Raw genomic sequence first — 114,426 nt, 5'->3', positions numbered from 1 at the left:
ATCTTCACGTTTTACAAGTTCCGGGAATGCTTTTACATTTGAACCGATTAGGAAGAATGTTGCTTTTGCATTTTCTTTCTTTAACATATCTAAAAGCTCGGCTGTGTATTTTCCAGGACCATCATCAAATGTTAAGTAAGCGACTTTTCTAACTTGCCCGTTATATTGTTTTGGAGCTTCTTTCGGTGCAAGAGATGATTGAATTTCACTTACAAGTTGAACAGATTTTGTTTCATCCTCTGTACTTGCTAGAGCATTATGTGTTGATCCTAAAGTTGCTTCGTATGTAAATAATATCCCCGCGCAAATCAACATAGCCCTTTTTACTAAAGTTGTCATTCGAATTCCATTGTGCATAATTTTCCTTCTCTCTATAAAAGTTCTACTCTACTATATTAGCAATTATAGGGCGGTAATTGCAAAAAAACTTTTTTACAAGCACAAAAAAGTTTGGTCAAAAGTATGCAAGATTTCAATGTTTTACAGGTGACTAAAATGAAACGAGAATTGAATGAGAATGCATGTAATTTGTGTATCCATATATGGTAAATCCAATGAGTGTGCTAGTGGGGGATTATGCTAGTGAAAAGAGTGTCTGTTGCTTAAAAGCACGTTTGTAAAATTTCACTTACCGAACTTAAAAAATAAATATAGGAAAACAAGAAAATAATGTAGAATATAACGTACATACATATGTGGAGTCAACAAAATATAAAAGAGGTGGGCATATGTTACTTGAAGAAGTAATGCAGCAACTAGAGGAATATGGAACAGAACAAAATCGTAAGATCTTTAAAAATCATGGGGCGAAAGAGCCGTTATTTGGAGTTAGTTTTGCCAATTTAAAATTGTTAAAAAAGAAGATAAAAAAAGATCATGATTTAGCGATTTTATTATGGGAAACAAAAAATATGGATGTAATGACTTTAGCGACTATGATTTTAGATCCGAAGAAAGTTACGACAGCACAACTAAATAAATGGGTACAGGAAGTTGATTATTATTGTTTAATGGACGTTTTGATGACCGCTATTTGTACGTCGCCAATCGCGATAGAAAGAATGGAAGAATGGACAAAGTCTGATGATGAATGGATTGGAAGAGCAGGCTGGTCTTTATTAGCAAATATAGCGATTAAAAATAAAACGTTACAAGATGATTTCTTCTCTCCGTATTTAGAAGAAATTAAAGTAAATATACATAATGAAAAAAATAGAAAAAAAGAAGCGATGAATAGTGCATTAATCGCGATAGGAATTCGTAATGAAGACTTAGAGCAAACAGCGATTGAAATTGCACGTGAAATTGGAAAAGTAAAGGTTGATCACGGAGCAACGTCATGTAAAACACCAGACGCAGAGCCGTATATAAAAAAAGCGAGAGAAAGAGCTGAACAAAAGAAAGTGAAATAAGAATAGGAGAACGGCTATGAAACCAATGGAAGCGGCACAAAGCATCATTACATCACAATTTTCGAATTGTGATGTAGCTTTAATGGGAGGAAGCGTTGTACGAGGGGAAGCGACAAAAACATCTGATTTGGACATTGTAATAATAGATCGTAGTTTGTCATCTTGTTATAGAGAATCTTTTTATAGTAATGGATGGCCCGTTGAGGTGTTTGTACATAATTTTGAAACGTATAAAACCTTTTTTAAAATGGATTGTGATCGCGGAAGACCCTCATTGCCACAATTAGTTTCAGAGGGAATTGTATTAAAAGGTGAAAATGAAATTGTTGAGGAATTAAAAAGAGAAGCAAATGATTTACTAAATAAAGGACCAGCTAAATGGACTGAAGAAATGATGAAGCAGAAGCGATATTTTATTACGGATACTTTGGATGACTTTATCGGGGCGACAAAAAGAGAAGAAGAATTGTTTATCGCGAATTTATTAGCTGATTTAGTACATGAATATGTATTAAGAGTAAATCGTAAATGGCTTGGTAATTCAAAATGGTTTATAAGGGTACTTAGAAAATATGATGAACAATATGCAGATCAATTTGTAGCGGCGTTTGATCATTTTTATACAACGGGAGAGAAAAGTAAATTAATTATTTTTGTAGAAAAAACGCTAGAACAGTATGGAGGAAGAATGTTCGAAGGATTTTCTATAGGAAAATAAAAAGGGGATAACGCAATGAATGTACCATTCGTTCAATTAAGAGAACTGACACTAGATGATGTAGAAGATCGATATCAATGGTCATTAGATACAAAAGTAACAAAACATCTAGTTGTACCAGATCAACATCCACCGTTTACTCGTGAAGAAACGAAAAAATGGATTGAAGCATGTATAAATCGGAAAAATGGCTATGAACAAAGAGCTATCACTGTTGAGTACGGTATACATATTGGATGGGTAGATCTTAAAAATTTTGATAAAACAAATCAAAATGCAGAACTGGGAATCGCGATTGGTAATAAAGAATACTGGGGTAAAGGGTATGGAATAGCGGCTCTATATAGTATGTTACATCTAGCATTCTATGAATTTGAATTAGAAAAAGTTTGGCTACGTGTAGATGAAGATAATTTTCAAGCTAGAAAGAGTTATGAAAAGGCTGGTTTTGTTTGTGAAGGGTTAATGAGAAATGATCGATTACGTCAAGGGAAGTTCATTCATCGTTATCGATATAGTATGTTAAGAGAAGAATACGAATCTTTAAATAGTAACTTATAAAAATATTATGTAAACTTAAAGGAGCTGAAGTAATATGATTCGATTACTTACGAAAGAAGACGCGAATAAATATTGGGACTTACGTTTACAAGCATTACAAGTAAATCCAGAGGCATTTGTAACAACATATGAAGAGGCAATTCGTCAGGAAAATCCTATTAAGCGAGTGGAGAGTAATTTAACAGCTACTACTAGCTGTACATTTGGTGCTTTTAATGAGGATCATCAATTAGTTGGGGTTGTCACTTTACTAACAGAAGAGAAAGAGGCATATAAACATAAAGGTCATATCGTTGCGATGTATGTAGATGCAAGTAATCGAAGAAGTGGCCTTGCACGTGAGTTAATACGTAAGGCAATTGAAAGGGCAAGTGAAATGAATTTGGAACAATTAAATCTAGGTGTTGTGTCCACAAACGAACCAGCAAAAAAATTATACGAATCAATGGGCTTTCAAACGTATGGAATCGAAAAAAGAGCTTTAAAAATGAACGGTGTATATAGTGACGATGAATATATGGTGTTATTCTTGTAAGAAAGGGAGTTTAGTATGAAAGATCTCCATTTAGACAAAAATATGAACCCACAAGTAGCGATTTTGTATGCGATGGTTACAGATACATATAAACGATTGCAAAAGTTAGTAGAAGGTACTGGTGAGAAAGAACTGTCTTTTAAAGGGTCAGAAAATATTGAAAATAATATCGGGCAACTCCTTCAACATTTATCAGTTGTTGATTTACATTGGGTGTATCGCTTAAAAGGAGAAGCAGTTCCATTGGCACTTGAAAATATATATGGACCTATGTTAAATGAAGTAGGAGAACTGCCAAGTTTAAGAAAATATACGCTGCAACAATTAATGCAAGATTATGAAGCTGTGCAACGTATGTTATATGAGGAATGTATGAAACTAACAGAAAATGATTTAACACGGGAAGTTTTTTATGAAATGGGAGAAAATGCAACTATAAGGTGGGGGATATGGCATATAGCCGATCATAATCGGTACCATCAAGCTCATATTAGTCAGTTAAGAAAACTATATAGGGCTAGAATAGATGCGAGATAAAGATTTCGAATTTTAATTATATTTAATTTGTTGTATAGTATTAAGAAGAAACTAAACAAGGGGTTTTATAATGAAAGCTATTGCAGTAGGAATATTGGCATCATTTTTCTTTGCCTTTACCTTCGTTTTAAACCGGGCAATGGACTTAGAAGGTGGAAGCTGGATTTGGAGTGCTTCATTACGGTACTACTTTATGGTTCCAATGCTTTTACTTATTGTCATGTATAGAGGTAATTTAAAGCAACTCTTTCAATATATGAAAAATAATCCGAAAGAATGGCTAGTGTGGAGTATCGTAGGATTTGGTCTCTTCTATGCACCACTTAGTTTTGCTGGAGCTTTTGGACCTGGTTGGCTCGTTGCATCTACATGGCAAATTACGATCGTTGCAGGGATTTTGTTAACACCATTTTTTGCAGTAGATCCATTACATAAAAAACTTCCAATGAAGGAATTAATTATGTCGGGTATTATTTTATGTGGTGTTGTACTCATGCAAGTAGAACATGCTTCTTCATTAGGAATTCGTGAAACTGTTTTATGTGTAGTTCCTGTCTTTATTGCAGCGTTTGCGTATCCTCTTGGAAACCGGAAAATGATGCAAGTTTGTAAAGGAGAGTTAGATGTATTCCAGCGAGTTCTCGGTATGACATTAGCAAGTTTACCATTTTGGTTTTTACTATCTGGTTATGAAGTATCAACAGGCGGGCTACCGTCAAGTAGCCAGGTTTTCCAATGTTTTATTGTAGCAGTTAGTTCTGGTTTAATCGCGACAGTATTATTCTTCTTTGCTACAGATCTTGTAAAAGATGATCCGCAAAAACTAGCAACAGTAGAAGCAACACAATCCGGTGAAGTTTTATTTGCGCTAGTAGGAGAGCTCATCTTACTATCTGCTCCAATTCCGTCATCTTTATCTTGGATTGGTATGAGTCTTGTTATTGTCGGAATGATACTACATAGTTATGTAGCGGTCATTGTGAAGAAAGAAGAAAAAATAACGGCGTAATGAGATTAGCTCTTTTTATAAAGAGCTAATCTTTTTTCATAGAAAGGGATGGAAGAATGAATTTACAGCATGTTGAACAAATTGAAAAAGATTCAATTTTACATGTACTACAGTATGCAATTGGTCCAAGTGAAACTAGCTTAAAGAAATCAGTTTTATTTTATGAAAAGAATAAAGGGACTTTTTATAAATATGAAGAAAAAGCTTGTATAGGTATTGAAATAATCGGAGCAAATAAAGCGAGAATTTGCCATATAGCAGTCGTTCCGCAATATCGTTATAAAGGAATTGCGTTGCAAATGATCAAGGAAGTAGTAAGACTACATCAATTGACTTATGTAGAAGCAGAGACAGACAAAGAGGCAGTAGAATTTTATAAGAAAATTGGTTTTCAGGTTAAAAGTTTAGGAGAAAAGTATCCGGGGATTGAAAGGTTTCATGTGTATTTTAAAAATAAAACATATTAAAATCATCTTAGAATATAATATCCGGAATAGGATTTGAAGAAATAGTTCGTTTTATATGTATCCCGCTATTAGTGGACAGTAAAACTCCCACCTCAAAATTCGGCTGGAGAAAGGAAGCTAGGTGGAAGCCTTGAAGCCCGTAAAAGCCCAATTGGTACAGAATAATAATCAGTGGGTGATGAACGAGACCGCCACTGCTTAAAGTTTCACTTAATGGGTTCTAATTTTAATAGCAACTAGTTGTTAGTTTTTGATAAAAATGTAAGGGGGATCGGAATGGTTAGTTGCTGCTAAGGAAGGAAGTAAAATATGAGTAAATCAATAAATAATGGAGCAATTGAGAAGAAGCGTGCAGTCTCATTAGATTTAGCAAGAGGTACTATGTTACTATTAATCGTACTTGCCCATGCACCGCTTTACTTGTATGCTGCAGATCCTGGAATTATGCATAGGGTGGAAAGCGGTAGTTTCTTTGATCAAATTGTAAACCTTTTTGGTATATTCATAATTGATAACCGTGCAAGAGCGATGTTTGCCGTATTATTAGGCTACGGTTTGGTTCTAGCACTCGAAGGGCAAATATCAAAAGGGAAAAATGAAAATCATACTGTAAAAATAGTAAGAAGACGCTCTTGGTATTTAATACTGTTTGGGGTTGTGTTAGCAGTTTTAATTGGAGGGCAAGATATTCTTATGGCCTATGGTGTAGCGGGGCTTCTTGTTAGCCCGCTATTAAAGTGTAAAATGAAAACATTAATTCGAACATTTACGTTTATCACTATATTGTATATCATTTTTATTCCAATAATATGGGGATTTAATATGCAAGCAATAGGCGATTATGGTTTTTCACCAGATGTTTCAGCAAAAGACACGTATCTAAGTACTACAATGATGCGATTACTTTTCTTTCCTTTTATACCTGTTCTCATCCATTTTATGTTCCCAATTCTTCCTTCGGTAATTCTTGGTTTGTGGATTGCTAGATATCAATTATTAATAAAACCAGAGCAACATTTGAAAAAATTATATTTTATAACAATTATAGGATTAGTAATATCCTTAATAGGTGCTTTGCCTCTATCTTTTATAGGGACTATATGGTATCCAAGTGTATTTACAGCTGGAATGATAAATGGAATCCACATTTTAACTGGAATTGTTGGAGGATTAGCATATGCAACGGGTTTCGGTATAATAGGGAGCAGATTGAAAAATCTAGGGTACTATAGCCTTTCATTAATTGCTTTGGGAAAGCGCTCATTAACATTTTTTGTTTTGAATGAGGCACTGCTTGTTATACTTTTATCACCTGTAGCATTTGATTTAGGAGGGCATGTAAGTAACGCTCTTGCTGCATTGGTAGCTATAAGTATTTGGATATTGTCTGTCATATTAGCTACAATAATGGAGAAAAACAATCTGAATGGGCCATTAGAGATTTTATTGAGACGTTTAATATATAAAAATAAAACAATTGAAAGACGACCTGGGTATTAGGTCGTCTTTCAATTTATTATAGTCTATAAATAAAATTATAATCTAATGGTAGTTTGTTTTCATTCATGGAATAAAAAGCATAAAATATGCAAATGTGCATATAGGGTTTAGTTTGAAAAAATTAACATATACATTATATAATAAAGATATCTGGAAAAATATAGATAAAAGGAATTAGGTGTATAAAACATGAGAATGGATAAAAGTAAATTTATAAAAATTGCTACTTCAATAGGGGTGTCATCTTTTTTATTAACGGGTTGTGGCGATTACGAAGAAGAAACGGCCCAGAAAGAAAGTACAGCTGTTAAAACAGATGGTGGAAAACAAGGTAATGAACAAGAAACATTAAATTGTGACGATAAAACTCCTACTAATGAAAATGTCGAAAATGATGAGTTATGTAAGGAAATGAATCCGTCATTTTCATCGTATAATGAAAATTCACATTTACCAATACTTCCATTCGTAGCAGGATATTTACTAGCAAGCAGAACTACAAATATGAATTATACAGCAAAACCAAATATAATGAAGAAACCGTATGCAAATAATGTTATTCCATATCGTGAAAAAGACCAAAGTAGAACTGGTGGAAGCGGTGGTGGAGGTTCTTACGGCGGAACTAACAGTAACAATAATAACTCTTCCAATAAAGTGGATTTAAATAAACAACAGCCAAATTCCTCAAATAAAGTGACGCCAGATACAAATACGCCGAAATCATCTACGACACAAACGCCGAAAGTGAATTCTGGTTCCAGTGGAATTGGGAATGCAAAAGCACCAGCTGGATCATAATACGAAAGGAAAATGGAGTCATGTATACAGAACAAGAGCAAAAAGAGTATATGAAAGTATGGTTTTCACTTGCGGAAGAGGCTGGTAGGAATGGATTTACATGGCCGAGCCTTTTAGAGAAAGAAGAATGGAATCAATATATGGCAACGGGTATGTATCGTATGCCAGTAAACACGTATACTGCAATTTCAAAAGCGACAGAGGAAATTATGTATGTATTATATAGAACGTATCAATATATTGTAAATACGACAGAAGATTTTCAAAAACTAGGATGCCCAGCTGAAACGTGGGAAATTGTGAGAATGAAACATATTGGTTTGTTTTCATATTTTACAAGATTTGACTTTATCGTAAATGGTGAAGATATAAAATTAATAGAAATAAATTGTGACACACCAACAGGTTATTTAGAGCCGTCTGTCGCAAATGAAGTGTTGTGCCGTTATCACGATGTGAATCATCCAAATCATATAGAAGAGCATATTGTGCAGGCGTGGGAACAAATTAAACATGACTATAATATAAGTCCTATCGAGACGATATATTTTACTAGTTATGATTGGCACGATGAAGATCATCAAACAGTTCAATTTTTAAGAAGCTATTGCTTAGCTCAATCAACGGACTATATAGGAATACAAGATATCGTCGTTGCAGATGATGGTATATATGCGCAAAATGGTGAACGAATCCATTATTTATATAGACTATATCCAATTGAATATTTAGTTTCAGATACTGATAAAAATGGGAAAAGAATTGGACTTCAGTTTTTAGATCATATAGCGCAAGGAAGAGTGAAAATCATTAATCCACCTGCAGCTTTTCTTATGCAAAATAAAAGTGTACTCGCATTAATTTGGCAACTGTTCGAAAAGGGAGTTTTCTTTGAGAAAGAAGAGAGAGAAATCATTCAGAACTACTTCATACCAACATATTTTACAAATAAGCCATTTTTAGAAAGAAATGAACCATATGTTTCTAAGCCTTTATACGGCCGTGAAGGTGGAGGGGTATCTATATACGAAAATGATGAACTATTAGCTGAAGATAAAACGGAGTATTACTTTGAACAGCGAAAAATATACCAGCAATACATAGAAATGCCTGACTATACAATTGACACATGGGATGGTCCGTATACTGGTAAACTATTAATTGGTTCACACTGTATTAGTGGGAGAGCCGCAGGGTTATTTTTACGTGTAGGTGAGAAAATCACGGGAAACTTATCGATGTTTACAGGGGTTACAATTGAAGGATAAACGAAAGAGCTCATCATTTTTGATGAGCTCTTTCGTTTATATTAGTGTTATTATTGTTTGACGTAACGCTTTTATTTTTCTTCTGTTGTTATATAAAATTAATATATTACCATTTGTTGTGTGGATGAAAATGATTAAGTTAAAAATTAAGAAAAATATGATAATATATGTATGTAGTAGTTTAAAACAAAATGGGGGAACAATCGTGAAAATGAATGACATAGTGGCAAGTACACCATTGCCAAATACAATCAAAACAATTTCAAATGATTTAAGAAAATTAGGGTTAGAAAAAGGAATGACGGTTATTGTGCATTCTTCGCTAAGTTCTATTGGTTGGGTATCTGGCGGAGCAGTTGCTGTAGTAGAGGCGTTAATGAAAGTGATTACGGAAGAGGGAACAATTATTATGCCAACTCAATCTTCGGATTTATCTGATCCGAAACATTGGTCAAGACCACCTGTACCTGAAGAATGGTGGCAAGTTATCAGGGATAATGTCCCGGCATTTGAGCCACATATTACACCAACAAGAGCGATGGGAAAAGTAGTTGAATGTTTTCGTACATATCCGAATGTAGTACGTAGCAACCATCCATTAGGAAGTTTCGCCGCATGGGGAAAGTATGCAGCAGAAATAACGATGAATCAGTCGCTATCAATGAGTTTAGGAGAGGAATCTCCATTAAGAAGAATATACGATTTAGACGGATATGTATTATTAATTGGTGTTGGGTATGATTCCAATACGTCTGTACATTTATCTGAAGTACGTACTGGTGCATGTGAGTTAATAAAAGTAGGAGCACCTATTATAGAGAATGGTGAAAGAGTATGGAAAGAGTTTGTTGATATGGATTACGATTCTGATAAGTTTGTAGAAATTGGTGTAGAGTTTGAGCGAAAAGGAACTGTAACAAATGGAAAAATAGGAAATGCAACGTGTCGTCTTATGAAGCAACGAGATATCGTTGACTTTGGAACAGAATGGTTTCGTAAGAAAAATTAGTAAGGGATGGTTACAATGAAGGGGAAAAAAGTATTAATTACGAGTGGTGGTTGTTTAGAAAAATGGGACCAAGTACGCGGTCATACGAATATGGCGAAAGGCACAATTGGGAGGATAATTGCCGAAGAGCTTATTAATAAAGGGGCACATGTTATATATTTACACGGTTATTTCGCTGAAAAACCGAAAGATATAAATAATCAATTGGAATTACATCCATTTGAAGGAATTGTTGATTTACAAGATAAAATGAAAAGTATAATTACGCATGAAAAAGTAGATGCGGTTATTATGGCAGCCGCTGGATCAGATTGGATTGTAGACAAAATTTGTGATCAAAATGGTAATGTTCTTGATATGAACGGGAAAATTTCAAGTGATATAGCACCAATTATTCATTTTCAAAAGGCTCCAAAAGTATTAAAACAAATAAAAGAGTGGGATTCAGAAACGGTACTCGTTGGCTTTAAACTTGAAAGCGATATAAATGAAGAAGAACTGTTTGAAAGAGCGAAGAAAAGAATGGAAGAAGCGAAGGCAAGTGTAATGATTGCTAATTCACCACATTCTTTATATTCACGGGGAGCGGTACACCACGTAATTGGACAAGACGGTAAAGGGAAGTTATGTAACGGGAAAGATGAAACAGCGAAAGAAATTGTCAAAAGGTTAGAAGTACTATGTAATCGTATCACTACTATGTAATTAAAAGTATTTGGATAAGAATGGATCTGCATAGTATATATAGGTAAGCGAAACTTTAATTTATGAGAATTTTACTTTTACACGAACATTAACCATTCAAGTTGGATACATAGAATAATTGGTGAGGAGTGGATTCTATGGAACATTTATTAAAGCAAGCTATAAAACTAAGAAATGAAAAGAAATATGCGCAATCGAGAGAGATACTTATAGGGTTAACAAACTTTACGAGGGATGCCGAAGTGCTGTTTCAATGTGCCTGGATACATGATGTAATGGGACTTGAAACGGAGGCTTTGCCGTATTATGAACAGGCAATTGCAAATGGTCTTGATGGTGAGTCACTTTGTGGTGCATATATCGGTCTTGGCAGTACATATCGTTGTATAGGTGAATATGACAAAGCAATTACAGTTTTAGAAACAGGTTTGCAGCAGTTTCCGGATAATGATGTGATTAAAGTGTTTCTCTCATTAGCAAAATATAACGTAAACGATCATGAATCCGCGATGAAATTATTACTTGAAACAGTTTTGAAAGTAGAGGAAGTAAAAGAATATGAACGTGCCATTTCATTTTATAAAAATCATTTAGACGAGGTTTTTAAATAGAGGGTGAACGTATGAATGCCACACTATCACGAAGGCGAAAAGGTATTTGGTTTGGACTAATATTTTTCATCTTGTTATCAAACTATTTATTGTATGCCCTTCCGATTGTACCAGCTGCTCCGAAAGAAGTAGTGCTTGGCTCTTTGCTTGATTGTATGTTTGTAATTCCAGTCATCACGTATTTCTTTATTATTCGAAAAAGATACTCGTTAACGTATATATTTCCGGTTGTAATAGCTGGTTATATTTTTGCGAGATTTATAATTCCAAATAACTATTTACAAGCTTTTTCAAACGTTTCTTATATAATAGTTGTGGGAGAAATTGCTTTTATAGGTCTAGAATTATTCCTTCTTTATAAAATCGTTAAAGTGCTTCCTGAAACATTCAAACGATTTAAAGAATATAGAAGAGAATATTCTTCATTTTCTTATGCCATTGATGCAGCGTTTGATGCTACTATGAAAAGAAATAAATTAGTAGATATCATTGTAACAGAGTGTAAGTTAATCTATTATGCATTGTTATCGTGGCGTGAAAAAGTGCCAAAAGGTGAATCCGTATATTCTTATCACAAAAAGACTGGTGCAATAGGTGTATATATTATGATCATTCATGCTACCTTAATAGAAAGTATCGGTTTTCATTATTTACTTCATCAATGGAATCCAGTACTAGCATGGATTCTACTTGTCTTAAACATATATGCAATGTTTTATTTTTTAGCTGAAATACAAGCAATGCGTAAAAATCCAATCATTGTTGTGGAAGAAAAGTTAATCATTCAAATCGGATTAGGAAAGAAAATTGTTATACCATTTACACAGATTGATAAAATTGCGTTTTATAAAGGCGAATCTTTAAAGAAAGAAGAAGAGAAAGAGGTTCTTGACGCAACTGTGATGGAATTTATAAAGGAACCTCCAACATTTGAAATAACGCTAAAAGAGCCAGTGAAGGCGCGATTGTTATATGGATTTTCTAAAACAGTAAGTCGTGTCCACTTAAATGTTGATGAGGAACGGAAGTTTTATGATGCGGTTTTGGAGAAGTTGAAGCATGAATAATGCTACTAATTTTCATCGTGCGTTTGGTGTGTACGGCATTTGTATTGAAAACAATAACATATTAGTAATTGATAAAATAAAAGGTCCATATAGAAATCGGTATGATTTAACTGGAGGCAGTTTAGAACAGGGGGAATCATTATTAGCTGGACTTCATAGAGAGATAAAAGAAGAGACTGGGCTGAAAGTGAAGGTAGTAAAACAAATAGGTACAGTTGATTTTCAATTCCCATCAAAATTCAAGGAGTACACACATGTTCATCATATCGCAGTTTTTTACGTTGTTGAAAGGTGTGAAGGTGAATTCAAAGTACCGGAACAATTTGAAGGTCAAGATTCAATAGGAGCTAGATGGATTCCAATAGAAAGTATTACTGAAGATAATTCATCTCCTCTTGTATGTAATGCTGTAGAGTGGCTAAAAGAATCTAAGTTTCGTTTAGAAGTAAAGGCATATAAATCATGGGTTATAAAATAATGATACAACTGGAGTTCCTTCTAACTTAGAAGGAGCTTTTTTGTGGGCAAGAAAATGAGATTATATTAATAAAACAAGAAACGAATTCACTGAACGGCTTCTTAGTGGAAAAAGGTTTATAATGAAAGAACTACAACTAAAGGGGAATTTAAAAATGAGTTGCTTACATACAACAGGGATTGAAATTATTGAAAGGAAAATTCGCTATGATGCTACAACTGTAGATCATGCTTGTTTATTGATAGAAACGCAGCAAGATAAAATTGTTTTATATCATGAAGTACAGTACTCTTTTACTATGACAGCAAACGATACGAAGTTAACGATCCAAAAAGGAAGTTATACGGTTGCATATTACTGGGGAAATCGTCCATATAATTTATACGTTTGGAGAGATCGGGATGGGAGTTACCTAGGTTCTTATTATAATATTGTAAAGAATACTTGTATAACGGATGAAGAGGTAACCTTCGAAGATTTAATCCTTGATATTATGGTACTTCCAAGTGGAGAGTTTTTTATATTGGATGAGGATGAATTGCCTGAGCCGTTAGAACAATTTGAAGACGGATATGTAGAAAGAGCTCTTCATACAGTCAAAAATACAATTCAAGAATCGCTTCCGAACATCATTTCAGAAACTGCTACCATTTTTAAAAATAAATAACGTTCATTAAAACCTAGTTGACTTATCGGAAATATTTGTATAATATGTAGGTAATTCAATAACGTATAGCTGATTGGAGAAACCAAAGGCATTTCATTTTGTAATGAAATGCCTTTGGTTTTTTTATTATATAAATACTGAATCTGTTCATTTAAATGAATCATTTCAAGGAGGGGGAAAAGTGACTGTTTCAATTAATGGGGTATCAAAATATTTTTCGAAACAAACTGGTACGGTCCAAGTATTAGAAGATATTAATTTTCAATTAGAGAGAGGAGATTTTGTCACTGTAATCGGACCGAGTGGTTGTGGGAAAAGTACGCTTTTGAAAATTGTTGCGGGATTAGATGACGAATTTGAAGGTAAGGTTGTTATTGATGGGGAGCAAATCGTAAAACCGAGTAAGAAACAAGGGTTTATTTTTCAAGAACACCGCTTGTTTCCATGGCTAACAGTTGAAGAAAATATTGCTGCAGATTTGTCGTTAAAAGATAAGTATGTAAAAGATAAGGTAAAGGAATGGGTTGAAATTGTTCGGTTAGACGGTTTTGAAAAATCTTATCCGAAAGAAATTTCAGGCGGGATGTCACAACGTGTTGCGATTGCGAGAGCCTTATTAAGAGATCCGAATGTATTATTACTCGATGAACCATTCGGGGCACTTGATGCTTTTACTAGAAGTCATTTGCAAGAAGTACTGTTAAAAATTTGGGAGCAGAAGAAAACGACAATGTTATTCGTCACTCATGATATAGACGAAGCGATATATCTTTCAAACCGAATGATTATCATGAGTGCAAAGCCTGGAAAAATACATAAAGTGATTGAAAATAATTTGCCTTACCCTCGAAATAAAACTTCTCAATCGTTCCAACAACTTCGAACGAAAGTGCTACATCAGTTTGAATATGGGGGACTGGTTCAAACGAGTATATAGGAAAAGGGTGGATTATATATGAATAAAACATGTAAAGTTCTTTCATTTGCGTTAGCTATATCTCTATTTTTATTTGGATGCGAAAAAAGTACAGCAAGTAGTAAGAAAGAAGATGTAACCATTCAAATAGGTATACAACAAGGATTAAGCCCGCTCTTACTGGCGCAGAAAAAGGGATGGTTTGAAGAGGAGTTTAAAAAAGAAGGAGTTAAGGTGAAATGGACAGAGTTCCAAAGCGGACCTCCTTATTTTGAGGCAATCGCATCAAATCGATTAGACTTTGGTGAAGTTGGCAACTCTCCAGTTATTTCCGCTCAAGCAGCAGGTATCGAATTTACTGAAATCGCCAATACAAGTTATGCGAGAAAAGGAACAGGCATTCTTGTACAAAAAGATAGCAAGATTACGAGTGTAAAAGATTTAAAAGGTAAAAAAATCGCAGTAGCAAAAGGAAGTAGCGCATTTAATTTATTATATCGAGCATTAGATAAAGAAGGTATCAATACGAAAGATGTAAATGTCATTCAGTTGCAGCCAGATGAGGCACAGCCGGCATTTGAATCAGGGTCAGTAGATGCATGGGCAATTTGGGATCCATTCATTTCGCTACATACGTTAAATAAAGGTGCCAAGGTTATTACAGATGGTGAACAATTAAATGTTTCTTCTCCGGAATTTTTAATTGCGCGAACAAAATTTGCGAAAGAACATCCAGAATTAGTTGAGAAATTCCTTAAAGTTTATGAAAAAGCACGTGTGTGGCAAGAGTCAAACTTAGATGAAGCAATAAAAATATATACTTCTGCAAAGAAAATAGATGCTGAAATTGTAAAAGAAGTGTTTGATCACGACAAGCCAATTTTAGTTCCAGTAACGAAAGAAATAATAACCGAACAACAAAAGACAGCGGATTTTCAATATAAACTCGGTTCTATAAAGAAAGAAATAAAGACAGATAAAGTTGTAGACAATTCTTACGTAGAAAAAGCGTTAAAGGCGAATTGAAAAGAGGTTTTGTAAATTGGAGAATACGAAAGCTGTTATGAAAAGGGCGAGTATAACGATTGGCAAAAACAATGTAAAGAAAGTACGGAAAACGAATGTAAGGGTGTTAGTAAGAGCGATCACGATACCAATTGTCGTATTAATTATTTGGCAGTTAGCTGGCGTATTCGATCTAGTTTCTAAAACTGTTTTACCAACGCCATTAGATATATTTCTAGCTTTTCAAGAACTTATAAAAACAGGAGAGTTATTCGGTCATTTAAGTATTAGTGTATTCAGGGCTGCGGCTGGTTTCTTTATTGGCGGGAGTTTAGGAATTATTTTAGGAACGATTGTTGGATTTTCAATGAGAAGTGAGCAATATTTAGATCCGTCTGTACAGATGTTAAGAACTGTGCCCCATTTAGCAGTTGCACCGCTTTTCGTACTATGGTTCGGTTTTGGAGAGACATCGAAAGTATTATTAATTGCGGACGGCGCATTTTTTCCTTTATACGTAAACGCGTTTTTAGGGATACGAGGTGTAGATTTAAAATTATTTGATGTTGCGAGAGTTTTAGAGTTTAGTAAAAGAAAATTTATTACGAAACTGATTTTACCCGCCGCATTGCCAAACCTATTACTTGGAGCAAGATTATCTTTAGGAGTTGCATGGGTGAGTTTAGTAGTAGCAGAACTTATGGGATCTACTGAAGGTATCGGCTATATGATTATGGATGCAAGGCAATTTTCAAACACAGATATCGTATTTGTCGGTATTATTATCTTTGCATTCGTCGGGAAGTTTTCTGACTCCCTCGTACGTTTACTAGAAGTGAAATTTTTAAGATGGCGAGATAATTTTAAAGGAGAGACAGGGAATTAACATATAAATTATTAGGGGTAATTTATATAGAGTATTTCAGTATACGTTTTAATAAAAATAAGGGATGTGTAAAGTTATGGATTTGTTATGGTTTATTCCAGCTTATGGAGATGGTCGATATTTAGGAACGACAAAAAGAGGAAGAGCAGCTGAATATGGTTATTATAAACAAGTTGCACAGGCAGCTGATTATTTAGGATATACGGGTGTGTTACTTCCAACTGGTCAAGGTTGTGAAGATCCATGGGTATTAGCATCGGCACTTGCCGCTGAGACAGAGAAATTAAAATTTTTAGTAGCAGTTAGACCCGGACTAATGTCACCGACAGTAGCAGCGAGAATGGCAGCTACATTTGATAGAATTTCAGATGGGAGGTTACTTATTAATGTAGTAGCTGGAGGAGATCCAGTCGAACTGCAAGGGGATGGATTATATCTTGAACATGATGAAAGGTATGAAGTAGCAGATGAATTTTTAAAAGTTTGGAAATCTACGCTACAAGGAGAAAGTATTTCTTTAGAAGGAAAACATATTAAAGTTACAGATAGTAAAGTCGTGTTCCCGCCAGTTCAAACACCGTATCCACCAATTTATTTTGGCGGATCGTCTGCTGCAGGTAAAGAAGTTGCAGCTGAACACAGTGATGTATATTTAACGTGGGGCGAACCACCAGAGCAAGTGAAAGAGAAAATCGAAGAAGTAAGAAAACTTGCAGAAGAGAAGGGGCGTACAGTAAGATTCGGTATCCGATTACATGTAATTGTAAGAGAAACAGAAGAAGAAGCATGGGAAGAGGCTGAGAGGTTAATTCAATATGTAGATAATGAAACAATTGAGCTCGCTCAAAAAACATTTGCAAGATATGATTCAGTCGGTCAAAAACGAATGACACATTTAAATAAAGGTACGAGAGAGTCGTTAGAGATAAGTCCTAACTTATGGGCTGGCATAGGGCTTGTAAGGGGTGGTGCAGGTACTGCTCTTGTGGGAGATCCGCATACAGTAGCAAATAGAATAAAAGAATATGAAGCGTTAGGAATTGATACGTTTGTTTTATCAGGATATCCACATTTAGAAGAAGCGTATGAAGTAGCAGAATTATTATTCCCATTATTGAAAGACGAGAAGAAACAAGAAAATAAAATTGTTGGTGAAATGATTGCTGATGCATATGCATTAAAAAAATAGTGAGGATTAAAGTTTCACCTATGTTTTGCTTCATTTGGTTTACTTCCTGTTAATACAGCATAAAAAACCCGCAAGTATTTCACTTGCGGGTTTTCATCGTAAACTATTAGAAAATATGGTAAAATTAAATAGTAACTTAAGGTACGGTTGGTTGTTCAATTATCACTTCTCCAAAGTAGGAGGGGGGTGATAATACGTGAGTGAAATAGCGTTGCTACTGCAGGGTGGACTGTTTCTCGTTGCATTGTTAACGTTCGTCGTCGTTTTAATAGACAAGCTCAAAAAATAACAACCCACCTATGCCAATAGAATGTGGGTTGTTTTGTTTGTAAGAAACAAATAGGATAAATGAACAATCCAATCTGCTAAGTTACGTGGACTAGTGTGTAGCCGCACACTAGTCTTTTTTATTTATATACAATTAATAATTGGTTTATGTGATTGTATTGTTCTTTTCATACTTATTATAACACAGTGTCTTTTCATCAAGAAAGGAGACCGTATGTTCTGGTTCGGATTAAATAGAAGTAGTTTTTTCTTTAAATAGCCCATCCATATACTGTTTTAAAGTTTGGACATAAAATTCCTGCCTACTTACATTATTTACGCCGACAATAGGCGATGAAAGTTCATATCTCTTTTCTGATAAATGAACGACAACGTCAAAAATATCAAATAGACGAATGAAACAGAACAGGCCATCTTTATCACTTAATAAAATAAAGTAATGGTTTTCGCTATTTGTATTTAATGTATTCCATAAAGAACTTTTACTTAAATCACGAACAATGCTCTTTTCTTTTAATTCTATGAAATCCGCATTTGATAGAATGTTAGAAATATCAATCGCATCTGGATCTTCCAAATAGCCATCAACAGCTTGAACAGCGAAAGTATAAGCCATTTTTAATACACTCATTTTGTATTTACGGTTATCTAAAAGTAATTCACGTTGAATAGAGCTAGCTACCTTCGTTACACGTTCTTCTTTCCAAATTTCATTATGTAGTGAAATATCGTGTTTTTTACATAGTTTCATAATTAATGCATTGGAATAAAGTATTTCATCACTTACTTCAACAACATCTGTCTCAGCAGCCGCAAGTTCCTCACCATGCTCATTCGTATAGAGAGGGGAATCAATTTGTTTTTTCATTTGCTCAATCTTAAATTGACTTAATTTATGTCGAATTAAGGGACGATCAATATTTGTTGTCATTTGTTCATGGCAAGTATCACAAATTGAGTTTGTGAAATAATATCCACATAATATTTCTGGGATGACATATTGTTCACTAAGTTCTTTCGTATCTTTTCTGCAAATGATGCATTGTGTCATTTTTATCACCTTTACCTGCAAATTTGTATGTAATCTCATTGTAGTGTATTTATTGGTATTTTGGAATATTGTAAAGGAAAATATTATGTGAAATTCTTGCTTATTTTGGTACAATGAAGAGAAGTGCTAGTTTAAAGGAGGACGTTTTTTTGAAATCGAAAGTGCACTTTTGGACATTAGAAGTGCTAATGGTTGTAGCGATCATATTTATTTGCACAAAAATATCGTTTTTATTTCAACCAATTGGTATCTTCATATCTACGTTGTTTTTCCCAATCTTAATCGCGTTATTTTTATACTTCATATTTAACCCATTGTTAGTCTTTTTGGAGAATAAAAAAGTACCTAGAAATTTAGCGATTTTACTGTTATATCTTTTTATCATAACATTAACTGCGGTTGGAGTTGGAGTTGTTGTTCCAACAATCTCACAACAGCTAATGGATTTAGTAAAAAATATGCCAGGTTATATTAAAGAGGGAAAACTATACATACAAGATTTATCCCATCACAGATTGTTTGAATGGTTATCTACACAAAACTATGTTTCCATTGAAACAATTGAAAAAAATGCGATTGAATACTTAAAGGATATACCAAACACAATTACGTCGAGTGCAACGGCTTTATTTGGTATCATAACGAACGTCGCATTAGTGATCTTCACAGTACCGTTCATTTTATTTTATATGTTTAAAGATGGACATGCATTCCCAGGGAAAGCAGTTAGTCTATTACCTGAGTCATACCGTGAAGAAGGACTTCGTATCATTAAGGAAACGAATGAAACATTATCTGCATATATTCAAGGACAAGCGCTCGTTTGTATATTTGTAGGTGCGTTTACTTTTATCGGTTATTTAATTATCGATTTACCGTACGCTTTCGTTTTAGGAATTATAGCAGCATTTACAAATATTATTCCTAACTTAGGTCCATTTATTGGTGCAGCACCAGCTGTTATCGTAGGTCTGTTCGTATCTCCGATGCAAGCGTTGTACGTAATTATTATCGTAACAATTGTACAACAGTTTGAAAGTAACATCATTTCACCGCGTATTATGAGTTCAAAATTAAATATCCACCCGTTAACAATTATTATTTTAATTTTAGGGGTAGGTAACTTTGCGGGAATTATCGGAATGATTTTGGCAGTGCCAGTTTATGCAGTAACGAAAACAGTTGTATCGAACTTAGTGAGACTGTTTAAGACGAAACGAAGTAATCGAAAATAGTATATGTTGAGAAAGATACACCGCTTTTTAAGTGGTGTATCTTTTGTTTATTACTAAATGTTAAAAGCTTGAAAATATAATTTTATTATATATTTATTACACATCAAATGTAACGATATACTTGCGTGATAATATGTCTATAAAACTATGTGGAATCCCTCTGAACTATCCAAATCATTTCTTTAGAACGTGCTATCAACATCATAATCGACTCCTTTCAATTTTTATATTTTAAAGATTTATAGGTGAGAGTAGTATTTACTTCTACGATCTCGAATTTCGTCTATAATCTGTTTGTATTGTTGTTCTTGTTTTAATTCAGCTTCAGAATAGTTTTTTTTCTGAATCGTAATAGTTAAAAAGAAAAGGTGAAACTTCATAATACATTCCTCCTTCCGAAAGGAATTATAGATGGCTACAGTAGTGACTTTGGCGTTCTTTTACATCTTCCATAGCTTTATTAATTTGATGATCATGTAATATCTCACTGTCGGAGAACTTAGTTTTTTGAATGGTAATGGTTAAAAAGAATACTTTAAATTTCATATGTGTATTACCCCTTTAAAAGTTATTTAGAAAAGACGGCTGTAATAAGAAGCTTGACGCACTTTCACTTCGTCCATAATAGATTGAATGTGCTGCTCACGTAAAATCTCTTTCTGTGAAAGTTTACGTTTTTGAATGGTAATGGTTAAAAAGAATGCTTTAAATTTCATTAGGGAATTGCTCCTTTACAAGTTATTTAAAACAGACGACTGTAATAAGAAGCTTGACGCACTTTTACTTCGTCCATAATAGATTGAATGTGTTGCTCACGTAAAATTTCCTTCTGTGAAAGCTTACGTTTTTGAATGGTGATAGTTAAAAAGAATGCTTTAAATTTCATTAGGGAATTGCTCCTTTACAAGTTATTTAGAAAAGACGGCTGTAATAAGAAGCTTGACGCACTTTTACTTCGTCCATAATAGATTGAATGTGTTGCTCACGTAAAATTTCCTTCTGTGAAAGCTTACGTTTTTGAATGGTGATGGTTAATAAGAATGCTTTAAATTTCATGAAGGTATTTCTCCTTAAAAATATATTTTTAATACATTTGCGTATAATATGAACTTTTAATGTCAGTCATTTTATCAGTCAGTTTTTTTAATTGTTGTTTACGATTGATTTCAGCTTCAGATAAATTGTTTTTCTGAAGTACAGTCGTAAAAAAGAAAATATGAAAAGTCATAAATGAATTCCTCCTTTCGAAAAGGAATTACAGGTGATCACAATAAAGTGCTTGGCGCTCCTTAACATCATTCATAGCTTTTTCAATTTGCTCATTATGAAACATTTCATTTTTGGAAATTGTATTTCTTTGAATCGTAATACTTAAAAACAATACGCTAATAGTCATCGAATGTTGCTCCTTTCTTAATAAAATGATGTAAGAGGCTAAAAAATCGCACAAAAAAGCCACAGGAAGATATAGTTCTCCTATGGCAGGGCGTGAAAAAGCCACAGGAAAGTATACGACCTCCTGTGGCGAATTTATGAATTAATCGAAATAATGTACGATTTTCAATTCTCCATTAGGGTGGTCGAATTCATATTTAATTGTCCGAAAAACAAAGGTGCAGTTAACGCTAAAGTTAAAGCATGTAATTGTAATTTCATCATTTCCTTCGACCTCCTTTTAGAATTTTTTCTTTCGTTAGTAAGTATATACAATTAATGGATAATTGTAAACAGGAAAATTGAAAATTTTTAATTTTGATTAAAATGCGTATATTTTAAAGGGTTTTGAGAAGATGTATTGTAATTAATGAAATATCAATAAAAGTGGGGGATGCTAAATGAAATATATGCATCGTAACGTGGTTGTTATGCTAATAATTTTTTTACTTATTACTGCTTGTTCTAGCGGAGAAAGAATAAACGAAATATCTGATATTGAACCTGGTGCTTTTAAGAAATATGCTGGGACATACGTTGGTAATAACTCAGTTGTGGTTGCAATTGTTAATCATTTACCTGGTGGTGATACATTTCAAAGTATTAGTTTGGAGAATGAAAATATAAAGGTAAACTATGGTGCAAAAGGAAATGGAACTCTGACAGAAGACATGGTTGAGACGTATTGGTTTGATGGTAAGGACACGATGGAGAAGAATTTTCTCTTTAACGTTATTTATCTAGCTATTTTAGTACCAAATGCGAAAAGTTACGAGTTTCAAGTAGAAAATAAAAATTTCAAGATAAAAAGAGAAGAAATACTATCAATCTTGTATGAAAAAATTGATGATTTTCCAAAAGAAGATGATATATGGGATAAAAAGAAAGTAGTAAAGTTCCTTAGCGACAATAACGAAAAAATTACAATGCTTATAAATGATAAAGATTTTCGGAAATCTTTATTTGCTAAATATCCAGTGCAGCAGTTGGAATAAAATGAAAAGAAATTGAGAACAAGAGTTGAAACTTCAAAATTTTAGAAAGAGAGTCATCCGTAAACGGATGACTCTCTTTTTTTGTAAAAGAAATTTATGGAAATAAAAATTTTTATGTGATATGGTTAATCACATAAGTAATGAACCTATGAACCTAAGGTGGTGAAGTTGTGAAACCTACTCTGGAGCAAAATAAATTAATATACTTACAAATTGCAGAAACGATTGAATCTGATATTTTAAAAGACATATTACTGGAAGAAGAAAAAGTTCCATCAACAAATCAATTTGCGAAGATGTTACAAATAAATCCAGCTACTGCAGCTAAAGGGGTAAATGTATTAGTGGACGAAGGGATTCTATATAAAAAGAGAGGGATCGGGATGTTTGTTGCAAAGGGAGCGAAAGAAGTCGTACTTAAAAAAAGACAAAATACTTTTATGACCGAATATTTACCTAAAGTATGGGAAGAAGCAAAAGTATTAGAAATATCGAAAGACGAATTGATGGATATGATTCAAAAAATTACGAAGGAGGGCAAAGAGGGATGATTGCACTTGAAACGAAAGATGTAACGAAAAAATATAAAAAGAAAGTAGCAGTAAATGAAGTAACGATTTCATTGGAAGAGCATAAAATATATGGTTTACTCGGTAGAAACGGTGCAGGAAAAACGACACTATTAAATTTACTTGCAGGCCAAATTACTTCAAGTAGTGGTAGCGTATCAATATTTGGTGAAAATGTTTTTGAAAATAGTAAAGCAATGCAAAATATTTGTTTTGTTAGAGTGAAAGAAGAAGCACATTTAAGTTATAAAGTAAAAGAAATCTTTAAGATGTGCAGCATGTTTTATAAAAACTGGGATGGAAAGTACGCTGAAGAACTCGCTGATAAATTTCAGCTTAATATGACAGTGAAATATCATAAACTATCACACGGTATGCAAACAATCGTCGGAATTATTCAAGGATTAGCAAGTAGGGCACCAATAACAATTTTTGATGAACCGACTACAGGTTTGGACGCAGCACATCGAGAGTTGTTTTATAGTTTGCTATTAGAAGATTACGGTGAGTATCCACGAACAATTATATTATCAACACATTTAGTAGAAGAAGTAACCCATGTGATTGAAGATGTAATCATCATAAAAGAAGGAAAACTAGTTGTTCAATCATCAGTGGAAGATTTATTGCAACAAGCTCATATTATTTCAGGAAAAAAAGATACAGTTGATAAATTTTCGGTAAATAAGAAAGTAATAAATCGAGAAGTCTATGGGAATAAAGGCATTAATGTTATATGGGAAGAACTTTCTAATGAAGATTATTACTCTCTTGAAAAAGAAGGTTTAGTAATCGATAGAATTACATTACAAAAACTATTTATACATATAACTGGTGGTGAAGTGAAATGACGATGTTAATGAAGCAGTTGAAGTTACATATAAATTTTCATTATAAAGCAATTATAATATTTTGGATTGTAGCTTTATTAATAAAAGGGGCTTTAAATGCTGCTCATTTAAATGGAGTAAACATTGGTTATTTACCTGAAATTATAAATAACCCTTCAATAGCAATTATGTTATTTATAGTAGGGAGTGTTTTCAACATTCAAGATGAGCTTTTTCGTTTAGCTGTTTCATTTGGTGTAACGAGAATACAATATTTTATCGGGGCAATTTGTTATATCGTATTGCAATCTGTATTATTTTCATTTCTTCAAGTCATGCTTTTACAAGACATAAAATATAATTTAGTAAATGTTAGTTTTGGGGAGCAATCGGTACAACAATTTATTTTGCAATTTTTATTTTATGTTACAACAGCATGTTTCTTCCAAGTGGTAGTAGTTTTTAAACAAAGATTTCAGTGGATTGGTCTGATGATTGGTGGATCCCTTTTCTTATCAACAAATAGTGTGCTTTATGGCGAAGCAGGGATAACTGGTTTATTATTTACCAGTGATGGATCTTTAGTAGATATTCCATATTTTACTGTTATTTCAATTGGATTAACTGTTCTTTATATCGTAACTAGTGGTATATTTATTCGAAAAGTATCATTCGAAAAAACGATTTGAAATAGTATTAGATTACTAAAGAGAGAAGGATAGCGAATGAGAGATACATCTTCACTCATTACCGTATTTTTATGTATTGCACTACTAATATTTTGGCGTCGTTATCGTTCTATGCATAAGCCAATTAAGGGGACGGGAAAACGTATTTTGTGGCCATTATTATTATTAACACCAGGTGCTTTATGGTTTTTTGGTCCTATGCATCCAGCTATTTTACAAGTTATTATAGCAGCATTCATAGGAGTTCTTTTCGCCGTACCACTTATAGTTTTAACAAATTATGAACGGAGAGATGATGGGAATATTTATACGAAAAAAAGTGCTGCTTTTTTAATTACTTTTATTGGACTTGTCATTTTGAGATATGGTTCAAGACAATTTATTGTTGATTTAGATCAACAAACGATTGGTTTATTATTTTATGTTGTTGCAGTATCGTATATTATTCCTTGGAGGATTGCTTGTTATATAAAGTTTAGGAAAGTTTGGCAGGAAAATAATAATCACACTATATAAAAACTTCTCATTTGAGAAGTTTCTTTATTTTTATATGTAGGTAAAACGAGCTGTTGAAGGGCAGGCTGTCATAGAATATGATACAAATTATAACGAGGGAAAGATGAGGGGATAAAAATGCGCACAATTTTAGTTTTTTTAAATAACATGTCCATCGATAAAATAGAGAACATTAGACAAAAATATGATCCTTTATTTGGGTTAATTCCACCTCATATAACAATTGTATTTCCATTTAAGAGTGATATTTCAGATGATGAATTAAAATCTCATATTTTGAATTTATCAAAAGGGGTAGGTAAAATTGAAATTGAGTTTGCAAATCGTATCACTAGTGTAGGAAACTATTTGTTTTTAGAAGTTGAGGGAGGGAAAGTACAAATAGAAGAATTACATGATTTGCTGTATACAGAAGCTTTATTACAATTTTTGAAAGAAGATATACCGTACATACCGCATGTAACAGTCGGGAGAAAAGAAAGTGCTGAGTTAGCTGCTGAAGTAGCTAAAGATATTCCAATTTTCCCTGAAAAGTTACAATGTGTAGTTGATAGAATTAGTGTAGAGCGAATTGGAGAGAACGGAGAATCAATTATTGAATTTGAAGTACCGTTGCAAAAAAGCTGACAAATGTCAGCTTTTTTTATTCGTAACATGAAGTAGAGCACCAATCGCACCGCTATTACCACCATCGCGTAAAAAGATTGGTGTTTTATTTTGATATTTTGTGTAGTCACTAATAATATTCTGGAGGTGTACGTTATTACATAAAGTGGAACCAATATAAATAATATGGTCAATGTTTTTTGTTTCGGCGAATTGAAGGCTTAATGCAGTAACGACTTCACCGACAAGTCCTTGCACAGTTGCTAGTATATCAGAGCTACTAAAATTTGAGTCTGTTTTAGTAGCTTTTCCGAAATTACTTGCAGTTAAGCTATTATCAATAGGAGAAAGAATGCCATCATAAATATCTCCAACCGTAATATCTAGTGCTTTTCTAGAACCTACTTTTGCTAAAGGAATCACATCTTCAAAATGATCTATATTTGTTAATAATTTTGAAAGCCCCATAATAGTACCACCGCCAACACCAGTTCCGCCAGCGCGAATATATTGGTCATTATAAACGTAATGAATGGAAGTACCTGTACCGATATTTGTTAATATAAAGTTATTTATATCATATTTTTCTTCTTTTAATATGTATTGGACACCTAATAGAGTAGCTTCAAATTCATTTCGTTCTACTATTTTATATGAGTCTGAAAGTAGTAGCTGTAATTGTTTCGCTTTACCACCTGTAATACATATTTGTTTTATACGAGTGTTTTTCTTAAGCCAATCTATTATTTTATCTTGTTCATTTGAATAAAATTTTTCAAAAGTTAATTGCTTTTGTCCGTTCAAATAAGCAATTTTCGTTAATGTTCCTCCAGCATCGATACCGATAGTACTTTCCATTTTCCTGCTCCTAACCAAGTAATTTGTTTACTCTGCTCATGTTGTTGAGACAAATTTGTAGGAATTAGATACCCCGCGGATTAAATCGTCTCTAATCTGCTTGATATATTAATAGCTTTTCCACAGTTACAATCGGCTGATTATTAACAGTTGCAGTACCTTTACCGAGAATAAAACCTCGACGATCGCGAGTTAGCTCATAATGTAAATCAAGTTTATCACCGGGATATGCTTTTGCGTGAAATTCAACCCCATCTAATGAGGAGAGGAAGCCAAGACCTTCAGAGTCATTTGGATGTACAAATGCACTAAGCTGAGCAAGTGCTTCTACAATTAGCATATGAGGCATATGTTTTTGACTATCATTTATAAACCATTCATTATTCGTAATGAGTTTATATCCCGTAACGGATTCACCATGTTTTACATTTGTTACTTTATCAATCATTAAAAATGGATAACGATGAGGAAGAGTGTCTTTAATGTGCATATGAAAGTACCTCCAATGAATAATACCCCTGCTACGGTTAAGCAGGGGAGTTATCATTAATTTTTAACTAATTCATTTACTTTTTCAAGAGAAAAAATACCACTATTTCTAATGTTTTCAACAACTTGTTGTAACACATCTGTATCTTGAACGAGTGCAATACGTACAAAGCCTTCTCCGTGAGGTCCAAATGCATGACCTGGTGTAACAACGACATTCGCACGATCCATTAACGCATAAGCAAAATCTGTAGAAGTCCAGCCTTTCGGAATTTCGGCCCAGACGAACATACTACCAGCTGGTTTATCAACATTCCAACCAAATGTTCGGAATCCATCAACTAAAGTATCTCTACGTTTTTGATAAATACCGCGATTTTTCTCGCAAAACGAAGCGCCATTTCTTAGTGCAGCTGATGCTGCTTTTTGAATTGGTAAAAACACACCGTAATCTGTATTTGATTTAAATTGCGTAAGTGCACGAACAATTTCTTCATTACCAATCATATAACCAATACGGCTACCTGCTAAACTATAACTTTTTGACAAAGAGTTGATTTCTACGCCAACTTCTTTAGCCCCAGGTACAGAGAGGAAGCTAATTGGCTTATTACCATCAAAATAAAACTCAGCATAAGCAAAATCATGGACAACAATAATGTTATGCTTTTTCGCGAATGCAATTACTTCTTTAAAGAAATCTTCATGAGCCATAGCCGGAACTGGATTCCCTGGGAAGTTTAAAATCATCATCTTCGCTTTATCGGCAATTTCTTCAGAAATTAGCTCTAAGTTAGGTAAGAATTCATTCTCTTTCTTTAATGGCATGTAATAAGATGTTGCACCAGCCATTTGAATACCTGTTTCATAAGCTGTATATCCTGGATCAGGAACTAATATAATATCTCCCGGATTCGCATAAACCATAGGTAAATGAACGAGTCCGTCTTGTGAACCCATTAATAATAAAACTTCTTTATCGGCATTTAAAATAACGTTATGAGTGTTGTTGTAATATTCAGTTACAGCTTCGTGAAATTCTTGAATACCACTTAATGTGTATCCATAGCTTTCTTTTTCACTTGCAGTATGTACCATTTCTTCTCTTACGAAGTCAGCAGGCGGCATATCAGGATTCCCGATACTTAAATCAATCATTTTGTGACCTGCTGCAATTTTTTCTTTTTTATAAGCCCCTAATTCACTAAATATAGAAGATTGGAATGCTTTCATTCTAGTTGCTAACGTGTAAGTCATCAAAACCCCTCCTAAAAACAGTGTTTTCTATCTGCGTTTTTAATTATTCTGAAAACACATGATTACATTTTATCATTTTTTTATGAAAATTAAAACGATTGACAAATTTAGAGGGAGGATTAATCTTTTTTGAAAGGACGTTGTAAATAAGGGTTGGTTAACTGAACTGTTTATTATATCTTTCTATACGGTTTAGGATGTTTTATAGTTTTTATTAAGTATATCCCGCATATTTTGAATGAAAAAGAACACGAAAACGAGGCCTAAAATACCACTAAGCCAATAGTATGAATTTCCTGTCGTGAATCTTTCATAAAATGAAAGTGCACTCCATAGGATTAGGATAATGGAACAGATTGTTGATACAATTAATGAATTTAAACTTCTCAAAAAAAGCACCTCACATTATAAATATTGTTATTATATAATATTACATTTTAATTTAAAGATTTAAAAGAGGGAAATGTTTATAAGTAAGTTTTGTAAAACAGAAAAAACGCAGAAAATATTTTCTACGTTTTAAATGAAGTGTAATCATTTCTTCTTATATGTACATAATTTTTCAACTGCATAAAAGTATACGTTTAATTTTCCATCGACAATTTTTAAAGTTTGATCCGAAGTAAATGAGTTACCATAATCAATGTGGTACGCGTTAGAATCCTTTACAAAGGAACCTTTGTATAAATCTTCTTTTTTCTTCGTTGTTTGCATTTCCACTAAGTTTTGCACAATTTTTTCTTTCTTTTCTTCTTTTACAACTGTTTCAAATTTATAAGATGTAGGACAGAGACCGTTTTTGTTATCAATGACTTCCCAAGAACCGTATATGTCATTATTGCTACATCCGCTAAGTAGAACGATGAATATAGGAATAATCAATAGAATCTTTTTCATTTTGTGCTCCTTTCATTTTGTTTTCAATAAACGTGCGAATACGATAGGGATATTGTAATAAATAAAGTTTAAATTTTTATAAAGAATTATTTAATTTCACATAAAAATTGGGGAAAGGGGAGGTTTTGAAAATAAAAAGGCATGAATCTAACGTAATCCAGATTCATGCATAGTGTGCTATCTTATATTTTGTTTTTTGAGGATAAATGATGCGGAAAAAAGGATGACAATACCGTTTAAAATATACACGTTTATAATAGAAGAGGATAGGTTAATTGATCCAAAACCAGCGTTATCGAATATAGAAGTGAGTGCCGTAGTTGTCAAAAAAATAATAGGTGTTAGCAGTAAAAATAAGAAGCCTGCCACAATTCTCCTTTTAAAGCTATGTTGAGATAGGGAAATTGCTAAAAAGTTTATGATGCTAAACATAACGAATACAACCAAAAGGATAATCAATAACTGAATGCCATCAGACATTTTGCGCCTCCTATATACCTTATTTATATATTATATTCGAAAGCAAAATGGGGTACTCCTTTAAATCATTTCAGTAAACGTAATAGATAAGATTATATATAACAAAGAAGCATGGATCATTAGATTAATCCATGCTTCTTTGCTATGTTATAAATTCGCAGATTGCGAAGGTTGTTTTTCATACTGTTTCTGTTTAGATAGTGATATGAAAATAATTAGTAATGAAATAAATCCGAAGATTAGAACCATATATTGCAATCCAATCGTATCTAAGAAGAAGCCTGTGCCAAGTAAGACAATTTGGAACATAACTCTCTCAAACATATTACGGAAAGAGAAAAGACGACCGTGATAGCTTTTTTCCACTTTCGTTTGGAAAATTGTCGACATAATAGGGAAGAAGCAACCGACACTAAAACCAAACAAACCAAATGATGTAAGTGACATCCATTTTATATCGCTAAAGAACAACGATAGATGTGCAAAAGCGGTACAAACTGCGAAGAAATATAGTAATTTTTCAGGTTTGAAATGGTCAGATAAACGTTTAATAACGAAGGCCCCTAACATAAATGCGACACCTTCAATTGTATATATAAAGCCTTTAATCGTTGGATCATGTTGCATTTCACTTATGTTAATTACCATTAAATTAAATCCAGCTATAAATAATAGAGGGATAATACTTAATATAAGTGCTGTAAAAGCAATAGGAATGCCTTTTAATATACGAAATACTTCCATAAAGCTATTATCTTTTGCAGCTTGTTTACTTGGTGTTGTTGATTTCTTATCTTCGAATTGTAGGAAGAATGTTGAGAGGAATAATAAAGCGTATGCAGCCATCGAGAAGGCATACATATACTGTAAACTCATTACAACTAAAAGAATTCCACCTAGTGAAGTACCTGCAATACGAGCGATTGTACCTACATTCATATGTACACCGTTCATCTGTAATAATTCATGCTCACGTACGATGAGTGGAATTACAGATTGTAATGCAGGGAAGTAAAATGCTGCTGAAATTTGAAGAGCAACCATAAATGCAATCATAAAGGCGATACTTTCAAATTGGATTGCGAAAAACATAAAGATAACACTAATAACACGACCGAATCCAGCGTAAAGAAGAACTTTTTTCTTTTCATACTGATCAATGACACGACCTGCCATAGGACCAACTAGAACACCTGCTAATAATCCGATAAATAATATAACTGATTTCATGAAATCAGAAGGGACATATTTTTGCATAAATTCAAGGTTGCCAAGAATACCAAGCCATAACCCTAGACCAGCAATAAACTCCCCAATTAACACAATCCAAACATTTTTATTACGCCACATAATGTAAAACCTCTCCGTCTTTTAAAATGAAAAACTCGTATATAAAACCTCCTTATTTTATGTATTTTTATTAACGAACTTTTTTAGAGTCAGAGTCTATATTACGTGTTTCATGAGTGGATTTCAATCTTTTTGATTTGTCAAATAGATGATTTGTTAGTTGATGAAATAAGCAATGAAAATGTGGGGAATTTATGATGAAGTGTCTATTGAAAGTAAGGATACATATAAAAAAGCAAGAACGTACATACTACGTCTCGCTTCTCTCAAGTATAAAATTAAATATTAGATTTAGCTAGCAACATTTACGATTTTGTCCAATAGCTAAGCCGCTAAAAGAAAATGGACCAACAATTTCGGCACTTGCACCACTAGTAAGATTTTCTACAGTTAATGAATATACATGAGTTCCACAGTTTAAATCTTGATCTATAGCTTGAAATGTTTGAGCGTAGAATTGTTCAGAATCTGTTGATTCAATACCTACTTGTGTATTGAAAATTTCAACATTATCACGGAAAATTCGGAATAAAACTTGTGAAATCTCAGTTATACCTTCAACTCCAACTGTAGCAATTAATTCAACACGATTATTACCTGCGTCTCTTTTTGAAATTTTTAATTTCAAATTTGCAAGAATTGCTCTATCTGGAGAAGCTGGAATTACAAAAGTTATTTCACCAGTTTTACTTAAAGGTTGAGTAGCTTGATAATCAATGATATGAGTCATATTCGTCACCTCCTCATATGCTAAAATATGAAATTTACGATAAAATAGCTTGGACAAATAATAGAATATTTTAAGAGAATGGAGCACAATTGTTGAAATGAGGGGGATTATATGGGGGCATTAAGAATATATCACAATTAAGTGAGATATTCTTAATGCTTTTTTAATTAAGCAGAATATTCTTCTTTACGTACTTCGAAAAATTCGTTACGACGTAAGTAATTATAAACTTTCTCGGAAACCTTTTCTTCTTCAGACATTAAGAAGCGATGATCAAAAGCATAGAATGATTGACCTTTAATTAATTTTACGTAGTATATTTTACACGCCTCCTCTAGCAGAATTGGAACTTACCTAATATTATGATGGCCTATATGCTTGTGAATCATACTTGAAGTTTCAAAGGATAGAAGCTAAAAAATTTTAAAAAGCTTACAAAACTGTAATGTTGTTGTCACGTTTTCTGATAGTTAAAAACAATCACTCCCATATATACTACAAATAAGTTACATAAAATAAGGGGGTTAAAAGATGGATGAAGTAATTGGAGAAGTAGTAGTAGGTATTTGTGAATTTGTGGTGGAAGTAACGGCGGATGCTATTGGTAGCATAACTTCAGAAAATGAAAAAAGGGAAAAAGAAACTATATAGAAAGATTTAAAAAATAGATTTTAGCATACTTAGAAAACTGTGAGATACATTCTTACAGTTTTTTATTATTTTTTTCAAAATACTAAATGTCATGTGTTTAAAAGAGGAATTGAAAATATGAAATAGAACTTATTAGTTATCTGAATCGTGTACAAATAACAATAGAAAGAAGATGATAAAATGAGTAAAGAAGAGCTTGTAAAACAACAGTTTGGTAATAATGCGGAAAAGTATGTGAAAAGTAAAATTCATGCTAAAGGGCCGGATTTACAATATGTAGTTCAACAAGTTGAGTCTCGTCATAATTATCGTCTTCTTGATATCGCTACTGGCGGTGGACATGTTGCGAATGTATTAGCTCCATTTTTTAAAGAAGTAGTTGCCTTAGACTTAACTGAAAAAATGTTAGAGAGTGCGAAAAAATTTATTATAAGTAATGGACATGAAAATGTATCTTTTGTCGCTGGAAACGCTGAAAGTTTACCATTTACAGATAGTTCTTTTGATACGATTACGTGCCGAATTGCAGCACATCATTTTATGAATCCATCTCAGTTTATAAATGAAGTAAATCGTACGTTAGAAGATAACGGATTGTTTATTTTAATAGATAATGTTTCACCGGAAAATAATGAATTTGATACATTTTATAATTTTATAGAAAAAAAGAGGGATCCGAGTCATGAACGGGCGCTGAAAAAAACAGAATGGATTACCTTGTTAGAAAAAAACGGTTTGCAATTGCAGTCATGTCTTACTTTTGACAAGAAATTTGAATTTGACTGGTGGTGCGATATGATGAATGTACCTTTGCAGAAACGCGTGAAACTAACAGAATGTATGATGAAAACATCAGTTGAAATGCAAGAATTCTTTAATATTGAATATGAAAATAATAAAATTATATCGTTTTATACTGAAATGGCACTGTTTGTATGTAAAAAAAGCGCGACATTAAAAAGATAAATTTCTTGCAGTCTTTTCAAAGTAAGTTATACTTAGTACAGAGAATATGAGAATTGAGGAAATGTAATAATGATTCGCTTACGTATTGAAGGAACTGAAGAAGAAATGCTTGAATTTATGGAGAAAATGCCGGATATTCCTGGATTTGAAAAAACACATATGAGAGAACCGAGAAAAGGAAATAATCCAAAATATGATTCAAGTAAAAATGTACTAGCATATTTATCTTATAAAAAGATTGAAGTCGCCAATAAATAGGCGGCTTTTTTAGTTTGCACCGTTTCACAGCCTTGTCTTTTTCACATAATAATAATAGTAGATTATGCTAAAGAGGGGTGAGGATAGTTAATAAGAAAATCATCTTTTTTGGAGACTTTGGTATTGACGATGCGGTGGCATTAATTTATGCAAATAAAACATGTAAATTAGATATTATAGGTATTGTTGCTGAATACGGGAATGTATCGCGAGAAATTGTAACGGAAAATGTGTATTTTTTAGAAAGATACTATGCTACAGAAGTAAAAATCATAGAAGGTGCAGCAAGACCGATGACGGCTGAAGAGCCTTTGTTCTTTCCTGAAATCCATGGGGATCACGGTTTAGGACCTATTATTCCACCTGAAATGAGGATTTGTAAACGGGAAAATTTTTGTGAAGTAATTAAATTAATTGAACCTTGTCCAGAAGATATTATTATCGTAGCGACAGGACGATTAACAACATTGGCGACGTTATTTTTATTATATCCAAATGTAATGGATAAGGTATGTTCGTATTATATTATGGGCGGTGCTTTTTTATTTCCAGGTAACGTTACTCCTGTATCAGAAGCTAATTTTTATGGAGATCCAATCGCCGCAAATATTGTGATGAAGTACGCAAAGAATGCGACTATTTATCCGTTAAATGTAACGCAAGGAGCCCTCATTACTCCTGAAATGGTGGATATTATTAATAAAGAAGGAACAGGGCAGGCTAAGCTTATTAAACCAATGATTGATTTTTATTATGAGAACTTTTATAAAAAAGAATACCCAGGTATTGCTGGAAGTCCAATTCACGATTTACTTCCGTTCATTTCTTTTATAAATGACGAAATTTTTGAATATAAAAAGTCTGCAGTTTGGATTAGTACGACAAATGACGTAACAAGAGGACAAAGTGTGGCGGACTTTAGAAAAATAGCTGAGCCGACAACATTTGATAATAGGCCTGTTCAAAAAATTGCAGTTGGTTTTAACTATCCTGCATTTAAAGAAGAGTTTATGCGGACAATATTAAAGCCTGACTGTCCTTAATATGTGTAATGCGAATAACATCAATCCTAAGTCAAAAAAAGGTCGTTCATTATTTTAAAATAAATTAATAGTTGATCTGTATGAATAACTACTGAAAAATGTAACATAACTAAGGATAAGCAATTGTTTCTAATTATATTTTGATCTGTGAAATATAAAGGAGGTTATCATATGATTTGGTCTTTAATCGTCGGTGGTATATTAGGATGGCTTGCGAGCTTAATTACTGGAAAGGATGTACCTGGTGGTGTAATTGGTAATATTATTGCTGGTATTATCGGTTCTTGGATTGGTTCGAAATTACTTGGTAGTTTTGGTCCAGTCATTGGCGGATATGCAATTATTCCAGCTTTAATCGGTGCGATCGTTTTAATTTTCATCGTAAGCTTCTTATTACGAGCAATGCGAAAATGAATGTAAGGACTGTTTACATTTGTAAGCAGTCCTTTTTATATGTTATGCTAGTATTATACAATCAGGAGGTGTCAGCATTGAAAACATTTACAGTAAATTTCCATCAAGAAGATAATGCTAAAGCGACAACAGTACATAAATTAAGTGAAGAGGACTTCAATAAAGCAACAGAAAAAGGTACTCGTCATCTATTTGATTTAGATACAAACGTTGGATTCTTCGTATTCTTTGACGCAGAAGATGCAGAAGGTAATGATCAATACTTAATGTTACAATACGAAGGGGATCATGAAGAGCCAACTGCGTGCTACGGATTTGATTTAAAACTATACTATCAATTTTTAGCACTATACTTAAATGATCTTGAATTCCACGGTGAAACAGATGAGGAAGAGGAAGAGTATGGCCCAATTCATCATTTAGCTCACTTACTATATCATATTGTTGAAGATGGTAAGTCAATCGAAGTGTAAAAATACATATGTAAAGCTGTCCCTTTTTGGGCAGCTTTTTTTATTTTTTAAGCAAAATATACAAAACCTTTGCTATAATTTTTGTATATTTATATGTTATGAATAGGAAGTGAAGTATTTGTTTACAATTGAGAACTATAAAAACTCTTTAATAAAAGGACTCGAGACAAAATCCTCTGATTTGATTGCAAGGTTAAAAGCGACAACACAGTTTACTTATTATAAAGAAATAGATTTATTAGATTTTACTGCTTTTGTTCAGTCATTTGAACTGTCAATCGTTATGTTTTCAATGGATGGAGATGCTAATGAAGTTTATTATGAAGGAACTGATGAGTTCTGGGATTTTTACGAAAAAAATGATGAGAAGTTATCTGAAATTGAAATGAAAGTTATAGTAGAATGGTTTGCTACATGCTGGAATAAAGCTGGTGGTATGAATGTTGAATTACCTTCTTACTTTAGTTTTCATGATTATGATGAATGTTATGATTTACATAATGGTAAATGGATTTCTGATGGTGATAGATGGTTCGATTAAACAAAAAAGCAACAAGGAAGGCTCATCCTTCTTTGTTGCTTTTTCTATGTTTAAAGGGAGGATTTTAGTGTAAATGGCGAGAAGGGATATATTAAGGAGATGGGAAAAATGATAAATAATACAATCCCGAATTTTTTAAAATTATGGGAAAGTGACGATGTAGAATTAGAGGTTCTTAATCAATACTTTACTTCGCATCCAGAGATATTTGATGAATACTTTAAATATCATTGTCCTAAAACGAGAGAACGTCTTTCGAATGCTATTAAACAATATCCTGAAAAAATAGAGGATATTCGTATCATTGCAGAAGCGTTACCGACTATTATTCAAGAAATAACGAATGCATATCATTATAAATATAACTTTGATGTAAATATGAAGTTTCATCTGTTTGTTGGAGGATTTGGTTCTAATGCATTTGTAGAAAGGGAAATTATTGGTGACATATTTTTTGCGGCAGAAAAATTATCTCAAGATTTAAATCACCTTCGTGTAATCGTCGCTCACGAAATAGGACATATATATCATAATGTTATGTTACAAAACGATGGAATGGACTGGGGAGAAGCCGAGTGGGCCGATGCGACGGTTAATTTGTATCGTGAAGGTGTCGCAACATATTTATCAAAGCAAATTATGAAAGGTTTAAATGAATCAGTGTATTACTCATATGACAATGAGGGTGAACGTTGGTTACAATATTGTATAGAAAATGAAGAACATATAAAGAAACGTTTTTTGGAAGATTATATAGAAGGATGGACGTTTGATAAAGAGAAAGAGTGGTTCCGGTTATCTGGCGGACAATATTTTGGGTACAACCGACTCGGTTATTTTTTAGGAACAGCTTTTGTAGAATATGTTGTGCAAGCATTAGGTGAGAGTGAAGCATTTACTTTTTGGAACAAACACAACTTGAAAAGTAGTGTAATGGATTGGTTATCGAAATGAATAAGATTATAATAAGGGGCTGAAATGTATGAAATTGTATGTAAAGATAGCTATGTTATTTCTCGCTTTTACATGCATATTTGCATTAGCAGCATGTAAAGGGACAGACGAAAAAAAGGAAACAAATCAGACATCGGAAAATAGTAAAGACAATCAGAATAACTCTGCTGAAGAAAAGAAAGAACCTGATGCAAAATCAAATAATGAAGGATCAACAAAACCAAAGACTGATTCAAGCACGAAAGATACAGTAATAAATCAAAAATCAATTAACTATGTTAAAGATTTGTTTGAACTAGCGAAAGAAGGAAAAGTACCTAACGTTCCGTTCGCAGCTCATACAGGAGATATTGAAGAAATAGAAAAAGCTTGGGGGAAAGCAGATAAAACGGAACAAGCAGGTAACGGAATGTACGCAACTTTTACAAATAAAAATGTTTCCTTCGGTTTTAATAAAGGATCACAAGTTTTTGATGTACGCTCCTATCATGCTGAGCTAAAATCAATTACATTACAAGAAATAGAGAAAGCATTAGGAAAACCAGCTTCAGTTAAAGTAAATGGGGAAGATAAAATATATGTATATAAAGTAAACAATCAGTTTGAGTTAAAATTTATTATTCCAAAATCGACTGGTAAAGTAAATCATATTTCGGTATTTTCGCCAGAAGATAGTATTAATAAAATGGCAGGGTAATAAAAAAGGATGTCACAATAGTCTCAAGACTTTTGTGACATCCTTCTTTTTATAAAGAAAGCATCCTATAAAATATGAGTAGTATGCTCCGAAAGGTCTTTTTTCATTTTATTACGTTCTATATTTTGAATAAACATTGCTTGAATAATGCCTCCGACTACTAAGAAACAAGCACAAATATAAAATAGCATACTACCGTTTAGTTTACTTAGTAAAACCGCACCAATAACAGGACCGCACGTTCGAGATATATCCCAATGTAATCCATAAATTGAAAAATACAATCCACGTTTATCTGTAGGAGCGATTTCTGAAACGAATCGAAATAAATGGTTTAAAGCGATACTTTCCCCAATAACTAAAAAGAGTAATGTGAAAAATAATGAAGCGATTATTTCTGAAAGCCCGTAGCCAATGGCGGCTATTGTATAGCAAGTGTAAGAAATAAGAATAATTTTCGCCATTGAAAATCGCTCAGACCATTTCACGAGAAAAACTTGTAGAGTGATTTCCATAATAGCTTTGCATGTTGTAATAAACACGATTATGCGTTCGAAATCCGGAAGTGTATGTTTCACGAAAATAAGATAATTTGTCTCAGTTTGTGCATAAAAAAAGCTAATAGGAAGTGTAGTAATCATCAGTGCTAAAACGGTGTAATGTTTGTGTACAAATTGTTTTGGAGATGATACTTCAAGTTTTTGTGTTGGTTTTGTCATTGCTGGAGCGGTTTCTGGAAGCTGCGTCCAAATAACGACTGCATATACTATAAGTGCAATGCTTTGCACCGTAAATACATATTCAGGGTGAGTTCGATAAAAAATAGTACCAATTAAAGGGCCAATCACGGAACCGATTGCAGCCATCGTATGCAAAAGAGCAAAAATTTCTGCTTGTTGTTTTTGTTTTGTTAAATCAGCAATTTGTGCCCGTTGAGCGGGAATATATAAGGAACGGCCCACCCCATTTATGACGTATAACAATGCAAATATAAAAACAGATTGAGCAAAAATGAAGCTTCCGATTGCAACTCCTTGCAGTAGTAAACCGAGTAACATAATTTTCTTTCGTCCATATTTATCAGTTACTCCTCCAGCAATAAGTGTAAATATAATGTCCGAAAGCGGTTGTAACCCGAAAATAAGCATAGTCATCATAATATTACCGTTTAGCATCTTATTAACATAAATAATCATAATGATAGCTAACATTGATTCTGTTGTTCGAGTTAATAATTCACCGCACAGTCTAATGATGATTGGTTTATTGTAACGTAATAAGAGATGATTCAATATTATTTCCTCCTTTCCATATTGAAATGATAAGATGAAAGGAGAATTGGAAAAAGGGTAGAAAGAATAAGGAGTATTTTTCACCTTTTAGGGGGAATATGATGTTTATTTTAGATCAATACATTGAACTATGGATTGCCTATGGCAAAAGGGAAAAAGAAGGAGAACAATTAGAAATAACTTTGCAAAATATATCCGAAACATTATTTTGTACGGAGCGTAATAGTAAATTAATAATAAAAAAATTAGAAGAACTATGTTGGATTACTTGGTTTCCAGGGCGTGGAAGAGGGAATCGTTCTAAACTAATATTTCAAAAGCAACCAATTCCACTAATTTTAGAAAGAGGAAAAGAACTAACGAAAAAAGGAGATGTGAAAAGTGGTATCTCATTTGTAGAACGCTACAGCTCACAATTTCCATCAGTAAAGAAAGAGTATAAAGTTTGGGTAGATTCCATATTTGGTCATCAAATAGAACGGACACCTGAAGGAAGAAAAGACGTACTTCGTTTGCAAGTACAAATGAACCTGGACATCAATTTAGATCCAGTTTACGCAACAATGCGCTCAGAATGTCATATGGTTAAACATATTTTTGATACACTCGTATATGTAAATGAGGAAACAAATTCTATAGAACCGAGGCTTGCTTTTCACTGGGAATATAATAATGCTGACAAGGTTTGGACATTTTATTTAAGAAAAGGCATTTATTTTCATAATGAAAAACGACTTACTGCACATGATGTTATCCATTCATTGAATCGATTTATGAAAACTGAAAGCAACCCACACGCATGGATGTTACAACATGTTGAAAATGTCCGTGCAGTGGATGAATATGTTGTTGAAATTCAATTACATACGGAAAATAGGATGTTTTTACATATGCTTAGTGCAGAACAGTGTTCTATCGTTCATGAAGATGAAGCAGGAAACTTCATTGGTACAGGGCCTTTTACATTACGAGAGAAGAATGCAAATTTATTTGTACTGGAAGCACATGATTTATATTATCGCGAAAGACCTTTCCTTGACCGAATTGAACTGTTGAATGTGGAGAAAAGTGTAAATACATATGACGTGTTAGTAAAGGCGCAGTATAAAGATAAAGAAAAACATAATAAAGAAATTTCTCGGCTTGAATCGAACGTGACATATGTAACGTGCAATCTTGTAAAAGAAGGGCCAATGCAAGATGAGTTGTTTCGAAAGGCGTTATATAAAATTATTCATGGCGATAAAATTGTTCAAGAACTTAGCGGAGAACGTGGAGAAGTAGCGAAGAAACTAATATTAGCAAATGAAAGCATAGTAGAAATTGAGGAAGATATTGCTAGTTTAATTAAAAGGAGTATGTATCAATATGAAGTGTTGCAACTCTACACGTTTACAGGACGAGATCACGTAGAAGATGCAATATGGATACAAAAAGAGTGTGCGAAGTACGGGATTCGTGTAGAAACTAATTTTCTTGAAATAGAAGAGCTATTGGAAATCAGTACGATACAAAAGGCTGATATGATGCATGATAGTGCAACTATTAGTGAACGAATTGAAGATAGTCTGCTATATATGTTTCTTACAAAAAATAGCTTTATTCATGGGCAAAGCAGCGTGGACTTTCATAAAACGTTGTCACCGTATTTTAAACAAGAACGAGTAGAAAAAAGAGTTACATTGTTACGCGATATTGAGAGTACATTGTTACGTCAAATTCATATTATTCCTTTATACCGGAACAAACAACAAGTAACTTCTCACGAAAAAGTACAAAATATAATGATTAATTCACAAGGGTGGATTGATTTTTATGAAATATGGTTTACATGTTGATATATAAGGGTTTTACGCATTTTTTAAGATGCGTGAGAACCCTGTTTTTTTGTGTGAAACAGGGGTGTTTTACACATTGTTACGTTACTTATGATAAAAGTCTATTTACAGCGTAACAGTGTTATGTTACATTGTTATCAGGAAGGAGTGTTATACAGTTGAGTACAGATTTAATTTCAAAAAAAGATTTATTAGAACTAACCGGTATTTCATACGGACAGTTATATAGGTGGAAAAGAAAAAATTTAATACCGGAAGATTGGTTTGTACGGAAGTCAACATTCACGGGTCAAGAGACATTTTTTCCGAAAGAAAAGATATTAGAGCGTATTGATAAAATCCAAACGATGAAAGAAGATTTATCTCTTGATGAACTAGCGAATATGTTTTCACCGAGTGTAAGAGAAATTCTATTAACTAAGGAAGACGTCTTACGTAAAGGGATTGCATCAGAGCCAGTTTTACAATTCTTCATGGAACAAACGAATAAAACAACAGAGTTTCAATTTGTAGATATTCTTTATGTGTATATGTTAGAAGAATTACTACAATCAGGAGAGATTAGTTTAGAAGAAGGAAAAATGGTCCTGCAAGTTTTACGTGAAAATTATGAAGCGATTAAGCATAAAACATGTGATTTAATCATCGTTCGAAAGTTAGGGATTTCTACATGTTTCTTAGTTTCAAACGTGGATGATTTAATTTTTGAAAAAGGAACCAAAATTGTTTTACGCGAAGCGATTATGAAATATACCGAAGCATTAAAAACTAAACTGTTGTAGTGGAGGAGAAAGTATGCGTACAGATAATTTGATTATAAATGGTTACGGTTCATCGAATGGCGGCGAGTTTCATAAAGTGCAATTAAATGGAAAAGGGACTGTTAATGGAAATATTGAATGTGACCAGTTTGAATGTAACGGTTACGGTGCTGTTACTGGAAATTTGAAAAGTAGCAATGCAAGAATTAGTGGATCGGGTAAAGTCGATGGCACAGTTCATGCAGAAACGATGCGCATTGATGGAAAAGCAACAATTACGCAAGATGTGAAGGCGAACAGTTTGAAAATTGCAGGAAAAGGTACGATAGGTGGAAATGTAACTGGTGAAGAGTTTAAAGTCAATGGTCAAGCGACGATTGATGGTAATTGTGAAGTGGATACTTTTTCTTCAGAAGGCCAATTTACAATTGGTGGATTATTAAGCGCCGATGAAATAAATATTAATATTCACGGTACATGTCGAGCGAAAGAAATTGGTGGTCAAACGATTAAAGTAAAACATAGACTAAGTACTTTTAGTAGACTGTTTAAATCAGTATTTGGTATGCAGTTAGAGGCTGAACTATTAGAAGGTGACAATATTGATATTGATTATGCTCACATAAGAACGGTAAGAGGAAACAATGTGACAGTAGGAGCGAACTGCGAGATTGAACTCATTGAATATACGGGTGTTCTGACTGTCGATAAAAGCGCAAATGTAAAAGAAATTAAGCAGGTTTAATGGGAGGGGAAAAGTAATATGGAACATCAACATAGTCTTACTGTCAATGGCTCTGGTAGTTCAGCAGGCGGGGATTATAACAAAGTGAAGATACGCGGCGAAGGAACGATTTCTAATGATATGAGTTGTAATGAATTTAAAACGTACGGAACGAGTGATGTACAAGGAAATATGAAAGTGAAAAATTATGTCGTGTATGGAGATAGTGAAGTACAAGGAAATGTAACTGCGGAATATGTAAAAATATACGGAAATACACAAATGAATAGTGATGCTCATATTGAAAAAACGAAAGTAAGAGGTATGATAGAAGTTAAAGGGAAGTTTACTGGTGATTTCGTAGATGTGAAAGGCGCTTTAAATGTGAAAGGAGATATCGAAGTTGAAGAACTATCACTAACTGGTGGTCTTGAAAGTGATGGATTACTTAATGCTGAAAATATTGAAATTTCACTTCGTTATGAAGGAAGTAAAGTGAGAGAAATCGGCGGTAAAAAGATTACTGTTCGTAAAAAAGCGAGATTTATTCCATTTACAAGTCACGCAGGAAGCCTCCAAACGTCTGTCATTGAAGGAGATGAAATTTATTTAGAGCATACTATCGCTGAAGTAGTAAGAGGAAACAACGTTACCATTGGTCCAGGGTGTGAAATTAGTGTTGTAGAATATCATACTAGTTTTAACCAAAAAGGTAATGCGGTCGTAAAAGAACATAAACAAATATAAGTAGTACGAGGGAGAGCAAGGTTATGGTTGAGAAGAATAATAAGCTCGGCTTTGTTGTGGCGGGCTTATTGCTAGGTATTTTAATGGCATCAATGGATAATACCATTGTCGTAACAGCAATGGGAACGATCGTTGGTGACTTAGGAGGCCTTGAAAACTTTGTATGGGTCGTTTCTGCCTATATGGTTGCAGAAATGGCAGGTATGCCGATATTCGGAAAACTATCAGATATGTATGGTAGAAAAAGATTCTTTATTTTTGGTTTAATCGTCTTTATGATTGGTTCGGCACTTTGTGGTACTGCTGAAAATATTACACAGTTAGGTATTTATCGTGCCATTCAAGGTATTGGCGGCGGGGCATTAGTGCCGATCGCGTTTACTATTGTTTTTGATATTTTCCCTCCTGAAAAACGCGGGAAAATGGGTGGATTATTCGGAGCAGTATTTGGTTTATCAAGTATTTTTGGTCCGTTACTTGGTGCATATATTACAGATTACATTAGCTGGCACTGGGTATTTTACATTAACTTACCGCTTGGCGTTTTAGCACTTATTTTTATTACATTCTTTTATAAAGAATCACGAGTTCATAGAGAGCAAAAAATTGATTGGTTTGGTGCAATTACTTTAGTTGGTGCAGTAGTTTGTTTAATGTTTGCTTTAGAGCTTGGCGGACAAAAGTATGATTGGGATTCTAGCTTTATTTTAAGTTTATTTGGCGGATTCGCTATTTTAATTATTGCATTTATTTTTTTTGAACGTAAAGTAGAGGAACCGATTATTTCATTTGAAATGTTTAAACAACGTTTATTTGGAATGAGTACTATAATTGCATTATGTTACGGTGCTGCATTTATGTCAGCAACTGTATACATACCGTTATTCATTCAAGGTGTATACGGCGGCACTGCAACAAACTCAGGATTATTACTTTTACCGATGATGTTAGGATCAGTCGTAACAGCGCAATTAGGTGGATTTTTAACGACGAAGCTTAGCTACAAAAACATTATGATTATTTCTGCAGTTATTATGCTAATTGGACTATTTTTATTAAGCACATTAACGCCAGAAACAAGTCGTATATTACTAACGCTTTATATGATTATTATTGGCTTTGGAGTAGGTTTCTCATTCTCTGTACTAAGTATGGCAGCTATTCACAACTTCGGTATGGAACAGCGCGGATCAGCAACTTCAACGAGTAACTTCATTCGTTCATTAGGAATGACACTAGGTATTACAATCTTCGGGATGATCCAAAGAACAGGTTTCCAAGATCAATTAGAAGAAGCATTTAAAGGTATGAGCGGGGGAATGAATACAAACGCTTTAGGAGATTCAAGAGCTATCCTATCAGAATCGGCAAGATCTCAAATCCCGCCGCAAATATTAGATAAAATTATTGACGCCCTTTCTAGCTCCATTGTTCAAACATTTATGTGGGCATTAGTACCAGCAGGTTTAGCCTTCGTATTTATTTTCTTTATGGGAAATGAGCGCATGGTAATTAAGAAACAACAAACGAATAAAAAGAGTGAAACATCAAAAGTGTAATGAAAAAGCTACTTTCCAATTGGAAAGTAGCTTTTTCGTATGTACGGATTTAGATTAGCCTTCGATAATTTCGTATTCTTCGTCTGCTAATAATAAAACTTGTGTTTTCTTACCTTTGTTTTGAACTTCGATTACATCGTATGCACCTAAGTCTCTTAGCTTGCTTTGAGAAGCGTTAACCATAACTTCCATAGAATCAATTAAGATATCTTCTTCAATGTATGATTCAGGCAATGCCATATCTTCTGTTTCTAATACACATGCATATAGATTTTGTAAGTTTTCAGCAGTTGGATTTTGTTCCTCAACATCAATGATGTTTTTTACTGCTTCCATATTTTCTTCTTTTGCTTGGTATACTTTAATTTTAGCCATTGTTTTATTCTCCTTTATAACGTAATCGTAGAGGCTACACCTTATTATAACGTTTTTTTCATGAAAGATGAAATTGTTATATGTATTTATAGGAGAATTTATGTGTTATTACTCATTATTGACGTAATTTCATTATTAATGTGATGAGTAAGTAATTATATTCCAAGCGTAAAGTTATATTGTCCAAGCTTTTTTATACGCCGTTCATATTATATGTATTAGATAAAATATATAGAGAAGGGATGGAGTGTAAGTGGGTTGTGAGCCGAAACGAAATTATCAATGTTGCCAAAATAGTATTTGTGAATTTTTGCGAAATCTAGAGCCTTCTACAAAAGTTGAGAGTATTGTAATCGCCGGAAACGAAATTGTTGTATCTTATTTTCTTTCATTTAATAAGAGGAATGGCATCGTATCCTTCGTACAAGAGGATAATGAGGTTATTTTTGTAGATTGTTCTAGGATTGATGCAATTCGAATAGGAAAAGTTTGTAGTTGTAAAACGAAAGTTAAATTTATTGAAGAGGATTTTAGTCTACTTGGAAATGTTTGTCCGCAATGTTTAACGGAGGGAAGTACACTCTTTTTCGACTTTCATAATCCTGAATTGAATGTATCACTACAAGCAAAAACAATTGATGCACCTAGTTGTACTGAGTTTATAGATGAGATGGGGAATGTCGTAAAGCAAATTACTATAATGGGTGAAGCGATTGTTTCTAAAGATTTTGTTCAAGTGCCTGAACTATTAAACTTTCGATTAGTTTTATCTAATACGGTTGCGAATCCTGTAAAGTTTGGAATACTGTTCATTAATTTCCCAGATCTTACGTTTATTATTCTTTTCGCATCGAGTGGATATCTTAACATCTCGAACTGTTTGAAAATCGAGAGTGGAGCTGGTAATACTGAGATAGAAGAGATGAAAAAGATGATATCGAATGATGATAATACGTACACATCAGTTGTTCAAGTGACTAAAGTATATAAAAACGGAGGAACAGAATCATTTGTTTATAAGAATGAGTTATAACATATGTATTTAAATGAACCCTTAAACTAATGTTGAGGGTTTTTACATAATAAAAGATTATAGATTGCGAATTATTATTAAGTATATTATATGTAAACCTTGTTACAGGACAGCCATTTACTTATTATTAGATGTTATAATAATTTTATATTTATGAATAATTTATAATAATATGAAGTTTAGTAGAAGTTTGCTTATATGTAGAATAAACAGACTTATGAAAAAGTAGGGGTACATTGATTCTAATGAAAGAAGGAATTTGAATGATATATGAAGCGAATATACATACGAGAGAAAAATTAGTTACTATGTTCGAGGATTTCAATAATGTTGTTTTACTTTCTTATTTACAAGGACATATGGGCACTGCTTGGGTAAATGATCTTGAAGATCCAACAGTAGCGCAAGTTACGGTAGGGATCTTTACATTTTACGCTGGGGATTCGAATGCGAAAGAAACTGAAGAATTAATACGTAACATTCCTGATAGAATGTTAGTAATCGTAAATAGTGAAGAGTGGAAAAAACGCCTAGAAACATGTTACGAAAGAAAAATAGATAAGTTTTTACGCTATAAATTCAAACGTAATACGGAAGTTTTTGATCGTTCAAAATTACAATCTTTTATATCTGCGCTTCCAAAAGGATACGAGTTACGAAGAATAGATGAACATATTGTAAATATCCCTACATTACATAAGGTTTCTGAAGATTTTACAAGTCAATTTCATTCAGTAGAAGATTATTTAAACAGAGGTATAGGGTATAGTATTTTGTACAACGGAGCAGTTGTATGCGGTGCATCATCATATAGCATTTATGATAATGGGATTGAAATCGAAGTGGCGACTGATCTCAATCATAGAAGAAAAGGGTTGGCGACTATAGTTAGTGCAGCGTTAATCTTGGCCTGCTTAGAAAAAGAGATATATCCAAACTGGGATGCAGCGAATACTATATCTGCTAAACTAGCTGAAAAGCTAGGATATGTTTTTGATAAGGCGTATGATACTTATTTTGTGGATAATAGTTGAATTCGTTTTAAATAAAAGAGCAGCTAGCAAAAGCTAACTGCTCCTCTCCAAGGGAGAATGGAGAAATACAATCATGTTATTTACATTATTGACGGAACAGTAATTTTTAATCAAATAACTATATAAGTTTAGATAAAATATCTTTGATTAAACCTGATGCTCCGATAAAGAGTACTGATAGAAAAACGATTGAGAATATACTTTTTTTAGGTTTTTTAAACTCTAGGTAAATGTTAATAATGGCACCAATTGCAACTACAATAAAGATAACGAGTCTTATTACATCTATCATGAATAACGCTCCTTTTTATTACTTAATTGTATTATATAGGAATTCGTCTTCTGATTGGTTTATTGGAATACGATTTAAGGTAACTTTAAACAAAATGATCTTTTATACGAATGTAATGTTGGGGGAAAAAGGAGACGTATGTAGTAATTGTATCTCTTGTAGAAGCTGATGGTGACCAAATAAAGTACGGTTCTTAGTTAAGTTAAGTGGGAGAAATAATTTATATTTTGATATACGCTCTCTTTAGGCGCACTTACAGCTTACATAATAAAACATGCTTATCATAATGATCTAAACACCAATTATATTTTTTTAGAATAATTGGATGAACTACTTCTTTCGTAGTATCGACCTCAGTATAGCCATATTTCTTATAAAAGTTTTCTAATTCCTCAAAAGGAAGACAATATACATGTTGTACTTGTAATTTCTTCACAGTTTCTACTAAAAATGAAACAAGTTCCCCAGCTAATTGTAGACCTCTAAATTTAGGGAGAATAAAAATTCCACCCATTTCAATAGTATCTTCATCTATTTGGACTAAACGTCCAACACCTGCATATTCATTGTTGTATGTAATGATTGCGACTTTCTCTCGATTTAAATCACTTCGTACAAATCCTATTGAGTCATATTGATTATTAATCCATTCTAGATCATTAGATGTGGCTAGTTGAATCTTCATATATATCCTCCCTCCGAATACTAGCTCTATCTCCATTATATAGAACATAAGATGCTATATCAAAAGAACCTAGTCATAGCAAATTTGTTTAAGTTATTAGTTAAAGGTGTGGGTTTGTTGGGGGTGAAATGATGGCTTCACCAAGCAAAGGAAAATAACCTTGTGAATATAGTGTTACAAAGTCAAAAAGAATAGTAGTTCATGTGTGCGGTAACGCATTATTGTTTAAGCGTATAGAGTTTATAGTGTTAGTAGCTACTGTATTAATTAAAGCTAATAAGGAAATGCCTGAGTGAGAAAAATCCTCCTGAAAAAGGAAAAGGGACATAAATATAAGAGCACTTCGAAAAGTGCCCTTCAGTAACGACTACTCATTCTAAAAAGAGAGGATGCAATATATTATATGAAGTTAAGTGTATTTAATTATGTGTTTTTTGTATAAAAAATTTTTGTTAAAAATAAAAAGGCGGTTGTTTCCGCAATCACCTTTTAGCGAAATAAAGTGTCTTTTCAGAAATGAATTATGAATGATTCCTGAAAAGGGTTATAGAATATACTCACATTTTTATAACTAAAGTGAAGAGCTCAGGTTATAAGAAAGGAACAATTATATTGTATGAAATCTAGTCTAGATTAGTCACAAAGAAAGCTGCCTTCCTATTAAAAGGCAGCTTTCTTTTATTAAAAAAAGAAGAAGAAATAAAATAGAAGATTAAGTTACTTGTCCAAACAAAATTTTAAAAAATACATAAGATGCTAGTAGTTAGTCAATATTTTAATATTGCTAATTTTTATGACTAAAAGGGGTGATTTTATGTGTGAATGTGAAGTTTGTAGAAGAAAGAAAAACCGGGATCCATTAAATCGGGATTGTGAGCCGAAAAAACGAGTTCCTAAGCTAAAAAAAGAGGATTGTGAGCCGAAAAAAGAGGATTGCGAACCAAAGAAAGAGGATTGTGAACCAAAGAAAGAGGATTGTGAACCAAAGAAAGAGGATTGCGAACCAAAGAAAGAGGATTGCGAATCATTAAATTCTTATTCATTTAGTAAAAATGCAAATTTTTTAGAGGAAGCTATACAAACAGATGAAATCGATCAAATTTCTGAGGAATATATTGAAATAGTTGATTCAGCAGATGTACAAGTTACTACTACAGATACAAAAGCTGCGCTTTCTATCCAAGCGGCATTACAAGCAGCTATTGTGGTTGTAGTAAGTATTTCTATAGCAGATAGTGAAAAAGCAGATAAAATAACACAAGAATTATTTCAAAAATCATCTATTAAACAAATTAATAGACAAAAAACATTTATTAAAAATTCCAGAAACGTAACTGTAACAACTACTGATACAGATATTGCAGTGAATATTCAAATTCTCCTTCAAATTTTATTAGCTTTATTAGTTAAACTAAACATTTTATAAAGTGTCTAACCTGTTTATATTTAGTTTTAAAGGTTAACTCTAAGTAAATATATTTTGTTGTAATATGTAGTACAAGCTTGGATTTTTTATTTTGACTGAATTAATATTTAAGATTAATGGGAAAGTAAGTATGGAAAACTACAAAATAGTAAAGGTGAAATACATTATTTAACAGTAAATGAAAATTATATGTATGTGAAGTGAAGCTGTCTTCTTTTTAGAAGTCAGCTCTTTGATTTTATTGGTAAAAAGAAGTGAAAATAAAAGATTAAGTTACTTGTCCAAGCAATTTTTATTAAATTACATATAATGCTGGTAGTTACTTGGAATTTTTATAAAAAATTGATTGGAGTGAATATTGTAAATGGATGATTTAAACAAATCTTCTTCCTTTAAGTTTGATAAGGATCAAAAAAATATAATCATAGACCTTTTACTCTCAGATATTTTTAATAGGCATGGGATAAATGAAGAAAGAATAAAAAATTTATCACCAGAAAAAAAGCAGCAAATTAAAAGTATTGTTTCTGAAATACAATCACAAGTTAATAATTATTTAGATTGAAAGGGGGTGAACGTATGGACAAAACATGTCATTCAGATGAAAACAAAAAGTGGAGTGCATTAGATTCCTCAAATCCTCATCCGTCTTTTAAAAATGCTAGCATTTCAGAAGCAGCTGCGCAAGAAAGTAAAACTTATCAAATTTCTGAAGAATCTATTATAATTGTTGATTCAGCAGATGTAGAAGTTACTACTACAGATACAAAAGCTGCTTTATCTATTCAAGCAGCTTTACAAGCAGCTATTGTGGTTATAATAAGTATTTCTATAGCAGATAGTGAAAAAGCTGACCGTGTAGCACAAGAATTGTTTCAAAAATCATCTATTAAACAAGTTAATAAACAAGAAACTGTTATTAGAAATTCTAGAAATGTTTCAGTTACGACTACGGATACAGACATTGCGGTAAATGTTCAAATTCTTCTCCAAATTCTATTAGCTTTACTAGTTAAATTAAACATTTTATAAAATGTTTCACCTCTTTTTTTGATACAGTGTTTATTAGAGGTGAATATAGTACAGGCTATAAATATTTATCATAACTGGACTAGTATTCAACATCACTAAATTATTTAGGTAAACAAACAATGTGATGGAAAATAAAGTTCAGTTATTTTTTTGAAATTTATAAGCTGCTTCCTTATTGGATTTGGTTTTTAAACCTTAAACAGTATAAATTTAAAATGATTAAATAAAATTAAAGAATGAAATACAAAAACTCACAAAATTATTCGTGTTATAGAAAAAATAAAAAAGTGGTTAAAATGGCATTATTTTTATTAACAGTTCAAGTTTTGAAGAATAGTGCATACAATATAAAGTCTTTTCCTTTCTTCATTTAAGTTTTACGTATATAATTTAAAAGTACTATTTTTATTTTATATTTTTTATATTTATAACAGAATAGAGGTTTAAAAATGGGTGTTAAAATCATTACGGATAGTGCAGCGGATTTACCGGTAGAATTGCTGCAAGCATATGATATTGATTTAATTCCACTCCGTGTTTATGATGAAGCAGAAACAGAGTATTTAGATGGAGTTACATTAGATTCAGTTACATTATTGCAAAACATGAGAGAAGGCGCAGTTTATAGAACGTCATTACCATCACTTGAAACTTTCCAAGAAAAATTTGTTTCTTATGCAAAAGAAGGTAATCCTTGTATATATTTAGCTTTTTCATCTGAACTATCTGGTACATATCAATCGTCAGTTGTTATTAAAGAAGAAGTGAAAGAAACATATGCAGATTTAGATTTAGAAATTATTGATACGAAATGTGCTTCGCTTGGTCAAGGGCTTGTCGTATTAGAAGCGGCTAAAATGGCGAAAGACGGCGCATCAAAAGAAGATATTTTAAAACGTGTCGATTTTCTAATGAACCATATAGAACATATCTTCACTGTAGCTGACTTACAGTACTTAGTGAGAGGTGGGCGTTTAAGTAAAGTAGCTGGTTTTATCGGTGGTTTACTAAACATTAAACCAATCTTAAACGTAGAAGAAGGAAAACTTGTACCACTTGAAAAGGTAAGAGGGAAAAAGAAAGTACTAAGCCGAATTGTAGATATTATGGAAGAGCGCGGAAAAGATCTTAAAGATCAAACAATCGCTATGACCCACGGTGATGACTTAGAAACAGCTGAAGCATTAAAAGGATTAATTACAGAAAGATTTGGCTGTGAAGTATTTATCGTAAATACAATTGGAGCTGCAATTGGTGCGCATACAGGACCTGGTGCGTTAACATTGTTCTTCTTAAATGAGGTAGAGTAAAGGATTGATCTTTTGATCAATCCTTTTTTCTTATTAATCAGTAATAATTGGTCGATATGGTATCGGTGAAGATAAAATCATCGAAGTTTTGACTGTTCCAAATGGTATAACAATATCAATTAATTCCTCTAATTCCTTCATAGAGTGAACTGCTACTTTTAAGTAATAGCTACTTTCACCTGTTACTCGATGACATTCGAGTATTCTATATTCTTCGTAGATTTTTTTCTCGAATTTTTTACAAGGAATTTTTAGATTTTCAATTCTTAAAAATGCTTGAATTGATTTTCCAACTGCATCTAACGATATCCGTGCGGTATATTTTTCAATTATTCCAGTATCTTGTAATCTCTTTAGTCTTTCTGTGACACTAGGGCGACTGAGGTGTAAGTGTTCGGTCATTTCTGTAATTGTCATTCTGGCATCCTCTTGTAATAATAGGGTTATTTTTTTATCAATTTCATCCATGAATTATGCTCCTTTGCAAAATTGAAAGTAAATTTCTTGAATAAATACATAATATAAAACCTTATGTTAAATTACATACACTTTTGTATATTGAATAGACTGATAACTTTCTATAATTAAAATATAAATGGAGGTGCATGTAATGTCTAATCATTTTGATGAAACAATTTCTATTACAAAGGGAACAGCCTTATACGTCGGAGCGGTTTTAGGATCGGGAATTCTTATATTACCTGGTATGACAGCAAGTGTAGCAGAAGGGAATGCGATTGTTTCTTGGCTTGTTATGATATTACTTAGTATTCCACTTGCATTCACATTTGCATTTTTGTCGATTGAACATCCGAGTGCAGGTGGAATTGCGACTTTTTCAGAAAAGGCTTTCGGTAAAAATATAGGTGCTATTATAGGCTGGTGTTTTTTTATTGCGGGTAGCGTTGGGCAAATCGTTGTCTCAATGACTGGTGGAATGTATATAGTGAAAGTGTTTGCTTTATCATCACATTTTTCGTACGTTATAGCGCTTATTATTTTAAGTGTTTCAATTGGTTTCAATTTATACGGGTTAAAAATGAGTGGATTATTTCAAGTATGTATTGGTGTATTAACTTTATTTATCTTAATCGTAACAATTATTAGTTCGCTACCTTATATTGAAATGAACAATATAAATGTACATATTTCTATGCAAGAAGTAAATCCAATTTTAGATGCATCTTTATTAATTTTTTGGTCTTTTTTCGGTTGGGAAGCTATTGCAAGTTTAGCTCCAGAATTTAAAACACCTAGAAAAAGAAATATTATTTTATCAACGACATTTGCCATTTTTATTATTGGAGTTTTATATATTGGTATTGCATTATCAGTAATTGGAACGAAATCCTATCATATTAATGCTGATAATACTACAGCTCTCGTGCTTGTAATAAAGCAAACATTAGGCGACCAATTTGCATGGCTAATTGGATTTGTAGCTTTTATCATTTGTTTAGGGACGACAAATGCATTTATTGCAAGTATGGGGCGCTTAGGTTATTCACTAGGAAAAGAAGAAGTGTCACCTCGTTATTTAGCACATATTAATAAAAAAAGAGAAACACCAACAAATGCAGTAAAAGTTGTTGGTTGCATTGCAATAATAGGTTTATTAATAAGTTTTATTTTTCATATTAGTATAGATAAAATTGTATTAATACCAAATTCGTTAGGAATTGTAACATATATAGTCGGTACTGCGGCTGGTATGAAATTAATAAAGAATAGGTTAGGTAAAATTTTTTCTATCGTAGCTTTTATATGTTGTTTAGTTGTTTACCCTTTTATTGGAGGAGTAATACTGATTCCAGTAGCCGTAGCATTCATATGTTTATGTTATGTGCGTTTTAGTAGCAGAGGAAAAGAATATAAATAAGAATGCGTTTATAGGAATCTAAATATTTAAAGATATTAAAATTTTTACATTTCATTTATAATTGTGAGGGGAGAAATATCTGTAACTATTTGTAAAAATAGGAGGCGGCTATAAAAATGCATGAAATTGCTAAGTGGGATTTAGATCGATTGTATCCAATTGAGGATATTCTAACTCCAATATTGGGGTTGAAAGAACGATATTATGTGACAAAAGATATAGAGATTCTTTCAAAACTTATACAAGCTATTGAAAAAGCAGAATACTATTTGTATTGTCAATCTGCTGAAGAAAGTGTTTCATCTGATCTTACTATATTGACTGCTACAGTAAAAGATCTGAAAAGGGAAGTGCAGCAAGTAATACAACAAAGTGAAGTGGCAACTTCCGATAATATAAATATTAAGTTGATAAAAGATGAACTTCATGCATGGGAAAATATGTACATACAATTGAGAAATAAGATAGAAATAGAGCACAATAATAAGCAAGTATCATTCGGCCAAGCAAATAATATTGCAATGAATAGTGATAATGAAAAGGAAAGATTAGAAGTATTCGAGTTATTAACAGGTGCTTTATATAAGGAAAAAGAAATCTTTGCTACTGTATTAAATCAAATAGGGAAATTGCGTAATACAAAGAGTAATGAATTAGAAGATAGAGAGATTTTAACGCAATCTCTACATGCGAATGGTATTTCTGAAACTGTATTATTACAAATGTGGAATGCGACAGAAGAAAATCTTGATACATTAGTAAGTGCTTTAAACGTGTATAAGAAGGGGAAAGCTTCGATTACATGGCATGAACTTATGACCGTAAAGGAGAATAATGAGGTTCATATCCCTTTTTCAGTAGCAGTTCAAAACATATACGATGCGTTTGAACATATAGATAAAGAATTAGCAGAATTTGCACGGAATGCAATAGAGAGTGGATGGGTGGATGCGGAACCGAGAGATAATAAACCACCTGGTGGATTTTGTGCTCCTTTTTTCAGTGAAAAAGAATCACGAATCTCTATGCGTTATGACGGAAGTATTGATAGTGTAAGAGTACTTGCGCACGAACTAGGACATGCTTGGCATTTTTATAATATGAGTTTTGAGCAATCTACTTCTTTTTTAGATGATTTTTTGCCAATGAGTACGGCTGAATCGGCGTCTATTTTCTTTGAAACTGTGCTTATAAACTATTTAATTCAAACAACAGATAATATAGATATGAAAAAGTCATTACTTAGTTGGAAAATAAGAAACTGTTTTAATTATGTAATGGCAATTCGAGCATCATTTGAATTTGAAAAGAATTTTTATGAAAAATGTAAAGAAGACCCCTTAAGTGCTGATGAAATTGAGAAATTATCTATAGTAGCGCAAGAAAAAGCATACGGGAATGCATTATTAGAATATCAGCCGTTTGTTTGGATGAAATATGTTCAATTTTATATTGCAGATGTTCCTTTCTATAATTATCCATATACATTTGGGTATTTAGCTAGTTTTAGTTTATTAGAAATAGCTCAAGAAAGTAAAAGTACTTTTCATTCAAAATATAAAGAGTTTTTACGAGAAACAGGAAAATCTCCAGTGGAAGAGCTTATGAAAAAACATTTTGAAATAGATATAACAAGTTATACATTCTGGGATAAAGCTTATAAACAAATTTCTAAAGATATTGATGAATATTTGCAACTGATGTAAAGAACTCCAAGTTAAGAAAGGATAAGTAAGATGGTTGAGCCATTATGTAATAAAAAAGCTGCAATGATTTTTCAAGAGCTGAAAGTAGAGTGTGAAACTTTATTTGAATTTAAAATTCGAAATGCAATACCTATTCATCGTGGTTGGCTAAATTTGAAGTGGAAACTCGAAACGGATGCAGGATCTTTTGTATTAAAGCAATATAATAAAGAACGGTACAAAATGTATAACCAAGAGCTTTTAATACAAGCATTACAACAACAGCAAAGACTACATAATAATGGTATAAGTTGTCCAAAGCTCCTAACTTATAAAAATAATGTAATGCATATATCAAAAAATAATGAAAGATATATAGTTTTAGAACATAAAGAAGGTAATCTAATTTCACCAGGAAAATTGAATGAAAAGGAAATCCACTCTCTTGGTAAGGCAATAGGCCAAATGCATGATTTGTTAAATGATGGCTCTTTAATAGAAGGAGAAAAACCTAAATTTGTTCCACCTACTAAAGAGGAAAGGTTGAAACATTGGGAAAATAAAAGGAGAGAAGCAGAACAGCTAGGAAAAGAACATATTCTCTCCCATATAAAATTACAGCAAGAAGCAACACAATTAGTAAATATAGATCAATTTTATAATAGTAAAAAAGGATGGGTGCACCGTGATCTATGGGTAGATAATTTCTTATTCCATAACGATGAAGTCTCAGCAATTCTAGATTTTGATCGGATGGATTATGATTATGTCGAATTAGATATTGGGCGTGCGGTTATATCTCGTGCCTTACATGATGGAGTATTAAATAAGAGTCTAGTTGCATCATTTTTAGCGGGATACCGTAATAAATTAGACATTCCAGTAGGGAGTATTGTTCGGGCAATTCAAATGCTTTGGTATATGGAGAGTACATGGTGGATTCAAGCTAATATGGATCAGCATAGTGTACCACCTTCACGTTTTGCGGATGAAATGAGTTGGATAGCTAAAAATTACGGTGTCTTACAAAAAATGTTGGCAGACTTATAAGTAAAAAAGGAGACTACATTCATGAACAGAATCGGCATTATCGGAGCAATGCAAATTGAAATAGACTTACTTTTAGAAAAACTAGCTATACAAGAGGAACACACGATTGCGGGAATGCCCTTTTACATTGGCGAATTCATGGGAACAGAAGTAATTATTACACGTTCTGGTGTAGGGAAGGTAAATGCAGCGGCATGTACGCAAACATTAATTCATAAATTTGATGTAGATGCTATCATCAATACGGGTGTTGCTGGAGGGTTACACCCAGATGTAAAAGTTGGTGATATCGTTATTTCAACGAATGTTACCCATCATGATGTAAGTAAAACTCAAATGAAAAACTTATTCCCGTTCCAAGAAGAATTTGTCGCAAGTAAGGAATTAGTAGAGTTAGCACGTATTGCATGCGATAGTAGTAATTTACATATGGAAGTTCATGAAGGAAGAATCGTCAGCGGTGAATGTTTTGTTGAGGATTCAAAACTAAAAGCGAAATTAATAGACGATTATGCACCACATTGTACAGAAATGGAAGGCGCAGCAATTGGACATGTTGCACACATAAATGATATACCGTTTCTCGTTATACGATGTATTTCTGACAGTGCAGACGATGAAGCTCAAGTTTCCTATGATGATTTCGCAAGAACTGCCGCAAATTATTGTTCAGAAATTATCGTTGAGATGCTGAAAAAGATATCGAGTCATACTTATAGTTCAAAAGGAGAGAATGAAATGTTACAAGCATTAATTTTTGATATGGACGGAACGTTATTTCAAACAGATAAAATTTTAGAATTATCGTTAGATGATACTTTTGATCATTTGCGTTCATTACAATTTTGGGATACGGTAACACCTATTGATAAATACCGTGAAATTATGGGTGTTCCGTTACCGAAGGTTTGGGAAGCTTTATTACCAGATCATTCTCTTGAAGTAAGAGAACAAACAGATGCATATTTTTTAGAAAGATTAATTGAAAATATTAAGAATGGAAACGGTGCTTTATACCCGAATGTAAAAGAAATTTTTACATATATAAAAGAAAATAATTGTTCAATATATATTGCTAGCAATGGTTTAACTGAATATTTACGAGCAATCGTATCTTATTATGATTTAGACCAATGGGTTACTGAAACATTTAGTATTGAACAAATAAACTCACTTAATAAAAGCGACTTAGTAAAAAGTATTTTAAACAAATATGATATAAAAGAAGCAGCTGTAGTTGGAGACCGTTTATCTGATATACGTGCAGCGAAAGATAATGGTTTGATTGCGATTGGATGTAATTTTGATTTTGCACAAGAAGATGAACTTGCTCAGGCGGATATAGTAATAGATGATTTATTGGAGTTGAAGGGGATATTGTCTGAAGTAAAGAATAAGCATGTTACGAATTGAATAAAGTAACAATCATAAAAATGCTCAGAATAAATGATTCTTGAGCATTTTTATGTATTTTCAAATTAAGGGGGAAATCAATTGAAAGATATACATATACAACAAATAGAAGATTTAATGATATATGAACACGATTATCTTGTCCAAGAAAGCAAAGAAGAAGGATTTCATTTCCTAATAAGACTTATAAGTGAATATGAAAATAAAATAAACACGTTTAATAAAACTGGTGAATGTTTATATGGTATTTTTCAAGGGGAAAAGTTAATTGGAATAGGAGGGGTAAATGAGGATCCATATACAGAAAACAATAAGATTGGTAGGGTAAGGAGATTTTATATTGCAAAAGAATACCGAAGGAAAGGAGTAGGGAGGTTACTGTTATTGCGAATTTTAAGCGATGCGAAAAAATATTTTAATACTGTTGTCTTGCATACAGATACAGAACAGGGAGACAAATTTTATACTTCAAGTGGATTTGTGAAAGGGACAAAATATGTAGGAGCGAGTCATTATGTGTACATATATAAAAGGATGTAGTTAATTATTATTTATCTCTTCTATCGGAACTTTTGTTCTATTTTTAGGTGGATGGGTGGTATAATTTATATGAATCTACTATTAGAATGGGGAATTGGATAATGAGAGAAAATAAAATTATTAATGATTTCAATGAATATTCAATTTGGATAAATACATTGAAAGGTATGAAAGAGGAATTGTGGGTGGCACCAATATCAGAGGGGAAATGGACTGTTGGTGAGATCGTATCTCATATTATGAACTGGGATGACTATCTATTACGTGAGACATTATCATCAGTGCGAGAAGGACAAGGTATGGAGTTTCCTGATTTTGATACATATAATAAACTAGCATCTAATTATGCTAAATCAGGAATATCTAAGATGAGACTTCTTGAAGAAGCAAAAGCTAAAAGAGAGTTACTCGTAAAAGAACTTAGATTACTGCATGATGAAAAACTAAAGAAACCTTTAACAGCCAATGGAGTATCACACTGTCCTCATACTGGAACGCCGTATTCTCTTATATATATTATTAAAGAATTTATAGAGCATGATAACCATCATAAAAGACAGGTTATTCATTTTTTAAATGAAAATGCAGTTGCTAACTGATAAAGAAAGATCCCACAAATGATATTTATGGGATCTTTCTTACATTATAATTTAACATTCATTGCTTTCAATAATCCTTTCGGATCACCTTTCACATAATAAAAATGCGGGTTGTTTTCATCATCGTAAAGCATAATATAAGGTTTTTGATTAAGCGGGAGGAGAATAAGTACTTCATCAATTGTTGTATGTAACCATTGATTTGTGATAGAAACTGGTTTAGATAAAGGGATTTTTATCATATGACCATCTTTTGGAACGACGTTTAAGTTTTTAAATGGGCCAGTAATGGATTTAGCATATTGAACAGCTTCTTTTTGAATAGCTGGATCTAAAGATTGTTTTTGGACGACCATTTCTTTTTGACAATCAAATACTTCAATTTGTTGATTAGTATTTGCGAGCGCATTTGTTGATAATAAGAAACAAAGAAGAGTAATGACCCCAATTTTTTTAATCATAATACAACACCTCGTCCTTACTATACCCTTAAAAGGATCAAATATTTTTCTGTCACATTGATGTAACAAAGAAGTTGTATAATACAATTGATTTTTGTTTAAAAGCAATGGAGGATAATGCATGAGAGTATTAATCGCAGATGATGAACAAGATATGTTAAGGATTTTAAAAGCTTATTTTGAGAAAGAAGGCTTCGAAGTTTTATTAGCGAAAGATGGAGAGGAAGCACTTCAAATATTTTTTGATGAAAAAATTGATTTAGCTATTTTAGATTGGATGATGCCGAAACATAATGGTATTACTGTTTGTCAGGAAATAAAAAAGAATTCAAGCGTAAAGGTATTAATGCTTACGGCGAAAAGTGAAAGTGAAGATGAATTAGCAGTTCTTCAAAGCGGGGCAGATGAATACGTAAAAAAACCATTTCATCCAGGCGTACTCATTACGCGAGCGAAAAAGCTAATACAGCACGATGATGTCATTCAAGTTCAAGATTTGAAAATAGATTTCACTAAAAATAAAGTTTATAAAAATGACAAAGAGTTGGATATTACAAAAACAGAGCTAGAATTAATAAAGTGTTTTTTAAATCATAAAGGCATGATTTTAACTCGCAAAAAATTGTTAGATATCGTATGGGGATTTGACTATTTTGGTGAAGAGCGAACTGTTGATACACATGTAAGAAGATTACGTAAAAAAGTAGGAGAAAATATTATAAAGACTCACCGCGGGCTAGGATATAGTTTGGAGGAGCAGAGTGAATAAACTTGGAAAAAAGCTGTTTTTCAGCATTTCTTTAACTGTTATTTTTATTTTTTCAATCTCTTTATTATTAATTAACTATCTTTTACCGAAATATAATATTTATAAAACGCGAGAAAGCTTAGAAGGTATAACAGCACAAATACAGTCCATACCGAGTAAACAACTGGATGAAGCAATTACTAGCATTGAAAATGAAGGAAATGTTACGATTGCGTATACATCCATAAAAGACTCAGAAGATCATATTAATGATGAATTACGAATGCAACTTTCAAGGAAAAGAGTTGCGCTTAATAAACTTTGGATTACTAAAGAAGAAATAACGAAAGTAAAGCACTTCGGGCAATCGAATAAAATATATGATCAAGAGAAGATGAAATCTAGCTTTTTTGTGAAATACATTGCGAAAGACGATATGTTGATTTTAGTAGGGGTTTCGATCGCACATTCTAATGAAGTAATCAAAACATTAAATTCATTTTATTTGTATATTTTAGGCATTACGATTTTTCTCATTATCGTACTTGTATGGATACTTTCAACAACAATCACTAGACCATTGAAAGAATTAAGTGAAGTGGCAGAGGAAATTTCAAATTTGAAATTTGAACGAGCGAAAGTGAAAACGAATGATGAAATAGGGGAATTAGCTACTAGTATTAATGTCATGAGTGATAAATTACATGAGGCACATGAAGATTTAACAGATCGAAATGAACATTTAAAACGATTTATGGGTGATGTAACGCATGAATTAAAAACTCCAATCGCATTAGTAAAAGCATATTCTATGGGAATAAAAGATGGTTTAGATGATGGTACATACATAGATACTATTATTAAACAAACGGATCACATTTCGAATTTAATTGAAGAGTTATTACGATTTGCTAAACTAGAGAGAGATGTTTTACAAAAAGAACAATTTCCTATCGTATCACTAGTCCAAAGTATATTAGATAAGCATAAGATTGAACTGGAATCGAAAGAAATTGATTTGCATGTGAACTATAATGTTGGCGATGCAATTATTTATGCAGATATAAATAAAATGAAAATGGTGTTTCAAAATTTAATATCTAATGCGATAAAATATACAGCAAATCAACATATAAAAATTACTTTAGAAGAACGAAATGACAGTGTATATTTTCAAATTCAAAATGGTATGAATGTAGAACATATAAAAGATATCAATAAAATTTGGGAACCTTTTTATGTCTTAGAATCTTCTCGTAGTAAAGAACATTCCGGCACAGGACTAGGCTTAGCGATTGTGAAAAGTATTTTAGAAAGACATGGTTTTGATTATGGAGTCTCTACAATAGAGGGAGATATACGATTTTATATTAATATGAAGAATGACTAATTCAAATACTATTAGAAACATCGTCTATTATTAGGCGATGTTTTTTATTGATTATATGAGAGTAGTAAATCAGAATATATAACTTCGAAAGCTCGTTTAAAGGGTGCTCTACCAATTTTTCAAGTTATTGCACGAAATATAAACTGAATTTTCAGTAATTTTGTTGTATAGTAAAAAGGAGACATATATGGGGAGGAAAGACTATGGGGAAAAAGAAAATAGCAATTACATTATCAACAATCTTATCTTTATCAGTCACATCAGGAGTTTATAGTATGACTGCGTATGCAGACAAGAAAGAAACAAACCACATAAATGAGAATGACGTAAAGTTAAATGGGAAAGTTTCAGAAGGACTACAATCAAATACGAAGATCGAATTAGAAAATGGGATGACAAAGCCGATTTACTCGCTTGATGAAGCAATTATCGAAAATCTATTTGTAGAGACGGAAGTTGATAGTGATCGAGATGGAAAAAAGGATCGTGTATCAGTAAAGGTTATGCGTCCAAAAACAGATCCTAATGTGAAAGTTCCTGTTATATATGAAATGAGCCCATATCGATCTGGTTTAAAAGATGTACCTGTATATAATGTAGATGAAGAATTGTATGCGTATGAAGGCAAACCGTATGGAGCTGTTAATCTTGGTTCGTACGGCAATTATTATGTGCCAAGAGGCTATGCAGTCATTTTAGGTGAAAGTATCGGAACTGGCAAATCAGACGGATGTCCAACTACTGGGGATGAGCAAGAAATATTAGGGACAAAATCTGTTATTGATTGGGTAAATGGACGTGCGAAAGCATATACAGAAAATGGTGAGGAAGTTAAAGCTGATTGGTCAACAGGAAATGTAGGTATGACAGGAGTATCTTATAATGGTACGTTACCGAATGCTGTTGCGACGACTGGTGTTGAAGGGTTAAAAACAATTATTCCAATCGCAGCGATTAGTAGTTGGTATGATTATTATCGTGCAAACGGTGCAGTCATTGCGCCAGGTGGATACCAAGGAGAAGATACAGATAATATGGCAGAAGCAGTACTAACAAGAGAAAATCCTGAAGTTTGCGGACAAGTAATAAAAGAGCTAACAGCTGGACAGGACCGGAAAACTGGTAATTATAATGATTTTTGGGATAAACGTAATTATGTAAAAGATGCTAAAAATGTAAAAGCAAGCGTATTTGTTGTTCATGGCTTAAATGATTGGAATGTTAAGACGAAGCAGTTCGCGCAATGGTGGGATGCACTTGGAGAAAATAATGTTCCTCGTAAAATGTGGTTACATCAAGGTGGACACGGTGGGACATCAACGAATGACTGGCAAAGAACACAAAATAAATGGCTCGATTATTGGTTGTATGGAATTGAAAATGGAATTATGAATGAACCAATGGTTGATGTACAACGTGAAAATAAAACTTGGGAAAAATTAAAAAACTGGCCGGATCCATCGGCTGTGCCTTCAAAAGTTCGTATGTATTTAAGTAACAAAGCAGTTAATTTACCATTAAGTATGGGCTCTGCAAATAAAGTTTTCTCATTCGTAGATGATGCAAAACTGAAATCAAATCAATTAATAGCAAACCCAGAATTAGAAGTAGCAAATCGATTAGTGTATACAATGCCGGTATTACAAAAAGATATGAGAATAAGCGGGACACCAAAGATTTCAATTACAGGAAATATTGATCGTCCTGTATCAAATTTAACAGCATTACTTGTTGATTATGGCGGAGCAAAGCCTGAAATAGTTACGAGAGGTTGGATGGACCCACAAAACTTAAATAGTATAAAAGATTCAACAGCACTTAAACCAGGCAAGGATTATACATTCACATGGGACATGCAGCCAGATGATTACGTATTTAAAGCGGGGCATCAAATAGGGGTTGTTTTACTCGCTAGTGACTATGATTATACAATTAGACCGAAAGCGGGAACGAAGCTTTCAGTGAAATTAAGTGAAGTGACATTGCCAATTGTGAAATAAAGAGTTATGGATAAAGAGCTTACTGCCTAGTAAGCTCTTTATATTTTGAAATAGGGAGTTTAATGTGAATTTTTATTGGTAGATACAAAAATGCTTACGATAAATAAAAAAATGGCATTTATGATCAGTAGGACACTAAAGGTAAGCCCCGCAAAACCTCCAGCAACCCCATCTCCTACTTTTTCACCAATAATGTGCAAAGTGGCAAAGAAAACAACGGGAGAAGAAAGTATGAAAATGCCACTAGCTATTTTCCATATTCGTTTATACTTCTTTGCTATAAAGAAAATTAGTGCATTTAAAGCAAAAAGGAGTAAAAGAAATATAATTAATGAATTCATCGTAGCCTCCTTTCGGTAAAAGTCTGAATTTTTATTTTTATATATTCATTTCGAAGGGAATATTATAGAATATAATTATATTCTATGGAAAGCGAGTGATTTATTATGACAGTCAGCTCTTTCGAATTTTTATTGAAAATAAAGGTACAGGAAGATTAATTGAAAGAAAATCTTCCGTACGTAAAAAACGGAGGAGAAAATAAATGTTTAGTTTTTATAGTACACTTTGCACGGAACTTTATGATTTCACTAAGCCTGTCGGTTATTCTTTAAATGGTGATATTGAGTATTACGAAGAACGTTTAAAAAATTGCACCGGAAGAATTCTCGAAGCAGCGGTAGGGTCAGGGCGTGTCATCATTCCACTTCTAGAGTCTGGATTTAAAGTAGATGGGATAGATTATTCACCTGAAATGCTAGAATCGTGCCGCGTACGATGTAAAGAGAGAGGTTTACATCCTAATTTATATGAAGGAAGTTTACAACAATTTGCACTGCCACATAAATACGAGGCAATTATCATTCCTACTGGATCTTTTTGTTTAATTGAAAATCGAACGGATTCTATAAACGCATTGAAATGTTTTTATGAACATCTTAATCCAGGCGGGCGATTAATCGTAGATATTATGCTTCCGCATGACTGGAAAACAGGAGAGATTCATACATCGACTTTTTCTTTGCCGAGCGGAGACGGAATTACATTAGAAAATAAATCAATTGAAATAGATTGGCTGAACCAAGTTACTCTATCCTATTTAAAATATGAAAAATGGAGTAAAGGACAGTTAGTACAAACAGAACTACAACGCTTCGCGCTGCGCTGGTATGGAATAGAAGAGTTTAAACTTCTGTTAGAAAGTATAGGTTTCTCTAACATTACTTGCTCCGCTGACTATGTTTATAAAAAAGAACCGTCAAATGCAAATCAAATGTTTACTTTTGAAGCTGTGCGAAACGAAAAATAAAGAACTATGTATGTAAACAAGGGGGTCGATATTATATCGACTCCCTTGTTTTAGTTGTGATTCCCTTACAGGTTATTATATATGCATTGTCCAAGCATTCTTCTACTAATTACATATACTATTTATGTTAAAGTCAGTCATTATTTTAATTAGGGCTGTTATTTTATTATAAATGATATTTTAGTGAAGGGAGAGGAATCTAATTGGAAAATGAAGAACAAGGTAGAATTGAAGATCAAGTGTATTCAAACCGGGTAGTAAGATCAGAATTTGATGAGAATTGGGAAACATGTATTTCAAAAAGTGGTTATGTAATTTATTTAGCAACGAGTAATAATGCTGAAGTAATAGTACTTCTGGCTGATGGTTCAAGTAAATTATTAATTTTTGAAAAAGGTGGAAAAGTAGCAGTAGGCGGCGGTGGAACAAGTCATTACAGTAAGCCGCATATTGCAAGAAATATATAAGGTAGAACATATTAATTGAGAAGAAGCTGGAAGACGGTTAGTCATTTAGAATGACTAACCGTTTGTATTTGAATCATTTTAAAAGAACTTGATTTGTTATAAATACTTTTAGATGACCAGAGAAATTAGGAGGGAATTGTACGGGTAAGAGTTTAAGAAATAATGAAGGTTTGGAAGTATCATATTAGTGATATAGAAAAAGCATTTCCTATTTCGGGAAATGCTTTTTCTATGTTATAGTATAATAGTGTTTTAAAACGATGTTATTTTAATATACTTCAATTTTTGTTGTGTAGTATTTTTATATTAAATTAGGGGTGCAAGTATTTTTTTATATAAGGAGTAATAAATAGAGAAATGAAAAATATAGACTTTATATTAGAAAGTGACGAGGCATTAAAACCGTCTGAACGATTAGTACTATTATTATTAGAGAAGCATAGAATGTTATATACGAACGATCTATTAGCATTATCTAATTTATCATATAAAACATTAACGGATTCATTAACGGCGCTAGTTTTAAAATCATATGTGTTAAAGGAAACAGGTAAGGGAAGAAGACAGAATTGTTATAGATTGGTATGATAAGACTGCTGAATTTAGAGGGTTTATAATAAGTTTTTTCAAATGTAATGAGAAATATCGTTTTTGTTTTCAAATGAAAAACGTACTACAATGCGTGCTTTAATATTTGGAATTCATTTTTGTTAATGATAATTTTATAAGTGTTAAAAATAGAAAAATAAAATAAACTGCATAAAAAAGAAATAAAAAAACAATCTGTTTTAAAAATGGATTGTTTTTTTATTGGAATAATATTATTTGATATGTTGAGAGTAGGAATGATTATTCTACTTCGCTTGTATACTTTTCAGGTAATAATTCCATTACGTTACATTTTACAAGTTTACCATTATAAGAAAGTATAACATTCGTATTCTTTCCATAATCACTTATCAATTCTCGACACATACCACACGGAGCAACAACCCAACATTTTTCTATATCTTCATGAGGATGTGGGTGAGCAACTGCTACAATGGTATCAAATTCATGATCGCCTTCTGAAATAGATTTTCCAATCGCCATAGCTTCACCACACACTGTTATTCTTCCAACATTCGCTTCAACATGCACTGCTGCATAAATATTACCTGTTTTAGTTCTTACAGCTGAACCGATATGATGACGACCATATTTATAGTTTTTTTCAATTACTTTTTCAGCAGCTGTAATTAAATCATAGTCTTCACTATTTAAAGGCATTACTTGTAACATAATTTCTCCTCCGTATTAAACATGATCATTTTATCTTAACAGAAAATTTTAATATTTAAAACAAAAGATGGAAATCAGTTAGATAATATTATTATGTAAACTTCTGTATTTACAGGAAAATAGCATAATCAATAGAACATATAGAAGAGTATGCTTAAATATTTGAAAGATAGGAGATTATTATGGGGATTTTACAATCAATAGTACAAGCTGTTATAAGTGGTAATAAGGAAGAAGTGGTGGAGTTTATAAAAACGAATCCAAGTGCTGTTAACGAATTTAGTGACGATGGCTGGACTCTCCTTCATTTAGCGGGTTATTTTGGACAAAAAGAGATAGCAAGTTTTCTTTTAGAAAGTGGAGCAGATATACATAATAGAGCAAAAAACGAAAATGAAAATACACCTTTGCAAGCTGCCATCGCGAATAAGCAAAGTGAACTTGTTGCTTTCTTAATTGAAAAAGGGTCGGATGTAAATGTTATACAAAGTGGCGGTTGGACAGGGTTACATGAAGCAGCATTATTAGGAAGTGAAGAAATAGTTATGCTACTTCTTGAAAATGGAGCTAATAAAGCGATTAAGAAAAATGATGGAAAAACAGCATATGATATTGCGTTAGAAAAAGGATATGATTACCTTTTACATCATTTAAAACCGGAAGTGAACGTATGATAAATAAATGGAGCGTAGGCATATTTTTATTTAATGATGTAGAAGTGTTAGATTTTGCAGGACCATTTGAAGTTTTTTCTGTAACCGAAGCGGATGAAGAAAAACCATTTACTGTTTATACAGTTAGCCAAAATGGAGAAATGATTACAGCAAGAAACGGATTAAAGGTACAGCCGGATTATAGTATTGAAAATTTACCAACAGTTGATATTTTACTCATTCCAGGTGGTAAAGGCGTTAGGGAAAATGAAGTGAAAAATGAAACTATAATAAATTGGATTCGACAGCAAATGAAAGAAGTAAAGCTAATGACTTCAGTTTGTACTGGAGCGCTATTACTCGCGAAAGCTGGTTTACTGGAAGGGTTACAAGCAACAACGCATTGGGCTAGTATTCAAACTTTCAAAAAAGATTTTCCCGGTGTAGAAGTAATGGAGAATGTAAAATTTGTAGATGCAGGACACATTATAACATCGGCAGGTATTTCAGCTGGTATTAACATGTCATTTCATATTGTGAAAAATTTGTTAGGTGTGGAGGTTGCTGAGGAAACAGCGAAAAGTATGGAATATGATATAGATTTGTAAAATAAAAAAGCCCAATTTGGGCTTTTTTATATTGAATGTATATAGGTAATTGCCTTTAGAGTTGATCTATGGTCCAACTTCTAATTCTGAATCAGTAATTCCAGTTTTATCGAATGTACGAAAATGCATCTTTTTTCTCCTTGAATCATGTGAAAACGAGGAGAAATTTCGTATGTAAAAAAACTCTTCTACAATAGTAGAAAAAGAATAACAGGAACTACTATTTTATGGCAGCATACATAAAAAAATGCAATGCAAATATGGAAATGTCGTCGAATGCTATCTTTAATTGGTTAATTTGTGAGATATTTTTGTGAAGGAGCTTATTTTATAAGAATAGAATTACAGTTAGTAAGAGATCATGCCGATGGTAGTGAAAATATATGTGTTAGGGGGATTTCATAATGAGGAAACTCAAGCGAATAAATGTTCCTAATATACAACAACAACTATCACAGTCTAATGAAAATCGAGCAGTTAATAAGAAAAAATTAAGGCGATTTATATTCATGTTTATATTTATTGCGGCGGCTACTTTGTACGTTCAATTTATTTTAACGAAACAACAAGAAATAATCGTAGAAAAAAAAGATACAATAACGAATCAAAAAAAGCAATTGGTTTCTTTAAAGAAAGATAAGACTTCTTTAAAGACTAACATAGAAAATTTAACAGACGATGAGGAAGAAATTTTGAAGTTTGCGAGAAAAGAATATCAATTTTCTAAGTCAAATGAAACTATATTTGTGTTGCCGAAGTAATGTAATAGAACAGTTAGCGATTGCTAGCTGTTTTTTCATGTATAAGGATGGCATGGTACAAGAAACAATCACATATTGTAAAAATGAAGAGTTTGAACTATTTTCATAATTATGGAATATATACCGAAATAAATGTTGTTAAAATTCTGTCAATTGTATTATAATACAAGGTAAGCGGATACATTTCTTGATCAACGTTGAGTTTATCGCTCATACGACAATTAAGAAAACCGTTATCCCGTATTAGAAAGGAAGATAGCTGTGTACGCTTCAAATACAATTTATGTCGTAGGGGATGCGAAAGCACCTCAAAATAATCCTATTACCGAAAAGTTCAAAAGTTATTTTGTAGCATTTGTACTTGTTAAGGAAACAGGGGAAATTGTAGATGCAGATTGCTCAGCGACAATTGCATTAACATCACAATTTGTTAAATATTTGTTTCTACATAAAAATATTAATGATCCACTATTGGTAACAGAAATAAAAAATAGATACTTTGGTTCGTCTCAAAAAGCACTTCTTGTAGCATTAAAAGATGCACAGAAAAAATATAATCAAATCGCTGCTTTGTCTACCCATTCCTAGACAAAATCCAGCCGTAAGAATCTTCTTATGGCTGGATTTTTTTATTTCACATTAATTTCTTGCATGAAAGGTAAGTGAAAGAGGAGATTTATTGCTCCAAAAAAATTGGGAATTAATGATCTACTTTGTCAGAGAACGAAAGGATGAACAATATGAAAATTACTGATGTAAAAGTAATTCGTAGGCATGTAAATCTTCATACACCGTTTAAAACGGCGCTTCGTACTGTAACCGAAATAGAAAGTATAGATGTATATATTCATACAGATGAAGGAATTGTTGGCAAGGGGGCAGCAGCCGCAACACCAGTTATTACGGGTGATTTTGCTAACGGGATTGAAGCAGCAATTTTAGGACCGATGCGTTCCTGTTTAATTGGTCAAGATATCATTCAGTTTCAACAGTTACTACAGCACATTCAAATGAGTTGTATTGGAAACCCAAGTGCGAAAGCAGCAGTAGATATCGCTTTATATGATGTGTATTGTCAATATCAAAACGTTCCACTTTACGCATTATTAGGCGGGAAGAAAGAAATTCACACAGACATTACGGTGAGTGTAGATGAGCCTTTCGTTATGGCAAAAGAGGCAAAGCAACATGTAGAAAAAGGATTTCAAACTTTAAAAATCAAAGTGGGGAAATCCGCTCATTTAGATTTAGAACGTATTGAAGCGATTCGAAATAATGTACCAAAAAATACGACGTTACGATTAGATGCAAATCAAGGGTGGAATCCAAAAGAAGCGGTTACGATTATTAAAGAGATGGAAAATCGTAATTTAAATATCGAATTTATTGAACAACCTGTTCATGCGAAAGATTGGGATGGATTAAAGTACGTCAAAGACCATGTGCAAACGCCCATTATGGCAGATGAAAGCATATTTTCAGCGAGTGATGCATTGAAAATTGTTCAAGGAGGATATGCAGACTTACTCAATATTAAATTAATGAAATGTGGTGGCATACGTGAAGCGTGGCGTATTGCAGATATCGCTGAAACAGCGGGTATAAAATGTATGGTTGGTAGTATGATGGAATCTTCCACTTCCGTTAGCGCTGTAGCCCATTTAGCTGCGGCACATCCTAATATTCATTACTTCGATCTAGATGCACCACTTTGGTTAATGGAAGAACCGGAAGGAATGACGTATTCAGGGTCAAAGGTAAACCTTCAATCGACAGTGAATAGTAAATCTTAGGAGAAGAGATTAGTAAACTATCTTTTAAGGGGGATATGTATGAAAAGAGTAGGAACTGCGTTTTTAACAACTTTATTTATATTTTCATCGTTTACATCAGCACATGCCGAAGAGAAGAAGGATAGTAAAGCATTTATCGATGTATCTGCTGCAACACTTTGGACTGCACCTGATTCATTACGGCCAATTGATGTACCGAGTGCTACAAATCCAGTTGATTTGTGGAAGTGGACGAAATCAATGACGCTTGATGAGAAGCTTTGGTTAACAAATGCAAATAAATTAGAAACGCAAGCGTTATTAGGTCAAGAAGTAACGGTTGTTGATAAAAAAGGGGACTGGGTGAAAGTGCTAGTCCATGGTCAGCCAACACCACGTAATGAAGAAGGTTATCCAGGTTGGATGCCTGAAAAACAGTTAACATTTAATCAAGAATTTGCAGATAAAACAAACGAACCTTTCGTTTTAGTAACGAAACCGACAGCCATTTTATATATAAATCCTTCTGAAAAACATAAATCGCTTGAAGTGAGCTATAATACGCGACTGCCACTACTTAGTGAAGATACAATTTCATACCGCGTGTTGTTACCAAATGGGCAAAAAGCTTGGCTACGAAAAAATGATGGAACGGTTTATCGCTCTCAAAATGATATTCCAACTCCGGCGGCTGATGATTTAATAAACACAGGGAAGATGTTTTTAGGATTACCATATATATGGGCTGGTACAAGTGGTTTTGGATTTGATTGCTCTGGATTTACACATACAATTTATAAATCGCACGGTATTACTATTCCGCGAGATTCTGGTCCGCAATCGAGAAATGGAGTTGCGGTTGATAAAGAAAACTTACAAAAAGGAGATTTAATTTTCTTCGCACATGATCAAGGAAAAGGTAGTGTTCACCATGTTGCTATGTATATTGGTGATGGAAATATGATTCACTCACCGAGAGCTGAAAGATCAGTAGAGATTATACCGCTAAATACACCAGGATATATAGAAGAATACGCTGGTGCTCGTCGTTACTTACCTTAAAAAATAAAGGGGGTTTTCAAATGAAAAAAGTTGTTCGTTACTCATTAGTTAGTACACTCTTAGTTTCTTCATTTTTAGTTGGCTGCGCAAAAGAAAAAACAACGACAAAGCCGAAAGATGAGAAGAAAGTATTACAGTTACTAGAAACGGGTGAAATTCCGTCGTTAAATTCAGGGAAAGTAACAGATGCGGTATCGTTTAACGTTTTGAATAACGTAATGGAAGGATTATTCCGTTTATCGAAAAATGATGAACTGATTGAAGCTGGAGCACAAAAATATGAAGTGAGTCAAGATGGAAAAACTTATACATTCCACTTGCGTGATGCGAAATGGTCTAATGGAGATCCAGTAACAGCACAAGATTACGTATACGCTTGGAAGCAGCTTATTAATCCGGATACAGCTTCTCAATATGCATATATTGCGTACGATGTGAAAAATGCGGAGAAAATAAATAAGAAACAACTAGGGCTAGAGGAATTAGGAGTGAAAGCGAAGGATGATAAAACGTTCGTAGTAGAGTTAGAACATCCTGTACCTTATTTTACGAAACTACTTATTTTACCGTCTTTCTATCCAATTAATGAAAAATATGCGAAAGAACAAGGGGATAAATACGGATTAGAAGCAAATAAAGCGGTATATAATGGGCCGTTTACATTATCTGATTGGAAGCATGAAGCGAGTTTTACAATGAAGAAAAACGATAAGTATTGGGATAAAAAAGAAGTGAAGCTTGATGAAGTAAATTATCAAATCGTTAAAGAAATTTCAACCGCGGTAAATTTATATGAAACAGATAAAGTTGATAGAGCTGTCATTTCAACAGAATTCGTAGATAAATATAAAAATAATAAAGAACTAAAACAGTATACAGATCCGGTTATGTACTTCTTCCGATTCAATGAAAATGTACCGATTCTTAAAAATAAAAATGCAAGGCTCGCGCTAAGTACAGTGTTTGATAAGAAAGGGCTTGCAACTTCATTTTTAAATGATGGTTCGGTAGCTGCAAACTATTACGTGCCAAAAGGATTTTTAAAAGGTCCAGATAAAAAAGACTTTAGAAGTACGGCTGGTGAGTTTAATAAGACAGATGTAAAACAGGCGAAAGAATATTGGGAAAAGGCGAAGCAAGAAACAGGTACAAATGAAGTGACGCTTGAGTTATTAAACTATGACTTAGAAAACTTCAAAAAAGTAGGAGAATACATTAAAGAAGAGCTAGAGAAAAACTTACCAGGCTTAAAAGTAAATGTAAAATTACAACCACATACGCAAAAACTGGCGTTAGAGAAGAAGAAAGAATATGAAATGTCGTTATCACGTTGGTTGCCGGATTATCCAGATCCAATGACTTATTTAGAAGTATTCCTTTCTGGAAGCAGTGTAAACAATACAGAATATGCAAATCCGGAATATGACGCGTTAATTAAGAAGATTAAAACAGAATTAGGTAATGATGAGACAGCTCGTTGGAAAGCAATGCAAGATGCGGAAAAAATGCTGCTAGATGATGCAGTAATAGCACCAGTATTCCAGCGCGGATTATCATACTTACAAAAACCATATGTGAAAGATTTGTATGTACATCAATTCGGTCCGGCAACAAGTTTAAAATGGGCAGATGTACAAAAATAAAAGTATGGAAAAACAGACTTCACATGTGTGATAGTCTGTTTTTCTTATTTAAAGTTAGAGAAATAGTCCGTGGTATAATTTACTAGTCTGTATTAAGCATTTGGAGGGGAATGATGTTTATGTTTGAAGAAAAGGAAGTAGTATGTACAAAAAGATTGTTCATGAGAAAACCAACTATAGAATATGTTGATCAATTTTATAACATATTAAAGAAAGAAGCTGTTGGCAAATGGCTTGCTAAATCAAGAGGAATGTCAAAAGAAGAAGCAAATGATTATATTAGTAAGCTTATATTACATTGGGAACAGTATAATTTCGGTGTATGGTTGTTATTCAATAGTGAAACAGGAAAGCTTTTAGGACATTGTGGTTTAAGAAAAGTGGATGAAACTGATGAAATAGAGATTATGTATCTACTTGATCCGGAGTATTGGGGAAATGGATATGCGTCAGAAGCAGCAGGGGCTTCTATTCAATATGCAAAAGAGACGATGGATGTAAAAAGAATAATTGCTAGGGTGAAAATAGCAAATGACAATTCGAAAAATCTTTTACGAAAGTTAGGTTTTACATATACTCATGATGTTGATTATAGTAGACGTACCTTATCTTATTTTGAATTTAATATAGCTCCTGATGAATTATAGACATTTTATATGTTTTTTCATGTCTTAATAATAAAATTATTAGTAAAATTCCAGTGTGAAATTTATGTAGAATCTTGTATAATTAACGTGTTTCTATGGAAACATTTTCTTGTGCTATTTCTATAGGACTGAATAGAACAAGGAAAGAAATACATACATGTATATAATAGATAAATAGAATGGAACATGTATAGAGAAAAAGGAGAGAAATGATGGCGTGTCAAAAACAAGGGTTACAATTTAATAGCGATAGAAAGAGGAAGAGACGATGAAAATGAAGCATGCTTTTGGCCCGATAATTTTAGCGTGTGTGCTTTTTTTCATTATCATACTCATTCCATCAAAAAGTTTAGTATCACTTATTAGTGATAAGAAAGTAGAAGATGCGGCAACTTCCTTACAAAAAGAAAAATTACAAAGTGTTTTCTTACAGCAAAAAATGTTAGAGAATTCGCAGTATTTACCGATGTATGGTTCATCTGAATTTTTACGTATGGATGCATATCACCCATCTAATTACTTTAAAGTAAATCCGGCAGGTTTTACACCATATTTAATCGGGATTGGCGGTACGCAAAGTTTAGCTCATATATTAAATATGACGTCTACAATGGATGAGCTAGAAGGTAAAAAAGTAGTCTTTGTCTTATCCCCACAATGGTTTACAAAGACTGGGGTATCACAAGGGGATTTTACTAACAATTTCTCCAAACAACAAGCATATCATTTTATTTTTAATGATGAGATAAGTGTTGAAATGAAGAAGCAAATTGCGAAACGACTATTAGACTATAAAGTTGTTCAAAAAGATGATATATTAAAAAATTCATTAGAAGGTATTGTGTATAATGATACGAAACATAACATAAAAGCAGGTTTAGTCAAACCACTTGCTTATATGCATCGAAATATTTTAGATCATAGAGATTTATTTAACTCTTTATTTAAGATTGAACCGATGAAAGAAAAAACAAATATGGGATTACGTTCAATTTCTTGGGTAGATGCACGTAAACATGCAGAGGAAGAAGGGAAAACGGAATCTACTACAAACACATTCGGAATTGAAAATCCGTATTACTATAAACATAATTTAAAGAAAAAATTAAAAGGTTTAAAAAACTTTAGAGCAAACGAATCGTATGAAGAATCACCTGAATATGATGACTTACAAATGGTTTTAAATATTTTTAAAGAGAAAAATGTCAAACCACTCTTTATTTCTGTACCTGTAAACGGACCGTGGTATGATTACGCTGGCTTCCCAAAAGAACGCCGTGAAGTATATTATAAAAAAGTCCGAGAGCAAGTTGAGAAAGCAGGATACCCAGTAGTTGATTTCTCTGGCCATGAATATGATAAGTATTTCTTAAAAGATACAATTCATTTAGGTTGGAAAGGCTGGATTTACTTTGATGAGGCAGTACAAAACTTTTATACTGAGAAATAAGTGTGGAGAAAAAGGAACGGCTATAAGCTGTTCCTTTTTTAGTATAGAGTATTTTGATGTGGGCAATTCGGGAAGGCATGTATATCTTGAATTTGTCTAAAATCATAATGCTTCATTGCGAATTGAGCTTGATAAAGGTATTCATATACATATAATTGACCATCATGTGCTGAACATAATACACCAGAAGTACCTTGCCCGTTCATGAAGGAAATGCCGATAGGGCGTCCGATTAAGTATTGTATTTTTTGTTGCCAATGCATAGGGGAATCACTCCTTTTTGAGATAATATACGAAATCAATGAGTGAAAGGTTGCTTATCCGCATAATTATGGAGGTCTTTTATACAATTTCTAGAAAATATTAATATGAATGAATTATAAGCGCGAGAAAGGAATGAGTAATGAAGAAGGAAAATATTGTAGAAGAAAAGTTAAATTTAATAAAATGGTGTCAAACATTGAAGGGAGTATCGGATGATATATGGTTTCAACCATTTAAAAATGGCTCATGGGGAATTGCAGATGTGATTTCACATTTTATCGTTTGGGATGTGTTTTTAATAAAGGATAGAATTCCATACTTTATAAGTGAACAATCTGTACCAAATGTTCCAATAGATGTTGAGGAAATGAATAAGGGAGCAATTAAATATGCGAGATCTGGTATTTCAAAAGAAGAACTATTAAATCAATTTAGCGTTACTCGTAAACAGTTAGTGGATGAAATTGAGCGAGTTCCAACCAAATATTTTTATAATTTCTACCAATTTGGCACTAAAAAATTGAAATTAAATAATTACTTTTCATCACTCATTCAACATGACTTAAAGCACAAAGAAGAAATAATGCAATTTCTAATATATAATAAAAACCGCTAACATTCGTAATGAATGTATAGCGGTTTTTATTTATATTTTTACGCAAGATTTTTACGCTTTTTTGTCCATTTTTTAATGACGAAGTATAAAAGAATAAGTATGACGCCGCCAATTGCGAACGATTTCACATATGGTCCAGCAACATCGTTAATATTCTCCCAATTCTCACCTAGTTTTTCGCCTAAATAAATGAAAATAATAGACCAAGGGATGATTGCGAGTGCTGTTAATGTAGTGAAACGTAGGAATGACATTTTTGTAATACCAGCAGGAATTGAAATTGCATGGCGTACTACCGGAATGAAGCGAGCAGTGAAAATTACGCCAGTTCCGTACCGATTAAACCAATCTTCAGCTGCATCTATATGTTTTTTATGAATGAAAATATATTTACCGTAACGTTCTAATATAGGACGTCCACCGTATCGTCCAAGCCAATAAATAAAGATTTGGGCAATAACACCGCCAATTGTACCGAATATAACTGCGCCTATAAATGAGATACTACCATTGAATACTAAATAACCTGCATAAGCAAGGACGATTTCACTCGGAATAATCTCAATCATAAGTCCAAGCATAATGCCCCAATAACCTAATCCTTCAAAAAACGTTAATACTGAGTGAATAAAACTACTTACCATTGTTGCACCTTCTAGTTTATGTATTTTTGAATATATGCCCCTTTACTTAACGATATAAAAGGTTCACTATATGTAGATTATACCTTATTTATATAGGGGATTGCTATTTCAATTCTTTTATGTCTCTGATAAGTATTATAGTAAAGCATATAAGTTCAGTTTTCATGAAGAGATAATGAAAAAAATATTAAAAATTTCTCATATATAAATGATAATGTTATGGGCTTTTAATTTACAAAGTGGGAAGAGTAATGTATGCAAAATAAGAATCAAATTTATGGACTATTTTCTATTTGGGATAGAGATATGATTCGGTTGATAAAAACAAAAGTATTTCAAAGGTTGGCTTATAGGTTCAAAAATATAAAAATAATTCAAGGAGAATGAAAACATAAATATTCTCTTATCACCTAGACAGGTACTTCACTTTCTAATAACGAATTATAATGTTAATAAAATTTTATAGAAAATTAACGTGATGAAGGTGAAAATATGAAAAAAGCATTATTAGAAAAGGCCTCATATCTACATAAAGCAGAAATCGAACAATTACATAAAGCTATATTAGTTTCTGAGAAAGCACATGAAGGACAATTTCGCGTTTCCGGTGAGCCGTATATTACTCATCCATTTGCAGTTACAGAAATTTTGTTAGATTGTAAGGCAGATATAATAACTTTAGTTGCAGCATTACTACATGATGTGGTGGAGGATACAGATTATACAATTGAGTATATACGTGATATATTCGGTAAAAAAGTGGCTGATATTGTAGAAGGGTTAACTAAAATTGATAAAAAACAAATCTCTAATAAAGAAGAGTATGAAGCAATAAATTTAAAGAAATTATTGTTAGCTACGCAAGGAGATATAAGAGTAGCTATTATAAAAGTGATAGATCGTCTACATAATATGAGAACTTTACAGGTGAAAGCTGTAAAGAAACAAGTTCCTTATGCAAATGAAACACTCAAAATTTTTGCTCCGATTTGTAAAAGATTAGGGCTATTACATGTTCAACACGAGTTAGAAGATTTAGGTTTTTATTATCTTAACCATTCTAAATATAAGGGAATGAGTATTCTTTTACAAAATTATGTTAAGTTATTAGAGGATTTGTCTCAAAATATTATGTTAGATATAAATAATTTTCTGAATCGAACTTTAATATTTGAAGTGGACTATGAAGTAAGCCCTATTTATACAGCTTATTCTCGTCTCCAAGATATTCAAGCCATTACAGCAGTGTCAAAAATAATTATCACGACCTCAAATAATTTAGACTGTTATAAAATATTAGGAGTTATACATCAACTATACCAACCAATTCCATATCAATTTGAAGATAATATAGCAATTGAAAGTGATGTATTAAACAGATACTTAAAGACCAAAGTGGTGATCAATAACCATGAAATAGTGATATGTATTGAAACAAAAATAAATCAAGAGATACGAGATAAAGGAGTATTTCATGTACTTACAAAAAGTTTAACTGATAAGGAGATGCAAAATATAATTCATAAATTGATGGATCATTTTATTAAGACAAATGATCTAGTAACTCAAGATGCGATTGAATTTTATGATTTAGTATCGTATGAACTATTCCAAGATAATATTGTTGCATTTACTCCTAAGTTAGATTCCGTGAACTTACCGCAAGGTGCTACTGTAATTGATTTTGCTTTCGCATTAAATCCTGAGATTGCTAAGTATATGTCAGGGGCTAAAGTTAATGGTATAAATAAATCGATAATAACGAATGTTTCACATCTAGATATAGTTGAACTTTTGGTAACTGAAAACATTTGTAATGTGAGACAGGGTTGGTTAAGTTTTGCTAATAGCTCAAGAGCTCAAATCGAAATTTATAAAGAGTTACAAAGATGAAGGGATTAAATTTATCGAGAAAACTTGTTCGAAATATAATAGAATGAAATGATCATTTTTGAATTAATAATAGGCGATTATGGTTTTTTATAATTAATATCTAGAGAAACAAGCATCAACCTGTTCTAAGTATGTAACAGGTTGATGCTTGTTTTCGTTATAAAAAAATAGAAGCATTTCTGCTCCTATTTTTACGGTTTCACTTCTAAATTTTGTAAAAATAAAGTTGCTGTTACGTAGCGTTTTGCTAACATTTGTACATAAGCGGTATGAACAGATAATGTGGCAATAATAATCGCATTACGAATCGCTTCACGTTGCTCGTTATTAACCTGATCGAACTTGCTTGCAATTTTGTCAGCTCTTTCTTTTACGATGTTTTCAATTGTATGGATTGTATCTGTTGCATTTAGTTGTAAGCAGTTCCCTTGATTGAGTTCTTCAAATAGAGAAGAGTATGCTCCATATAAATGAACAGGATTGATTAAGTCATCACTTCGATCGGCTGGGTCATTTACGATAAGGCGTAATAGCTTACGAATGGATTCAAAATCAAGTGCTGTTTTTAAATCTTCGACAATGAATAGTAAGGCAGCTTGTTCAATTGAATATTTTTTCCCTTTTTGAGGAGAGCCAATCATTTCTTTAATATCTCGTTTTACCCAGTTTTGCATGGCCGTTACTGAGAAACTTGTATTTTCAATTTGATTTCCAAGCGCAACTATTTCATTTAATGAAAAACCGACGTCTGTATCGTCAATTTTAATCAGTTTTTCAAAAATAGGTGAAAGTGCGGTAGTAATAAAAGCAGTTACGCTTTGTCCGCTTTCAATATCTTTTTTATGTGACTTTGCCCACGCTTCTTGTAAAATACCGAGAGGCTTTTTCGTATTCCATCCTCTTAATGATAGAAGAAGGGTAGCCATTTCGTTTCGTGTGAGATGAAATGTTTCCATCTTTTCACCTCCAAAAATAATAAAAAGTTCTTATGAACCTATAATATGTTTTGTTGCATTTAAAGTCAATTCTGTTTTGCTTAATTTTTCCTTTGTCACCAAACTGTCGTAAGTAAATAATACTTGCATATTTCGACAAAAGTTCATATAATAAGTTCATAAGAACCTTTAAAATGTTTTTAAAAACAAATCTATCATTCTGAATTTACTAGAAAGGTAGATTTCACATATATCTATATAAAAGGAGAATGGATATAATATGTTGAAAAAACTTGTAGCAGTCATGACAGCATTCATGGTTATCTTTGGAGCTAGTAGCTTCATGTTTGTAGATCACGCAGCAGCGAAGAGTTACAAATCTGGTAAAAAATCATACACACCAAGTTCTGGTCAAAAGTCAAAAGTTGATTTGAACAAAAAAGATAATAACGTGAATTCACAAAAAACAACAACAGATTCAAAAACAAAAGCAACAAACACAGCACCAAAAAGTAATAAAGGAAGCTTTATGAAAGGTTTATTACTAGGTGGTCTTGGTGGTTTACTAATGGGTAGCTTATTTGCAAATATGGGAGCTCTTGGTTCTGTATTAGCGTTTATGGTAAATATGTTAGTAATGGCTGGTATCGTAATGTTAGCAGTTCGTGCATTTAAATACTTCAAAGATCAACGTAAGAAAAAGGAAGATGAAGTAGCATGGAAACAATAAAAATTTCTGAACAAGAACTTATCAATGCACTTTGCGTATATATCGCTGAAAAAAGACAAGTCGGTCCAGAAGAAGTTTTAGTTGAACTAATGTATGACGATGACTATGGTTTCTCTGCTGAAGTAGAGGTAAATGGTCGTAAACAAATTTTAATTCAAGCGAACTTAATCGAAGCACTACGCTTACTGCTTGACAGAGAATATAATGTCAATTCATTTGCAGCAAGATTACAACTTGAATTAGACGATGAAGAAGGCATTTACGCATTAGCGAAATTTAATAACTCAGAAGAGTAGAAAAAAGAGCTGTTGAGAGTAATCTCAGCAGCTCTTTTTAGTATGTGCATATGCCAGGGAATAATCACGCCAAATTTCATTCATTTTCCGTCTACCGTCATCAATCATCGGGTTAAATTGAATGGCAGCTTGCTGTCGCACGGTATGTACATGTTGGATCGCTTGTTGCAAGTGTTTTTCAACCGAATGAGATTTTGTATTTGCTTGTTGTACAATTGAATATCCAGCAACAGTTCCTTGTGCCATTGCGATTTTCCCGCTTTCAATACCAGTTATATTACCGGCAACAAATAAACCGGGAAGAGGGGTTTCCATCGCTTCGGAATGAAGAGGAACATGCCCACCTAATTCCGGAATGTAACGGAAAGGACAACCAGCTACAGCAGCTAACTCAGCAAGAGGGTATAAGCCGCCGGCAATACAAACGAAGTCTGCCTCATATATTTGTTCCGATCCAGTTAAGATGTTTCCTTTCGTATCAATATTAGCAACGCGTACACCTTCAACTTGATCTGTACCGATAATTTCAAGAGCTACTTTTCGAAGGTGAAGGGGTGTACCATTTATTTTCATACCGCTATTTGGATAGAAGTTTAATCCAGCTTGTTTCGCCCAATTATATTTCATCAATCGACTACCTATACGTAATAAAGGTGACGGGGCAAGGTGTGCAGCATGTAATAGAGAGTTTAAAACTTCTTCTGGTTCACCAGCCTTTTGACTTAATTCACTTTTTTCAGGAAGTACGATATGTTCCACTTTAATTCCCGCTAATTGTAATTCATTTAAAATAGCGAATGACAAAATGTTAGCACCAATAATTATTCCTTTTCGCCCAACTTGAACGCGATGTACATTTGTCATTACTTGGGCTGCCCCGATTGACATAACTCCTGGAAGTGTCCAACCAGGAAGGGGAATAGAGTACTCAGCAGCACCAGTAGCAAGTAAAATGAACGGTGCTTCTAACGTACCGATATTCGTATGTACGTACCAAGAACTTTCATCTTTATCTAAATTATAGACGGAAATACCACATCGAATATCAACTGAAAGTGATTTTGCTTCTTCGTGAAGGCGTTTTGATTCTTCTATTCCGTTCCACCATTCTCCAGTAGGTTCTTGATGTAATTGTCCGAGTAACCTTCCGCCAGGCTTCATAAATTCATCAATAACAAGTACATTTAGTCCAAAACGAGCACAAGAGATGGAGGCCGATAAACCTGCTGGTCCAGCTCCGATAATAATGACATCGTTCATCGCTTTTTCACCATCTCTCTGACGATATTGGGATGCTGTTTACCGCTATCAACTACCATATCTTTTTCAACAACAGTTAAGCATGCTCGTACGTTCGTTTGATTGTTTACTGTGACGCGGCATTCAGAACAATGTCCAATATTACAGTAAATACCTCGTGGCGCTCCACTATCTTCATGCACTCTTAAAGTTCTTATACCGTTTGCAAGTAAAGCAGCCGCAATCGTTTCATGTTCATATGCTTCATATTGTTGTCCGTTAAATTGGAAAGTGATGCGCTTACTACTATTTAAACTCCCTAAAATAGGATGATGTGTAATTCTATTCATTGATTTTCACCTACCGCTCCAAAGGTAACTGCTCGCACAGGTGGTTGATATTTTAATGGGATTTCATTAGTAGTTACGCCAGGGTTTGCACTTTCAATCATTCGATCTATCATCATTCTACATGTGCGGCCACCGCAAAATCCCATGCCAGCACGTGTTCTTAGTTTTAATTCTCTTGCCGAGCATTTATATTCAGCAATTGTCGATTGAAGTTGACCGTATGTAACTTCTTCACATCGACAAACAATTAAGTGATCTTTATTCGTCATATGAATTCCTCCTCTAGTTCGGTTTGCACAAATTATTATGCAAAAACTATGCCAATATAAAGGAGGAAATGGTTATTGTAACCCAAGTTTTTTTAAACGATTATATAAAGTAGCCCTCGTAACACCAAGCTGTTTCGCGCATTCTAATTTATTCCCATTCAAAATACGTAATGCTCTCTCGATTACTTTTTTCTCATGTTCATCCATCTCTTCTTGTAAAGAGAGGATTGTATGATTGTTGCTGAGTAATAGGGAATGAGTCGTATGATTGTCTAACGTTTCAGTTGTATGAAATGGTAAATATTCTTGTTTTATAATACCGTCAGTCGCAAATACGACAAGTCTTTCAACAACGTTACGAAGCTCGCGAATATTACCTGGCCAATTGTAATGAAGCAGTTCATGCATAATGCTTGAAGGTAAGTCACGGATTGGTCTGTTGTAGTTGATTGAAAAATCGTTTAAGAAAGAGTAGGTTAATTCAATAATATCTTCGCGTCTCTCGCGCAGCGGTGGAATATGCAAGCTAACTACATTTAGGCGGTAGTATAAATCTTCTCGGAATGTGCCTTTTCGCATTTCTTCTTGTAAATCACGATTTGTAGCAGCGATAATACGGAAGTCAATATTAATCTCTTTCTCTCCACCAACTCGGTAATATTTTCGTTCTTGTAGTACACGCAAAAGCTTTACTTGCATATCGAGCGGCATTTCTCCTATTTCATCAAGAAATAATGTACCGCCTTGTGCGAGCTCTATTTTCCCTTTTTTCCCTTTACTACTTGCACCAGAAAACGCCCCGCGTTCATATCCGAATAATTCACTTTCAAATAACGCTTCTGGAATGGCGCCGCAGTTAATTGAAATGAAAGGTGCCTTAGCTGCTTCACTTGCTTCATGGATTGCTTTCGCGAATACTTCTTTTCCAACACCACTTTCGCCGAGTATTAATACAGTTGATTTCACTGAACAAACCTTTCTAGCTAATTGTATTGTTCTTTGTATAACAGGGCTCTTTCCATTCATCGCAAGGAAAGGATCTGATTCATCTTTATATTTTGCGACTTCTTGTTCTAATCGGTGCATTTCATGTGACATATTGAATAGTTTTTCGTTTAAAGCAACTTGATTTGTAACATCAGTTTCTGAAACGACAGCGCCTATAATTTCATCGTTACAATATACTGGGTTTGAATTTATTAATACGAACAAATCTGGGCGAGGCTGATGGAACTGAGCGATTATGCTTTTTCCGTCATGTAATGATTGCAAAATTTCCAAATCTTTATAGTCAAAAAAACGAGTGATAGGTTGTCCAATAATTTCATTATGATTGACTGAAAAAATCTTTTCAGCACCATCTGTCCAAGTACGAACATGTTCTTTCTCATCGATGACTGTAACGGAAGAATCAGTTGTTTGTATTACGGCGTTATAAAAAGATTGTAGTTCATTGTACGACTTAACAAGAAACGGAATGATTTGCTGAGTCGTTATACAGCATAGCGGCTCTTTATTTTCGTTCATTATGATAACGACTATTTCATTGGAAAACGCGTCAATTAAAGCGCTGAATGAGTCATCTTCATATATTACTGCGCAGTTATATTCTTCTGTAGTAGAAGGGCGGTAATAATACTTTTCGTGAACTTGCTGGGTATGTTGCAAGTTGTATGTATGATCAATTGATAAAGTTTTTAGAAATTCTTTTATTGTAGGAAATGAGAATGCCATATTGTCCTCCTGTTATGTATAAAAATTTTGACAGTGATAAAAAAATAATACACCTATTTACGATAAATTTAAAATATTTTTACAAATAAAAATATTATTTATAAAAAGTGCATATATGTACAGTTGGCACGTCAATTGCATAAAAGAAAGTGAGGGATGAAAAGAAAGAAGGGAGGGGTGCTACGTGAGGCACTGTGACGTTTTAATAATAGGCGGTGGTATTATAGGCTGTTCTATCGCTTATTACACATCAAAATATGGAAGAGACGTAACAATCATTGAAAAAGGAGAATTTGTCAGTGGGACGTCTTCACGGTGTGACGGGAATATTTTGGCTATTGATAAAGACCCAGGATTTGATAGTCAAATGTCGTTAGTAAGTCAAAAATTGGTTACTGATTTAAGTGAAGAGTTAGAGCACTCATTTGAATATAGGGCGCCAGGAAGTATTCTCGTATGTGAGTCAGACGAAGAAATGGAAGCAGCGCAGCAATGGGTGAATCGTCAAAAAGAAGCTGGTTTACCGTTTCGAATGCTCGATAGGCAAGATATAAGAGAGGAATCGCCATTTTTTGCAGACGATTTATTAGGCGGATTAGAATGCGCAACGGATTCGACTGTAAATCCATATCTTCTTGCTTTTTCACTTCTTGCAGAATCGAAGAAGTTTGGTACGAAAGCTTTTAATCATACGGAAGTAAAAGAAATGAAAAGAGATATAGACGGTTCCTTTATTGTAGAAACGACTAACGGGACGTTTACTGCGAAGCAAGTGGTGAACGCAGCTGGTGTGTGGGCTCCAAAAATCGGAGAAATGTTGGATGTAAATATCCCAATTGAACCGAGAAAAGGGCATATTATTGTAGCTTCAAGGCAACAACACGTTGGTTGCCGTAAAGTAATGGAATTTGGTTATTTAATTTCTAAATTTGGCGGAAAACGAAAAGTGGATGCTTTAACTGAGAAATATGGGGTAGCTCTTGTATTTGAGCCGACAGAAAGCCAAAATTTTTTAATTGGTAGTAGTAGAGAGTTTGTAGGTTTTCATACGAAGATAAACAACGAGGTTATTAAATGTATTGCAAACAGAGCAATTCGTTTTTATCCGAAAATGGCGGATATGATGGTGATTCGTTCATATGCTGGATTACGCCCGTGGACAGAAGACCATTTGCCAATCATTTCACGTGTGGAACATATCCCGAACTACTTTATAGCAGCGGGGCATGAAGGGGATGGCATTAGCCTTGCAGCGGTTACTGGAAAAGTGATTGAAGAGTTATTAAATGAAAAAGAAACAATCATTCCAATTGAACCACTTCGTTTGAGTCGTTTTACAGAAAGGGTGTTAAACGGATGAGGTCACAAAGAGTCTTTACGACGATTGATACACATACGGGCGGGAATCCAACGAGGACATTGATAAGCGGACTTCCAAAGTTAATTGGAGAGACGATGGCAGAGAAGATGTTACATATGAAAAAGGAGTATGACTGGATTCGCAAATTGTTAATGAATGAACCGCGTGGTCATGATGTAATGTCAGGCGCATTATTAACAGATCCATGTCATCCTGAAGCTGATATTGGTGTTATTTACATAGAGACAGGTGGATATTTACCGATGTGTGGTCACGATACAATTGGTGTATGTACTGCTTTAATTGAATCAGGTTTAATTCCGGTAGTTGAACCGATTACTTCGTTAAAGTTAGACACACCAGCTGGCTTAGTTGGAGTGGATATCTTTGTTCAAGATGGAAAAGCGAAAGAAGTCTCCTTCTGTAACATACCAGCTTTTTTACTGAAACATATTACTGTACAAGTCGAAGGAATTGGAACTGTAGAGGCCGATATTGCGTATGGAGGGAATTTTTATGCCATTATCGATGCGAAATCAGTAGGTTTAGAGTTAGTACCAGAAAACGCATCTACAATCATCGATAAGGCAATTCATATTAGAAATATCATAAATGAGAAATTTGAAATCGTTCATCCAGAGTATTCGTTTATTAGAGGATTAACCCATGTTGAATTTTATACAGATCCTACTCATGAAAGTGCGCATGTGAAAAATACAGTTGTCGTTCCGCCAGGAGGAATTGATCGTTCTCCTTGTGGTACAGGAACATCAGCGAAATTAGCGGTATTATACGCTAATCAAAAAATCGAGATTAATGAAGAGTTTATTCACGAGAGTATCGTTGGCTCTCTATTTAAAGGGTGCGTTATTCATACAACAAATGTTGATAATATGGAAGCTGTCGTAACAAAAATTACAGGTTCAGCTTGGCTTATGGGAATGCATAGATTTTTTTGCAATGAAAAGGATCCACTTAAAGAAGGCTTTTTGCTAATTCCGCCGATGGAACATGAAACGGAGGATGTAAAATGAACATTCAAAAAATGTATACAGCAGTAGACGTACATGTAAATGGTGAAGCATTTCGTGTAATAAAAGATGTACCATGCAAATATTACTACAGTTTAGAACATTTAAATGAACAATTTTCAGGGGAATTAGCAGAAGAAATGAAGCTTTTATTAAATGAACCACGTGGTTTTATCGGTTTAAATGGATGTATCGTCGTTCCTTCTATTCATGCGGAAGTCGATGCAGCTGTATTATTTTTTAATCATGAAGGTTCCATCCCTCTTCATTATGGAGGCATTGTCGCAGTCATTACGATGTTACTAGAAAGCGGTTATTTAAAAAAGAGAGATACGAATCAATACAAAATTGAAACGTTATCTGGCATATTTTCAGTCCATGCGTATGTAGAGAATGATGAAGTTGTATCTGTTTCATTTGAAAGTAAATTATGTTATATGATTGAGAAAAATTTACAAATTGGTAATATAAGTTACTCTCTTATACAGGCAGATAAAGTATATGCAGTTGTAGAAAAGGATGCATATTCACCAGAAATCAGCATTGAAAACATCTCTAAATTAAAAAAATGGGGTGAAGTTACACTTCAAGCTATACAAAAACAGTCACTAATAAAAAGACTTATTTTAGTAGAATCTATGCAAACAGAAAAGAACCATATAAAGTCGATTACATTTCATGAAGATAACTTTATCGTACGTTCGCCTGGTTTTGTTTCTACTATTGTATCTTATGTTCATACATTATTTAAAAATGATTATATAGCGGATAAACCTTTTAAAAATGAAAGTATTTTTAATAGCTTTATAACAGTAGAACAAGTGAAGAAAGAAGAACTAGGCTACATTTTCCGATTTGAAAGTAGAGGATTTATTACAGGAATACAGACGTTTCTATTAGACTCTACAGATCCGTTTCCGACAGGGTTTTTATTAAAATAAAATAGTAAAGGGAGAGATAATTATGAAAAACATTAAAGGGGCATTTCCAGTATTAATCACACCGATGGATGAGTTTCAAGAAATTAATTGGAATGGTGTAAAACAAAACGTAAACTACTTTATTGAGCAAAAAGTAGCTGGGATTATTATTAATGGAAGTACAGGAGAGTTTGTTAGTTTATCAAAAGAAGAACGATTTAAAATGGTAGAAACAGTATTAAAAGAAGTAGATGGACGTATTCCAGTTATTGTTGGAACTGCAGCAGAAACGACGAAACAAACGATTGAATATACGAAACATGCAGAAGCGCATGGAGCAGATTGTGCATTAATTATAAACTCGTACTATTGTAAACCGAAAGAAGAGGAAATTTATTTTCACTTTAAAGAAATCTCAAACGCTGTAAATATACCAATTATGTTATATAATAACCCGTTTACATCCGGTGTTGATATGAGTACGGAGCTCATGCTACGTATTGGAAAAGAATGTGAAAATGTTACACATATTAAAGAATCCAGCGGGGATATTCGAAAAGCTAGAGATTTAGTAAGACAAGGCGAAGGTGCTTTTCAAGTCTTCTGTGGGTCTGAAGATTTAGTTATGGAATCCTATTTAGTTGGTGCGACGGGATGGGTTTCAGTGGCAGGAAATATTGTACCAGGACTTGTTACGAAAATGTATGAGCATTTCCAAAACGGTGAATTAGAAAAAGCTTGGGAAATAAACGATGCGATTTTACCACTTTGTGAGTTTCTTGAAGGATCAGGAAAATATGTACAAATCGTTAAACGCTCAATGGAATTACACGGGCAAGCTGGGGGACCTTCTCGTTATCCAAGACTCGGATTAACTGAAGAAGAAAATCAAAAACTTCAAACGATTATTTCAAAAATTGCAGCTCATGCAGCTGTTTAAATAAGGAGGAAATCATATATGTTAACGACAAACATTGAGCTGAGACCAAAAGTGAAAGCGTTTTTAAACGAAGAAATTAAAATGTTTATTAATGGTGAATTTGTTTCTTCCATTAGCGGGAAGACATTTGAGACATACAATCCAGCAACAGAAGATGTTCTAGCTGTCGTATGCGAAGCGCAAGAAGGGGATATTGATGTAGCAGTAAAAGCGGCAAGATCTGCATTTGAATCAGGACCTTGGGCAGAAATGACTACTGCTGAAAGAGCGCATCTTATTTATAAATTAGCAGACTTAATTGAAGAGCATGGAGAAGAATTAGCACAGTTAGAAGCATTAGATAACGGGAAACCATATCAAGTAGCACTGGATGATGATATTGCAGCGACTGTAGAAAATTATCGTTATTATGCGGGATGGGCTACAAAAATTATCGGGCAAACTATTCCGATTTCAAAAGATTACTTAAATTACACACGCCATGAACCTGTTGGGGTTGTAGGTCAAATTATTCCTTGGAATTTTCCACTCGTTATGTCTTCTTGGAAAATGGGAGCAGCATTAGCAACAGGTTGTACAATCGTATTAAAACCAGCAGAACAAACACCATTATCGTTATTATATACAGCAAAACTCTTTAAAGAAGCAGGTTTTCCAAACGGTGTCGTAAACTTTGTGCCAGGTTTCGGCCCTGAAGCGGGAGCTGCAATCGTAAACCATCATGATATTGATAAGGTAGCCTTCACAGGTTCAACTGTTACAGGGAAATATATTATGCGTCAATCTGCAGAAACAATTAAACATGTAACGTTAGAACTTGGTGGTAAATCTCCAAATATCATTTTAGAAGACGCTGATTTAGAAGAAGCGATTAAAGGTGCATTTCAAGGTATTATGTATAATCATGGCCAAAATTGTAGTGCCGGTTCTCGCGTGTTCGTTCACCGAAAACATTACGAAACAGTCGTAAATGAATTAGTGAAAATGGCGAATAACGTGAAACTTGGAGCAGGTATGGAGAAGGAAACGGAAATGGGTCCACTTGTATCTAAAAAGCAACAAGAGCGTGTGCTACATTACATTGAACAAGGAAAAGCTGAAGGTGCTACTGTTGCTGCTGGTGGTGAACGTGCATTTGAAAAAGGTTATTTTGTACAGCCAACAGTATTCACAAATGTTACTGATGATATGACAATTGTGAAAGAAGAAATTTTTGGACCAGTTGTTGTAGTACTTCCATTTGATTCAACAGAAGAGGTAATCGAAAGAGCAAATCGCTCTTCATACGGACTTGCTGCAGGCGTATGGACACAAAATATTAAAACAGGACATCAAGTTGCCAATAAATTAAAGGCAGGAACAGTATGGATCAATGATTATAACTTAGAAAATGCAGCTGCACCATTTGGTGGCTTTAAACAATCTGGTATCGGTCGTGAGTTAGGTTCATATGCGCTTGATAACTATACAGAAGTGAAAAGTGTTTGGGTAAATATAAAGTAATAGAGAATCTAACTGTTATTAAATAGAGGGATGAAATAATGAGAGATACGGACAACTGTAAGGATTAATAATAGTTGTCCGTTTTCTTATATTTAAAATAGTTTTCAAAAGAATGTTAAGGGGGATTTGGATGGAGCAATTAGTAGAGTGGTTAGTAGGGCAAGTATGGAGTATTGGGTTAGTTGTTTTCGCATTAGGGGCAGGTGTGTATTTTACAATTGCAACTCGTTTTCTACAAATTCGTTATTTTAAAGAGATGATTAAACTATTATTTGAAGGGAAGAGCTCGGAGACGGGAATTTCATCCTTTCAAGCATTTTGTTTAGCGTTATCTGGTAGGGTTGGAATAGGTAATATTGCAGGGGTCGCGACAGCTATCGCTTTTGGCGGACCTGGAGCTGTATTTTGGATGTGGGTAATGGCACTTTTAGGTGCAGCGAGTGCATTTGTTGAATCAACATTATCTCAAGTATATAAAAGTAAAGTCGGAAATGAATACCGCGGTGGTACACCATATTTCATTGAAAAAGGCCTGAAAATGAAATGGTTTGCAGTCATTGTAGCGGTCGTTGTAACACTTTCATATGGTGTTTTACTACCAGGTATTCAATCTAGTAGTATCGCAGTTGGTTTTGAAAACTCTAATGGCATTAGCAAATATATAACTGGTATATTGTTAGTCGTACTATTAGCGGCGATCATTTTTGGTGGCGTAAAGAGAATTGCTGGCGTTTCGCAAATGCTTGTTCCATTTATGGCAATAGGTTATGTAATTGTTACATGTATCGTATTACTTGCGAATGTAACAGAGATTCCAAGTATGTTCGCTTTAATTTTCTCTAGTGCTTTTGGTGTAAATGAAATGTTTGGCGGAATCGTCGGCGCAGCAATCGCATGGGGAGTAAAACGCGCTGTATTTTCAAATGTTGCTGGCGTTGGAGAAGCGACGTATAGCTCTGCTGCCGCTGAAGTATCTCATCCTGCAAAACAAGGGTTAGTTCAAGCATTTTCTGTTTATATTGATACAATTGTTGTTTGTACAGCGACAGCTCTTATGATTTTAATAACAGGTATGTATAATGTTATACCGGAAGGGAAAAGCGCTATTGTAAAAAATATAGGGAATGTTGATGCAGGTCCGATCTATACACAACAAGCAGTTGAAACTGTTATGACAGGGTTTGGTCCATTATTCATTTCAATTGCAATCTTCTTCTTCGCATTTACAACATTACTCGCATATTACTATATTGCTGAAACGACACTTACTTATTTAGATCGTGAGCTTAAACATAGATGGTTAAAACCAGTTTTAAAAATTGGATTTTTAATTATGGTTTACATTGGTAGCGTAGAATCAGCGTCGCTTTTATGGAATCTTGGAGATTTAGGAATCGGTAGTATGGCATGGTTAAACTTAATTGCGATTCTACTATTAAGTAAAATCGCATTAAAAGTGTTAAAAGATTATGAAGCGCAGAAAAAAGAAGGGAAAGATCCTGTATTTGATCCTAAAAATGTGGGAATTGAAGGATTAACATTTTGGGAAGAAAGAAGTAAAGAGATTGAAAGGAAAAACTATAAGGAACAATCAGTAGTGGATGATAGTCTGAAATTGTAGTTTTAATAAACTGAATATTCATTCTTTTTATCGAGGTATATTGCCTTCTTTTCATCACATACTACAATAGGTACACATAATTTGAATGGGGGTAATAATAAGATGGAACATGAACAACATAGTTCAGTAAATGATGTTCTACATCATTATAAAGAAGGAATTGGTAGTTTTACAAACCAAATTCCTGAAATTGCTGAAACGTATAATGCATTCACGCAAGCTTGTTTTCAAGAGGGTTCTTTAACAAAAAGAGAAAAACAACTTATTGCATTAGGAATTAGTCTAGCAACGCAAGACGAATACTGTACTATTTATCATACAAAAGGTTGTCTGGATCAAGGATGTTCAGATAAAGAAATTCTGGAAGCATGTGGTGTATCAGCAGCATTTGCTGGTGGAGCTGCAATGAGTCAAGCGGTAACTTTAGTACAGGAATGTTTAACAGAACTGAAAAATCAAAATCATTGAATGTAAAAAAACGTTTTAAACTTTATGTTTAAAACGTTTTTTTATGTGAAATTGAATTTGAGTATAAAATTTCCTGGTATGTAATGTATTAAAGTAAGAATTTTGAATTTAGTGGGAATGTGAAATCACAACTATTTATTTAGTTTTAAGTTTCCTGAAAAATTTTCAATTGTTTCATATAGTCAATAGCTTTTGTTTTGTTCTTTTGTTTACATACAAATTCTATCGTTGTTAAGTTGTATGTAATTTAACATTCCATATTTTTATAAATCGATTTCTCTACGTCAGGAAGGACTCTGTATATGCTCTTACCGATTAAAGATTCTAATTCATTCTTAATTGTATAGAAACCTTTCCAATGTAAAGAAGAATGAGAGGTTGTTCCATGTCGTAAACCAACTGAAATCAATCTTTTTTCAAGAGTAGTAAAGCCTTCCGCATCAGCAAGTGCGTCACAAAGGGTAATGACCTTATTGTATAAGTCGTAGTCGCTATTTTCATTTAATATTTCAATTAATCGGCTTTTCATATAATCAGGAACAAGGGCCCACTCGGCTGCTATATCTAAATGCTCATTTTTGCATGGGAATGAATGTGTTACGCAAATAATCGCGTTTCCTTTATACCCTAAATTATTCATATACATATAACCATCATAGGAATGAATAACAGATTTAGTAAAACCTTTATACCTTCCTATATCATGCAGGAGGGCAGCATTATATGCTATGTCAGCATTTAGGTCATAATGCCCATTATTAATAAGTTCTACAACTATCTTTTCAGTTGCAAGAGCAACATTAATTGAATGTTCGAACCACGGACCTGGGTTTTGTTCATATGCCCACTCGAGAAGTTCTCTTGCGTATGTCCTGTCTAATATATACTTCATATAAGTATCCTTTCTCTAAAAAATTGTACTTTAAATAATTTCATCTTAGTAACCCGTTTTTCCTTCCTTAAAACTTGGTACAATGAAACAAAAGGGGGATTAGTAATGCAAAATGTAGTAATTGAAGAAATTAAGCAAATAAAAGATGATGTGGAGGAGCTTTCTAAACTTTTGAAAACGGTTGTAGATGATGGGGCGTCAATTGGTTTTTTACCTCCACTGGAACAAATAGAATCAACAAAGTATTGGGAAACTGTTTTAGCACCAGAAGTAATCTTGTATGTTGCTAAAATAAATAATGAAGTGGCAGGGAGTATTCAATTACATTTAGTTACAAAGCCGAATGGGATTCATAGAGCTGAAATTTGCAAGTTAATGACTCACCCGAACTTTAGACGTAACGGCATTGGACGTTCGCTTATGCAAAAAGCAGAGGAGCGAGCAAAGCAAGAAAATAGGTCTCTTATAGTGCTTGATACGAGAGAAGGAGACCCTTCTAATAGATTGTATAAATCATTAGACTATAAAGAAGCTGGAAAAATACCAGAATACGCAATTTCTCCGAATGGTGAGTTAGATGCAACGGTAATTTATTATAAAATGATTTAGTTATTTATTTGAAAAGGGAAATAATTTCAAACGACACATTTGTTATTAGGTCGGAGTATCGATTTGTAAAATGATTGATAACCCCCACTATAATAGGTGAGTTCTTTTCATTTATTACCTTCATAATGAGTGTTCAATTTGAGAGTTAATTTGTATAAGGTATTAACAGGTTTTTTAGAGTTATGATTTTAATAGGGATTTTGAAGTCTTTTGGTGAATAATAAATGTTAATCTATAGGATGGAGGTTGCTGTGATGTTGAAACTGTTTCAATATAATTGGCAAGTTCGTGATGATTGGTTTACATGGTGCGAAGACATACCGGATGAAGAACTATTAAAGAAACGGGTCGGTGGGTTAGGCAGTATCCTGCATACTTTATTCCATATTGTAGATGTGGAATATATGTGGATCTTAGGTTTACGAGGTGAACCAGTGCCTGAGGAACCCTTGTTTGAAGATTATGCTAGCTTGCAAAAAGTGAAAAACCTTTCAGCTCAATACCACGAGAAAGTGAAGTCATTTGTGACATCTTGGACAAATGAAATGGAATCTCGGAAACTTTCAAAGGCTGACTTCAATGAAGAGCCGATTAGCTCAAGAGACGCACCAATTAGGCACCGAGTCATTGAATGTACACACGGAGAGTTAATACGTCATGTCATTGTCCACGAAATCCACCATATCGGCCAGTTATCTATATGGGCACGTGAAATCGGAAAGGAGCCCGTTTCCGCAAATCTGAGAGGAAGAGGGCTATTTGATAGCTAGACTAACTTTGCCAATTTCGTAATTTATTTATAAACGAATAGTTTAATTGAGTATATTTAACACCGTTTGTATTTTCAGACGGTGTTATAAGTATTTAACAAAAAAACGACCAAATAAATAATAGATTTGATAACTGGTAATTAAAATGTGAAGAAGAATTGATGTTTTTGTATCTAAACGAATTTGAGAAAGTTTTTAGAGGGTTCTGTTTGTATAGTCTCTCATCTTATAATGAATGTAGAGAAGATGACTAGGCAACTATAGTTATTTTCGCTTTATTATGGGAAAGGGGATGACGGGATGAAAGCGAAAGGTTTACAGAAGGTGAAGAAAGTTATATTAAGTGGTGGTATATTACTTACGGGATTGTTAACTTTCGGTTTTGCAGAAAAAGCTTCAGCTCATGGATATGTAGAATCACCAGCGAGCCGTTCTTATTTATGTAAGCAAGGGATAAATGTAAATTGCGGTCCGATTCAATATGAGCCGCAAAGTGTAGAAGGAATAGGTGGATTCCCTCTATTAGGACCTTCTGATGGACAAATTGCAGGAGCAGGCCATTTTCCTGCTTTAGACGTTCAAACAGTAGATAGGTGGAAGAAAGTTACGTTAAACGGCGGGACGAATACATTTAAGTGGAAACTAACCGCACCTCATAGTACGAAAGAATGGAAATACTACATTACGAAAAAAGATTGGAATCCAAATAAACCATTATCACGATCTGATTTAGATTTAGTACCGTTTTATGTGAAAAACGATGGGGGAACAAGACCAGGAACTTCCGTAACACATGAAGCGAATGTACCTACTGATAGAAATGGATATCACCTTATTTTAGCTGTATGGGAAATTGCAGATACGGGGAATGCATTTTATCAAGTTATAGATGTTAACCTTGTAAATAATGGTTTGGCATCGGATTTCGCTCTAAATCATGTAGTGCAAGTTCCTACACTATTTTAAATAAAATATACATTTTGATCATCTAATTCATTTTAGATGATCTTTTTTACGAAAAACGATGAAAAATATAGAAGAAAGTGCAATTATTTATAAAAAATTGGGCTTTAAATATTGTCATATTTGCTTCTTTAAGATATCCTTTTCATGAAGAGGTGGAAAACATGGAAAAAGTACTAGTTTTCGGGCATAAAAACCCAGATACAGATGCAATTTGTTCTGCAATTGCTTATGCAGAATTGAAAAAAGAATTAGGAATGAATGCTGAGCCTGTACGTTTAGGCGAAATCAGCGGTGAAACTCAATTTGCGTTAGACCATTTTAAAGTAGAAGGACCGCGTTTTGTTGAGACAGTTGCAAGCGAAGTGGACAACGTTATTTTAGTTGATCATAACGAGCGTCAACAAAGTGCTAACGATATCGAATCTGTTCGTGTGTTAGAAGTTATTGACCATCACCGTATTGCTAACTTTGAAACAAGCGATCCTATTTACTACCGTTGTGAGCCAGTTGGTTGTACAGCTACAATCTTAAACAAAATGTACAAAGAAAATGGCGTTACAATTCGTAAAGAAGTTGCAGGTTTAATGTTATCTGCAATCATTTCAGATTCTTTACTATTCAAATCTCCAACTTGCACAGAGCAAGACGTAGCAGCAGCTCGTGAATTAGCAGAAATCGCTGGTGTAGATGCTGATAGCTACGGCTTAGAAATGTTAAAAGCTGGTGCTGACTTAAGCGGAAAAACAATGGAGCAACTAATCTCTCTTGACGCTAAAGAATTCCAAATGGGTAATGCGAAAGTTGAAATCGCACAAGTAAACGCTGTTGATACAAACGACGTTCTTGTACACCAAGCGGAACTTGAAAAAGTTATCTCTGCAGTAGTAGAAGAAAAAGGTTTAGACCTATTCTTATTCGTTGTAACTGATATCTTAACTAACGATTCTGTCGGTCTTGCGATCGGTAAAGCAGCAAACGTTGTTGAGAAAGCATACAACGTATCTCTAGAAAACAACACGGCTACTTTAAAAGGTGTTGTATCTCGTAAAAAACAAATCGTACCAGTATTAACAGAAGCATTCCAAGCTTAATATTATTGAGTATGGTTTAACAAAAAAGGACAAGTAGTCAGATTGGCTACTTGTCCTTTTTTTATCTTCAAAAAACAGAAAATTAAAAACGGGAGGATTGTGTATGTTAAATGGTTTAGAAAGTAAATTACAGTCTCTTTTAGAGCGAAATATTAATTCTATTTCAGAGTTAGAGCGTTGGCTTTTAGAGGAACTGCGTGTAAACGCTGAAGTAGAAGAGGAGATAACAAGTAGTTTAATTGCCACTTATAGAGATACAAATGACAGAAATAAACGTAATTTACATATGTATAATCAAAATACAATTCAACCACTTTTAAAAAGATACAATGCAAAATTTGACCAGAAATTTAGAGAGTGTCCATTTTCTAATTTATTAGATGAGCAGAAATATGGATTTATGAAAAAAGCAAGAGTAGTAAAAAGTAAAATGTTTAATGACAAGAACATTTCTCTTTCTATTAAAGAGCAAGAGCTTATTACGAAATATAGAGAAATAATGTCTAACATATCTATTAATTGGGAAGGCGAGCAAAAGACGTATGCATACATAAAAGCAAAGTTAGATAACCCTAATAGAGCTATTCGCGAAAAAGCTTGGTACGCTTTATGTGAAGCAAGAAGTGTAGTGAAAATAAAAATAGATTGTATTATGAATGAACTTATACAATTGCGGAATGAGATAGCTTTACATGCAGGATTTAATAATTATAGTGAATATGCTTTTAAACAAAAAAACAGAGATTACAGTATTGATGATTGCTATAAGCTCCATGAATCTATAGAAAAGTATGTTGTACCAATATGGGAACAGTTAGGAAGTCTTTCTAAAAAGAATCTCGGTGTAAAAACGTATCGCCCTTGGGATCTTACCCCATGTTATTTACTAAAAGCCCCGTTTCAAAATACCATTGATTTATTGAATGGGGTGGAAGAAATGTTTCAGGCGACAGATTTATATTTTTATGAGCAATTTGTTCATATAAGGAAAGCTGGATTCATTGACGTAGAAGAATGTGAAAATAAAGCGCCAGGAGCCGCTTGTTTTACTTTGCCTCATAGTAAAGAGGTTTTTGTTTATTCTAATTTTAGTCCATCATTTTATGCAATTAATGCACTCATACATGAAGTGGGACATGCCTTTCATTTTTATAAACAATTTAACAATGATAGTAGTATGCAAGAAAAATATCTTCGTGAAGAGGTGGCTGAGCTTTATTCCCTCAGTCTTGAGTTACTAGTAATGGATAAGCTGGATATCTTTTATAAGCAAGAGGGTGAATACAAAGAAGTGCAGCGCGTACAATTATATCGTGCTTTGTCTTTATTAATGTCGTCAATTGCAGGAGATGTATTTCAGCACTGGCTCTATACAAATCCAAATCATACACCAGAAGAACGTGATAAGAAATACGCTGAAATATGCAAAAGGTATCAATATTCATCAGTCGATATTACAGGATTAGAGAATGAAACCGGTGCAAGCTGGATAGAGTCATTTCACTATGTTCAGTTTCCTTTTTATAAAATTGAATACGCCATTGCACAAATAGGAGCAATGCAATTGTTTCAAATTTATCGGAAAGACCCAGAAAAAGCGATTGCTTTCTTTAAAGAGGGAGCGAGTGCAGATTGGAATTTACCTATACAAGAAATATATGAAAAAACAGGTGTCACGTTTGATTTTTCGGAAGAAAGGATAGAAAGTACTGCAAGTGTTATTTTGGATCTGATTAGCGAATTAAAATAAGGATAGCATTTAGCTATCCTTATAACTGTTTATTTGTAGATTTTTTCTTGTTTATATAAAATGTAATAATAGCTGCAATGATGAAAATAGGTATGGCATACGCTTGCCCAACAAACAACTTCCAGCCAATATGATTATAACCTTGGGATGCTGGAGCAATCATAGCGATTATGCAAACAATAATATAGAGTACTAGTGCAGGAATTATATTTCTCACTTGTTCACCTCCTTTTCATAAAATCATCACATGTATATTTATATAATACATTATAGTTTAAGAAAAGATATATACTTTTCTAACATTTATGTAAATAAAAGGGTTGTTTTTAAGTGGAATAGAATAGATGTATGTAGAATGATATAGGGGTGTTACATATAATGAACAATATATTAAATCGAATAAAGAAAGATGTAAGTATAGAATTATTGAATACGCTATGGCCTGGTTTCAATAGGACTGCATTTGCATTATATAATGATGAGCATGTGTATGTATTTCATCATCCATTATTTTTGAAAGATGATAGTGAGTATGCCGTTATAAAGTGGGATGAACAATTTAAGGGTGATACATTTATCCTATTCAAAGATTATCCGACTGCCATCGTTAATATGAATAGATATAAAGATTATGAAAGTTTATTTGCGATTTTGGTGCATGAACTTTTTCATTGCTATCAATATTTGAATAAAGAAAGTAGATTTCCAAATGAATCTTTAGGATTTCAATATCCTATAACAGAAGAAAATATAGAATTGCGAAATAAAGAGCGAATTTGTTTATATAATGCTGTGCACTGTAAGTCACAAGCTGAGAAAAATAATTATATTAAGCAATTTATTGAATTAAGAGAACAAAGAGCTCGTTTTATAAAAGAAGAGTTTATAACTTATGAGTGTATGGTTGAAAGTATAGAGGGGCCTGCTTGGTATGTTGAAATGAACGCTTACAATGCAGTATGCGAAAAGGATGAAAGCGAAACGTTACGAAAATATAGCGGATTTATTTTAGATGCATATGAAGCTAATTATAACATTAGGAAGAGTTGCTATAGCTCAGGAATGCTTTTATGTTTATTATTAGATGAAATCCATCCTGGATGGAAAATGGACTTCTTTAATAGTGATAAATCGTTATATGTTTTTTTAAAACAAAATATGAATGTTGTTTTAAGTTTAAATAATGAATTTGCAATAAGCAAAGAAACGAAGCAAATTTTTCATTTTGTTCAAAACGAAAGAGACAAGGAATTTAAACAATTTTATAAGGAAAAAGGATATCATTTGTATATTGTAGGGAATATACAATTAAATTCGTTTAATCCAATGAATGTAAAATTAAACAAAAATAAAGCGTTACATAAAACCTTTTTAAGTGTAAGTATACATAATAAAACATATATGATAAATCAACCTGTTTTAGCATCTTTTGAAGAAGATTTTAAAAATATGACACAAGTTCATATTATAATGAATGAAAAGCCGATAGAAACCAATAATGGTTGGAACGTAGTGGGTATTGGAGATATAGAAGCTGAGTATGAAGAAGTAGGGAATTCAATATTTTTATATTTAAAAAGTTAGAAGTGAGGTAAGAAATAACGATGAAAAGGTTATGCATAATTCCATGCGGAAAAAAGAAAATTTGGGATAAGTATCCAGATTACGGGCCGATGGAGGCAAAAGATGTATATGTTAGCCCATTCGGAAAAGCATGTCAGGCGTATGCAACTATGTTTTTTGAGAATTGGGTTATATTATCAGCGAAGCATGGATTTTTAAGACCAAATGATATTGTACTAGAAAACTATGATCTTGCCTTTGATTCAAAGAGCGATGAAATTATTAGTATGGAACAATTAAAACAACAATTGATTGAAAAAGACTTACTTCAGTATGATGAAATTGTTTTACTTGCAGGCAAGAAGCATAAGAAAGTAGTGACACAATTGTATCCAGTAGAAATCATTACGTACCCATTAGCTGGGTGTAAAGGAATTGGATATATGTTGCAGAGATTGAAGCGGGCAGTGGAGGCGCAGAAGGAAGTATAGGGATAAATTAGTAATATAGATTCAAATTATACCAAATGAATACATTTAAAATAGACTAGTAAACAAGCCTTTTTCGTTTTTAAACATAGAATATGATGAACGCTATAGAGGGGAGAGTCATATTCATGTGTAATAATTGTGGTTGTAGACGTAGAGATTGTAATAGATTTTGGGATGATTTAATGTTTGGAAGATGCAGACGCAGAGATTGTGATGATTGTGGTTGTAGACGTAAACGTGACTGTGATTGTGATGATTGCCGTCGTAATCGTAAACGTGACGACGATGATGATAAATGTTGTAAGTGGTAATATTTTTAAAAGAGTACTTTGAAGTAAAGTACTCTTTTTTGTATGAACCTTTTAAATTCCATCTTGAACAGATTTTTTTACAATTTCCCACGTGTCTTGTTTTTTAATCTGTATAGCTACATTAGTTCCGGTAGACTCCGTATAAAAGATATATCCATTGTTTTCATCCACATATGTTAATGGTTCACCTATGCAATCTCGCGAACAAGAAGTATTAATTAGCTCGATTAATGATAGTTGGCTCGGATCGGTTTTACTTGAATCTATAATAGTATCAAGGTCTGTTTTACGATAACCTTGTAAGTTCACATGGAAACTTTGTTCAATTTCTCCTGTAATACTAGTATTCATTACTTCAACTGAATTTTTCTTTTCTTGAAGATATCCGTTTTCATAAAGTAATTTTGTATATCCAAGCCATGCGATTAAAACTAGCATGATAAACATACTAGATATTTTAAGTGTTCGAAGTCTTTTACTAACAATCGTTTCTGAGTATTTCATTCAGTTTAATCCTCCATTGTTTTTAATTTAAAGTATGCCTAGATACATAATTTTAGAAGAAAGATAGAAGTTAACGAGTCCTTGATTCAAAAAAGAAAGCATCCGAAGTTAGATGCTTTCTTTTTTGCGTATTATTCACTATCTGTTCGTTACTTGTTTCATAAGTGGTCTTATTTCTTTAACGGGTGGTTTTTTATCATAAGCATCAACGTAAGAGAAATAGTAATTTAAGTTTCTGAGAAGGCCTTTTCCTATTTTAGCGCTTAAGAATGGAAATACTTGTCCAGTATAATCGTCGAGAGATTTACAGTAGTATTTTTCATCTAAATATATACTGTATTTACATGTTAGTTCTACTAACGAGTTACCTTCATCATCAATTACTTCCTTAGAATCAATAATGTCTATTAATGCGAATTTTTCATTTAGATAAACTTTCTTTTTTTTCTCGTGTTTATTTGTGAGTATAAATACAAGACCAATTGCGTTAATCAAAAGATTTCCTCCTATAAAAAACGGATATAAATAAAATATATCGATATACGTTAAATGTAAAGAGGAGAGGTGAAATTTCATTGACAGAAAGTTTAATAAGCCGATTTGTTTTTTCAAATCGGCTTATTATTATTGAAATACTTGCGGGAATTGCTTTACGATTGCATTTGTTATCATATCGGCCATTTCTAATGCCTCTTTTTCAATTTTATCGTATAGTTTTACGCTTGCTTCAAAATCTTTATTTAGGAAGGCAAGTGCTTCTGCTTTTGTTAAGGCTAAATGTTCATAAAACATTTTCCGAAATGCTTCTTTTTCTATATATGGGTTGATACTGTTAAGAAAATCGACAATTTGATCAGCGTTAGCGTACCATTTCTTCTCTATAGCGGCAGCGGCATTTTGGTCACCAGCTTTTGCGGCTTTAACAAGATCTGCTGCAATGACTAAGTGGTCTTTAATTAAAGCACTATATTTTTTTACAGCATCTTCACCATAGAATGGTTCAAGTGATAGTCCCATATGTGTTGCGTTTTGAAGAAGTCGCCCAACCGTAACGTTAACGTCTGGTAAATTAAAGACAATACTTATAATAGCTAATCTCGTCCAAGCAACGTGTTGTTCCCATAAAGAACGCATATAACCTTTTAAAAAGTTCTCGTTTTTACTAATTCGGTAATTACGGACAGATGTATCAAAGTGCACATAAGGATTATGATAGGGGGAATAATACGATTGCCAATAAGTATACATAAACGGTAACACTCCTTTGAACATGTATAACTCAAAGTATGATGGGAGTTTATTTTTAGTTACGTGTCCTAGATTAATTTCAAAAATTGACATGGAAAAAGATGAAGAATTTCATTGTGGTATATATAAATAAAATGAATATAAAGTAAAAGAGGCTCTGCAAGGGAAGTTGCAGAGCCTCTAAGGGTATTGCCGAGATGTCGGACTCGACTAAGTAATATTATCATAAAATTCTTTTAAAAAAACCTGGTAAATGTGTCCAAATGAAAATGAATCTTTAATAAAGTTAAAGGGATCCGCTTCCCGCAGCAGATCCCTTTAACTAGATAATGTTGATGAGCAAAAACTCATCTGGAGTACTTTTATAGTAACAAGTGAAAAACGTTTTGTGTATTGAGAAAAAAAGAATTGAGTAATTAAATGTTAAGAATTTATATTTTACCTTTTGTGATTATCACCATTTGTGGCGAGTGGAGTTTGGTAATAAAATGGAGAAAAGACTTGCAAGCATTTACAAGTGTACTGAAATATATAATATTCAAAAAAAGACCTGCTAATATAGGCAGGTCAACTTAAGGGGTTTATAAAAGCAGAATATTTCATATGATAACAGCTGTATTATAGTAAGTCTAAAAGGTATATATTGAGAAAATTATTATGAATGATATATCACACACACATTAACGTTTAAAAAGTTGAGAAAGAAAATGAAAAAGTTTTCTATAAGAAAATAATGGCTGGTATTTGTAATACGATTCATATTTCCACGCATCATGATTTGAGAATTGGAGTTGGTTCGGTACTGTTTTCTGCTTGATGGAACTAATATTCTGCTCCTTCATATAGTAACCTCCTGAATTCATATGTATAAGATTAGTAGTATTCAAGGAAGAGTAATAAAATGTATAATTATTTTGTAATTCATCTTAGATGTGGTTGATTCAGGTTTTAAAATTTATAGACATAAATAGCAATTAAAACACCGCTGCTAAACAACATTTAAAACGTAGAGAAGCGTAAAATAATGAAAAGCAAGCTGTTAGTCATGTATTCATCACTTTCAAGACGCTTAAGTGATGATATAATAGGAATAGATGAAAGATATAGAAAAGCAGGTGACTCTTTTTTGTTTACAAAAGCACAAGAACTTTTAGCGTCTTATTTCGGTTATTCGTCATTCCGAAGAGGACAAGATGAAACAATTAAAAATGTATTAGATGGGAAAGATACAGTTTGTATTATGCCTACGGGCGGTGGTAAGTCAATTTGTTATCAAATTCCCGCATTAGTATTCGAAGGAACGACATTAGTTATTTCACCTTTGATTTCACTTATGAAAGACCAAGTAGATACATTAGTACAAAACGGTATTTCAGCTACTTATATTAATAGTTCTATTTCTATTACAGAAGCAAATCAACGTATTCAATTAGCGAAACAAGGTCATTATAAGTTACTTTATGTGGCGCCTGAGCGTCTTGATTCAATGGAGTTTGTTGACCAACTTATCGATATGAAAATCCCGATGATTGCAATTGATGAGGCGCACTGTATTTCGCAGTGGGGACATGATTTCCGTCCAAGTTATTTACATATACATCGCATATTAGATTATCTTCCAGAAAAGCCGCTTGTACTAGCATTAACTGCGACGGCAACACCGCAAGTTCGTGAAGATATTTGCAACACACTTGGAATTAATCAAGAAAATACGATTATGACAACGTTTGAGCGCGAGAACTTATCATTTTCTGTTATTAAAGGACAAGATCGTCATGCATATTTAGCGGATTATATTCGTCAAAATCAAAAAGAATCTGGGATTATATATGCAGCTACTAGAAAAGTAGTTGATCAATTATATGAGGATTTAATGAAAGCGGGTGTTTCGGTATCAAAATACCATGCTGGTATGAGTGATACCGATCGAAATGAGCAGCAAGAACTCTTTTTACGTGATGAAGTGAGTGTAATGGTAGCGACATCTGCATTCGGTATGGGGATTGATAAATCGAATATACGTTACGTTATCCATTATCAACTGCCAAAAAACATGGAAAGTTATTACCAAGAAGCAGGACGTGCCGGACGTGACGGATTAGATAGTGCATGTATATTGCTATATTCTTCTCAAGATGTGCAAGTACAGCGCTTTTTAATTGATCAATCGACAGGAGAGTCTCGTTTTTCAAACGAACTTGAAAAACTGCAAAATATGACTGACTACTGTCATACAGAACAATGTTTGCAATCATTTATTTTGCAATACTTTGGAGAAGAGCCGAAAGAAGATTGTGGCCGCTGCGGTAATTGTACGGATGACCGCGAGAGTATCGATGTGACGAGAGAATCACAAATGGTTCTATCTTGTATGATTAGAACGAACCAACGATTTGGTAAACAAATGATTGCACAAGTGCTAACTGGATCTAAAAATAAGAAAGTTATTGAATTTAATTTTCATACTTTACCAACATACGGATTACTATCAAATCGTAGCGTAAAAGAAGTCAGTGAATTTATTGAGTTTCTAATTTCAGATGAGTTAATTGCAGTTGAACATGGTACGTATCCGACATTAAAAGTAACGGAAAAAGGGAAAGAAGTGTTACTTAGTAAAGTGAATGTTTTACGTAAAGAACGAGTAGAGACAAGACAAATTGTTCAAGATCATCCTTTATTTGAAGTACTTCGTGAAGTACGTAAAGAAATTGCGCAAGGAGAAGGTGTACCTCCATTTGTTATTTTCTCTGATCAAACGTTGAAGGATATGTGTGCAAAAATGCCGCAAAGTGACTCTGAACTTTTAACTGTAAAAGGGATTGGTGAACATAAACTTGTGAAGTATGGCTCTCACTTCTTACAAGCAGTTCAGCACTTTATAGAGGAAAACCCAAACTATGCTGAAACAGTTAAAACAGAAGTGGTGACAGAGCGGAAAAAGTCTGGGAAAGCTTCAGCAAATTCTCATATAGAAACGTATGAAATGTACAAGCAAGGCATTGATCTAGATGAAATTGCGAAAGAACGTGGCTTATCAAGACAAACGATTGAAAATCATTTAATCCGCTCTTTTGAAGATGGAATGGAAGTAGATTGGAACAGTTTTGTTCCTGCCAAATATGAACAAATGATTGAAACTGCCGTGCAAAATGCAGAGGGCGGCCTGAAATCGATTAAGGAACAACTCCCAAATGAAGTGAGTTACTTTATGATTCGTGCTTATTTACAAATTAGAAAATAGAGACATATAAAGGGGATAGGGATATATGCATCACGTTTTCGTGTATGGCACGTTAAGAAAAGAGCAAACGAATGCTCATTTTATGCAAGGTGCAATATGCATCGCAGACGGAGCATGGATGTATGGGAAATTATTTGATACAAACGAAGGGTATCCGGCGATGATTTGTTCAAATGAAGACAAAGTATATGGAGAAGTTTACGAAGTAAATGATGATGTTCTGCAAAAATTAGATGAACTTGAAGAATACACAGGTAATGCAGAGAGTGACCTATATGACCGAATCACCGAAACGATTTATTTAGCTGATAGAGAAATACGTGCATTTGTGTATGTTGCTCAAGATAAAGAGATGCTGAAGGAAGTTATCGTTTCTGGTGATTGGGTGAAGTATCAACAAGGATAATAAAGGCAGCGTAGAAGCAGATAGTGGGAACATCCATTATCTGTTTTTTTAAATTGATACTTTCAAAATTCTGATTATTTTGATAAACTGTAAATAAAGGGAAATCAAAAGGAGGATTTTTCATGGGGATCAGAAATTTAGTTTCTCACCTGTAGCAGAAAAATAATATACAGGAGGAGAATATTAATGAACGAATTAAATGTAAAAGAATTTTATAAAAAACAATTTGAACTACTAAGCTATGATGTAAATAATGAAGATTGGTTACAGGAAGTTGCTAAAGAAGTACAAGAACAAGTTGGATATACATTTCAGTCGATGTTAGAACTAGGAGCAGGAAATGGTGGATTTGCAAGAGCGATGTCTAATTTGAATGTAAAGATGACTACAGTTGAGCTAGTACGAGAGTTAGTTATGTTTGCGAAAGAACATTCTACTAATGATATTGTTATTCACTGTGCTGACTTTTATAAAATTAATTTTGAAGAAAAGTTTGATGTCGTTACTTATTTGGACGGATTTGGTGTAGGAACGGATGCAGAACAATTATTTTTATTAAAACGCATCCATAGTTGGTTGAAAGATGATGGGTGTGCACTTATTGATATTTATCAACCTTTATATTGGGAAAAAGCAAATGGACAAGAAATGCCGATTTATTCTGCAATGCGAAAATATGAATATGATAGTGAAAATGCTAGAATGCTGGACCATTGGTGGGAAACGGATTCTTCAAATGATATTGTGACACAATCTTTACGTTGCTATACTATAGATGAGATTAATAATTTATGTGCAGAGGCTCGCTTCAGTATAGTTGGGATTTTCCCAGGAGGGGCGTATGACTTTGAAGAGAGAGCATATAAAGAGCAAGCGTCATTAAATGAATGTTTATCATATCGTATAAAAGTAAAAAAGAGTAAGGATTAATTCCTTACTCTTTTTTACTTTTATAGTGTGAATAATTGACTGTCTTTCGTATTTAATTGCCGTTCTTTTTTATCCTTATGGACCTTAGTACAATCCCGATGCCAAGAAATAAAACAGTGGCAACGAAACCATTAATAGGATTTAACCAAAAATCACTACTATTTGTAAGCGTAATAATACCGGTTATAGTTATTAAAACAGTAGGAACGGCATCTTCAATCGCATGCATGATAACACATGGCCATACTGACTTTGTAAGTCTATATATTTCAACATACATAATAGACCAAGAAACCATAAGTATGCATCCTGATAAAAGCATATTTAACCTAGAAATAGATTCAAAATATTCATTTGGTAAAAAAACTAAATAATAAGCGGCATGCCAAAGAGCCCAAATTAAACCAGAAATAATATAAATAAACCAATCGTTTAACTTTAGTTCAATCAGTTTTGGAGTTAAATAACCGCGCCAAGAGAACTCTTCGAAAATATTTTTAATAAAATTACCTATAGTAGACATGAGTATGAGAGAACATAATGAGGACATCTCAAAGTTAGATATGTTAACGACTCCGAAAAATAGAGCTAAGCATAAAGTTATTAGTGTAACGAATGGATAAATAAGTATTGCTACGAAATACCATTTAAAGTTTCCTTTTAAATTTGGTTTGATACCAAAATCATTCCAATCTCGACCAATAATTCTAAGTAAGATACTTGCGAGAAAGGGTAATATTAGCCATAATCCCATACCTAAAGAGTTTCCTTCAGGCTGATCTATTAGAAGAGAATCAAGAAATACACCAATCCAGCCACTTGCTAGCACAATTAACACAAAAATAATTAAATGTAACTTTACATGCTTTATATTGGTTGTAGTCATATCGAATAAACTCCTTTTTTATTTTTGGTATTTATCTATTGACACTTCTCATTATTTTACAAGTGAAAGGAGGAAATCGATAGAAAGGGATATGAGTACTTTAGTAAGTTAGTGTATAAATCGTTATTATTAATAGAAATAGCATTTATATGCATTATTTTATTATATGTAAAGTGTTGTAATTTAGATGTTTTATATTCTTATAATGTAAAAATAACGATAAGATTTCAAAATTAGAAAGATGAAAAGTGAGTTTTTTCGGAAAATTTAAATTGAAACTATTGACTTTATAAACGGGTTTTTAATACAATTGTATCTCGACTGAAAAATTAGAACGGACAGGAGGGAATCATCAAATGAACAACATTTTTGAAGAAGAGTTACAAAAAATGAAAGATACATTAAGTACGATGGATGATCAATTAGAACAGCTCGAAAACATTCCGGTTTATTATGGAGATGATTTTAAAGAACAAATTTTAGAAAGTATGAGAGAATCTAATAGACAAAACTTACGTATTGGAGTGCAAGAACCGTACTTTGGAAGATTAGATTTTCAGGAGGATGGCAAGGAAGATGTGATGCCGATATACATCGGTAAAGTAGGTGTTTCACATAAAGATACAATGAAACCAATTGTAATTGATTGGCGGGCACCTGTCGCAAGTATGTTTTATTCATTTACCGGTGGAGAGGAATTAGCGTTTTATGAATCACCAGACGGATTAGTAGAAGGTGATGTGTATTTAAAGCGAAACATCTCTATTCGAAAAAGAGAACTAGAACGTGTTGTTGATACATATGTAAAAGGAAATGAAGATGTCTCGCATGCCGATGATTTTCTTCTATATCGATTAGGTGAGAATAAAGATAATAAACTAAAGGATATTGTTTCGACGATACAATCGGAGCAAAATGATATTATTCGTGCGGAAAGAAACTTACCACTACTTATTCAAGGTGTTGCAGGGAGCGGAAAAACAACAATCGCTTTACATCGCCTTGCTTTTTTAATTTATGAATATCGTGAACAATTAGAAGCGGAGAGAATGATTGTATTCGCTCCGAATAGTCTGTTTTTAGACTATATCTCGAGTGTGCTTCCGGAATTAGGTGTAGGGAATATTAGTCAAACAACATTCGCAGATTGGGCATTACGTACGTTAGATGATTCGGTGAAACTAAAGCAAACAGAAGAGAAGTTGAAAGAAGCATTTTCTATTAATCGTGATGAAGAAAAGGTTATGCTCGGTAAATTGAAAGGAACGCTGGAATTTAAGTCCTTTATTGAAGAGAGAATGGTTCAATTTGAAAAAGAATTCGTACCAACAAGTGATTTTGAGGCATGGGATAAAGCTATTATTCCAGTAGAAGACATAAAAAAATGGATGCAAGTTGAATATAAACATTATCCATTAAAGAAAAGAAGAGAAAGATTAGTCGGCCGAATGAAGCGCTGGATTGAAATTGAATTGAAAAAGTATGGTGAAACAAACGAGAAGAAATTACTAAAAAAAGAAGCGACAAAGAGATTAAACACATATATGAAGTTTTGGCCGAAAATGAGCGCACTTTCACTATACAGTTCAATATTGAAAAGTAAAGATATACTCGAAGTATTACCTGAAGAACTTGTGAAAGAAACTGAAAAGAATTGTCGTAAAAAAGAAGTGTATGTAGAAGATTTACCAGCTTTAATTTACATACATCACCGAATAACAGGTATTGAAATCGGACAGAAATTCCATCACGTCGTTATTGATGAAGCACAAGATTTCTCACCATTCCAAGTGTATGTATTAAAAGAAATTACACTAGGTAATTCTTTCACTATATTAGGTGATTTATCTCAAGCAATTTATGATTATCAAGGGATTGAAGATTGGAGTGCTTTTAAGGAAGTATTTCAAGAAACAGGTTATTATGAACTGACGAGAAGTTATCGTTCTACAAAGGAAATTATTGAATTTGCGAATGATATTATTAAAAATGCAGAGATTCCAGTTGGGCTCGCAACACCAGTTTTTCGTAGTGGTGAAGATGTTAAAGTAATCCATACAGAAGATCAATTTAATGAGATTATGAAGACGTTAAAACATCTACAAAATGAAGATGTGAAAACAATTGCGGTAATAGGAAGAACAGACGATGAATGCCGCGATGTATATGAGAAATTAACAAATGCAGGATTAGCTGTAAACGTCATTGAAGCAGATCAAAGTAAATATGAAGGTGGTATTTCAGTAGTACCTGTATACTTGGCGAAAGGGCTAGAATTTGATGCGGTTCTACTAATCGACGTTGATGAAGAACATTATAAAAATACAAAACACGATGCGAAGTTATTGTATGTTGGATGTACAAGGTCGCTTCATGATTTATGGATTTTCCATAGCGGAGAAGCATCGCCTTTAATTAAAAGATTAACATAAATATGAAAAACAAGAGGATTTTCTAGTAACAAAAAGAAGAACCTCTTGTTTTTCTATATAAAGACATGGGGAGAAACTAAATATGATTACAAAGGTAATAACAAAAAGAAATTGGGAAATCGCAAAGATAAATGGAGAAATTAATGAAACTTCACTAAAAGAAGAAGGATTTATTCATTGTTCATTTTTAAAACAAGCTTTAGAAGTTGCTGAAAAACATTTTAGTCATGAAGAAGATGTTTTATTACTGACAATTGATCCATCCTTAATAAAAGCAGAAATAAAATATGAACTTGCTTCTAACGGTCAAGAATATCCGCATGTATATGGAGTAATTAATATTGAGGCAATTGTAGATGTTACCCCATTTATGAAAGAAAATGGAGAGTTTATATTACAAGAGGTACAAAATTAAGATTGTTATAAGCATTTAAATAGCCAGAAAAGCACAAATTATGTAGTTTGTGCTTTTTTATTATCTATTTTTTGTAAATACGTATTGTTTTTATCACATTAATACTGTACGATACATAGTATAAAACATATACTGTATGACATATAGTAATGAAAATGAGGTGAGTGAATGGATGCTTTATTAAATTCGTTAATTACTGAACTAAGAAGAGGTACATTAACATTAGCGGTTTTAAGCCAGTTAAGAACACCGCAGTACGGGTATTCACTTGTCCAATTATTGGAACAATCAGGGATTACAATCGATCAAAGTACGTTATATCCACTACTTCGCCGATTAGAAAAGCAGGAGCTAGTAACGAGTAGTTGGGATAAAACGGAGAGTAGACCTCGTAAGTATTACGTTTTAAGTGAATACGGATTAGAGATATTTTTGCAGCTGAAGAAAGAATGGATAAAGGATTCGAAAGAGCTTTATAACCTATTAAAGGAGGAGGACAAAAATGAATTTGATTGATATTTACGTCGAGGAAGTAGCTAAGAGATTACCTGAAAAAAATCGTGAAGATATTATTCTTGAATTACGGTCAACAATCGAGGATATGTTACCTGATGATTATAGTGAAAACGACGAAAAAAGAGTTCTTGAAAAATTGGGAAGTCCCGTTTCATTGGCTAATGGATATTTGGATAGACCGATGCATTTAATTGGACCACGTTATTTTGATGTATATACGACATTATTAAAAATGATCATACCAATTGCAGCTGTTATCGCACTCATTGCAATGGTTGCAGAAAATTTTGTAGGATATAATGGTGAGCAAGCAGTATTAAATGTTATTTTAAATGTGATAGGTAAAGGAATTGGGGAAATTATCGAAGTAGGCCTCCATGTGTTTTTCTGGTTGACACTTGTATTTGCAATTTTAGAAAGAACAGATAAAGACAAAGGTACCCAACCGTTGACGACAAGTTTAAAAAAATGGACGCCTGATGATTTAAAAAATACTTCGTATGTCCCAAAGAAAAAGTCGATTTCAAAATTCGAAGTATTTGGCGGGTTAATGTGGACTGCAATATGGGCATCACTTTATTTTTATGCGAATCATCTTGTAGGTGTATATCATGGTACAGAAAACGGACTGAAGTTTGTCACGCCTACCTTTAATCAAGATGTGTTACTTCAGTATTGGCCAATCGTTGTAATTATAATTGTTTTTGAAATAGCTATATCTCTTTATAAGTTAGTACAGGGACAATGGACGAAAAAGTTGGCAATTGGGAATGCTTTTCTTCAAATAGCTGGAACAATAGTATTCATTGTAATTGTAGTAAATCCGCATTTATTTAACGAGGGATTTATTACGTTTATGGTAAATGTGTTTACTATTTCTCCAGAGGAATTTAAAACGTGGTTAATAGGTGGAGGTATTATCATTTACATTATATCTGCTGTATTAAATATATTTGATGGTTTCCGAAAAGCTCGTATTCGTATGTAGTAGTAAAAGGAAAGAAGATAAACTTTAGGAAAGGAAGAAAACGATGATAAGGGAAGCAAGGAAACAAGATGTAGCATACATGTTAGATATTTATAATGATGCCATACTGTATACAACTGCCGTATATACGTATAAACCTGTAACCCTTGAAAATAGAATAGACTGGTATGAAACAAAAAAGGCTGAAGGTTATCCAATTTTAGTATACGAATTAGATAATAAAGTAGTAGGGTTTGCGACATTCGGTCAGTTTAGAGCTTGGCCCGCCTATAAATATTCAATTGAGCATTCCATGTATGTTCATAAGGAATATAGAAAAAATGGAATAGGATCTGCTTTAATGAAAGCATTGATTGCAATGGCAAAAGAAAGGGAATATATGACCTTAATAGCTGGAATTGATGCAGAAAATAAGAAAAGTATTACATTACATGAAACTTATGGATTTGTTCATATGGGGACAATTAAAAAGGCTGGTTATAAGTTTAATAGGTGGTTAGATCTAGCTTTTTATCAATTGGAACTTAATGGTCCTAAAAAGCCTACGGAAGAGTAAATGTTTGCGTTATGCGAATTATGTATTTTAGAAGGGTAGCATGGAGAAATTTCATGCTATCTTTTTTATTGTATACATAAATATCATGTAACAAAAAAGGTTTTTTATATTCTATATCGAATTTTGAGAAGATGATAAAACTATATAAAAAGAGGTAAGAATATGGAGACTGTCATAGAAAAAATGAAAGAAATACAATCTGGTCAACTTGGAGTGGTTGTGTACTCAACAAAATATGATAATATAATTGCCTCCTATAATAATGAACTGTATGTTCCTTTAGCATCAGCAGCAAAAGTGGCAATTGGATTTGCAGTAGCAAACATGATAAAAGACAAACAAATTAGTTGGAATGATATACTTCACCAAATTAAATTTAATCCGAAAGAAGATAGCGCACAATTATATCCACATTTGCAAGGGAGAGATACATTAACACTTAGTAAAGCTGTTGAAGTGATGATAGCGTGTCATGATAGTTATATTGCAAAGTCGATTATAATGTACTGTGGAGGATGGGATTCTATTAGAAAATATGTTTCAACGTATTTTTCCAAGATACATGTTCAAGAAAATCCTAGAGATGAACAAAATGTTGGAGAGTTAAATCAAGTACATTCACTGTTAGTACATATTTTTAAATGTTATAAAAGTGATCCGAAATTATGGGAACCAATAATAAATGGAATGGTAAGGCAACAAGGAGAATATGAAGGGATACCTTATTATCATTTAGCTCATATGACAGGTGGATTGCCCACAGCAATAATAAATATTGGTATAATGGGAATGTTTCATGAATACCCGCTTCTATATGTTATTGGAGGCAAAGATTTGCCTAATCGATTTGATAATAACAAAGTAGATGAAACCGTTGTATCGACTTTGAAATGCATATACAAAAAATATAATGATGGCCTGCTAGGGGTGAGAGATTGAAACGAAACTTAAAAAATTCAACAATAATCATATTAATCTTAACAATTATTGCTTTGGAAGTTGGAATTGCGATTTACAATCATAATTTGTCATTAAATACAATTTACTTCGCAGCAATCCTTATTTGTATTGTATTACTTTTTGGTACACGTGTTTCTGAAGAGAAAAAAAGTACATCGGAAGAGAGACGAAGAAAAACAGCTCTTATATTTTGGCCATCTATTTTATTGTCTATCGCTTGCTTTGCCGTTATTAGTTATATAAGAACAGGTTATGTCTCTGTGCCAGGGATAATTGGTTTTTCATGCTTTGTTACTTATGGTGGTTTCGTGTTTATTAGTATTTTAAAAAGGAAAAGTAAAAATTAAAGGTAGCTTATTAAGTTGAAAGGAAGAAAGATATGAAACACATAGAAAATGGTACTCGCGCTGAAGGAGAATACATAAAAAATAAAGTAATTCAATATAACATGTCTATTTTAACAGATGAAGCAAAACAGCCGATGGAGCAAGTAAGTTTCGTAGTGAAAGATGAGGATGGAAAAATATTTGGTGGGGTAACAGGAACGATGTATTTTTATCATCTGCATATAGATTTTTTATGGGTAGATGAAACAGTTCGTCATAATGGTTATGGTAGTCAACTGTTACATAAAATCGAAGACATTGCGAAGGAAAAAGGTTGTAGATTAATATTATTAGATTCATTTAGTTTTCAAGCACCAAACTTTTATAAAAAGCACGGCTACCGAGAATACGGTGTTGTTGAAGATCATCCTAAAGGACATAGTCAACACTTTTTAGAGAAGAGGTTATAGGAATCGTATTCGTGCTCTAGAAGAAAAGTGGATTTTAAAAGCATCACCAAATAATGAAGTGAACCCCGAAAACGGGACACCGATCAAAACACCTAAACCATCTGTTCCCTAAATTCTTTAGGGGATAGGTGGTTTAATTTTTCTTGAATTC

General features: G+C 33.2%; 136 protein-coding genes and 1 pseudogene (1 of these 137 only partly in view). 98 read left to right on the top strand and 39 right to left on the bottom strand.

Annotated elements, in window-relative coordinates; genetic code table 11:
• Positions 1–357, bottom strand: the beginning of a protein-coding gene (locus FOT98_RS02485) for a peptidoglycan-N-acetylglucosamine deacetylase (protein ID WP_063260011.1). 471 nt of this gene lie to the left of the window's left edge; 357 of the gene's 828 nt are visible here — the first part of the coding sequence; its start codon is at positions 355–357; its stop codon lies beyond the left edge, outside the window.
• 371 nt (positions 358–728) lie between these two features.
• Here FOT98_RS02485 and FOT98_RS02480 point away from each other — a divergent pair, with 371 nt between their 5' ends.
• From FOT98_RS02480 to FOT98_RS32705, 21 genes are all read left to right on the top strand, one after another.
• The gene (locus FOT98_RS02480) at positions 729–1,412 is read left to right on the top strand and encodes a DNA alkylation repair protein (protein WP_063260010.1); all 684 of its coding nucleotides are present in this window, start codon (positions 729–731) and stop codon (positions 1,410–1,412) included.
• Between the two features lie 16 nt (positions 1,413–1,428).
• Entirely contained in the window at positions 1,429–2,130 is a 702-nt protein-coding gene (locus FOT98_RS02475; RefSeq protein WP_063260009.1) for a nucleotidyltransferase domain-containing protein, read from the top strand.
• A 15-nt stretch (positions 2,131–2,145) separates the two neighbouring features.
• Positions 2,146–2,691: a GNAT family N-acetyltransferase gene (locus tag FOT98_RS02470; RefSeq protein ID WP_063260008.1), complete on the top strand. Its 546-nt coding sequence runs from the start codon at positions 2,146–2,148 to the stop codon at positions 2,689–2,691.
• Between the two features lie 34 nt (positions 2,692–2,725).
• Positions 2,726–3,226 carry a GNAT family N-acetyltransferase gene (locus tag FOT98_RS02465; protein WP_063260007.1) on the top strand — a complete coding sequence of 167 codons (501 nt, stop codon included), beginning with the start codon at positions 2,726–2,728 and terminating at the stop codon, positions 3,224–3,226.
• A 15-nt stretch (positions 3,227–3,241) separates the two neighbouring features.
• The gene (locus tag FOT98_RS02460) at positions 3,242–3,763 is read left to right on the top strand and encodes a DinB family protein (RefSeq protein WP_063260006.1); all 522 of its coding nucleotides are present in this window, start codon (positions 3,242–3,244) and stop codon (positions 3,761–3,763) included.
• 70 nt (positions 3,764–3,833) lie between these two features.
• On the top strand, positions 3,834–4,772 hold the full coding sequence (locus FOT98_RS02455; RefSeq protein ID WP_063260005.1) for a DMT family transporter: 939 nt from the start codon (positions 3,834–3,836) through the stop codon (positions 4,770–4,772).
• Between the two features lie 56 nt (positions 4,773–4,828).
• Positions 4,829–5,239, top strand: coding sequence for a GNAT family N-acetyltransferase (locus FOT98_RS02450; protein ID WP_063260004.1), 411 nt, complete (start codon positions 4,829–4,831; stop codon positions 5,237–5,239).
• Positions 5,240–5,548: 309 nt separating this feature from the next.
• Entirely contained in the window at positions 5,549–6,739 is a 1,191-nt protein-coding gene (locus tag FOT98_RS02445; protein WP_063260003.1) for a DUF418 domain-containing protein, read from the top strand.
• 189 nt (positions 6,740–6,928) lie between these two features.
• Positions 6,929–7,540, top strand: coding sequence for a hypothetical protein (locus tag FOT98_RS02440; protein WP_063260002.1), 612 nt, complete (start codon positions 6,929–6,931; stop codon positions 7,538–7,540).
• A gap of 20 nt (positions 7,541–7,560) precedes the next feature.
• Positions 7,561–8,808: a glutathionylspermidine synthase family protein gene (locus tag FOT98_RS02435; protein WP_063260001.1), complete on the top strand. Its 1,248-nt coding sequence runs from the start codon at positions 7,561–7,563 to the stop codon at positions 8,806–8,808.
• A 211-nt stretch (positions 8,809–9,019) separates the two neighbouring features.
• Positions 9,020–9,817 (top strand): AAC(3) family N-acetyltransferase, encoded by a 798-nt coding sequence (locus tag FOT98_RS02425; protein ID WP_131801867.1) that lies wholly within the window; start codon positions 9,020–9,022, stop codon positions 9,815–9,817.
• A 15-nt stretch (positions 9,818–9,832) separates the two neighbouring features.
• Positions 9,833–10,522: a phosphopantothenoylcysteine decarboxylase domain-containing protein gene (locus tag FOT98_RS02420; RefSeq protein ID WP_063259999.1), complete on the top strand. Its 690-nt coding sequence runs from the start codon at positions 9,833–9,835 to the stop codon at positions 10,520–10,522.
• Positions 10,523–10,659: 137 nt separating this feature from the next.
• Positions 10,660–11,133, top strand: coding sequence for a tetratricopeptide repeat protein (locus FOT98_RS02415; protein WP_063259998.1), 474 nt, complete (start codon positions 10,660–10,662; stop codon positions 11,131–11,133).
• Positions 11,134–11,144: 11 nt separating this feature from the next.
• Entirely contained in the window at positions 11,145–12,200 is a 1,056-nt protein-coding gene (locus FOT98_RS02410) for a hypothetical protein (protein ID WP_063259997.1), read from the top strand.
• Positions 12,193–12,678, top strand: coding sequence for an NUDIX hydrolase (locus FOT98_RS02405; protein ID WP_063259996.1), 486 nt, complete (start codon positions 12,193–12,195; stop codon positions 12,676–12,678). Before FOT98_RS02410 ends, FOT98_RS02405 begins: the two co-directional genes overlap by 8 nt.
• 154 nt (positions 12,679–12,832) lie before the next feature.
• Positions 12,833–13,345: a ribonuclease FAU-1 family protein gene (locus FOT98_RS02400; RefSeq protein ID WP_063259995.1), complete on the top strand. Its 513-nt coding sequence runs from the start codon at positions 12,833–12,835 to the stop codon at positions 13,343–13,345.
• Between the two features lie 181 nt (positions 13,346–13,526).
• Positions 13,527–14,282, top strand: coding sequence for an ABC transporter ATP-binding protein (locus tag FOT98_RS02395; protein ID WP_063259994.1), 756 nt, complete (start codon positions 13,527–13,529; stop codon positions 14,280–14,282).
• 18 nt (positions 14,283–14,300) lie between these two features.
• Positions 14,301–15,287 carry an aliphatic sulfonate ABC transporter substrate-binding protein gene (locus tag FOT98_RS02390; RefSeq protein ID WP_063259993.1) on the top strand — a complete coding sequence of 329 codons (987 nt, stop codon included), beginning with the start codon at positions 14,301–14,303 and terminating at the stop codon, positions 15,285–15,287.
• Positions 15,288–15,303: 16 nt separating this feature from the next.
• A complete protein-coding gene (locus tag FOT98_RS02385) occupies positions 15,304–16,152 on the top strand; it encodes an ABC transporter permease (RefSeq protein WP_063259992.1) in 849 nt (282 codons plus the stop codon).
• Between the two features lie 76 nt (positions 16,153–16,228).
• Positions 16,229–17,341, top strand: coding sequence for an FMNH2-dependent alkanesulfonate monooxygenase (ssuD, locus tag FOT98_RS02380; RefSeq protein ID WP_063259991.1), 1,113 nt, complete (start codon positions 16,229–16,231; stop codon positions 17,339–17,341).
• Positions 17,342–17,537: 196 nt separating this feature from the next.
• Positions 17,538–17,630: a putative holin-like toxin gene (locus FOT98_RS32705; RefSeq protein ID WP_001289320.1), complete on the top strand. Its 93-nt coding sequence runs from the start codon at positions 17,538–17,540 to the stop codon at positions 17,628–17,630.
• Positions 17,631–17,858: 228 nt separating this feature from the next.
• Here FOT98_RS32705 and FOT98_RS02375 read toward each other — a convergent pair whose 3' ends face one another.
• Entirely contained in the window at positions 17,859–18,680 is an 822-nt protein-coding gene (locus tag FOT98_RS02375; protein WP_063259990.1) for an HNH endonuclease, read from the bottom strand.
• 149 nt (positions 18,681–18,829) lie between these two features.
• On the opposite strand from FOT98_RS02375, the gene FOT98_RS02370 reads away from it, so the two are divergent.
• Positions 18,830–19,915, top strand: coding sequence for an AI-2E family transporter (locus FOT98_RS02370; protein WP_000837880.1), 1,086 nt, complete (start codon positions 18,830–18,832; stop codon positions 19,913–19,915).
• Between the two features lie 239 nt (positions 19,916–20,154).
• On the opposite strand, the gene FOT98_RS02365 is transcribed toward FOT98_RS02370, so the two are convergent.
• From FOT98_RS02365 to FOT98_RS02335, 7 genes are read right to left on the bottom strand one after another with little or no spacing between them, the layout of a single operon-like run.
• On the bottom strand, positions 20,155–20,295 hold the full coding sequence (locus tag FOT98_RS02365) for a YrzI family small protein (RefSeq protein WP_063259989.1): 141 nt from the start codon (positions 20,293–20,295) through the stop codon (positions 20,155–20,157).
• Between the two features lie 25 nt (positions 20,296–20,320).
• The gene (locus FOT98_RS02360) at positions 20,321–20,461 is read right to left on the bottom strand and encodes a YrzI family small protein (protein WP_000669812.1); all 141 of its coding nucleotides are present in this window, start codon (positions 20,459–20,461) and stop codon (positions 20,321–20,323) included.
• Positions 20,462–20,487: 26 nt separating this feature from the next.
• On the bottom strand, positions 20,488–20,631 hold the full coding sequence (locus tag FOT98_RS02355; RefSeq protein WP_063259988.1) for a YrzI family small protein: 144 nt from the start codon (positions 20,629–20,631) through the stop codon (positions 20,488–20,490).
• A 26-nt stretch (positions 20,632–20,657) separates the two neighbouring features.
• Positions 20,658–20,801 carry a YrzI family small protein gene (locus FOT98_RS02350; protein ID WP_063259988.1) on the bottom strand — a complete coding sequence of 48 codons (144 nt, stop codon included), beginning with the start codon at positions 20,799–20,801 and terminating at the stop codon, positions 20,658–20,660.
• A gap of 26 nt (positions 20,802–20,827) precedes the next feature.
• Complete coding sequence (locus FOT98_RS02345) at positions 20,828–20,971, bottom strand: YrzI family small protein (protein ID WP_063259987.1); 144 nt, start codon at positions 20,969–20,971, stop codon at positions 20,828–20,830.
• 28 nt (positions 20,972–20,999) lie between these two features.
• Positions 21,000–21,143, bottom strand: coding sequence for a YrzI family small protein (locus tag FOT98_RS02340; protein ID WP_063259986.1), 144 nt, complete (start codon positions 21,141–21,143; stop codon positions 21,000–21,002).
• Positions 21,144–21,170: 27 nt separating this feature from the next.
• The gene (locus FOT98_RS02335; RefSeq protein ID WP_063260018.1) at positions 21,171–21,311 is read right to left on the bottom strand and encodes a YrzI family small protein; all 141 of its coding nucleotides are present in this window, start codon (positions 21,309–21,311) and stop codon (positions 21,171–21,173) included.
• Between the two features lie 439 nt (positions 21,312–21,750).
• Between FOT98_RS02335 and FOT98_RS02330 the strand changes: the two genes are divergently transcribed.
• From FOT98_RS02330 to FOT98_RS02305, 6 genes are all read left to right on the top strand, one after another.
• Positions 21,751–22,344 carry a DUF4825 domain-containing protein gene (locus FOT98_RS02330; RefSeq protein ID WP_063259985.1) on the top strand — a complete coding sequence of 198 codons (594 nt, stop codon included), beginning with the start codon at positions 21,751–21,753 and terminating at the stop codon, positions 22,342–22,344.
• A gap of 170 nt (positions 22,345–22,514) precedes the next feature.
• Positions 22,515–22,895: a GntR family transcriptional regulator gene (locus FOT98_RS02325; RefSeq protein ID WP_063259984.1), complete on the top strand. Its 381-nt coding sequence runs from the start codon at positions 22,515–22,517 to the stop codon at positions 22,893–22,895.
• Positions 22,892–23,764: an ABC transporter ATP-binding protein gene (locus FOT98_RS02320; protein WP_063259983.1), complete on the top strand. Its 873-nt coding sequence runs from the start codon at positions 22,892–22,894 to the stop codon at positions 23,762–23,764. The genes FOT98_RS02325 and FOT98_RS02320 overlap by 4 nt, the downstream gene beginning before the upstream one ends.
• Positions 23,761–24,432: a DUF4052 family protein gene (locus FOT98_RS02315; protein WP_063259982.1), complete on the top strand. Its 672-nt coding sequence runs from the start codon at positions 23,761–23,763 to the stop codon at positions 24,430–24,432. The genes FOT98_RS02320 and FOT98_RS02315 overlap by 4 nt, the downstream gene beginning before the upstream one ends.
• 36 nt (positions 24,433–24,468) lie before the next feature.
• Positions 24,469–24,948 (top strand): CcdC family protein, encoded by a 480-nt coding sequence (locus FOT98_RS02310; RefSeq protein ID WP_063259981.1) that lies wholly within the window; start codon positions 24,469–24,471, stop codon positions 24,946–24,948.
• A 117-nt stretch (positions 24,949–25,065) separates the two neighbouring features.
• Positions 25,066–25,575: a 2'-5' RNA ligase family protein gene (locus FOT98_RS02305; protein WP_063259980.1), complete on the top strand. Its 510-nt coding sequence runs from the start codon at positions 25,066–25,068 to the stop codon at positions 25,573–25,575.
• 6 nt (positions 25,576–25,581) lie between these two features.
• Here the strand turns inward: FOT98_RS02305 and coaW are convergent, their stop codons facing one another.
• The 8 genes from coaW to FOT98_RS02260 all read right to left on the bottom strand — a co-directional run bounded on the left by coaW (position 25,582) and on the right by FOT98_RS02260 (position 31,935).
• Positions 25,582–26,412 (bottom strand): type II pantothenate kinase, encoded by an 831-nt coding sequence (gene coaW, locus FOT98_RS02300; protein ID WP_063259979.1) that lies wholly within the window; start codon positions 26,410–26,412, stop codon positions 25,582–25,584.
• Between the two features lie 91 nt (positions 26,413–26,503).
• Complete coding sequence (locus FOT98_RS02295) at positions 26,504–26,902, bottom strand: 3-hydroxyacyl-ACP dehydratase FabZ family protein (RefSeq protein ID WP_063259978.1); 399 nt, start codon at positions 26,900–26,902, stop codon at positions 26,504–26,506.
• 56 nt (positions 26,903–26,958) lie between these two features.
• Positions 26,959–28,158 carry an LL-diaminopimelate aminotransferase gene (locus FOT98_RS02290; protein WP_063259977.1) on the bottom strand — a complete coding sequence of 400 codons (1,200 nt, stop codon included), beginning with the start codon at positions 28,156–28,158 and terminating at the stop codon, positions 26,959–26,961.
• Positions 28,159–28,692: 534 nt separating this feature from the next.
• On the bottom strand, positions 28,693–29,055 hold the full coding sequence (locus FOT98_RS02280; RefSeq protein WP_063259976.1) for a hypothetical protein: 363 nt from the start codon (positions 29,053–29,055) through the stop codon (positions 28,693–28,695).
• A gap of 177 nt (positions 29,056–29,232) precedes the next feature.
• Positions 29,233–29,535, bottom strand: a complete 303-nt coding sequence (locus FOT98_RS02275; protein ID WP_063259975.1) for a hypothetical protein — start codon at positions 29,533–29,535, stop codon at positions 29,233–29,235.
• A 147-nt stretch (positions 29,536–29,682) separates the two neighbouring features.
• The gene (locus FOT98_RS02270) at positions 29,683–30,885 is read right to left on the bottom strand and encodes an MFS transporter (RefSeq protein ID WP_063259974.1); all 1,203 of its coding nucleotides are present in this window, start codon (positions 30,883–30,885) and stop codon (positions 29,683–29,685) included.
• Positions 30,886–31,180: 295 nt separating this feature from the next.
• Positions 31,181–31,615 carry an exosporium protein ExsC gene (gene exsC / locus FOT98_RS02265; protein WP_063259973.1) on the bottom strand — a complete coding sequence of 145 codons (435 nt, stop codon included), beginning with the start codon at positions 31,613–31,615 and terminating at the stop codon, positions 31,181–31,183.
• Positions 31,616–31,782: 167 nt separating this feature from the next.
• Positions 31,783–31,935 (bottom strand): YqbF domain-containing protein, encoded by a 153-nt coding sequence (locus FOT98_RS02260; RefSeq protein ID WP_071723536.1) that lies wholly within the window; start codon positions 31,933–31,935, stop codon positions 31,783–31,785.
• 511 nt (positions 31,936–32,446) lie between these two features.
• On the opposite strand from FOT98_RS02260, the gene FOT98_RS02255 reads away from it, so the two are divergent.
• The 8 genes from FOT98_RS02255 (at position 32,447) to FOT98_RS02220 (ending at position 37,612) form a co-directional block, all read left to right on the top strand.
• On the top strand, positions 32,447–33,232 hold the full coding sequence (locus tag FOT98_RS02255) for a class I SAM-dependent methyltransferase (RefSeq protein ID WP_063259971.1): 786 nt from the start codon (positions 32,447–32,449) through the stop codon (positions 33,230–33,232).
• A 69-nt stretch (positions 33,233–33,301) separates the two neighbouring features.
• A complete protein-coding gene (locus tag FOT98_RS02250) occupies positions 33,302–33,490 on the top strand; it encodes a DUF3970 family protein (protein WP_063259970.1) in 189 nt (62 codons plus the stop codon).
• A 77-nt stretch (positions 33,491–33,567) separates the two neighbouring features.
• Positions 33,568–34,533 (top strand): nucleoside hydrolase, encoded by a 966-nt coding sequence (locus FOT98_RS02245; RefSeq protein ID WP_063259969.1) that lies wholly within the window; start codon positions 33,568–33,570, stop codon positions 34,531–34,533.
• A 171-nt stretch (positions 34,534–34,704) separates the two neighbouring features.
• Positions 34,705–34,947 carry a GlsB/YeaQ/YmgE family stress response membrane protein gene (locus FOT98_RS02240; RefSeq protein ID WP_000638305.1) on the top strand — a complete coding sequence of 81 codons (243 nt, stop codon included), beginning with the start codon at positions 34,705–34,707 and terminating at the stop codon, positions 34,945–34,947.
• A 77-nt stretch (positions 34,948–35,024) separates the two neighbouring features.
• The gene (locus tag FOT98_RS02235) at positions 35,025–35,420 is read left to right on the top strand and encodes a hypothetical protein (RefSeq protein ID WP_000847586.1); all 396 of its coding nucleotides are present in this window, start codon (positions 35,025–35,027) and stop codon (positions 35,418–35,420) included.
• A 118-nt stretch (positions 35,421–35,538) separates the two neighbouring features.
• Positions 35,539–35,961 (top strand): hypothetical protein, encoded by a 423-nt coding sequence (locus FOT98_RS02230; protein WP_063259968.1) that lies wholly within the window; start codon positions 35,539–35,541, stop codon positions 35,959–35,961.
• A 108-nt stretch (positions 35,962–36,069) separates the two neighbouring features.
• On the top strand, positions 36,070–36,915 hold the full coding sequence (locus FOT98_RS02225; RefSeq protein WP_063259967.1) for a gluzincin family metallopeptidase: 846 nt from the start codon (positions 36,070–36,072) through the stop codon (positions 36,913–36,915).
• A gap of 28 nt (positions 36,916–36,943) precedes the next feature.
• Positions 36,944–37,612, top strand: coding sequence for a YjgB family protein (locus FOT98_RS02220; protein WP_063259966.1), 669 nt, complete (start codon positions 36,944–36,946; stop codon positions 37,610–37,612).
• A gap of 65 nt (positions 37,613–37,677) precedes the next feature.
• Here the strand turns inward: FOT98_RS02220 and FOT98_RS02215 are convergent, their stop codons facing one another.
• Positions 37,678–38,904 (bottom strand): MDR family MFS transporter, encoded by a 1,227-nt coding sequence (locus FOT98_RS02215; protein ID WP_063259965.1) that lies wholly within the window; start codon positions 38,902–38,904, stop codon positions 37,678–37,680.
• Between the two features lie 101 nt (positions 38,905–39,005).
• Between FOT98_RS02215 and FOT98_RS02210 the strand changes: the two genes are divergently transcribed.
• The 5 genes from FOT98_RS02210 (at position 39,006) to FOT98_RS02190 (ending at position 44,533) form a co-directional block, all read left to right on the top strand.
• A complete protein-coding gene (locus FOT98_RS02210; RefSeq protein WP_063259964.1) occupies positions 39,006–40,742 on the top strand; it encodes an ABC transporter substrate-binding protein in 1,737 nt (578 codons plus the stop codon).
• Positions 40,743–40,900: 158 nt separating this feature from the next.
• Positions 40,901–41,524, top strand: coding sequence for a YhbD family protein (locus tag FOT98_RS02205; protein ID WP_063259963.1), 624 nt, complete (start codon positions 40,901–40,903; stop codon positions 41,522–41,524).
• 13 nt (positions 41,525–41,537) lie between these two features.
• Positions 41,538–42,248, top strand: a complete 711-nt coding sequence (locus FOT98_RS02200; protein WP_061679677.1) for a bactofilin family protein — start codon at positions 41,538–41,540, stop codon at positions 42,246–42,248.
• A gap of 18 nt (positions 42,249–42,266) precedes the next feature.
• Positions 42,267–42,974, top strand: a complete 708-nt coding sequence (locus FOT98_RS02195; RefSeq protein ID WP_063259962.1) for a cytoplasmic protein — start codon at positions 42,267–42,269, stop codon at positions 42,972–42,974.
• Positions 42,975–42,997: 23 nt separating this feature from the next.
• Complete coding sequence (locus FOT98_RS02190; protein ID WP_063259961.1) at positions 42,998–44,533, top strand: MDR family MFS transporter; 1,536 nt, start codon at positions 42,998–43,000, stop codon at positions 44,531–44,533.
• A gap of 54 nt (positions 44,534–44,587) precedes the next feature.
• Here FOT98_RS02190 and FOT98_RS02185 read toward each other — a convergent pair whose 3' ends face one another.
• Complete coding sequence (locus FOT98_RS02185; RefSeq protein ID WP_001062734.1) at positions 44,588–44,908, bottom strand: hypothetical protein; 321 nt, start codon at positions 44,906–44,908, stop codon at positions 44,588–44,590.
• A 253-nt stretch (positions 44,909–45,161) separates the two neighbouring features.
• Between FOT98_RS02185 and FOT98_RS02180 the strand changes: the two genes are divergently transcribed.
• Both FOT98_RS02180 and FOT98_RS02175 read left to right on the top strand, forming a co-directional pair.
• Positions 45,162–45,941, top strand: coding sequence for a BC_2878 family exosporium-associated protein (locus tag FOT98_RS02180; RefSeq protein ID WP_063259960.1), 780 nt, complete (start codon positions 45,162–45,164; stop codon positions 45,939–45,941).
• A 263-nt stretch (positions 45,942–46,204) separates the two neighbouring features.
• Positions 46,205–46,975, top strand: a complete 771-nt coding sequence (locus tag FOT98_RS02175) for a GNAT family N-acetyltransferase (protein WP_063259959.1) — start codon at positions 46,205–46,207, stop codon at positions 46,973–46,975.
• Positions 46,976–47,093: 118 nt separating this feature from the next.
• On the opposite strand, the gene FOT98_RS32195 is transcribed toward FOT98_RS02175, so the two are convergent.
• Together FOT98_RS32195 and FOT98_RS02170 are read right to left on the bottom strand one after the other, a co-directional pair.
• Positions 47,094–47,267 carry a hypothetical protein gene (locus tag FOT98_RS32195; protein ID WP_080467486.1) on the bottom strand — a complete coding sequence of 58 codons (174 nt, stop codon included), beginning with the start codon at positions 47,265–47,267 and terminating at the stop codon, positions 47,094–47,096.
• Between the two features lie 253 nt (positions 47,268–47,520).
• Positions 47,521–47,952 (bottom strand): GNAT family N-acetyltransferase, encoded by a 432-nt coding sequence (locus FOT98_RS02170; protein WP_063259958.1) that lies wholly within the window; start codon positions 47,950–47,952, stop codon positions 47,521–47,523.
• Positions 47,953–48,766: 814 nt separating this feature from the next.
• On the opposite strand from FOT98_RS02170, the gene FOT98_RS02165 reads away from it, so the two are divergent.
• From FOT98_RS02165 to FOT98_RS02150, 4 genes are all read left to right on the top strand, one after another.
• Positions 48,767–49,378: a spore coat protein gene (locus tag FOT98_RS02165; protein ID WP_144290924.1), complete on the top strand. Its 612-nt coding sequence runs from the start codon at positions 48,767–48,769 to the stop codon at positions 49,376–49,378.
• Positions 49,379–49,742: 364 nt separating this feature from the next.
• On the top strand, positions 49,743–49,943 hold the full coding sequence (locus tag FOT98_RS02160; RefSeq protein WP_063259956.1) for a hypothetical protein: 201 nt from the start codon (positions 49,743–49,745) through the stop codon (positions 49,941–49,943).
• A 14-nt stretch (positions 49,944–49,957) separates the two neighbouring features.
• Positions 49,958–50,410 (top strand): spore coat protein, encoded by a 453-nt coding sequence (locus FOT98_RS02155; RefSeq protein WP_063259955.1) that lies wholly within the window; start codon positions 49,958–49,960, stop codon positions 50,408–50,410.
• A gap of 449 nt (positions 50,411–50,859) precedes the next feature.
• Positions 50,860–51,720, top strand: a complete 861-nt coding sequence (locus tag FOT98_RS02150; RefSeq protein WP_063259954.1) for a DegV family protein — start codon at positions 50,860–50,862, stop codon at positions 51,718–51,720.
• 33 nt (positions 51,721–51,753) lie between these two features.
• Here the strand turns inward: FOT98_RS02150 and FOT98_RS02145 are convergent, their stop codons facing one another.
• Entirely contained in the window at positions 51,754–52,188 is a 435-nt protein-coding gene (locus FOT98_RS02145; protein WP_061679685.1) for an Lrp/AsnC family transcriptional regulator, read from the bottom strand.
• A 142-nt stretch (positions 52,189–52,330) separates the two neighbouring features.
• Between FOT98_RS02145 and FOT98_RS02140 the strand changes: the two genes are divergently transcribed.
• From FOT98_RS02140 to FOT98_RS02115, 6 genes are all read left to right on the top strand, one after another.
• Positions 52,331–53,599 carry an APC family permease gene (locus FOT98_RS02140; protein ID WP_063259953.1) on the top strand — a complete coding sequence of 423 codons (1,269 nt, stop codon included), beginning with the start codon at positions 52,331–52,333 and terminating at the stop codon, positions 53,597–53,599.
• A 116-nt stretch (positions 53,600–53,715) separates the two neighbouring features.
• A complete protein-coding gene (locus FOT98_RS02135) occupies positions 53,716–55,305 on the top strand; it encodes a M3 family metallopeptidase (protein WP_063259952.1) in 1,590 nt (529 codons plus the stop codon).
• 30 nt (positions 55,306–55,335) lie between these two features.
• Entirely contained in the window at positions 55,336–56,334 is a 999-nt protein-coding gene (locus FOT98_RS02130) for a phosphotransferase (protein ID WP_063259951.1), read from the top strand.
• Positions 56,335–56,355: 21 nt separating this feature from the next.
• Positions 56,356–57,747, top strand: a complete 1,392-nt coding sequence (locus FOT98_RS02125) for a 5'-methylthioadenosine/adenosylhomocysteine nucleosidase (RefSeq protein WP_063259950.1) — start codon at positions 56,356–56,358, stop codon at positions 57,745–57,747.
• Between the two features lie 81 nt (positions 57,748–57,828).
• On the top strand, positions 57,829–58,287 hold the full coding sequence (locus FOT98_RS02120; protein ID WP_000651661.1) for a GNAT family N-acetyltransferase: 459 nt from the start codon (positions 57,829–57,831) through the stop codon (positions 58,285–58,287).
• A gap of 101 nt (positions 58,288–58,388) precedes the next feature.
• Positions 58,389–58,886, top strand: a complete 498-nt coding sequence (locus FOT98_RS02115) for a DinB family protein (RefSeq protein ID WP_063259949.1) — start codon at positions 58,389–58,391, stop codon at positions 58,884–58,886.
• 44 nt (positions 58,887–58,930) lie between these two features.
• Here FOT98_RS02115 and FOT98_RS02110 read toward each other — a convergent pair whose 3' ends face one another.
• Entirely contained in the window at positions 58,931–59,347 is a 417-nt protein-coding gene (locus FOT98_RS02110; RefSeq protein ID WP_063259948.1) for a hypothetical protein, read from the bottom strand.
• A 121-nt stretch (positions 59,348–59,468) separates the two neighbouring features.
• Between FOT98_RS02110 and FOT98_RS02105 the strand changes: the two genes are divergently transcribed.
• From FOT98_RS02105 to FOT98_RS02095, 3 genes are all read left to right on the top strand, one after another.
• Positions 59,469–60,116 (top strand): response regulator transcription factor, encoded by a 648-nt coding sequence (locus tag FOT98_RS02105; RefSeq protein ID WP_063259947.1) that lies wholly within the window; start codon positions 59,469–59,471, stop codon positions 60,114–60,116.
• Positions 60,109–61,485 (top strand): sensor histidine kinase, encoded by a 1,377-nt coding sequence (locus tag FOT98_RS02100; RefSeq protein WP_063259946.1) that lies wholly within the window; start codon positions 60,109–60,111, stop codon positions 61,483–61,485. Before FOT98_RS02105 ends, FOT98_RS02100 begins: the two co-directional genes overlap by 8 nt.
• A gap of 203 nt (positions 61,486–61,688) precedes the next feature.
• Entirely contained in the window at positions 61,689–63,485 is a 1,797-nt protein-coding gene (locus FOT98_RS02095; RefSeq protein ID WP_063259945.1) for a Xaa-Pro dipeptidyl-peptidase, read from the top strand.
• A 59-nt stretch (positions 63,486–63,544) separates the two neighbouring features.
• Here the strand turns inward: FOT98_RS02095 and FOT98_RS02090 are convergent, their stop codons facing one another.
• Positions 63,545–63,826, bottom strand: coding sequence for a hypothetical protein (locus tag FOT98_RS02090; RefSeq protein ID WP_063259944.1), 282 nt, complete (start codon positions 63,824–63,826; stop codon positions 63,545–63,547).
• Positions 63,827–64,029: 203 nt separating this feature from the next.
• Here FOT98_RS02090 and FOT98_RS02085 point away from each other — a divergent pair, with 203 nt between their 5' ends.
• From FOT98_RS02085 to FOT98_RS02075, 3 genes are all read left to right on the top strand, one after another.
• Positions 64,030–64,794, top strand: a complete 765-nt coding sequence (locus FOT98_RS02085; protein WP_063259943.1) for a class I SAM-dependent methyltransferase — start codon at positions 64,030–64,032, stop codon at positions 64,792–64,794.
• Between the two features lie 203 nt (positions 64,795–64,997).
• Positions 64,998–65,261, top strand: a complete 264-nt coding sequence (locus tag FOT98_RS02080; protein WP_063259942.1) for a hypothetical protein — start codon at positions 64,998–65,000, stop codon at positions 65,259–65,261.
• A 357-nt stretch (positions 65,262–65,618) separates the two neighbouring features.
• Positions 65,619–65,849 carry a hypothetical protein gene (locus tag FOT98_RS02075; RefSeq protein ID WP_000789031.1) on the top strand — a complete coding sequence of 77 codons (231 nt, stop codon included), beginning with the start codon at positions 65,619–65,621 and terminating at the stop codon, positions 65,847–65,849.
• Between the two features lie 261 nt (positions 65,850–66,110).
• On the opposite strand, the gene FOT98_RS02070 is transcribed toward FOT98_RS02075, so the two are convergent.
• Positions 66,111–66,542, bottom strand: coding sequence for a cytidine deaminase (locus FOT98_RS02070; protein ID WP_061679699.1), 432 nt, complete (start codon positions 66,540–66,542; stop codon positions 66,111–66,113).
• Positions 66,543–66,724: 182 nt separating this feature from the next.
• Here FOT98_RS02070 and FOT98_RS02065 point away from each other — a divergent pair, with 182 nt between their 5' ends.
• The 9 genes from FOT98_RS02065 (at position 66,725) to dltD (ending at position 75,138) form a co-directional block, all read left to right on the top strand.
• The gene (locus tag FOT98_RS02065) at positions 66,725–67,216 is read left to right on the top strand and encodes an ankyrin repeat domain-containing protein (protein ID WP_063259941.1); all 492 of its coding nucleotides are present in this window, start codon (positions 66,725–66,727) and stop codon (positions 67,214–67,216) included.
• Positions 67,213–67,803, top strand: a complete 591-nt coding sequence (locus FOT98_RS02060; protein WP_063259940.1) for a DJ-1/PfpI family protein — start codon at positions 67,213–67,215, stop codon at positions 67,801–67,803. Before FOT98_RS02065 ends, FOT98_RS02060 begins: the two co-directional genes overlap by 4 nt.
• A 404-nt stretch (positions 67,804–68,207) precedes the next feature.
• Positions 68,208–68,564 carry an FtsB family cell division protein gene (locus FOT98_RS02055; RefSeq protein ID WP_063259939.1) on the top strand — a complete coding sequence of 119 codons (357 nt, stop codon included), beginning with the start codon at positions 68,208–68,210 and terminating at the stop codon, positions 68,562–68,564.
• A gap of 261 nt (positions 68,565–68,825) precedes the next feature.
• Positions 68,826–69,152 (top strand): DUF3870 domain-containing protein, encoded by a 327-nt coding sequence (locus tag FOT98_RS02045; RefSeq protein WP_046954146.1) that lies wholly within the window; start codon positions 68,826–68,828, stop codon positions 69,150–69,152.
• 143 nt (positions 69,153–69,295) lie between these two features.
• Positions 69,296–70,357: a dipeptide epimerase gene (locus FOT98_RS02040; protein ID WP_144290923.1), complete on the top strand. Its 1,062-nt coding sequence runs from the start codon at positions 69,296–69,298 to the stop codon at positions 70,355–70,357.
• Between the two features lie 39 nt (positions 70,358–70,396).
• Positions 70,397–71,398 carry a C40 family peptidase gene (locus FOT98_RS02035; RefSeq protein ID WP_063259937.1) on the top strand — a complete coding sequence of 334 codons (1,002 nt, stop codon included), beginning with the start codon at positions 70,397–70,399 and terminating at the stop codon, positions 71,396–71,398.
• Positions 71,399–71,418: 20 nt separating this feature from the next.
• The gene (locus FOT98_RS02030) at positions 71,419–73,041 is read left to right on the top strand and encodes a peptide ABC transporter substrate-binding protein (protein WP_063259936.1); all 1,623 of its coding nucleotides are present in this window, start codon (positions 71,419–71,421) and stop codon (positions 73,039–73,041) included.
• A gap of 119 nt (positions 73,042–73,160) precedes the next feature.
• Positions 73,161–73,688, top strand: a complete 528-nt coding sequence (locus tag FOT98_RS02025) for a GNAT family N-acetyltransferase (RefSeq protein WP_063260017.1) — start codon at positions 73,161–73,163, stop codon at positions 73,686–73,688.
• Between the two features lie 268 nt (positions 73,689–73,956).
• On the top strand, positions 73,957–75,138 hold the full coding sequence (dltD, locus tag FOT98_RS02020) for a D-alanyl-lipoteichoic acid biosynthesis protein DltD (RefSeq protein WP_063259935.1): 1,182 nt from the start codon (positions 73,957–73,959) through the stop codon (positions 75,136–75,138).
• Between the two features lie 38 nt (positions 75,139–75,176).
• On the opposite strand, the gene FOT98_RS02015 is transcribed toward dltD, so the two are convergent.
• Positions 75,177–75,401, bottom strand: a complete 225-nt coding sequence (locus FOT98_RS02015) for a hypothetical protein (protein ID WP_061679707.1) — start codon at positions 75,399–75,401, stop codon at positions 75,177–75,179.
• A gap of 140 nt (positions 75,402–75,541) precedes the next feature.
• Between FOT98_RS02015 and FOT98_RS02010 the strand changes: the two genes are divergently transcribed.
• Positions 75,542–76,018 carry a DinB family protein gene (locus FOT98_RS02010; protein ID WP_063259934.1) on the top strand — a complete coding sequence of 159 codons (477 nt, stop codon included), beginning with the start codon at positions 75,542–75,544 and terminating at the stop codon, positions 76,016–76,018.
• Between the two features lie 38 nt (positions 76,019–76,056).
• Here FOT98_RS02010 and uptA read toward each other — a convergent pair whose 3' ends face one another.
• The gene (gene uptA / locus FOT98_RS02005; RefSeq protein WP_063259933.1) at positions 76,057–76,662 is read right to left on the bottom strand and encodes an undecaprenyl phosphate transporter UptA; all 606 of its coding nucleotides are present in this window, start codon (positions 76,660–76,662) and stop codon (positions 76,057–76,059) included.
• 492 nt (positions 76,663–77,154) lie between these two features.
• Between uptA and FOT98_RS02000 the strand changes: the two genes are divergently transcribed.
• Positions 77,155–78,555 carry an HD domain-containing protein gene (locus FOT98_RS02000; RefSeq protein ID WP_063259932.1) on the top strand — a complete coding sequence of 467 codons (1,401 nt, stop codon included), beginning with the start codon at positions 77,155–77,157 and terminating at the stop codon, positions 78,553–78,555.
• A gap of 191 nt (positions 78,556–78,746) precedes the next feature.
• On the opposite strand, the gene FOT98_RS01995 is transcribed toward FOT98_RS02000, so the two are convergent.
• Positions 78,747–79,511 (bottom strand): DUF1836 domain-containing protein, encoded by a 765-nt coding sequence (locus FOT98_RS01995; protein WP_000447225.1) that lies wholly within the window; start codon positions 79,509–79,511, stop codon positions 78,747–78,749.
• Positions 79,512–79,770: 259 nt separating this feature from the next.
• On the opposite strand from FOT98_RS01995, the gene FOT98_RS01990 reads away from it, so the two are divergent.
• Positions 79,771–80,220 carry a hypothetical protein gene (locus FOT98_RS01990; protein ID WP_063259931.1) on the top strand — a complete coding sequence of 150 codons (450 nt, stop codon included), beginning with the start codon at positions 79,771–79,773 and terminating at the stop codon, positions 80,218–80,220.
• On the top strand, positions 80,208–80,516 hold the full coding sequence (locus FOT98_RS01985) for a YxcD family protein (protein WP_061679711.1): 309 nt from the start codon (positions 80,208–80,210) through the stop codon (positions 80,514–80,516). The genes FOT98_RS01990 and FOT98_RS01985 overlap by 13 nt, the downstream gene beginning before the upstream one ends.
• Before the next feature lie 24 nt (positions 80,517–80,540).
• On the opposite strand, the gene FOT98_RS01980 is transcribed toward FOT98_RS01985, so the two are convergent.
• The 4 genes from FOT98_RS01980 to FOT98_RS01965 all read right to left on the bottom strand — a co-directional run bounded on the left by FOT98_RS01980 (position 80,541) and on the right by FOT98_RS01965 (position 84,108).
• The gene (locus tag FOT98_RS01980) at positions 80,541–81,776 is read right to left on the bottom strand and encodes an NAD(P)/FAD-dependent oxidoreductase (RefSeq protein ID WP_063259930.1); all 1,236 of its coding nucleotides are present in this window, start codon (positions 81,774–81,776) and stop codon (positions 80,541–80,543) included.
• Complete coding sequence (locus tag FOT98_RS01975; RefSeq protein ID WP_063259929.1) at positions 81,773–82,105, bottom strand: (2Fe-2S)-binding protein; 333 nt, start codon at positions 82,103–82,105, stop codon at positions 81,773–81,775. The genes FOT98_RS01980 and FOT98_RS01975 overlap by 4 nt, the downstream gene beginning before the upstream one ends.
• Complete coding sequence (locus FOT98_RS01970; RefSeq protein ID WP_000182241.1) at positions 82,102–82,374, bottom strand: (2Fe-2S)-binding protein; 273 nt, start codon at positions 82,372–82,374, stop codon at positions 82,102–82,104. Before FOT98_RS01970 ends, FOT98_RS01975 begins: the two co-directional genes overlap by 4 nt.
• A 72-nt stretch (positions 82,375–82,446) precedes the next feature.
• Positions 82,447–84,108, bottom strand: coding sequence for a sigma-54 interaction domain-containing protein (locus FOT98_RS01965; RefSeq protein WP_063259928.1), 1,662 nt, complete (start codon positions 84,106–84,108; stop codon positions 82,447–82,449).
• Between the two features lie 184 nt (positions 84,109–84,292).
• On the opposite strand from FOT98_RS01965, the gene FOT98_RS01960 reads away from it, so the two are divergent.
• The 7 genes from FOT98_RS01960 to FOT98_RS01930 all read left to right on the top strand — a co-directional run bounded on the left by FOT98_RS01960 (position 84,293) and on the right by FOT98_RS01930 (position 91,951).
• The gene (locus tag FOT98_RS01960; protein ID WP_063259927.1) at positions 84,293–85,468 is read left to right on the top strand and encodes an NAD(P)/FAD-dependent oxidoreductase; all 1,176 of its coding nucleotides are present in this window, start codon (positions 84,293–84,295) and stop codon (positions 85,466–85,468) included.
• Entirely contained in the window at positions 85,465–86,502 is a 1,038-nt protein-coding gene (locus FOT98_RS01955; protein ID WP_063259926.1) for a proline racemase family protein, read from the top strand. Before FOT98_RS01960 ends, FOT98_RS01955 begins: the two co-directional genes overlap by 4 nt.
• Complete coding sequence (locus tag FOT98_RS01950; RefSeq protein ID WP_063259925.1) at positions 86,499–87,440, top strand: proline racemase family protein; 942 nt, start codon at positions 86,499–86,501, stop codon at positions 87,438–87,440. Before FOT98_RS01955 ends, FOT98_RS01950 begins: the two co-directional genes overlap by 4 nt.
• A gap of 22 nt (positions 87,441–87,462) precedes the next feature.
• Positions 87,463–88,359, top strand: a complete 897-nt coding sequence (gene dapA / locus FOT98_RS01945) for a 4-hydroxy-tetrahydrodipicolinate synthase (RefSeq protein WP_063259924.1) — start codon at positions 87,463–87,465, stop codon at positions 88,357–88,359.
• An 18-nt stretch (positions 88,360–88,377) separates the two neighbouring features.
• Complete coding sequence (locus FOT98_RS01940; protein ID WP_063259923.1) at positions 88,378–89,862, top strand: aldehyde dehydrogenase family protein; 1,485 nt, start codon at positions 88,378–88,380, stop codon at positions 89,860–89,862.
• 130 nt (positions 89,863–89,992) lie between these two features.
• The gene (locus FOT98_RS01935; RefSeq protein ID WP_061679721.1) at positions 89,993–91,483 is read left to right on the top strand and encodes an alanine/glycine:cation symporter family protein; all 1,491 of its coding nucleotides are present in this window, start codon (positions 89,993–89,995) and stop codon (positions 91,481–91,483) included.
• A 102-nt stretch (positions 91,484–91,585) separates the two neighbouring features.
• Entirely contained in the window at positions 91,586–91,951 is a 366-nt protein-coding gene (locus FOT98_RS01930; protein ID WP_063259922.1) for a carboxymuconolactone decarboxylase family protein, read from the top strand.
• Between the two features lie 247 nt (positions 91,952–92,198).
• Here the strand turns inward: FOT98_RS01930 and FOT98_RS01925 are convergent, their stop codons facing one another.
• The gene (locus tag FOT98_RS01925; protein ID WP_063259921.1) at positions 92,199–92,843 is read right to left on the bottom strand and encodes an HD domain-containing protein; all 645 of its coding nucleotides are present in this window, start codon (positions 92,841–92,843) and stop codon (positions 92,199–92,201) included.
• A gap of 105 nt (positions 92,844–92,948) precedes the next feature.
• Between FOT98_RS01925 and FOT98_RS01920 the strand changes: the two genes are divergently transcribed.
• The 5 genes from FOT98_RS01920 to FOT98_RS01900 all read left to right on the top strand — a co-directional run bounded on the left by FOT98_RS01920 (position 92,949) and on the right by FOT98_RS01900 (position 98,029).
• Positions 92,949–93,452: a GNAT family N-acetyltransferase gene (locus FOT98_RS01920; protein WP_063259920.1), complete on the top strand. Its 504-nt coding sequence runs from the start codon at positions 92,949–92,951 to the stop codon at positions 93,450–93,452.
• Positions 93,453–93,706: 254 nt separating this feature from the next.
• A complete protein-coding gene (locus tag FOT98_RS01915) occupies positions 93,707–94,222 on the top strand; it encodes a DinB family protein (protein ID WP_063259919.1) in 516 nt (171 codons plus the stop codon).
• Positions 94,223–94,522: 300 nt separating this feature from the next.
• Positions 94,523–95,188 carry a lytic polysaccharide monooxygenase gene (locus FOT98_RS01910; protein ID WP_063259918.1) on the top strand — a complete coding sequence of 222 codons (666 nt, stop codon included), beginning with the start codon at positions 94,523–94,525 and terminating at the stop codon, positions 95,186–95,188.
• Between the two features lie 161 nt (positions 95,189–95,349).
• On the top strand, positions 95,350–96,279 hold the full coding sequence (ppaC, locus tag FOT98_RS01905) for a manganese-dependent inorganic pyrophosphatase (RefSeq protein ID WP_000416841.1): 930 nt from the start codon (positions 95,350–95,352) through the stop codon (positions 96,277–96,279).
• Positions 96,280–96,382: 103 nt separating this feature from the next.
• Positions 96,383–98,029: a M3 family oligoendopeptidase gene (locus FOT98_RS01900; RefSeq protein WP_063259917.1), complete on the top strand. Its 1,647-nt coding sequence runs from the start codon at positions 96,383–96,385 to the stop codon at positions 98,027–98,029.
• 19 nt (positions 98,030–98,048) lie between these two features.
• Here the strand turns inward: FOT98_RS01900 and FOT98_RS01895 are convergent, their stop codons facing one another.
• Positions 98,049–98,246 (bottom strand): DUF4017 family protein, encoded by a 198-nt coding sequence (locus FOT98_RS01895; protein ID WP_063259916.1) that lies wholly within the window; start codon positions 98,244–98,246, stop codon positions 98,049–98,051.
• A gap of 161 nt (positions 98,247–98,407) precedes the next feature.
• Between FOT98_RS01895 and FOT98_RS01890 the strand changes: the two genes are divergently transcribed.
• The 3 genes from FOT98_RS01890 (at position 98,408) to FOT98_RS01880 (ending at position 100,394) form a co-directional block, all read left to right on the top strand.
• Positions 98,408–99,613: a hypothetical protein gene (locus FOT98_RS01890; protein WP_063259915.1), complete on the top strand. Its 1,206-nt coding sequence runs from the start codon at positions 98,408–98,410 to the stop codon at positions 99,611–99,613.
• A 20-nt stretch (positions 99,614–99,633) separates the two neighbouring features.
• Positions 99,634–100,083 (top strand): DUF6884 domain-containing protein, encoded by a 450-nt coding sequence (locus FOT98_RS01885; protein ID WP_063259914.1) that lies wholly within the window; start codon positions 99,634–99,636, stop codon positions 100,081–100,083.
• A gap of 125 nt (positions 100,084–100,208) precedes the next feature.
• A complete protein-coding gene (locus FOT98_RS01880) occupies positions 100,209–100,394 on the top strand; it encodes a hypothetical protein (protein WP_080467485.1) in 186 nt (61 codons plus the stop codon).
• A 51-nt stretch (positions 100,395–100,445) separates the two neighbouring features.
• On the opposite strand, the gene FOT98_RS01875 is transcribed toward FOT98_RS01880, so the two are convergent.
• The 4 genes from FOT98_RS01875 to FOT98_RS32190 form a co-directional block, all read right to left on the bottom strand.
• Positions 100,446–100,898, bottom strand: coding sequence for a hypothetical protein (locus FOT98_RS01875; RefSeq protein WP_063259913.1), 453 nt, complete (start codon positions 100,896–100,898; stop codon positions 100,446–100,448).
• Between the two features lie 138 nt (positions 100,899–101,036).
• On the bottom strand, positions 101,037–101,393 hold the full coding sequence (locus tag FOT98_RS01870) for a hypothetical protein (RefSeq protein ID WP_000606238.1): 357 nt from the start codon (positions 101,391–101,393) through the stop codon (positions 101,037–101,039).
• A 129-nt stretch (positions 101,394–101,522) separates the two neighbouring features.
• Entirely contained in the window at positions 101,523–102,146 is a 624-nt protein-coding gene (locus FOT98_RS01865) for a hypothetical protein (RefSeq protein ID WP_061679729.1), read from the bottom strand.
• A gap of 680 nt (positions 102,147–102,826) precedes the next feature.
• Positions 102,827–102,988, bottom strand: a complete 162-nt coding sequence (locus FOT98_RS32190) for a hypothetical protein (protein WP_168216106.1) — start codon at positions 102,986–102,988, stop codon at positions 102,827–102,829.
• A gap of 284 nt (positions 102,989–103,272) precedes the next feature.
• Here FOT98_RS32190 and recQ point away from each other — a divergent pair, with 284 nt between their 5' ends.
• From recQ to FOT98_RS01850, 3 genes are all read left to right on the top strand, one after another.
• Positions 103,273–105,390 carry a DNA helicase RecQ gene (recQ, locus tag FOT98_RS01860; RefSeq protein ID WP_063260016.1) on the top strand — a complete coding sequence of 706 codons (2,118 nt, stop codon included), beginning with the start codon at positions 103,273–103,275 and terminating at the stop codon, positions 105,388–105,390.
• A 25-nt stretch (positions 105,391–105,415) separates the two neighbouring features.
• Entirely contained in the window at positions 105,416–105,796 is a 381-nt protein-coding gene (locus tag FOT98_RS01855; RefSeq protein WP_063259912.1) for a gamma-glutamylcyclotransferase family protein, read from the top strand.
• A gap of 186 nt (positions 105,797–105,982) precedes the next feature.
• Positions 105,983–106,726, top strand: coding sequence for a class I SAM-dependent methyltransferase (locus FOT98_RS01850; protein WP_063259911.1), 744 nt, complete (start codon positions 105,983–105,985; stop codon positions 106,724–106,726).
• 20 nt (positions 106,727–106,746) lie between these two features.
• Here FOT98_RS01850 and FOT98_RS01845 read toward each other — a convergent pair.
• Positions 106,747–107,612, bottom strand: a pseudogene (locus FOT98_RS01845) (CPBP family glutamic-type intramembrane protease).
• Positions 107,613–107,968: 356 nt separating this feature from the next.
• On the opposite strand from FOT98_RS01845, the gene FOT98_RS01840 reads away from it, so the two are divergent.
• The 8 genes from FOT98_RS01840 to FOT98_RS01805 all read left to right on the top strand — a co-directional run bounded on the left by FOT98_RS01840 (position 107,969) and on the right by FOT98_RS01805 (position 114,275).
• Positions 107,969–110,044, top strand: a complete 2,076-nt coding sequence (locus FOT98_RS01840; protein WP_063259910.1) for a HelD family protein — start codon at positions 107,969–107,971, stop codon at positions 110,042–110,044.
• 82 nt (positions 110,045–110,126) lie between these two features.
• Positions 110,127–110,459, top strand: coding sequence for a DUF952 domain-containing protein (locus tag FOT98_RS01835; protein ID WP_063259909.1), 333 nt, complete (start codon positions 110,127–110,129; stop codon positions 110,457–110,459).
• A 168-nt stretch (positions 110,460–110,627) separates the two neighbouring features.
• A complete protein-coding gene (locus tag FOT98_RS01830) occupies positions 110,628–110,975 on the top strand; it encodes a PadR family transcriptional regulator (RefSeq protein WP_061679735.1) in 348 nt (115 codons plus the stop codon).
• Positions 110,962–111,963: an HAAS signaling domain-containing protein gene (locus FOT98_RS01825; RefSeq protein WP_063259908.1), complete on the top strand. Its 1,002-nt coding sequence runs from the start codon at positions 110,962–110,964 to the stop codon at positions 111,961–111,963. Before FOT98_RS01830 ends, FOT98_RS01825 begins: the two co-directional genes overlap by 14 nt.
• Positions 111,964–112,006: 43 nt before the next feature.
• The gene (locus FOT98_RS01820; RefSeq protein WP_063259907.1) at positions 112,007–112,519 is read left to right on the top strand and encodes a GNAT family N-acetyltransferase; all 513 of its coding nucleotides are present in this window, start codon (positions 112,007–112,009) and stop codon (positions 112,517–112,519) included.
• A 162-nt stretch (positions 112,520–112,681) separates the two neighbouring features.
• Positions 112,682–113,458, top strand: a complete 777-nt coding sequence (locus FOT98_RS01815) for a serine hydrolase (RefSeq protein WP_063259906.1) — start codon at positions 112,682–112,684, stop codon at positions 113,456–113,458.
• On the top strand, positions 113,455–113,826 hold the full coding sequence (locus tag FOT98_RS01810; protein ID WP_063259905.1) for a hypothetical protein: 372 nt from the start codon (positions 113,455–113,457) through the stop codon (positions 113,824–113,826). Before FOT98_RS01815 ends, FOT98_RS01810 begins: the two co-directional genes overlap by 4 nt.
• 32 nt (positions 113,827–113,858) lie before the next feature.
• Positions 113,859–114,275, top strand: a complete 417-nt coding sequence (locus FOT98_RS01805; protein WP_063259904.1) for a GNAT family N-acetyltransferase — start codon at positions 113,859–113,861, stop codon at positions 114,273–114,275.
• Positions 114,276–114,426 lie beyond the last annotated feature (151 nt).

This window comes from Bacillus sp. HY001 (assembly GCF_007558965.1).
Classification (GTDB): domain Bacteria; phylum Bacillota; class Bacilli; order Bacillales; family Bacillaceae_G; genus Bacillus_A; species Bacillus_A mobilis.
The sequence above is the reverse complement of the archived record's forward strand: the minus strand, read 5'-3'. Positions and strand labels throughout refer to the sequence as shown.

Excerpts from the sequence above, each read along its gene's own strand:
- FOT98_RS02480 (WP_063260010.1), top strand. The coding sequence starts at position 729 with ATGTTACTTGAAGAAGTAATGCAGCAACTAGAGGAATATGGAACAGAA.
- FOT98_RS02475 (WP_063260009.1), top strand. The coding sequence starts at position 1,429 with ATGAAACCAATGGAAGCGGCACAAAGCATCATTACATCACAATTTTCG.
- FOT98_RS02470 (WP_063260008.1), top strand. The coding sequence starts at position 2,146 with ATGAATGTACCATTCGTTCAATTAAGAGAACTGACACTAGATGATGTA.
- FOT98_RS02465 (WP_063260007.1), top strand. The coding sequence starts at position 2,726 with ATGATTCGATTACTTACGAAAGAAGACGCGAATAAATATTGGGACTTA.
- FOT98_RS02460 (WP_063260006.1), top strand. The coding sequence starts at position 3,242 with ATGAAAGATCTCCATTTAGACAAAAATATGAACCCACAAGTAGCGATT.
- FOT98_RS02455 (WP_063260005.1), top strand. The coding sequence starts at position 3,834 with ATGAAAGCTATTGCAGTAGGAATATTGGCATCATTTTTCTTTGCCTTT.
- FOT98_RS02450 (WP_063260004.1), top strand. The coding sequence starts at position 4,829 with ATGAATTTACAGCATGTTGAACAAATTGAAAAAGATTCAATTTTACAT.
- FOT98_RS02445 (WP_063260003.1), top strand. The coding sequence starts at position 5,549 with ATGAGTAAATCAATAAATAATGGAGCAATTGAGAAGAAGCGTGCAGTC.
- FOT98_RS02440 (WP_063260002.1), top strand. The coding sequence starts at position 6,929 with ATGAGAATGGATAAAAGTAAATTTATAAAAATTGCTACTTCAATAGGG.
- FOT98_RS02435 (WP_063260001.1), top strand. The coding sequence starts at position 7,561 with ATGTATACAGAACAAGAGCAAAAAGAGTATATGAAAGTATGGTTTTCA.
- FOT98_RS02425 (WP_131801867.1), top strand. The coding sequence starts at position 9,020 with ATGAATGACATAGTGGCAAGTACACCATTGCCAAATACAATCAAAACA.
- FOT98_RS02420 (WP_063259999.1), top strand. The coding sequence starts at position 9,833 with ATGAAGGGGAAAAAAGTATTAATTACGAGTGGTGGTTGTTTAGAAAAA.
- FOT98_RS02415 (WP_063259998.1), top strand. The coding sequence starts at position 10,660 with ATGGAACATTTATTAAAGCAAGCTATAAAACTAAGAAATGAAAAGAAA.
- FOT98_RS02410 (WP_063259997.1), top strand. The coding sequence starts at position 11,145 with ATGAATGCCACACTATCACGAAGGCGAAAAGGTATTTGGTTTGGACTA.
- FOT98_RS02405 (WP_063259996.1), top strand. The coding sequence starts at position 12,193 with ATGAATAATGCTACTAATTTTCATCGTGCGTTTGGTGTGTACGGCATT.
- FOT98_RS02400 (WP_063259995.1), top strand. The coding sequence starts at position 12,833 with ATGAGTTGCTTACATACAACAGGGATTGAAATTATTGAAAGGAAAATT.
- FOT98_RS02390 (WP_063259993.1), top strand. The coding sequence starts at position 14,301 with ATGAATAAAACATGTAAAGTTCTTTCATTTGCGTTAGCTATATCTCTA.
- ssuD (WP_063259991.1), top strand. The coding sequence starts at position 16,229 with ATGGATTTGTTATGGTTTATTCCAGCTTATGGAGATGGTCGATATTTA.
- FOT98_RS02375 (WP_063259990.1), bottom strand. The coding sequence starts at position 18,680 with ATGACACAATGCATCATTTGCAGAAAAGATACGAAAGAACTTAGTGAA.
- FOT98_RS02365 (WP_063259989.1), bottom strand. The coding sequence starts at position 20,295 with ATGAAGTTTCACCTTTTCTTTTTAACTATTACGATTCAGAAAAAAAAC.
- FOT98_RS02360 (WP_000669812.1), bottom strand. The coding sequence starts at position 20,461 with ATGAAATTTAAAGTATTCTTTTTAACCATTACCATTCAAAAAACTAAG.
- FOT98_RS02355 (WP_063259988.1), bottom strand. The coding sequence starts at position 20,631 with ATGAAATTTAAAGCATTCTTTTTAACCATTACCATTCAAAAACGTAAA.
- FOT98_RS02350 (WP_063259988.1), bottom strand. The coding sequence starts at position 20,801 with ATGAAATTTAAAGCATTCTTTTTAACTATCACCATTCAAAAACGTAAG.
- FOT98_RS02345 (WP_063259987.1), bottom strand. The coding sequence starts at position 20,971 with ATGAAATTTAAAGCATTCTTATTAACCATCACCATTCAAAAACGTAAG.
- FOT98_RS02340 (WP_063259986.1), bottom strand. The coding sequence starts at position 21,143 with ATGACTTTTCATATTTTCTTTTTTACGACTGTACTTCAGAAAAACAAT.
- FOT98_RS02335 (WP_063260018.1), bottom strand. The coding sequence starts at position 21,311 with ATGACTATTAGCGTATTGTTTTTAAGTATTACGATTCAAAGAAATACA.
- FOT98_RS02330 (WP_063259985.1), top strand. The coding sequence starts at position 21,751 with ATGAAATATATGCATCGTAACGTGGTTGTTATGCTAATAATTTTTTTA.
- FOT98_RS02320 (WP_063259983.1), top strand. The coding sequence starts at position 22,892 with ATGATTGCACTTGAAACGAAAGATGTAACGAAAAAATATAAAAAGAAA.
- FOT98_RS02315 (WP_063259982.1), top strand. The coding sequence starts at position 23,761 with ATGACGATGTTAATGAAGCAGTTGAAGTTACATATAAATTTTCATTAT.
- FOT98_RS02310 (WP_063259981.1), top strand. The coding sequence starts at position 24,469 with ATGAGAGATACATCTTCACTCATTACCGTATTTTTATGTATTGCACTA.
- FOT98_RS02305 (WP_063259980.1), top strand. The coding sequence starts at position 25,066 with ATGCGCACAATTTTAGTTTTTTTAAATAACATGTCCATCGATAAAATA.
- coaW (WP_063259979.1), bottom strand. The coding sequence starts at position 26,412 with ATGGAAAGTACTATCGGTATCGATGCTGGAGGAACATTAACGAAAATT.
- FOT98_RS02295 (WP_063259978.1), bottom strand. The coding sequence starts at position 26,902 with ATGCACATTAAAGACACTCTTCCTCATCGTTATCCATTTTTAATGATT.
- FOT98_RS02290 (WP_063259977.1), bottom strand. The coding sequence starts at position 28,158 with ATGACTTACACGTTAGCAACTAGAATGAAAGCATTCCAATCTTCTATA.
- FOT98_RS02280 (WP_063259976.1), bottom strand. The coding sequence starts at position 29,055 with ATGAAAAAGATTCTATTGATTATTCCTATATTCATCGTTCTACTTAGC.
- FOT98_RS02275 (WP_063259975.1), bottom strand. The coding sequence starts at position 29,535 with ATGTCTGATGGCATTCAGTTATTGATTATCCTTTTGGTTGTATTCGTT.
- FOT98_RS02270 (WP_063259974.1), bottom strand. The coding sequence starts at position 30,885 with ATGTGGCGTAATAAAAATGTTTGGATTGTGTTAATTGGGGAGTTTATT.
- exsC (WP_063259973.1), bottom strand. The coding sequence starts at position 31,615 with ATGACTCATATCATTGATTATCAAGCTACTCAACCTTTAAGTAAAACT.
- FOT98_RS02255 (WP_063259971.1), top strand. The coding sequence starts at position 32,447 with ATGAGTAAAGAAGAGCTTGTAAAACAACAGTTTGGTAATAATGCGGAA.
- FOT98_RS02250 (WP_063259970.1), top strand. The coding sequence starts at position 33,302 with ATGATTCGCTTACGTATTGAAGGAACTGAAGAAGAAATGCTTGAATTT.
- FOT98_RS02240 (WP_000638305.1), top strand. The coding sequence starts at position 34,705 with ATGATTTGGTCTTTAATCGTCGGTGGTATATTAGGATGGCTTGCGAGC.
- FOT98_RS02225 (WP_063259967.1), top strand. The coding sequence starts at position 36,070 with ATGATAAATAATACAATCCCGAATTTTTTAAAATTATGGGAAAGTGAC.
- FOT98_RS02220 (WP_063259966.1), top strand. The coding sequence starts at position 36,944 with ATGAAATTGTATGTAAAGATAGCTATGTTATTTCTCGCTTTTACATGC.
- FOT98_RS02210 (WP_063259964.1), top strand. The coding sequence starts at position 39,006 with ATGTTTATTTTAGATCAATACATTGAACTATGGATTGCCTATGGCAAA.
- FOT98_RS02200 (WP_061679677.1), top strand. The coding sequence starts at position 41,538 with ATGCGTACAGATAATTTGATTATAAATGGTTACGGTTCATCGAATGGC.
- FOT98_RS02195 (WP_063259962.1), top strand. The coding sequence starts at position 42,267 with ATGGAACATCAACATAGTCTTACTGTCAATGGCTCTGGTAGTTCAGCA.
- FOT98_RS02190 (WP_063259961.1), top strand. The coding sequence starts at position 42,998 with ATGGTTGAGAAGAATAATAAGCTCGGCTTTGTTGTGGCGGGCTTATTG.
- FOT98_RS02185 (WP_001062734.1), bottom strand. The coding sequence starts at position 44,908 with ATGGCTAAAATTAAAGTATACCAAGCAAAAGAAGAAAATATGGAAGCA.
- FOT98_RS02175 (WP_063259959.1), top strand. The coding sequence starts at position 46,205 with ATGATATATGAAGCGAATATACATACGAGAGAAAAATTAGTTACTATG.
- FOT98_RS32195 (WP_080467486.1), bottom strand. The coding sequence starts at position 47,267 with ATGATAGATGTAATAAGACTCGTTATCTTTATTGTAGTTGCAATTGGT.
- FOT98_RS02170 (WP_063259958.1), bottom strand. The coding sequence starts at position 47,952 with ATGAAGATTCAACTAGCCACATCTAATGATCTAGAATGGATTAATAAT.
- FOT98_RS02165 (WP_144290924.1), top strand. The coding sequence starts at position 48,767 with ATGTGTGAATGTGAAGTTTGTAGAAGAAAGAAAAACCGGGATCCATTA.
- FOT98_RS02160 (WP_063259956.1), top strand. The coding sequence starts at position 49,743 with ATGGATGATTTAAACAAATCTTCTTCCTTTAAGTTTGATAAGGATCAA.
- FOT98_RS02155 (WP_063259955.1), top strand. The coding sequence starts at position 49,958 with ATGGACAAAACATGTCATTCAGATGAAAACAAAAAGTGGAGTGCATTA.
- FOT98_RS02150 (WP_063259954.1), top strand. The coding sequence starts at position 50,860 with ATGGGTGTTAAAATCATTACGGATAGTGCAGCGGATTTACCGGTAGAA.
- FOT98_RS02145 (WP_061679685.1), bottom strand. The coding sequence starts at position 52,188 with ATGGATGAAATTGATAAAAAAATAACCCTATTATTACAAGAGGATGCC.
- FOT98_RS02140 (WP_063259953.1), top strand. The coding sequence starts at position 52,331 with ATGTCTAATCATTTTGATGAAACAATTTCTATTACAAAGGGAACAGCC.
- FOT98_RS02135 (WP_063259952.1), top strand. The coding sequence starts at position 53,716 with ATGCATGAAATTGCTAAGTGGGATTTAGATCGATTGTATCCAATTGAG.
- FOT98_RS02130 (WP_063259951.1), top strand. The coding sequence starts at position 55,336 with ATGGTTGAGCCATTATGTAATAAAAAAGCTGCAATGATTTTTCAAGAG.
- FOT98_RS02125 (WP_063259950.1), top strand. The coding sequence starts at position 56,356 with ATGAACAGAATCGGCATTATCGGAGCAATGCAAATTGAAATAGACTTA.
- FOT98_RS02115 (WP_063259949.1), top strand. The coding sequence starts at position 58,389 with ATGAGAGAAAATAAAATTATTAATGATTTCAATGAATATTCAATTTGG.
- FOT98_RS02110 (WP_063259948.1), bottom strand. The coding sequence starts at position 59,347 with ATGATTAAAAAAATTGGGGTCATTACTCTTCTTTGTTTCTTATTATCA.
- FOT98_RS02105 (WP_063259947.1), top strand. The coding sequence starts at position 59,469 with ATGAGAGTATTAATCGCAGATGATGAACAAGATATGTTAAGGATTTTA.
- FOT98_RS02095 (WP_063259945.1), top strand. The coding sequence starts at position 61,689 with ATGGGGAAAAAGAAAATAGCAATTACATTATCAACAATCTTATCTTTA.
- FOT98_RS02090 (WP_063259944.1), bottom strand. The coding sequence starts at position 63,826 with ATGAATTCATTAATTATATTTCTTTTACTCCTTTTTGCTTTAAATGCA.
- FOT98_RS02085 (WP_063259943.1), top strand. The coding sequence starts at position 64,030 with ATGTTTAGTTTTTATAGTACACTTTGCACGGAACTTTATGATTTCACT.
- FOT98_RS02075 (WP_000789031.1), top strand. The coding sequence starts at position 65,619 with ATGAAAAATATAGACTTTATATTAGAAAGTGACGAGGCATTAAAACCG.
- FOT98_RS02070 (WP_061679699.1), bottom strand. The coding sequence starts at position 66,542 with ATGTTACAAGTAATGCCTTTAAATAGTGAAGACTATGATTTAATTACA.
- FOT98_RS02065 (WP_063259941.1), top strand. The coding sequence starts at position 66,725 with ATGGGGATTTTACAATCAATAGTACAAGCTGTTATAAGTGGTAATAAG.
- FOT98_RS02060 (WP_063259940.1), top strand. The coding sequence starts at position 67,213 with ATGATAAATAAATGGAGCGTAGGCATATTTTTATTTAATGATGTAGAA.
- FOT98_RS02055 (WP_063259939.1), top strand. The coding sequence starts at position 68,208 with ATGAGGAAACTCAAGCGAATAAATGTTCCTAATATACAACAACAACTA.
- FOT98_RS02040 (WP_144290923.1), top strand. The coding sequence starts at position 69,296 with ATGAACAATATGAAAATTACTGATGTAAAAGTAATTCGTAGGCATGTA.
- FOT98_RS02035 (WP_063259937.1), top strand. The coding sequence starts at position 70,397 with ATGAAAAGAGTAGGAACTGCGTTTTTAACAACTTTATTTATATTTTCA.
- FOT98_RS02030 (WP_063259936.1), top strand. The coding sequence starts at position 71,419 with ATGAAAAAAGTTGTTCGTTACTCATTAGTTAGTACACTCTTAGTTTCT.
- FOT98_RS02025 (WP_063260017.1), top strand. The coding sequence starts at position 73,161 with ATGTTTGAAGAAAAGGAAGTAGTATGTACAAAAAGATTGTTCATGAGA.
- dltD (WP_063259935.1), top strand. The coding sequence starts at position 73,957 with ATGAAAATGAAGCATGCTTTTGGCCCGATAATTTTAGCGTGTGTGCTT.
- FOT98_RS02015 (WP_061679707.1), bottom strand. The coding sequence starts at position 75,401 with ATGCATTGGCAACAAAAAATACAATACTTAATCGGACGCCCTATCGGC.
- FOT98_RS02010 (WP_063259934.1), top strand. The coding sequence starts at position 75,542 with ATGAAGAAGGAAAATATTGTAGAAGAAAAGTTAAATTTAATAAAATGG.
- uptA (WP_063259933.1), bottom strand. The coding sequence starts at position 76,662 with ATGGTAAGTAGTTTTATTCACTCAGTATTAACGTTTTTTGAAGGATTA.
- FOT98_RS02000 (WP_063259932.1), top strand. The coding sequence starts at position 77,155 with ATGAAAAAAGCATTATTAGAAAAGGCCTCATATCTACATAAAGCAGAA.
- FOT98_RS01995 (WP_000447225.1), bottom strand. The coding sequence starts at position 79,511 with ATGGAAACATTTCATCTCACACGAAACGAAATGGCTACCCTTCTTCTA.
- FOT98_RS01990 (WP_063259931.1), top strand. The coding sequence starts at position 79,771 with ATGTTGAAAAAACTTGTAGCAGTCATGACAGCATTCATGGTTATCTTT.
- FOT98_RS01985 (WP_061679711.1), top strand. The coding sequence starts at position 80,208 with ATGGAAACAATAAAAATTTCTGAACAAGAACTTATCAATGCACTTTGC.
- FOT98_RS01980 (WP_063259930.1), bottom strand. The coding sequence starts at position 81,776 with ATGAACGATGTCATTATTATCGGAGCTGGACCAGCAGGTTTATCGGCC.
- FOT98_RS01975 (WP_063259929.1), bottom strand. The coding sequence starts at position 82,105 with ATGAATAGAATTACACATCATCCTATTTTAGGGAGTTTAAATAGTAGT.
- FOT98_RS01970 (WP_000182241.1), bottom strand. The coding sequence starts at position 82,374 with ATGACGAATAAAGATCACTTAATTGTTTGTCGATGTGAAGAAGTTACA.
- FOT98_RS01965 (WP_063259928.1), bottom strand. The coding sequence starts at position 84,108 with ATGGCATTCTCATTTCCTACAATAAAAGAATTTCTAAAAACTTTATCA.
- FOT98_RS01955 (WP_063259926.1), top strand. The coding sequence starts at position 85,465 with ATGAGGTCACAAAGAGTCTTTACGACGATTGATACACATACGGGCGGG.
- FOT98_RS01950 (WP_063259925.1), top strand. The coding sequence starts at position 86,499 with ATGAACATTCAAAAAATGTATACAGCAGTAGACGTACATGTAAATGGT.
- dapA (WP_063259924.1), top strand. The coding sequence starts at position 87,463 with ATGAAAAACATTAAAGGGGCATTTCCAGTATTAATCACACCGATGGAT.
- FOT98_RS01940 (WP_063259923.1), top strand. The coding sequence starts at position 88,378 with ATGTTAACGACAAACATTGAGCTGAGACCAAAAGTGAAAGCGTTTTTA.
- FOT98_RS01935 (WP_061679721.1), top strand. The coding sequence starts at position 89,993 with ATGGAGCAATTAGTAGAGTGGTTAGTAGGGCAAGTATGGAGTATTGGG.
- FOT98_RS01930 (WP_063259922.1), top strand. The coding sequence starts at position 91,586 with ATGGAACATGAACAACATAGTTCAGTAAATGATGTTCTACATCATTAT.
- FOT98_RS01925 (WP_063259921.1), bottom strand. The coding sequence starts at position 92,843 with ATGAAGTATATATTAGACAGGACATACGCAAGAGAACTTCTCGAGTGG.
- FOT98_RS01920 (WP_063259920.1), top strand. The coding sequence starts at position 92,949 with ATGCAAAATGTAGTAATTGAAGAAATTAAGCAAATAAAAGATGATGTG.
- FOT98_RS01915 (WP_063259919.1), top strand. The coding sequence starts at position 93,707 with ATGTTGAAACTGTTTCAATATAATTGGCAAGTTCGTGATGATTGGTTT.
- FOT98_RS01910 (WP_063259918.1), top strand. The coding sequence starts at position 94,523 with ATGAAAGCGAAAGGTTTACAGAAGGTGAAGAAAGTTATATTAAGTGGT.
- ppaC (WP_000416841.1), top strand. The coding sequence starts at position 95,350 with ATGGAAAAAGTACTAGTTTTCGGGCATAAAAACCCAGATACAGATGCA.
- FOT98_RS01900 (WP_063259917.1), top strand. The coding sequence starts at position 96,383 with ATGTTAAATGGTTTAGAAAGTAAATTACAGTCTCTTTTAGAGCGAAAT.
- FOT98_RS01890 (WP_063259915.1), top strand. The coding sequence starts at position 98,408 with ATGAACAATATATTAAATCGAATAAAGAAAGATGTAAGTATAGAATTA.
- FOT98_RS01885 (WP_063259914.1), top strand. The coding sequence starts at position 99,634 with ATGAAAAGGTTATGCATAATTCCATGCGGAAAAAAGAAAATTTGGGAT.
- FOT98_RS01880 (WP_080467485.1), top strand. The coding sequence starts at position 100,209 with ATGTGTAATAATTGTGGTTGTAGACGTAGAGATTGTAATAGATTTTGG.
- FOT98_RS01875 (WP_063259913.1), bottom strand. The coding sequence starts at position 100,898 with ATGAAATACTCAGAAACGATTGTTAGTAAAAGACTTCGAACACTTAAA.
- FOT98_RS01865 (WP_061679729.1), bottom strand. The coding sequence starts at position 102,146 with ATGTATACTTATTGGCAATCGTATTATTCCCCCTATCATAATCCTTAT.
- FOT98_RS32190 (WP_168216106.1), bottom strand. The coding sequence starts at position 102,988 with ATGAAGGAGCAGAATATTAGTTCCATCAAGCAGAAAACAGTACCGAAC.
- FOT98_RS01855 (WP_063259912.1), top strand. The coding sequence starts at position 105,416 with ATGCATCACGTTTTCGTGTATGGCACGTTAAGAAAAGAGCAAACGAAT.
- FOT98_RS01850 (WP_063259911.1), top strand. The coding sequence starts at position 105,983 with ATGAACGAATTAAATGTAAAAGAATTTTATAAAAAACAATTTGAACTA.
- FOT98_RS01840 (WP_063259910.1), top strand. The coding sequence starts at position 107,969 with ATGAACAACATTTTTGAAGAAGAGTTACAAAAAATGAAAGATACATTA.
- FOT98_RS01835 (WP_063259909.1), top strand. The coding sequence starts at position 110,127 with ATGATTACAAAGGTAATAACAAAAAGAAATTGGGAAATCGCAAAGATA.
- FOT98_RS01830 (WP_061679735.1), top strand. The coding sequence starts at position 110,628 with ATGGATGCTTTATTAAATTCGTTAATTACTGAACTAAGAAGAGGTACA.
- FOT98_RS01825 (WP_063259908.1), top strand. The coding sequence starts at position 110,962 with ATGAATTTGATTGATATTTACGTCGAGGAAGTAGCTAAGAGATTACCT.
- FOT98_RS01820 (WP_063259907.1), top strand. The coding sequence starts at position 112,007 with ATGATAAGGGAAGCAAGGAAACAAGATGTAGCATACATGTTAGATATT.
- FOT98_RS01815 (WP_063259906.1), top strand. The coding sequence starts at position 112,682 with ATGGAGACTGTCATAGAAAAAATGAAAGAAATACAATCTGGTCAACTT.
- FOT98_RS01805 (WP_063259904.1), top strand. The coding sequence starts at position 113,859 with ATGAAACACATAGAAAATGGTACTCGCGCTGAAGGAGAATACATAAAA.